The sequence below is a fragment of the Reichenbachiella agariperforans genome (genome assembly GCF_900142205.1).
GTDB classification, from domain to species: domain Bacteria; phylum Bacteroidota; class Bacteroidia; order Cytophagales; family Cyclobacteriaceae; genus Reichenbachiella; species Reichenbachiella agariperforans.
The window spans coordinates 57,672-169,553 of record NZ_FRAA01000009.1; the positions used below are offsets into that span (position 1 = coordinate 57,672).

The 111,882-nt window shown below is 43.7% G+C and carries 87 protein-coding genes (1 of these 87 cut by a window edge); 39 read left to right on the forward strand and 48 right to left on the reverse strand.

Features of this window, described 5'->3' with window-relative positions; translation table 11 throughout:
- Together scpA and BUB99_RS17915 are read right to left on the reverse strand one after the other, a co-directional pair.
- Window positions 1-1,875, reverse strand: partial view of a methylmalonyl-CoA mutase gene (scpA, locus tag BUB99_RS17910; RefSeq protein ID WP_073124851.1) — the 5' portion only. Its footprint begins 267 nt before the window's first position; only the first 1,875 of its 2,142 coding nucleotides appear in the window; the start codon lies at window positions 1,873-1,875; its stop codon lies off the left edge, out of view.
- The gene (locus BUB99_RS17915) at window positions 1,872-2,957 is read right to left on the reverse strand and encodes a methylmalonyl-CoA mutase family protein (RefSeq protein WP_170863840.1); all 1,086 of its coding nucleotides are present in this window, start codon (window positions 2,955-2,957) and stop codon (window positions 1,872-1,874) included. The genes scpA and BUB99_RS17915 overlap by 4 nt, the downstream gene beginning before the upstream one ends.
- 314 nt (window positions 2,958-3,271) lie before the next feature.
- Between BUB99_RS17915 and dnaA the strand changes: the two genes are divergently transcribed.
- Window positions 3,272-4,687 carry a chromosomal replication initiator protein DnaA gene (gene dnaA, locus BUB99_RS17920; protein ID WP_073124854.1) on the forward strand — a complete coding sequence of 472 codons (1,416 nt, stop codon included), beginning with the start codon at window positions 3,272-3,274 and terminating at the stop codon, window positions 4,685-4,687.
- 37 nt (window positions 4,688-4,724) lie between these two features.
- Here the strand turns inward: dnaA and BUB99_RS17925 are convergent, their stop codons facing one another.
- From BUB99_RS17925 to BUB99_RS17950, 6 genes are all read right to left on the reverse strand, one after another.
- Window positions 4,725-5,648: a glutaminase gene (locus tag BUB99_RS17925; RefSeq protein WP_119844229.1), complete on the reverse strand. Its 924-nt coding sequence runs from the start codon at window positions 5,646-5,648 to the stop codon at window positions 4,725-4,727.
- A gap of 73 nt (window positions 5,649-5,721) precedes the next feature.
- A complete protein-coding gene (locus BUB99_RS17930) occupies window positions 5,722-6,216 on the reverse strand; it encodes a hypothetical protein (RefSeq protein ID WP_073124856.1) in 495 nt (164 codons plus the stop codon).
- A gap of 51 nt (window positions 6,217-6,267) precedes the next feature.
- A complete protein-coding gene (locus BUB99_RS17935; RefSeq protein WP_073124858.1) occupies window positions 6,268-7,242 on the reverse strand; it encodes an NADPH:quinone oxidoreductase family protein in 975 nt (324 codons plus the stop codon).
- The gene (locus BUB99_RS17940; protein ID WP_221407530.1) at window positions 7,239-10,364 is read right to left on the reverse strand and encodes a UvrD-helicase domain-containing protein; all 3,126 of its coding nucleotides are present in this window, start codon (window positions 10,362-10,364) and stop codon (window positions 7,239-7,241) included. The genes BUB99_RS17935 and BUB99_RS17940 overlap by 4 nt, the downstream gene beginning before the upstream one ends.
- 673 nt (window positions 10,365-11,037) lie before the next feature.
- A complete protein-coding gene (sdaAB, locus tag BUB99_RS17945; protein ID WP_073124861.1) occupies window positions 11,038-11,703 on the reverse strand; it encodes an L-serine ammonia-lyase, iron-sulfur-dependent subunit beta in 666 nt (221 codons plus the stop codon).
- A gap of 178 nt (window positions 11,704-11,881) precedes the next feature.
- Window positions 11,882-12,676, reverse strand: a complete 795-nt coding sequence (locus tag BUB99_RS17950; RefSeq protein ID WP_073124863.1) for a thymidylate synthase — start codon at window positions 12,674-12,676, stop codon at window positions 11,882-11,884.
- 281 nt (window positions 12,677-12,957) lie between these two features.
- On the opposite strand from BUB99_RS17950, the gene BUB99_RS17955 reads away from it, so the two are divergent.
- The 7 genes from BUB99_RS17955 to BUB99_RS17985 all read left to right on the forward strand — a co-directional run bounded on the left by BUB99_RS17955 (window position 12,958) and on the right by BUB99_RS17985 (window position 24,656).
- A complete protein-coding gene (locus BUB99_RS17955) occupies window positions 12,958-15,219 on the forward strand; it encodes an efflux RND transporter permease subunit (protein WP_073124865.1) in 2,262 nt (753 codons plus the stop codon).
- Between the two features lie 346 nt (window positions 15,220-15,565).
- Window positions 15,566-17,101, forward strand: a complete 1,536-nt coding sequence (locus BUB99_RS17960; protein ID WP_073124867.1) for a bifunctional GNAT family N-acetyltransferase/carbon-nitrogen hydrolase family protein — start codon at window positions 15,566-15,568, stop codon at window positions 17,099-17,101.
- 244 nt (window positions 17,102-17,345) lie between these two features.
- A complete protein-coding gene (locus tag BUB99_RS17965) occupies window positions 17,346-19,967 on the forward strand; it encodes a PQQ-dependent sugar dehydrogenase (RefSeq protein WP_073124869.1) in 2,622 nt (873 codons plus the stop codon).
- Window positions 19,957-20,862 carry a sugar phosphate isomerase/epimerase family protein gene (locus tag BUB99_RS17970; protein ID WP_084190649.1) on the forward strand — a complete coding sequence of 302 codons (906 nt, stop codon included), beginning with the start codon at window positions 19,957-19,959 and terminating at the stop codon, window positions 20,860-20,862. The genes BUB99_RS17965 and BUB99_RS17970 overlap by 11 nt, the downstream gene beginning before the upstream one ends.
- 10 nt (window positions 20,863-20,872) lie before the next feature.
- Window positions 20,873-23,068, forward strand: coding sequence for a TonB-dependent receptor (locus BUB99_RS17975; RefSeq protein WP_073124871.1), 2,196 nt, complete (start codon window positions 20,873-20,875; stop codon window positions 23,066-23,068).
- Complete coding sequence (locus tag BUB99_RS17980; protein WP_073124873.1) at window positions 23,068-23,427, forward strand: transmembrane 220 family protein; 360 nt, start codon at window positions 23,068-23,070, stop codon at window positions 23,425-23,427. Before BUB99_RS17975 ends, BUB99_RS17980 begins: the two co-directional genes overlap by 1 nt.
- Window positions 23,428-23,492: 65 nt before the next feature.
- Complete coding sequence (locus BUB99_RS17985; RefSeq protein ID WP_073124875.1) at window positions 23,493-24,656, forward strand: hypothetical protein; 1,164 nt, start codon at window positions 23,493-23,495, stop codon at window positions 24,654-24,656.
- A gap of 2 nt (window positions 24,657-24,658) precedes the next feature.
- On the opposite strand, the gene BUB99_RS17990 is transcribed toward BUB99_RS17985, so the two are convergent.
- The 4 genes from BUB99_RS17990 to mce form a co-directional block, all read right to left on the reverse strand.
- On the reverse strand, window positions 24,659-26,461 hold the full coding sequence (locus tag BUB99_RS17990) for an ATP-binding protein (RefSeq protein ID WP_073124877.1): 1,803 nt from the start codon (window positions 26,459-26,461) through the stop codon (window positions 24,659-24,661).
- A 117-nt stretch (window positions 26,462-26,578) separates the two neighbouring features.
- A complete protein-coding gene (locus tag BUB99_RS17995) occupies window positions 26,579-27,007 on the reverse strand; it encodes a hypothetical protein (RefSeq protein ID WP_073124879.1) in 429 nt (142 codons plus the stop codon).
- A gap of 93 nt (window positions 27,008-27,100) precedes the next feature.
- Window positions 27,101-28,138 carry a thiamine-phosphate kinase gene (thiL, locus tag BUB99_RS18000; protein ID WP_073124881.1) on the reverse strand — a complete coding sequence of 346 codons (1,038 nt, stop codon included), beginning with the start codon at window positions 28,136-28,138 and terminating at the stop codon, window positions 27,101-27,103.
- Between the two features lies 1 nt (window position 28,139).
- Entirely contained in the window at window positions 28,140-28,541 is a 402-nt protein-coding gene (gene mce, locus BUB99_RS18005; RefSeq protein ID WP_073124883.1) for a methylmalonyl-CoA epimerase, read from the reverse strand.
- 119 nt (window positions 28,542-28,660) lie between these two features.
- Here mce and BUB99_RS18010 point away from each other — a divergent pair, with 119 nt between their 5' ends.
- The 5 genes from BUB99_RS18010 to BUB99_RS20480 all read left to right on the forward strand — a co-directional run bounded on the left by BUB99_RS18010 (window position 28,661) and on the right by BUB99_RS20480 (window position 38,203).
- Window positions 28,661-28,987, forward strand: a complete 327-nt coding sequence (locus BUB99_RS18010) for a HesB/IscA family protein (protein WP_073124885.1) — start codon at window positions 28,661-28,663, stop codon at window positions 28,985-28,987.
- 675 nt (window positions 28,988-29,662) lie between these two features.
- Entirely contained in the window at window positions 29,663-33,739 is a 4,077-nt protein-coding gene (locus BUB99_RS18015; protein WP_073124887.1) for a hybrid sensor histidine kinase/response regulator, read from the forward strand.
- Window positions 33,740-34,260: 521 nt separating this feature from the next.
- Window positions 34,261-35,469, forward strand: coding sequence for a hypothetical protein (locus BUB99_RS18020; protein ID WP_073124889.1), 1,209 nt, complete (start codon window positions 34,261-34,263; stop codon window positions 35,467-35,469).
- Window positions 35,470-35,546: 77 nt separating this feature from the next.
- Window positions 35,547-37,910: a TonB-dependent receptor gene (locus BUB99_RS18025; RefSeq protein WP_073124890.1), complete on the forward strand. Its 2,364-nt coding sequence runs from the start codon at window positions 35,547-35,549 to the stop codon at window positions 37,908-37,910.
- A gap of 140 nt (window positions 37,911-38,050) precedes the next feature.
- On the forward strand, window positions 38,051-38,203 hold the full coding sequence (locus tag BUB99_RS20480; protein WP_170863842.1) for a hypothetical protein: 153 nt from the start codon (window positions 38,051-38,053) through the stop codon (window positions 38,201-38,203).
- Window positions 38,204-38,434: 231 nt separating this feature from the next.
- Here the strand turns inward: BUB99_RS20480 and BUB99_RS18035 are convergent, their stop codons facing one another.
- Entirely contained in the window at window positions 38,435-39,361 is a 927-nt protein-coding gene (locus tag BUB99_RS18035) for a hypothetical protein (protein ID WP_073125024.1), read from the reverse strand.
- Window positions 39,362-39,501: 140 nt separating this feature from the next.
- Window positions 39,502-40,488, reverse strand: coding sequence for a helix-turn-helix transcriptional regulator (locus tag BUB99_RS18040; RefSeq protein ID WP_221407531.1), 987 nt, complete (start codon window positions 40,486-40,488; stop codon window positions 39,502-39,504).
- 120 nt (window positions 40,489-40,608) lie between these two features.
- Here BUB99_RS18040 and BUB99_RS18045 point away from each other — a divergent pair, with 120 nt between their 5' ends.
- The 6 genes from BUB99_RS18045 (at window position 40,609) to BUB99_RS20490 (ending at window position 46,950) form a co-directional block, all read left to right on the forward strand.
- Entirely contained in the window at window positions 40,609-43,005 is a 2,397-nt protein-coding gene (locus BUB99_RS18045) for a TonB-dependent receptor (protein WP_073124894.1), read from the forward strand.
- Window positions 43,006-43,044: 39 nt separating this feature from the next.
- The gene (locus tag BUB99_RS18050) at window positions 43,045-44,337 is read left to right on the forward strand and encodes a DUF4374 domain-containing protein (RefSeq protein WP_073124896.1); all 1,293 of its coding nucleotides are present in this window, start codon (window positions 43,045-43,047) and stop codon (window positions 44,335-44,337) included.
- Window positions 44,338-44,424: 87 nt separating this feature from the next.
- Window positions 44,425-45,021 (forward strand): hypothetical protein, encoded by a 597-nt coding sequence (locus BUB99_RS18055; protein ID WP_073124898.1) that lies wholly within the window; start codon window positions 44,425-44,427, stop codon window positions 45,019-45,021.
- 127 nt (window positions 45,022-45,148) lie between these two features.
- A complete protein-coding gene (locus BUB99_RS18060; RefSeq protein ID WP_073124899.1) occupies window positions 45,149-46,336 on the forward strand; it encodes a PepSY-associated TM helix domain-containing protein in 1,188 nt (395 codons plus the stop codon).
- 179 nt (window positions 46,337-46,515) lie between these two features.
- A complete protein-coding gene (locus tag BUB99_RS20485) occupies window positions 46,516-46,659 on the forward strand; it encodes a hypothetical protein (protein ID WP_170863843.1) in 144 nt (47 codons plus the stop codon).
- Between the two features lie 141 nt (window positions 46,660-46,800).
- Window positions 46,801-46,950 carry a hypothetical protein gene (locus BUB99_RS20490; protein ID WP_170863844.1) on the forward strand — a complete coding sequence of 50 codons (150 nt, stop codon included), beginning with the start codon at window positions 46,801-46,803 and terminating at the stop codon, window positions 46,948-46,950.
- Window positions 46,951-46,997: 47 nt separating this feature from the next.
- On the opposite strand, the gene BUB99_RS18070 is transcribed toward BUB99_RS20490, so the two are convergent.
- Complete coding sequence (locus tag BUB99_RS18070) at window positions 46,998-47,918, reverse strand: NAD(P)/FAD-dependent oxidoreductase (protein WP_317041720.1); 921 nt, start codon at window positions 47,916-47,918, stop codon at window positions 46,998-47,000.
- A gap of 103 nt (window positions 47,919-48,021) precedes the next feature.
- Here BUB99_RS18070 and BUB99_RS18075 point away from each other — a divergent pair, with 103 nt between their 5' ends.
- Window positions 48,022-48,399 (forward strand): Fur family transcriptional regulator, encoded by a 378-nt coding sequence (locus BUB99_RS18075; RefSeq protein ID WP_073124905.1) that lies wholly within the window; start codon window positions 48,022-48,024, stop codon window positions 48,397-48,399.
- 41 nt (window positions 48,400-48,440) lie between these two features.
- Here the strand turns inward: BUB99_RS18075 and BUB99_RS18080 are convergent, their stop codons facing one another.
- Window positions 48,441-49,328, reverse strand: coding sequence for a DUF808 domain-containing protein (locus BUB99_RS18080; RefSeq protein WP_073124907.1), 888 nt, complete (start codon window positions 49,326-49,328; stop codon window positions 48,441-48,443).
- Between the two features lie 83 nt (window positions 49,329-49,411).
- Window positions 49,412-50,830 (reverse strand): aminotransferase class V-fold PLP-dependent enzyme, encoded by a 1,419-nt coding sequence (locus BUB99_RS18085; RefSeq protein WP_073124908.1) that lies wholly within the window; start codon window positions 50,828-50,830, stop codon window positions 49,412-49,414.
- 198 nt (window positions 50,831-51,028) lie between these two features.
- On the opposite strand from BUB99_RS18085, the gene BUB99_RS18090 reads away from it, so the two are divergent.
- Both BUB99_RS18090 and BUB99_RS18095 read left to right on the forward strand, forming a co-directional pair.
- Window positions 51,029-52,948 (forward strand): ATP-binding protein, encoded by a 1,920-nt coding sequence (locus BUB99_RS18090; protein ID WP_084190654.1) that lies wholly within the window; start codon window positions 51,029-51,031, stop codon window positions 52,946-52,948.
- A 57-nt stretch (window positions 52,949-53,005) separates the two neighbouring features.
- Window positions 53,006-53,206 (forward strand): YwbE family protein, encoded by a 201-nt coding sequence (locus BUB99_RS18095; protein ID WP_073124913.1) that lies wholly within the window; start codon window positions 53,006-53,008, stop codon window positions 53,204-53,206.
- Window positions 53,207-53,224: 18 nt separating this feature from the next.
- Here the strand turns inward: BUB99_RS18095 and BUB99_RS18100 are convergent, their stop codons facing one another.
- The 8 genes from BUB99_RS18100 to BUB99_RS18135 all read right to left on the reverse strand — a co-directional run bounded on the left by BUB99_RS18100 (window position 53,225) and on the right by BUB99_RS18135 (window position 61,145).
- Window positions 53,225-54,115: an RluA family pseudouridine synthase gene (locus BUB99_RS18100; protein ID WP_073124916.1), complete on the reverse strand. Its 891-nt coding sequence runs from the start codon at window positions 54,113-54,115 to the stop codon at window positions 53,225-53,227.
- Window positions 54,116-54,191: 76 nt separating this feature from the next.
- Window positions 54,192-54,761, reverse strand: a complete 570-nt coding sequence (locus tag BUB99_RS18105; RefSeq protein ID WP_073124918.1) for a hypothetical protein — start codon at window positions 54,759-54,761, stop codon at window positions 54,192-54,194.
- A gap of 3 nt (window positions 54,762-54,764) precedes the next feature.
- Window positions 54,765-55,568: an N-acetylmuramic acid 6-phosphate etherase gene (locus tag BUB99_RS18110; RefSeq protein WP_073124919.1), complete on the reverse strand. Its 804-nt coding sequence runs from the start codon at window positions 55,566-55,568 to the stop codon at window positions 54,765-54,767.
- Window positions 55,569-55,682: 114 nt separating this feature from the next.
- Window positions 55,683-56,879 (reverse strand): toxin-antitoxin system YwqK family antitoxin, encoded by a 1,197-nt coding sequence (locus BUB99_RS18115; protein WP_139281091.1) that lies wholly within the window; start codon window positions 56,877-56,879, stop codon window positions 55,683-55,685.
- A gap of 57 nt (window positions 56,880-56,936) precedes the next feature.
- The gene (locus BUB99_RS18120) at window positions 56,937-57,779 is read right to left on the reverse strand and encodes a BadF/BadG/BcrA/BcrD ATPase family protein (protein ID WP_073124925.1); all 843 of its coding nucleotides are present in this window, start codon (window positions 57,777-57,779) and stop codon (window positions 56,937-56,939) included.
- A 14-nt stretch (window positions 57,780-57,793) separates the two neighbouring features.
- Window positions 57,794-58,027, reverse strand: coding sequence for a cytochrome b5 domain-containing protein (locus tag BUB99_RS18125; protein ID WP_073124928.1), 234 nt, complete (start codon window positions 58,025-58,027; stop codon window positions 57,794-57,796).
- A gap of 112 nt (window positions 58,028-58,139) precedes the next feature.
- A complete protein-coding gene (locus BUB99_RS18130) occupies window positions 58,140-60,533 on the reverse strand; it encodes an endonuclease MutS2 (RefSeq protein ID WP_073124931.1) in 2,394 nt (797 codons plus the stop codon).
- 21 nt (window positions 60,534-60,554) lie between these two features.
- On the reverse strand, window positions 60,555-61,145 hold the full coding sequence (locus BUB99_RS18135) for a DUF4296 domain-containing protein (RefSeq protein ID WP_073124933.1): 591 nt from the start codon (window positions 61,143-61,145) through the stop codon (window positions 60,555-60,557).
- A 47-nt stretch (window positions 61,146-61,192) separates the two neighbouring features.
- Between BUB99_RS18135 and BUB99_RS18140 the strand changes: the two genes are divergently transcribed.
- From BUB99_RS18140 to BUB99_RS18150, 3 genes are read left to right on the forward strand one after another with little or no spacing between them, the layout of a single operon-like run.
- Complete coding sequence (locus tag BUB99_RS18140; RefSeq protein ID WP_073124936.1) at window positions 61,193-62,071, forward strand: DUF58 domain-containing protein; 879 nt, start codon at window positions 61,193-61,195, stop codon at window positions 62,069-62,071.
- Between the two features lie 31 nt (window positions 62,072-62,102).
- A complete protein-coding gene (locus BUB99_RS18145) occupies window positions 62,103-62,975 on the forward strand; it encodes a hypothetical protein (protein ID WP_073124939.1) in 873 nt (290 codons plus the stop codon).
- Window positions 62,968-64,020, forward strand: coding sequence for a VWA domain-containing protein (locus tag BUB99_RS18150; protein ID WP_073124943.1), 1,053 nt, complete (start codon window positions 62,968-62,970; stop codon window positions 64,018-64,020). The genes BUB99_RS18145 and BUB99_RS18150 overlap by 8 nt, the downstream gene beginning before the upstream one ends.
- Before the next feature lie 862 nt (window positions 64,021-64,882).
- On the opposite strand, the gene BUB99_RS18155 is transcribed toward BUB99_RS18150, so the two are convergent.
- The 4 genes from BUB99_RS18155 to BUB99_RS18170 all read right to left on the reverse strand — a co-directional run bounded on the left by BUB99_RS18155 (window position 64,883) and on the right by BUB99_RS18170 (window position 69,338).
- The gene (locus BUB99_RS18155; protein WP_073124945.1) at window positions 64,883-65,335 is read right to left on the reverse strand and encodes a DUF1569 domain-containing protein; all 453 of its coding nucleotides are present in this window, start codon (window positions 65,333-65,335) and stop codon (window positions 64,883-64,885) included.
- A 67-nt stretch (window positions 65,336-65,402) separates the two neighbouring features.
- A complete protein-coding gene (locus BUB99_RS18160) occupies window positions 65,403-65,987 on the reverse strand; it encodes a Crp/Fnr family transcriptional regulator (RefSeq protein WP_073125026.1) in 585 nt (194 codons plus the stop codon).
- 1,116 nt (window positions 65,988-67,103) lie between these two features.
- A complete protein-coding gene (locus BUB99_RS18165; protein WP_073124947.1) occupies window positions 67,104-68,120 on the reverse strand; it encodes a pirin family protein in 1,017 nt (338 codons plus the stop codon).
- 60 nt (window positions 68,121-68,180) lie between these two features.
- A complete protein-coding gene (locus tag BUB99_RS18170) occupies window positions 68,181-69,338 on the reverse strand; it encodes a twitch domain-containing radical SAM protein (RefSeq protein WP_073124949.1) in 1,158 nt (385 codons plus the stop codon).
- A gap of 133 nt (window positions 69,339-69,471) precedes the next feature.
- Between BUB99_RS18170 and BUB99_RS18175 the strand changes: the two genes are divergently transcribed.
- Window positions 69,472-70,281 carry a DUF3108 domain-containing protein gene (locus tag BUB99_RS18175; protein WP_073124951.1) on the forward strand — a complete coding sequence of 270 codons (810 nt, stop codon included), beginning with the start codon at window positions 69,472-69,474 and terminating at the stop codon, window positions 70,279-70,281.
- 5 nt (window positions 70,282-70,286) lie between these two features.
- Here BUB99_RS18175 and BUB99_RS18180 read toward each other — a convergent pair whose 3' ends face one another.
- The 5 genes from BUB99_RS18180 to BUB99_RS18200 form a co-directional block, all read right to left on the reverse strand.
- Window positions 70,287-71,228, reverse strand: coding sequence for a transporter (locus BUB99_RS18180; protein WP_084190656.1), 942 nt, complete (start codon window positions 71,226-71,228; stop codon window positions 70,287-70,289).
- Complete coding sequence (locus BUB99_RS18185) at window positions 71,225-72,247, reverse strand: cytochrome-c peroxidase (RefSeq protein ID WP_073124953.1); 1,023 nt, start codon at window positions 72,245-72,247, stop codon at window positions 71,225-71,227. Before BUB99_RS18185 ends, BUB99_RS18180 begins: the two co-directional genes overlap by 4 nt.
- A complete protein-coding gene (locus BUB99_RS18190; protein ID WP_139281092.1) occupies window positions 72,247-73,059 on the reverse strand; it encodes an MbnP family protein in 813 nt (270 codons plus the stop codon). Before BUB99_RS18190 ends, BUB99_RS18185 begins: the two co-directional genes overlap by 1 nt.
- A 7-nt stretch (window positions 73,060-73,066) precedes the next feature.
- On the reverse strand, window positions 73,067-73,924 hold the full coding sequence (locus tag BUB99_RS18195) for an MbnP family protein (protein WP_073124957.1): 858 nt from the start codon (window positions 73,922-73,924) through the stop codon (window positions 73,067-73,069).
- A 246-nt stretch (window positions 73,925-74,170) separates the two neighbouring features.
- The gene (locus tag BUB99_RS18200; protein ID WP_084190657.1) at window positions 74,171-74,554 is read right to left on the reverse strand and encodes a hypothetical protein; all 384 of its coding nucleotides are present in this window, start codon (window positions 74,552-74,554) and stop codon (window positions 74,171-74,173) included.
- Window positions 74,555-74,806: 252 nt separating this feature from the next.
- Between BUB99_RS18200 and BUB99_RS18205 the strand changes: the two genes are divergently transcribed.
- The 3 genes from BUB99_RS18205 (at window position 74,807) to BUB99_RS20700 (ending at window position 76,154) form a co-directional block, all read left to right on the forward strand.
- Window positions 74,807-75,466 carry a hypothetical protein gene (locus tag BUB99_RS18205; RefSeq protein ID WP_073124959.1) on the forward strand — a complete coding sequence of 220 codons (660 nt, stop codon included), beginning with the start codon at window positions 74,807-74,809 and terminating at the stop codon, window positions 75,464-75,466.
- Window positions 75,467-75,514: 48 nt separating this feature from the next.
- Entirely contained in the window at window positions 75,515-75,709 is a 195-nt protein-coding gene (locus BUB99_RS18210; RefSeq protein WP_073124965.1) for a hypothetical protein, read from the forward strand.
- Window positions 75,710-75,968: 259 nt separating this feature from the next.
- Entirely contained in the window at window positions 75,969-76,154 is a 186-nt protein-coding gene (locus BUB99_RS20700) for a CRISPR-associated endonuclease Cas2 (RefSeq protein WP_289847941.1), read from the forward strand.
- A gap of 247 nt (window positions 76,155-76,401) precedes the next feature.
- On the opposite strand, the gene BUB99_RS18220 is transcribed toward BUB99_RS20700, so the two are convergent.
- The gene (locus BUB99_RS18220) at window positions 76,402-78,201 is read right to left on the reverse strand and encodes an acyl-CoA dehydrogenase (protein ID WP_073124966.1); all 1,800 of its coding nucleotides are present in this window, start codon (window positions 78,199-78,201) and stop codon (window positions 76,402-76,404) included.
- 348 nt (window positions 78,202-78,549) lie between these two features.
- Between BUB99_RS18220 and BUB99_RS18225 the strand changes: the two genes are divergently transcribed.
- The 4 genes from BUB99_RS18225 (at window position 78,550) to BUB99_RS18240 (ending at window position 81,747) form a co-directional block, all read left to right on the forward strand.
- On the forward strand, window positions 78,550-79,203 hold the full coding sequence (locus BUB99_RS18225; protein WP_139281093.1) for a hypothetical protein: 654 nt from the start codon (window positions 78,550-78,552) through the stop codon (window positions 79,201-79,203).
- Window positions 79,204-79,400: 197 nt separating this feature from the next.
- Entirely contained in the window at window positions 79,401-80,138 is a 738-nt protein-coding gene (locus BUB99_RS18230) for an electron transfer flavoprotein subunit beta/FixA family protein (protein ID WP_073124970.1), read from the forward strand.
- A gap of 43 nt (window positions 80,139-80,181) precedes the next feature.
- On the forward strand, window positions 80,182-81,138 hold the full coding sequence (locus tag BUB99_RS18235; RefSeq protein ID WP_073124972.1) for an electron transfer flavoprotein subunit alpha/FixB family protein: 957 nt from the start codon (window positions 80,182-80,184) through the stop codon (window positions 81,136-81,138).
- A gap of 6 nt (window positions 81,139-81,144) precedes the next feature.
- Window positions 81,145-81,747 carry a bifunctional nuclease family protein gene (locus tag BUB99_RS18240; RefSeq protein ID WP_073124974.1) on the forward strand — a complete coding sequence of 201 codons (603 nt, stop codon included), beginning with the start codon at window positions 81,145-81,147 and terminating at the stop codon, window positions 81,745-81,747.
- 248 nt (window positions 81,748-81,995) lie between these two features.
- On the opposite strand, the gene BUB99_RS18245 is transcribed toward BUB99_RS18240, so the two are convergent.
- Together BUB99_RS18245 and BUB99_RS18250 are read right to left on the reverse strand one after the other, a co-directional pair.
- Entirely contained in the window at window positions 81,996-82,859 is an 864-nt protein-coding gene (locus tag BUB99_RS18245) for a M90 family metallopeptidase (RefSeq protein ID WP_084190658.1), read from the reverse strand.
- Between the two features lie 215 nt (window positions 82,860-83,074).
- On the reverse strand, window positions 83,075-84,301 hold the full coding sequence (locus BUB99_RS18250; protein WP_073124976.1) for an ATP-binding cassette domain-containing protein: 1,227 nt from the start codon (window positions 84,299-84,301) through the stop codon (window positions 83,075-83,077).
- 140 nt (window positions 84,302-84,441) lie between these two features.
- Here BUB99_RS18250 and BUB99_RS18255 point away from each other — a divergent pair, with 140 nt between their 5' ends.
- Together BUB99_RS18255 and BUB99_RS18260 are read left to right on the forward strand one after the other, a co-directional pair.
- Complete coding sequence (locus tag BUB99_RS18255; protein WP_073124978.1) at window positions 84,442-86,865, forward strand: ABC transporter permease; 2,424 nt, start codon at window positions 84,442-84,444, stop codon at window positions 86,863-86,865.
- A 131-nt stretch (window positions 86,866-86,996) separates the two neighbouring features.
- Complete coding sequence (locus BUB99_RS18260; RefSeq protein WP_073124980.1) at window positions 86,997-87,566, forward strand: carbonic anhydrase; 570 nt, start codon at window positions 86,997-86,999, stop codon at window positions 87,564-87,566.
- 108 nt (window positions 87,567-87,674) lie between these two features.
- On the opposite strand, the gene BUB99_RS18265 is transcribed toward BUB99_RS18260, so the two are convergent.
- From BUB99_RS18265 to BUB99_RS18310, 10 genes are all read right to left on the reverse strand, one after another.
- Window positions 87,675-88,190, reverse strand: coding sequence for a hypothetical protein (locus BUB99_RS18265; protein ID WP_073124982.1), 516 nt, complete (start codon window positions 88,188-88,190; stop codon window positions 87,675-87,677).
- A gap of 80 nt (window positions 88,191-88,270) precedes the next feature.
- Entirely contained in the window at window positions 88,271-89,767 is a 1,497-nt protein-coding gene (locus BUB99_RS18270) for a peptide MFS transporter (RefSeq protein WP_073124984.1), read from the reverse strand.
- 76 nt (window positions 89,768-89,843) lie between these two features.
- Complete coding sequence (locus BUB99_RS18275; protein WP_084190659.1) at window positions 89,844-91,265, reverse strand: HTTM domain-containing protein; 1,422 nt, start codon at window positions 91,263-91,265, stop codon at window positions 89,844-89,846.
- 129 nt (window positions 91,266-91,394) lie between these two features.
- Entirely contained in the window at window positions 91,395-92,165 is a 771-nt protein-coding gene (gene trpA / locus BUB99_RS18280; protein WP_073124988.1) for a tryptophan synthase subunit alpha, read from the reverse strand.
- A 21-nt stretch (window positions 92,166-92,186) separates the two neighbouring features.
- The gene (gene trpB, locus BUB99_RS18285) at window positions 92,187-93,368 is read right to left on the reverse strand and encodes a tryptophan synthase subunit beta (RefSeq protein ID WP_073124990.1); all 1,182 of its coding nucleotides are present in this window, start codon (window positions 93,366-93,368) and stop codon (window positions 92,187-92,189) included.
- Window positions 93,369-93,376: 8 nt separating this feature from the next.
- Window positions 93,377-93,994 (reverse strand): phosphoribosylanthranilate isomerase, encoded by a 618-nt coding sequence (locus BUB99_RS18290; RefSeq protein WP_073124992.1) that lies wholly within the window; start codon window positions 93,992-93,994, stop codon window positions 93,377-93,379.
- Window positions 93,994-94,782, reverse strand: a complete 789-nt coding sequence (trpC, locus tag BUB99_RS18295; protein WP_073124994.1) for an indole-3-glycerol phosphate synthase TrpC — start codon at window positions 94,780-94,782, stop codon at window positions 93,994-93,996. Before trpC ends, BUB99_RS18290 begins: the two co-directional genes overlap by 1 nt.
- Window positions 94,779-95,774, reverse strand: a complete 996-nt coding sequence (gene trpD, locus BUB99_RS18300; protein WP_073124996.1) for an anthranilate phosphoribosyltransferase — start codon at window positions 95,772-95,774, stop codon at window positions 94,779-94,781. Before trpD ends, trpC begins: the two co-directional genes overlap by 4 nt.
- A gap of 12 nt (window positions 95,775-95,786) precedes the next feature.
- Window positions 95,787-96,353, reverse strand: a complete 567-nt coding sequence (locus BUB99_RS18305; protein WP_073124998.1) for an anthranilate synthase component II — start codon at window positions 96,351-96,353, stop codon at window positions 95,787-95,789.
- Window positions 96,350-97,783 carry an anthranilate synthase component I family protein gene (locus tag BUB99_RS18310; protein ID WP_073125000.1) on the reverse strand — a complete coding sequence of 478 codons (1,434 nt, stop codon included), beginning with the start codon at window positions 97,781-97,783 and terminating at the stop codon, window positions 96,350-96,352. Before BUB99_RS18310 ends, BUB99_RS18305 begins: the two co-directional genes overlap by 4 nt.
- 537 nt (window positions 97,784-98,320) lie before the next feature.
- On the opposite strand from BUB99_RS18310, the gene BUB99_RS18315 reads away from it, so the two are divergent.
- The gene (locus BUB99_RS18315) at window positions 98,321-98,734 is read left to right on the forward strand and encodes a hypothetical protein (RefSeq protein WP_073125002.1); all 414 of its coding nucleotides are present in this window, start codon (window positions 98,321-98,323) and stop codon (window positions 98,732-98,734) included.
- A gap of 233 nt (window positions 98,735-98,967) precedes the next feature.
- Here BUB99_RS18315 and BUB99_RS18320 read toward each other — a convergent pair whose 3' ends face one another.
- On the reverse strand, window positions 98,968-99,807 hold the full coding sequence (locus BUB99_RS18320) for an outer membrane beta-barrel protein (RefSeq protein ID WP_073125004.1): 840 nt from the start codon (window positions 99,805-99,807) through the stop codon (window positions 98,968-98,970).
- Window positions 99,808-100,036: 229 nt separating this feature from the next.
- Here BUB99_RS18320 and BUB99_RS18325 point away from each other — a divergent pair, with 229 nt between their 5' ends.
- From BUB99_RS18325 to BUB99_RS18335, 3 genes are all read left to right on the forward strand, one after another.
- Window positions 100,037-101,602, forward strand: coding sequence for a PorP/SprF family type IX secretion system membrane protein (locus tag BUB99_RS18325; protein WP_073125006.1), 1,566 nt, complete (start codon window positions 100,037-100,039; stop codon window positions 101,600-101,602).
- Window positions 101,603-101,608: 6 nt separating this feature from the next.
- Window positions 101,609-104,962, forward strand: a complete 3,354-nt coding sequence (locus BUB99_RS18330) for an FG-GAP-like repeat-containing protein (protein WP_084190660.1) — start codon at window positions 101,609-101,611, stop codon at window positions 104,960-104,962.
- Between the two features lie 228 nt (window positions 104,963-105,190).
- Window positions 105,191-111,882 (forward strand): hypothetical protein (locus BUB99_RS18335; RefSeq protein WP_139281094.1); only part of this gene is annotated, 6,692 nt, incomplete at its 3' end.

Below are 111,882 nucleotides of genomic sequence, written 5' to 3' on the forward strand. Positions count from 1 at the left end.
AGCTACTTCATACGGTACTTGAAACAATGGCCCTATGTCTACATCAAAGCCTAAATCTGCAAAACTGGTAGCGATAATTTTGGCTCCACGGTCGTGCCCATCTTGCCCCATCTTAGTGACTAAAATACGAGGGTTTCGACCATCCAATTGGCGTACCTCCTCTACAAGGTTCGTTACCTCCTTCATTTCATTCTTTTTCATATACGCTTTCGAATAAACCCCAGACACCGCAGTAGTCTTCGCAGTATATCTACCAAAAACCTCCTCTAACACAGAGGAAATTTCGCCTAAAGTGGCACGTACTCTTGCTGCCACTACACAGCACTCCAACAAGTTGCCAGACTTAATTTCAGCTACTTTTTTGAGCTCAACCAATGCTTGCCTTACCTCTTCACTGCTACGTTCTTCTCGTACTCTCTTCAGTCGCTCTATTTGCTGCGAGCGAACCTGATGGTTATCTACTTCTAATAGATCTATATCGATATCCTCATCAGACTGATAACGGTTCACACCGACAATCACATCTTCTCCGGCATCTATCCTTGCCTGCTTTTGAGTGGCAGAAGCTTCGATTTTCAATTTGGGCAGTCCCAGCTCGATCGCTTTGGCCATCCCTCCCATCTTCTCGATAGATTGAATTTCAGCCCAAGCTTTTCGTGCTAGCTGATCCGTGAGATACTCTACATAATAGGATCCACCATACGGATCAACAACAGACGTAATTTTACTCTCCGTCTGCAAAAACAACTGCGTATCTCGAGCTACTCCTGCTGCATAGGTACTCGGTAGAGCCAATGCCTCATCCATAGAATTCGTATGCAATGATTGAGTATGTCCCATCACTGCCGACATAGCCTCCATACAGGTTCTTACTATATTGTTTCGAGGGTTTTGAGCCGTCAGACTCCATCCTGACGTTTGGCAATGCGCACGCAATGCCATAGACTTAGCGTTCTTAGGGTCAAATGACTTCACTAGTTTAGCCCATAAGAGACGGGCAGCACGCATCTTAGCCACTTCCATGAAGTGATTCATCCCGATACCCCAGAAAAAAGAAATTCTAGGAGCAAAATCATCGATCGCTATCCCCGCCTGTACGCCCGTCCGTAAGTATTCCAAACCATCCGCTAATGTATAAGCCAACTCCAGATCAGCACTAGCCCCCGCTTCGTGCATGTGATAACCACTAATGCTAATCGCGTTGAACTTCGGCATTCGTCGTGAAGCATACTCCATGATATCTCCTACTATTCGCATAGACTCCTTTGGTGGGTAGATATAAGTATTTCGGACCATATACTCCTTTAAGATATCATTCTGAATCGTTCCAGTCAATAGTTCTGGAGCAAACCCTTGCTCCTCCGCAGCGACTATATAAAACGCCATAACTGGCAATACGGCACCATTCATCGTCATGGACACTGACATTTCACCCAAAGGAATTTGATCAAACAGTATCTTCATATCCTCTACAGAATCTATCGCTACACCCGCTTTTCCCACATCTCCAGACACTCTCGGGTGATCTGAGTCATACCCTCTGTGTGTTGCCAAATCAAACGCAACTGACAACCCTGTCTGCCCTGATTTTAAATTCTCCTTGTAAAAGTGGTTCGATTCCTCGGCCGTAGAGAATCCCGCATACTGACGTACCGTCCATGGTCGATTGACATACATGGTACTATAGGGCCCTCGTAGATAGGGAGGTTTCCCCGGACCAAAGCTCAAATGAGTAACTGACTGTATATCAATGGATCGAAACCTCGACTGCAAGGATATTCCTTCGGCAGAACTCCCTCTATCCTCTACCTCTAAAACTCGCTTGGTTTCAATCAGCCTTTCAAATGCTATTGTTGACAGATCAATTCTCTTCATGACTGAGTGATTTGAATGAACCGATCATAATCCCCCTGAAACCAGACTAAACCACCTTTATCCTTAATACGCTGAAAAAACAACCAAGATTTTCGCATCATCTCATGCGTTATCTTCTCTATAAAATAGCTCCCGCTGAGAGGGTCTACCACCATAGAAAGCATGGCTTCTTCACGCAATAAATTGGAAATGTCTCGATAACGAGATATTGACTTATTATTAGATTCCAAAACCACCTCAATATCACTCGCACCACCCAAAACGGCAGACAAAAACACAGAAGTCAAGCGAATCAACTGTTGATCCAAAGCCATCGCTTCTAAACCTGAACCAATAGCTACATAGATTGGAATATTTATACTTGGCTGTCTTTCTTCTCTAACGAGCGAAATCACAGATTGTAACAGCAACGAAACACTCCGCAACTTGACGACCTCTGACAAGAAATGTACAGATAACTGCATCCTAACAAATAACCGAGAACATAGCTCATCCAAAGCTTCCCCTTCAGAAACACTGGTCAGCATTTCGTCCAAATAAAGCAGCACCATCACGACTTCAAAAACAGGATCTTGTTTAGCGCCGTACCCACTAACATCTATCTCCAAATCATAACCAAATGAAGTACCCTCCTTTTGTATTTCAGAATATTTACCACCAAAAACAAAGCCTCCACATTTCTTACTATCAGGTAGGTCTTTCTCAAAACCTACCTTAAAACTGTCAAAAGACAGTTTTTTAAACACCTTCATGCTTTGCGCAGAATATTTCAACAATTGCTCTTCTGTCAAAATCAAGCCCTGGACTCCCAATTGAGCCAATGCTTCAAGTTCTAGCGGTGACATATTTTCATCGTCTCTGATTCGTTCGTGATAGCACCAATCAGCAGACATCCTATTCGTAAACCAACTAGGCTCGGAAGCTATATCTGATTGGTCATAGTAACTAAATACACCTAAATGTGGTATAAGCTGGGGGTGATACAATGCAGTAAAAGTCTCCTCTCCCAAGGTGGCTAAACTAGTATTGATCCAGTCCTCCTTAGTCATAGACGAAAACTCACTGAAGTGATAGTTTTCCATAATCATTCTTTTGGGTTGTTACTAGTAATATAAATTCTTCTTGACAAGAATAAAAACAGAATCAGCTACCCTATGCAAAGCCCAACAATCTTGTTTAGCTTTGCCAAAAGAACTTCAATCAAAAGGTGCAAAAGACCAATTGTACTATTCAAAGAATTTAAAATAAATGATTTCCATTATACAGGATGGAAGAACTATTTAAAAAGTCAACACGTTTTTGATTTTTTAATTCATTTTTTTTTGATCAAATTTGAAATTCTGAAAAGAGAAAAATTGCCTTTTTTAATTATAAACCTCCAATTGCCAAGATTCCAATGCATACACGAATATGGGATAACTGTCTGAAATACATTGGGAATAGAATTCCTGAACAAAGCTTCAAAACTTGGTTTACTCCTATTATTCCGTTAAAATTCTCAGCTCCAGTTTTAACAATACAGGTTCCTTCTCAGTTTTTCTACGAATGGCTAGAGGACAATTATGTACAGTTACTTAAGGAGGCTATTCAATCCGAAATCGGCTCTGAGGGCAAATTAGAATATTCAGTCATTGTAGATAAAGGCAATGCCAAAAACCAGCCCTATACGGTCAATCTAGCTCAAAAGAAGGAGTTTGCTAGATATGGACAAAACGGAGGCTATAACAACCAAGCATCCACCAGTCCCTTTGCTCTGCGTGAAGTTGAAAATGCACAGCAAAGGTCAAATCTAAATTCTGAAAATACATTTGATACATATATAGAAGGTGACTGTAACAGGCTTGCTAGATCAGCAGGACTCGCAGTGGCTTCCAAGCCTGGTATCACTTCGTTCAATCCGCTCATGATATATGGTGGTGTTGGGCTAGGTAAAACACATTTAGCACAAGCTATTGGTAATCGAATCAAAAGAGAACATCCAGAGCAGTTTGTGCTGTATGTGGCTTCTGAAAAATTCGCCAGCCAATTTATCGAGGCACTCAAGAACAATAGCTTACAAGAATTTCAAAATTTCTACTTGAACGTAGATACCTTGATTATCGATGATGTTCAGTTCTTCAAAGACAAGGTGAAAACGCAAGAGATTTTCTTCCATATTTTCAATCACCTACATCAAAACGGTAAGCAGATCATCATGTCTAGTGATCGTCCACCTACGGAATTGAAGGGGTTGCAAGAAAGATTGGTCTCTAGGTTCAAGTGGGGACTGACTGCAGATCTACAGCAGCCCGATTTCGAAACTAGACTCGCAATCATACAGCGCAAGCTACAAGATGATGGGCTAGAGATCGATGACAAAGTACTAGAATACCTTGCCTACAGTGTCGATACGAATATCAGAGAGCTGGAAGGCGTACTGATTTCACTCGTCGCACATGCTTCGCTCACACGATCAGAAATCGATCTAGAGCTCGCCAAGCAGACACTCAAATCGATAGTAAAAAATATCGAGTCTGAAGTAGGTATTGACTACATCCAGAAAACCGTTTCAGAATACTTCAATGTATCCTCAGACGATTTAAAAGCAAAGACTAGAAAAAAAGAAATCGTAATAGCGAGACAGCTAGCCATGTACTTTTCAAAAGACTACACCAACCATTCGCTAAAAAGCATTGGGAGCCATTTTGGAGGTAGAGATCACAGTACGGTGATACACGCGCTACAGTCGGTCAACGACATGCTCGATACAGATGCACGGTTTAGGTCATCCTTCACCGAGCTCAAAAAGAAATTTAAAATGAAGGCTATCTAACGATAGCCTTTTTCTTTGGTAGATTAGAAAAGGTATTCTAGAATATAGAACCTTCAATTTTGGTAGTGAGCCGCTCTAATGCCATCATACCCATGTAAGAGTTACCCTTCTTATTGAGCGGCGGACTCCATACACTAACACAGTACTTTTCTGGCAGCAATGCTACAATAGCACCTCCGACCCCACTTTTACCCGGCAATCCTACCTCAAAAGCAAACTCACCAGACTCATCATAGAATCCGCATGTCATCATCAAAGCATTGACTCGTCTGGCCTGACTCGATGTTAAAAAATAAGCTCCATGACCAAATGGAACACCCGTATCTCCGAAGTTTCTAAAAGCATCCACTAGCTCTACGCAGGTCATCTCTAGCGAGCACTGCAGATAATAAAAATCCAGCACCTCATCCACTTCATTAATTAGGTTCCCCTTATCTTTCATCATGTAGGCAAGAGAGGCATTCATATACCCTACGCTTTTTTCAGACTGTGCCACTTGACGGTTGTAATTGATATCAGGGTTATTACACAACCCTCTGACATAGGCGAGGAATTCTTGCTTAGGATGCTGTAGTTGACTCACCAGTATATCTGCGATCACAATAGCTCCTGCGTTGATAAAAGGATTGCGTGGAATCCCATTTTCATATTCCAACTGAACAATAGAGTTGAAAGGGTTACCAGAGGGTTCTACCCCTACTCTTTTCCAGAGACTTTCCTGCCCTTGTAAACTAATCGCCATCGTCAGTGAAAGCACTTTCGAGATACTTTGTATCGAAAATTTAACATTAGAATCCCCATACATATACCTATCTCCTTCTATCGTCGTGAGACATATCCCAAACCTATTCCTATCCACTTTGGCCAGTTCAGGAATGTAACTAGGCACCTTCCCATGATTGGTCTTTTCTGCTAACTCCTGCGCTATCTCAGCTATCGTCGCACCGTAATCTATCGTCATATAATTCCTTGTCTATAAAAAAACCTCTGACAGAAACTATCAGAGGTTTTCACGATCCAAAATTACGGATTTTCTACTCAATACCTGTGCAGCTCATCGCCCATTCTAAATATTGATCTTGATATTTTTCATAACTCGCAGGAGTTGCCAAAGCATAGAACATGTAGTACACTTCGTTGTAGGCATTTTTAGCCACTACGGCATACATCATTTTCTTTCCAACTTCAGCTTCGTACACTTCCCACCACGCAAAACCATTTTCAGTTTCGCCATTATCTATGGCTATCCAACTTTCCTTAGCGATACCTGATTCTTTAGCTCCAAACTGATAGATTTTAGCTTTCTCAATATTACCTACGTAAGCATAAGCATTGATTTTAGTATCCGACTCCAAATTGTAACCTTCGATCTTAGTAAAGCCATCTTTCTCAGACTGCTTAAACCCGTACCCCTCAGGGATCACCATATCAAACTTGTACTTCTTGGTATCAATATTACTTCCTTGAGCAAATGCTCGTCCTTGTGCGAAAAGCGCAAACAAAGTCACGATTAGGAGGATTCTTTTCATATCTGTTGATTGTTTATACTTTGTAAGATTCAATAAAAATATAGAATAAAATCAAGTCACCAAAACAATCTTCCCCTTCACTACCTTATCACGAAGTAGATTTAAAGCTTGTTCATAATCTTTCAGTTCGAAAACTCGATCAATTATAGGTTTCAACTGTCCCGAAGCGAACCACTTTATGAGTTGATCTACATTCTGCGCATTTCGTTCTGGATTATTTCTAAAAAACGAACCCCAAAACACGCCCACTATAGATGCACTTTTGAGAAGAGGTAAGTTAAGCGGTAGTTTGGGAATTTCACCTGCTGCAAAGCCTACGACTAGATACCTACCAAAACGAGCAATCGAACGAAAAGCGGGCTCGGCAAAGTCTCCTCCTACTGGATCAACTACTACATCCACACCCGTTCCTTTGGTGATTTCTTTGACAGTCGCTTTTATATCCGTGGATGTGTAGTTGATGACATGATCTGCCCCTACTGCTTTGCACAGTTCTAGTTTTTCGTCTGTAGATGCACAGGCGATCACTGTCGCGCCATGCAACTTAGCCAGTTGGATAGCAGAGACTCCTATCCCCCCCGCAGCACCTAACACCAAAACAGTCTCTCCAGGCTGCAACTGCGCTCGGTCAAATAACGCATGATAGGATGTGCCATAGGTCATCAGAGAAGCTGCTGCGGATTCAAAAGCCATCTCTTTAGGAATTTTAAAAGCATTGGTCGCCAAGGATCGCACTTCCTCAGCCAATCCACCCCAACTCGTCCCAGCCATGACACGATCACCTACCTGTAAACTGGTCACTTTCGCACCCACCGATTTGACTACCCCTGAGACTTCACCTCCTGGTGAGAAAGGGAAATCTGGCTGAAACTGATACTTGCCACGGATAATCAGATTGTCTGGAAAATTAAGTCCACAGGCTTTCACAGATATAATCACCTCATTGGCTTCTGGCACGGGAGATGGCACTTCCTCCAGCTTCAACAACTCTGCCCCACCATGGGTGCTACATAGTACTGCTTTCATACGGCTACTAGTTCTGGTTCTGAAAAATATATCAAATAGCCAGCGACCTCACCATAGCCCATCTTGGATAGAATAGATTTATATTCTTCTACCTGTCGGATGTGTCCTGCTGATTTAGCACCAGTTTTGTAATCAATAATGAGTGCCTTGTTGTCACGGATCACTACCCGATCTGGACGTTTCATTTTTCCATCAGAAAGCAAAATAGACGCTTCATTCTTCACCTCCCAGTCATCGGTAAACCACTGCGATACGCCTGGCAAATCCCAAATCTGCCTGAGTCTATCTTTGATTTCCTGCACCTCGTCTGGATTGAGCCCAAACTTCATAACGGCCATATCTATCGCCTCGCCAAACTCACTTCGCTTCGTTATCTTAGAGAAAATCCAGTGCACAATATCTCCATAGTTGATCGATTCGATCTGGGTCTCTTCGAGTATACGAGACTTGTACCGGAGTGCAACATGCTCTCCTAGATCAGTCGTAATCTTTCGCGGATGGATAGTAAATGCGGGCATGAGATCATGCTGGTACTCGCTCAACGCTGGCAACTCTCCTATCCGATGAAGAGATTCCTCCTCTGTAATCCACCTCTGCTCTAATGCAAAATGATATATCAGATGTCCTGCGGTCTTGAGTAAGGCAGGCTTGTAACCATCTACTGGAGCAGTGATCAACAAGGCCTCCTCTGCCCGTGTCATCGCCACATAGAGCATATTGAGATTATCCAGATGAATATCATGCATCTCCGCTTGATAGTCTTCTGAGAAAACTGTACCACCCAATGCCGCTGAATACTTCACCGGTACGAGAGGCATTCCCAGCATCTCAGTACTCTTGGCTTGCTCACTCCAGATCAACTGCTCCCTAAAACCACCAGAGTGATCCAGTGACCAACTACAATAGGGCAGCAACACCGCCTTGAACTGTAGCCCCTTGGACTGGTGTATGGTCATGATGGTGATAGCGTCTTGGTCTCCCGATACTTGGATCGACCGTTTGTCATGGTCACTCCACCAGTTCATAAAATCTAAAATCGTATCTGGTTCATACTCCAAAAAATCCTCTACCGCATCCTGTATCGCCAACACATAGGGCAAATCTTCTTCTACATCCATCAGATCAAACTGCCTCACCAGCGTATTGACCAGCTCGGATAGGCGAAGAGACTTCCAGTACAAACGTTGCGCTTCGATCTGTTGCATGTGCATCGCCACATCCTCCGCGGCATAACACGAAGACAGTGCATACTCTACCTGTTTTTCGGCCAGACGCTCGCTTGGATACTGCAAATAGTGTAAGACCTGCAAAATCAAATGCACAGACTTATTGTTCTTGATAAACAGCGATTCGTTGGACAACACATCGTAGCGATAGCCATCTTTAGGGTTGGCGCGCTGATGATTCATCAGTGCCTCCGCTACTTGACGCCCTTCATTGTTTTTTCGCACTAGGATCGCGATATCGCTCAAACCATATTTGGCATCCTGTAGTGACTGCACGTCTGCAATCAACTTCGTGAGAGGAAAATCCTCTTCCTCTTCGGACTTGTCATAGAACTGGAGCTGTATCAAACCAGTCGCCGACTCGTCGAACAATTCTTGACTACTCGCCTGATAGGCCTCTTGTATCCGTAGCTGTTTTGCCCCTATTTTTGACTCCAATGTAGACTCTAACAAAACCGGAGCATGCTCAAAAAACAGGTTATTGAACTCGACTATATTTTGTTTGCTTCTGCGGTTGGTTTTGAGGCTTTGCTCATCTAGCAGTGCTGGATCCACGCCTTGCTTCACCTTCGAAAGCAAGATATCCCAATCTCCACCACGCCATCGGTAGATAGACTGCTTGACATCCCCCACGATCATGTTGAAATTGCCACTCGCCAAACTATCCTGTACCAATGGTCTGAAGTTGTCCCAATGCAGACTACTCGTATCCTGAAACTCGTCTATCAAATAATGATTGTAGCGTGTACCTATTTTTTCGTAGACATACGGAGAGTCACTATCGCTGATAATATCATGCAAGAACAACTGAAAATCAGAGATCAGCAGCATGTCATTTTCTTCTTTGTAGCGAGCGATCTCCTGTGAAACCCTAGACAATAACCCAAAAGCATACAGCCGTTTAGACACTTGCTCGAATGAACGGTAGGTTCTGATGTTCTCTTCATAAAAAGTCACCATAGAAGCCACCAAGCCTCGCAGACCTCCTTCCACAGCCTGCATCACCACCTCTTTTTCCTTTGATGTCTTAGCGACCCAGGCATCATCAGATACCGCCTTCTTGACGCGGGTACCTGGTTCTTTGATCTCTCCTTCGGCTACTTTATAAAAATACCCGCCAACACCCGCCGCTCCATAGGTAAAACTCGTCATCTCCAGTCCATACTGCTTGCACAAAAACACTGCCTCTTCTCCCAATTGACGGTACTCTTTTTCAAAAGCGTGCAATTGCTCCCGCACACGACTCAGTACCTGGTCCATGAAAGTCGCATCCTCCAGTTTCTCAAACACCTCGGTTTTCTTGGCTACCAGCTCATCCTTGAACAATTCTCCTGATAGCGACAGTATGCTCTTGTTGGTATCCCATGACTTGCCTTCATTGATCTCGCTAATCGCAAAATCGGTAAGCCAACGCAGCAGCTGCGGATCCTCTGAGATACCCTGTATCATCTCATTGATCACTTCTGTGAGTACCTTGCCTTGGTTCAGTTCGATCTTGAAACCAGTATGCATTCCGATTTCCTTCGCAAAGGAACGCACCACACGCTGAAAAAATGCGTCGATCGTCGTGATCGCAAAAAAGGAATAATTGTGCAGGATGGTATTGAGTACCAAAGCGGCTCTGTTCTGCAACTGCACATCAGTCATCGCCAAATCCCGCATGAGATCTGAGGACATACTATGTGTACCCTTGCTCAGTTCCGTCAGGGTCTCGACGATACGTGACTTCATCTCCTGGGTCGCTTTGTTGGTGAAGGTCACCGCTAAGATAGACTTGAAATAATCTGGGTATTTGAGTGCTAATCGTAGGTAATTATAGGTCAGCGTATAAGTCTTGCCCGATCCCGCCGAGGCACGGTAGATACTAAAGATCTTGGGTATTTCCTCTTGATTCATTGTTTGCATGGTATGTGAGACTAGGGCTAGCATTCACTACTTGATCGTCAAGCAAGCTTAGGCTATTTCATTATCTTTTTTGGGATGTCTCAAAAAACTAAAATTAAGTAATATCGGTCAGATATCGCCCTCTAATCACGCCATCTATAAGATTACAACTACTAAAATGGTCTATTGTTTGGGTTTTGGCGAGAGTAAGAAGCTTATATGCGTTCGTTTAAATCTCGCAAATCCCTATCCATCGTCTTCAAGCCAGCCAGGCCATGCCTACGGCAGATAAACTCTTGGAGAATTTACTAAGATAGCCTTGACCTTCAAGGAAACTGTTATTTAGAATCTAACTCAGGTTAGCAATAGGGCACAAGAGGGTATAGATCTAAGGTGATGCTGTATGACTCCACAGCATCATACAACAAAAAGATATATATCTAAATGTAAAATGGTATATATCTAAACTTAAAAAGATTTATATCTAAAATTGATAAGATATATATCAAAATGCTACAACCTAACGAGGTTTGATACACTTTGTGCTTATGTCTCATGCTCATCTACCTTTTAACCTGAGTTCGATTAAAAATGAATCATGCTCTATCTGGCTTGAAGACAAAGTGTGATTGATGCATTTCCGACAAGGGTTTAATGAAAGTTGAAATCGAACTCAGGTTATTACCTAAATCACAGGTATATAAATCACGTCATGCACCCACTTGATGTGGCGGATGTACTGGAGGGTGATGTCGTTGATACCCGAATCCATCTCAATGATCTGACAGGCAACATCATTCTTTCCCTTTCGGGAAACGGTCATCGTGGCGATGTTGCAATCGTCGTGTGAGATGATGTCAGAAATGAATGCGATGCTGCCTTGAGCATCGTCAGTAGTCACTACCAGAGTATGTAGGTTGGCAGTAAATCCTGATGCAAAACCATTGAAATTGGAGATTCGGATCACTCCACCTCCTCGACTCTCTCCTTCGAGCTCGATTTTCTTATCTCCCTTTTTGAGTCGCAAAAAAACCGTGTTGGGATGTTTGGTGGAGGCATTGCCGACAGAACGAAACTTGTAGGTCAGTTTGTCTTTGGCATGATCAAATGCGTCTTTGATACGCGCATCGTCGGTATCAAAATCCATTAGCCCAGCTACAATCGCCCGGTCACTACCGTGTCCTTCATAGGTCTGGGCAAATGAATTGTAAAAGATAATCTCAGCCTCGTCCGGGACACCACCTAACAGCTTCACGCCGACACGTCCTATACGTACGACACCAGCAGTATGCGAACTCGAAGGACCTATCATCACAGGCCCTATCATATCAAAGACACTACTTCTTTCCATCTATTTATTGGGGGTTGTTGTTGCACACTAAGGAAGCGAATATTTAGGACAATTCCATCCATCTAACGGATAGCCATGGCAATCACTTTCAAAACCTATATACAGCCTCCCTATTCAAAGAGTCAGTCTTGGTTCTAAGCACCTTGATTCTTGGCTCTAGCGATCTTGGTTCTCTCCCTTATACCGCTACTGCCCCTTTGATGTGCGGATGTGGGTCATAGCCGACGAGTTCAAAATCCTCGAACTTGAAGTCGAAGATATCCTTTACCTCTGGATTGATCTTCAAGGTTGGCAAGGGTCTGCACTCACGAGACAGCTGCAACTCGGTCTGCTCCATGTGGTTAGAATACAGGTGCGCATCGCCCAGTGTATGCACAAAATCGCCCGCCTCTAATCCGCAGACCTGCGCCACCATCATGGTGAGTAGTGCATAAGACGCTATATTGAACGGCACACCTAAAAACACATCAGCACTACGCTGATAGAGCTGGCAGCTCAGTTTGCCCTCTGCGACATAAAACTGAAAAAATGCATGACAGGGAGGCAAAGCCATATTGGGCACATCGGCGACATTCCACGCACTCACGATCAGTCGTCGAGAGTTAGGATTGGTCTTGATATCATGGATCAGCTGTGCGATCTGATCGATCGTCTGTCCATCGGCAGTCGGCCAGCTTCGCCATTGTACCCCATAGACAGGCCCCAGCTTTCCATCCTCGTCCGCCCATTCGTCCCAGATAGAGACGCCATTTTCTTTGAGGTACTGGATATTGTCATCCCCTCTCAAGAACCACAGCAACTCATGGATGATCGACCTGAGATGCAGTTTCTTAGTCGTCACGACAGGAAAACCTTGAGACAAATCAAACCGCATCTGATGACCAAAGACACTTTTCGTCCCAGTGCCAGTACGGTCACCTTTTTGAACGCCTTCGTCTAAAATTCGCTGCATCAGTTCGTGGTATTGCTTCATCTTATTTGGTCTTTTGTCTTAAAAAAATGGTTTTCCAAAAGTAGTCGATTTATGCAAAATGGACGATAGATACAGGCATAAATGGCCTCAATTGACAGGCTGCCCTGAACAGGCTCAAAGAGACTACCTCCTTATATGATAGAGAAAGAAATCAGCTGAGGGTAGGTCGGGACAAATCAGCCTCGCTAGACTCTTCATGTTATGCTGAAGACTTATGGGTTTTCGGGTGCTGAGATTAACCAATCTACATTAATATTGCGGCATGACATATCGCTTGCTCTATGATCAATAAGAAGTCCTCTATTCTATCGCTCGTCATCACTTTTGCGGTGATACTCGGGATGGGTAGTCAGCTGGTTCACCTGCGGTTCAACAATGATCTGGATGCCTTTTTCCCTCTCGACGATCCAGACCTGATCTACTACAAATCCTTCACCGAAAAGTTCGGCCATGACAATGACTACATCCTCGTCGGACTGGAAAACAATGCTGGCGTATTCGAACAGGATTTTCTACTCCGCAGCGATTCTGTACTGTCAGACCTAGAAGCCATCGATGGTGTCAAAAGTGTGATCTCACTGATCAATCTCAAAAAACTGGTCAAGAGCCCGATGGGCTACATCGAACTCCCCTACCTCCACCTAACCGATCCCAGTCAGCTAACGAAGGATAGCCTCAAGATCACCAAAGAACCGCACGTGCAGGATCAGTTTCTATCCTCAGACCACCGATCTACCAAACTGATCATCACACACAGTAAGTTCAAAGACAAGAAGCTGGCAGATGCATTTGTCTCCCAAATCGATCAGACCTTAGCCAACTATCCGTTTGACAAAGTTCGACTCGCGGGACGCCCTATCGGCGAACGTGCCTATGTCTGGGCCGTACAGCAGGATTTTACCTTTTTTGTAATCTTCAGCGGTCTCACGATACTGATCATGCTGATCATTTTCATCCGAAGGCCTTCTATGGTGATCGCTTCGTTACTGGTCTCGGTGCTCTCTGTGGTGATGACACTCAGTTTCATGACCATCGTCGGCAAGGAGATCGACATACTCTCTACACTGATCCCCTCCATCCTATTGGTCGTCTCCATGTCGGACATTATCCACCTCTACGCACATGCACAGGACGAGTATTCGAAGGGAGCCAGCATGTCAGATGCCATCAATCAGGCCGTGAAGAAAGTGGGGTTCGCTACCCTACTCACCTCCATCACTACCGCAGTAGGCTTCATTACTTTGATCTCCATCCGTGTACAACCTATCATCGATCTGGGGCTATACAGTGCCGTGGGAATCATGTTTGCTTTCGGTCTGACCTACTTGCTGTTCCCTCAACTCATGTTCCTCGTTGAACCCAGACTCAAAAGAAAGAGAAGCAACCCCATACTCAAGCGGTTTCTTGATACCCTCTACCATGCCGTGATCCAAAGGCAAAAACTCATACTCGCCCTATTCGCCATCGCGTCAGTGCTCATTGGGATTGGGATCACCAAACTAGAAATCAATGCCTACCTGATCGATGACCTACCCAAGGACGATCCCGTCAAAGAAGATTTTACTTATTTTGATACGCAGTATGGTGGCTCAAAACCCTTTACGATGACGGTATGGACACCCGATAGTGCAGAGCTCTACTCGAAGGAAATCATCACGCTGATCGACTCCATCGCTACCCTCGCACATCAAACCCTCAATGCCAACAACCTCGTATCTCCTGCCTCCCTCGTCAAATCCGTGTATCAGATGCAGCACAGTGGTTTGGCCAAAAACTACAAACTACCAGAGACAGACCGAGAATGGCGTCAGGTCTTTTCGACCATCCAGAAAGGAAAAATAGAAGAACGATTCTTCAAAGTCACCAGTGGCAACTTAGCCCGCATCAGTGGATTTTCTAAAGATTTCGGATCCAAAGATGGAACCGATCGCGCCATGGCATTCAAGGCTGATCTAGATCAATGGCTAGACAAATCCGTCCTAGACTATCGCATCACAGGCTCTACCCAACTGATCGAAAAGAGCCACGAGACCCTATCCATGAACCTAATGAAAGGGCTCTTCGCCGCAGTGATCATCGTCAGCATCATCGCTGGCTATATGTTCAAATCATGGCGAATGATCTTAATCACACTGATTCCTAACCTATTCCCTATCCTAGCCATAGCTGCAGTGATGGGCTTCTTTGGTATCCCTATCAATCTAGGGACGTCTATCATTTTTGCGATCTCCTTTGGAATCGTGGTGGATGACACGATACACTTTCTCAGCAAAATGCGCGAAGAGCGACTCGCAGGGCGATCCATGCCCTATGCGATCAAACGCACCATCTTCGCGACAGGAGAACCTATTATCGTCACGACGATCATTTTGACCTCTGGTTTTATCATCTTCTGCTTTTCTCAGTTTGCCGCGACCTTCAATACAGGGTTATTCGTCAGCGTCTCGTTCATCGTAGCATTGATTGCCGACTTGACGCTGCTGCCCGTATTGATCCTGTATTTCCTTCCACGCCGAACATTGAAAAAATCAGACAATACCTAAATCACACTCCTCTAATTTTCTGGTTCTACATGGAATTGAGTGGAAACTAAGAAAATGATAAGTGTTCAGGATGTACATTTTCTTCACAGTTCTAGATTTTCGCTTACTTTTCATCAATGGAAAAGTATGAGTCTGTCTGGCTTGAAGACATAGACATGAAAAACAACAACCTTTTCAGCCTAAGGCAGGTTTCCACTATCAATCACATAGACTCAAATTTTCTCTATTTACCACACATTCATCCCTGTTTTTATTCATTGTTTCTTTACCCTTTTCACTAACTTCATCCCCACAAAACTGAGTTATGGTTCATGCCATGACTCTAACCATTAGCCATCATACATGTATGTTAGAGAGCATAGAAAATATTGAGTTACAGTACCTGACGCTGAGTGATTATCAGGAGTTAAAATCTGCCATGATTGAGGCTTATTCGAACCTCCCTAATTCCTATTGGGACGAGATTCATATCAAGACCTTGATAGAAAAATTTCAAGAAGGACAAGTAGTCATCAAAGTCAACGGTCAGTTGGCTGGGTGTGCCTTGTCTATCGTCGTAGATCATCACAAGTCTGACAACTCCCATACTTATAAGAGTATCACTGGGAATTTCTCGTTCGACACCCATACCGATGATGGAGACATCCTCTACGGGATCGATGTATTTGTCAAATCCGAATACCGCGGACTCAGACTAGGACGTAGACTCTATGACTACCGCAAGGAACTCTGCGAACGACTCAATCTTCGCGGTATCGCCTTCGGTGGGCGTATCCCTAACTACCACCTGCATGCTGATAAACTCAGCCCAAAAGAATATATCGAGAAAGTCAAACGAAAGGAAATACACGACCCTGTTTTCAACTTCCAGATATCCAATGATTTTCACCCATCGAAAATACTCAAAGGCTATCTAGAAGGAGACGCAGCGTCCAATGAATTTGCCGTACTGCTCAAGTGGGACAACATCTACTATGAGAAGGAAACCCAAACGGCAGTCAACAAAAAGAAGATCGTGCGTCTAGGACTGATCCAGTGGCAGATGCGTCTATACAAATCCCTGGACGAAGTGATGCAACAGGCCGAATACTTCATCGATGCGGTATCTGGCTATAGGTCTGACTTTGCGCTATTCCCAGAGTTCTTCAACGCACCGTTGATGGCCGAAAACAACCATCTCTCTGAGTCCGCTGCGATCAGAGAACTCGCCAAACACACCGAAGAAATCGTACAGCGTTTCTCAGAGCTCGCCATCAGTTACAACATCAACGTGATCACAGGCAGTATGCCAGAGATCAAAAACGATCTACTCTATAACGTGGGCTATCTATGCAAGCGTGACGGAACGGCAGAGCGTTATGAGAAGCTACACGTCACCCCTGATGAGGCCAAAGTATGGGGAATGCAGGGAGGGTCAGAGCTCAAGACCTTTGATACCGACTGTGGTAAGATCGGCATCTTGATTTGTTATGACACAGAGTTCCCCGAACTGGGTCGCGTATTGGCGGATCAGGGGATGGACATCCTGTTCGTTCCTTTCCTGACCGATACCCAAAATGGCTACTCTCGTGTGAGACACTGTGCACAGGCTCGCGCCATCGAGAATGAATGCTATGTAGCCATCGCAGGTAGTGTCGGCAACCTACCCAAGGTACACAACATGGACATTCAGTTTGCCCAGTCGATGGTTTTCACGCCATGTGACTTCTCTTTTCCCGCCAATGGTATCAAAGCAGAAGCCACAGCCAACTCCGAGATGATCCTCATCGCAGATGTAGACATTGATCTGCTCCGAGAGCTCAATCAGTTCGGCAGTGTCAACAACCTCCGAGACCGTCGCAAAGATCTCTTTGAGATCAAACAAAAGAAGCCGACTAAGTAGTCAAACGACTCATTTTAAAAGGTCATTGATTTTTGAAAACCAATGACCTTTTATTTCTTCCTGTTTCACCTACAAGAACTACCTACATCATTACCACGTCACCTTTATATCATACATAGAGACATGTAACATCACTAATGGTAATTCCCCCATTTTTCGTTCAGAGCCAGACAAAACCGCCAAGAAGCTCTGAATTACATAGGTATTGGTTTATGTTTGGGATAGGAAATCTGAAAGATAAATTATGTTAAAGTACCCATTCATACTCGTACTCTTAGGTGCGTGGATCGTAGCATGTGACGCTACCCAATACGATGAAAACTCCATCCCTGACGAACACCGATTCACCCAAGAAGTGTTTCTCAACTATCTCAATGAACCTGTAGAACTAGAAGTCCTGCCCAATGGACAAATACTCTACATAGAACGAAAAGGAGGGATCAAACTTTATGATCCCAAAAAGATGAGCATGGTACTTACCGATAGTCTCTCTGTATTTTACGGAATGGAAGATGGGCTCATGGGTATGGCACTAGACCCTAATTTTAGCCAGAACAAATGGATCTACCTATACTACTCCCCTATTGGAGACGAACCCAAACAACATCTATCACGCTTTACCTTTGATCAAAATGGTATCTCTGATGAGAAGATCATGCTCGTAGTACCTACACAGCGTGACGAATGCTGCCATACAGGTGGATCAATCGAATTTAGTGCTGACGGGCTACTATATCTATCAACTGGAGACGACACCAACCCTTTCAAATCGAATGGCTATGCTCCTATCGACGATGATCGAGAAGGTTTCAAACCTTTCGATGCACGCAGAACCTCATCCAACACCAATGACCTAAGAGGAAAAATCCTCAGAATCAAACCCGAAACAGATGGCAGCTATTCCATCCCAGAAGGCAACCTATTCGAAGACGATGACCCTAAAACCAGACCAGAGATATATGTCATGGGGTGTAGAAACCCCTACAGAATCACTGTCGACCAAAAAAGAGGATGGCTATTTTGGGGAGATGTAGGACCTGATGCAGGAAACAATCATGCCGTACGAGGACCTAGAGGACACGACGAAATGAATGTCGCCATGCGTGCTGGCTACTACGGCTGGCCGATGTTTATCGGAGACAACAAACCCTATGCCGATTGGAATTTTGTCACGAACGAGAGTGAAGGAACTTTCGATCCAAAAAACCCAATCAACACCTCTAGGTATAACACAGGTATAGAGAAACTACCTCTCCCTGTGCCTGCGATGATCTACTACCCCTACTCTCCTAGTGAAGAGTTTCCCCAACTCACCAACGGGGGACGGACTGCGATGACAGGTCCCGTTTTCTATCAAGAGAAAGGGATGGACAAAAAACATGGTTTCCCCAACTATTTCGATGGACGACTTTTCATCTATGACTGGATGCGAGACTGGATATTCACGATCAAAGTGGACTCTACAGGTACTCCGTCAGATTTCGAGCCTTTCACGCCATCCGCAGACTATCGCAATATTATAGACATGGACTTTGGCCCAGATGGCACATTATATATGTTAGAATATGGCACGGCATGGTTCAAACAAAATGAAGATGCAAAGCTAAGCCGCATCGTATTTGACCGAGGCAACCGTGTCCCTGAGATGAAAGTAGACATCTCTCAATCCTTCGGTAGCAGTCCACTAACCGTCACGCTAGATGCTAGCAAATCTCGTGACTATGACGAAGATGAACTGAGTTACACTTGGAAAATAGGAAACGAAACCTTCGAAGGTGCAGCGGTGACTTACACTTTCAATGAAACAGGTGTATTTTACCCTAGGCTAACGCTACGAGATGAAGCGGGGCATACACTCATGGAACAGTTCAAAATAGAAGTAGGTAATGATGCTCCTAAGATAGATATCAACATCCAAGGCAACACGAGCTTCTACTGGCCAGGACGCAACATCACATACGAATTAGCCATCAACGATGCGCAAGACGGGACGATAGGCAAGGGTATCAACCGGGATGAGGTCAATTTCGACATCCTATATATGGATGGTTTTGACCAGTCACAGATACTAGGACATCAAATGCCAGTCACCTCTGGAGAAGCCCTGATCAGTAAATCGGATTGCATGTCTTGCCATAAGGTCAATGACAAGTCCGTAGGCCCTTCGTTCACCGAAGTAGCCAAACGCTACAAAAATGACAAATCGGCTATGGAGTACCTCAGTACCAAAATCATCAAAGGAGGTAGTGGTGCATGGGGAGACCACTCCATGTCGGCCCATCCTGATTTCACACAGGGAGAAGTCAAAAGTATGGTAGATTATATTCTCTCCCTCAGCGAGGAAAAACCAGCTCTCAAAGCTTTAAAAGGAATTTACTCAGCTGATCCAGCTGAGGACTCCAAACAATTAGTATTCAGTGCGCAGTATACAGACAAAGGGTCTAATGGTCTCACACCTATCTCAGAGATCAAATCCTTAGCATTAAAACCCAACATGATAGATGCGGGATTGGCTGACAGCATATTCAATGCTGAAATCAATCGAAATGGCAGTATCAACCGAGTGTACGGGGGAGCATGGATTAAATATGAACAAATAGACTTAACTGATATCTCATCCATCTCATTGATGATGAAACACGTAGCAGATGTCCCAGTAGCACTTTCTATCCGAACAGAAAGTCCAAAAGGAACAGAAATAGGCTCATTCACTATAGAGGGAGACAACCATGATTTTACACCTACAGTAATAGATATAAACCCTACACAGGGTATTCAGAATCTCTATTTCGTATTCTCTAGCGAAACTAAAGACATCAACTTGGCACAAGTCAAAACAATTAAATTCAATCCAAATGAAAAATAAGACAGATCGAATCTCAACATTGATGATCTTAACATGGGTCTGTGTTGGACTTACTTTTTGCTCACCCAAATCAGAAAGTCAGGAAACAAAAAAACAAGATTCACCATTAGACGAGACACCAGTCGAAACTGTTCAGATAGGTCTTCAACTCTACACAGTTCGTGATTCTATGGCAGTCAGACCCAAAGAAACACTAGAGCGAATCGCTCAGCTAGGCTATACCCAAATCGAATTGGCTGGGTATGATCAAGGGCATTTTTATGGTTTTGAACCGAAAGAATTTGCAGATATCGCCAAAGGCTATGGACTCTCACCAGTCAGTGCACACATCAGCATCGATGCACTACGTGACAACCCACAGTTGGCCATCGCATCATCGAAAGCGGCAGGCTTGAGCTATATCGTACTACCTTGGCTCAGTGATGATCAAAGGAAAACCATCGGGCAATACCAAGACCATGTAGAATTGATGAATCAGGTAGGACGAATGTGTACTGACCAAGGTCTAAAATTCGCCTATCACAACCATGCTTTTGAATTCGAAGAGATCGACGGACAGATCCCCATGGACATCATCATGGAAGGTACAGACCCTGCACATGTCAAAATGGAGCTAGACCTCTATTGGATTTCCAAAGCAGGCTTTGATCCCGTGGCTTACCTTCAGAAATATCCTGAAAGGTTTACCATGTGGCATGTCAAAGACATGGACGACACGGCTGATCAAAATTTCGCAGAAATCGGTAATGGCACCATAGATTACAAAGCGATCTTCGCACTTCGTGAAACTTCGCCAATTGATTATTTCTTCGTCGAACAAGATCAATCTGACGATCCATTCAAGAGTATAGAAACATCCATTAGATACGTCAAAGAAGTATTACTAGCAGAATAGAATTTAGAAGATGAGGGCATTAGGAGCGGCAGTTTTGGTACTACTATGTACTACATTAATTTATGGGCAAAATATCGAAGGCAAGGTTACCGATCAGATCAGCGGAGAAGTTCTGATCGGTGCTGCCATCGAACTCAATCATCAGACAAAAGGTAGTATCACGACCGAAAAAGGGCTATTTCAATTTCAGAACCTCGTCCCTGGACTCTACGAAATCCAGGTTAGCTACCTCGGGTACGAGCGCTATATCGAAAAAAACATCTGGGTAAAAACCGGAAAAACTGTCTACCTTAATATTCAGCTCGCTCGTAGCAACAACGAAATGGATGAAGTAGTCGTCACGGCGAACACCGAGCCTTTGCGTGACGAAATAGGTGACATTTCCATCACAGAGGAGAAAATCAATCGCTACGCCGCGACCTATTACGACCCAGCACGACTAGTACTCAGTAGCCCAGACGTGATGGTCACCAACGATCAAAACAACCAGATCTCCGTACGTGGACTCTCTCCTGAACTCAACGTCTGGCGACTAGAAGGCGTAGAAATCGTCAATCCTAACCATCTATCCAATGCAGGGACCTTCAACGACCAACCCGCTGCGACTGGAGGTGGCGTCAACATCCTTAGTGCTCAGATGCTCGACAGGTCCCAGTTCCACATCGGAGCGATGGACAACAGCAACAACAACACCGTAGCAGGGCTATTCGACATGGATTTTAGAGATGGCTATGCAGGAGATCATCAGTTCACCGCACAAGCCTCGTTGATCGGACTAGACTTCAGCGCCGAAGGGCCACTCAAAAAAGGTAGTCAAGCCAGTTATCTCGCCAACTACCGCTATTCGTTCACTGGACTACTCGGACTCATGGGCGTAGATTTCGGTGGAGAGGTCATTGGGTTTCAAGATTTAAGTTTCAACGTACACCTACCTCTCAAAAACAAAGCATCTTTAAACGTCTTTGCGCTTGGAGGATTGAGTTCTAATGAATTTAAGGCAAAAAGCCCTGCAGATGTTGAAATCGAAAAAGATAAATCCGACATCTCCTATCGTGAAAAAATGGGAGGTATAGGAGGTAAATACAACTTACCCCTCTCCAATGGGTACAGCATACAACTCACCTCTCTATTCTCGTCCAATTCTCAAACCAGAAACCAAACAACTTTCAGAGACTTGGTCAATGTAGAAAGTCGCTACAATACCGAAAACCAAGTCGCTATCTGGTCCAACAGAGCAGAAGTCAAGCGTAATCTTGGTCACAACACCTTTCAATTAGGTAGCAATTTCAATCACTATGACCATCAATACCAATCGACAGGTACTCAGGTTATCGATTTTTCGAATCAGCAGTCGCTCCTCGCACCTTACCTACTATGGGAGTATCAGCCAACCACCATTTTGTCAATCACTGCTGGTGGCACTTACTATCTGCTTAACGCCAACTCCACAATGTACAATTATGACTACCGAGCAGCAGTGAGTTATAAATTAGGAATGATGAAAATGAGTGTTTCTGCAGGCAAATACTCACAAGTCAAACAAGCTTATAGCAATTTCACTCCACGGCAAGCAGAAGCTCAATACAACCTCTACACCAATGGTTTCATCGAAAGCTATCGCTACCTAGCCTCGACCGAGACTACCATCAAAAAGGTAAATATACAAGTAGAGGGGTTCTATTACTATTTCCCATCGGTGAGTGTCATCAAACGTATGACTCCTCCAGATTACATCATCTATACAAACAAACAATCTCAGGCACAAACCTCTGGCGTCAGCCTTAGACTTCAGGGAATGACACCTCTGTTTTACTATGACATAGGAGGATCCTTGTTCAACTCCACTTACGAAGGAGAAGACTTACCCTACAACCTTGGACACTCTTTCAGTGCATCAGTTGGAGAGAAATGGTTTTTCAATCGCGAGGGTGAAAACAGAGTACTTTCAGCAAACTTGAAAGGAATGTATCAAGGAGGCATGTATCAACCCGAAAACGACAGACTATCTCCTTATGGACGAATTGATATAAGAATCTCTTGGGCAAAGAACAAGAAAAACACTGTTCGAACATGGTCTTTGGATATCCAAAACCTAACCAACCGACAAAATGAAGCCTTCCAGTACTATGATTCGGTTACAGGTCAGATAGAAATGAACTACCAACTCGGTCTACTCCCCATACTCACTTATAGAATCGAATTCTGATGAAAACAAAACTAATCAGCATACTCTACTTCCTTATTTTCGGAGCATTCGCTTACCTACAGCTCAATGATCCCGATCCTTTATTTTGGGTCGCAATCTATGGTCTAGTAGCCGTAGTGTCTGCAATACGGCTGTTCGGGTTTTCTCACCCGAGGGTATTCCTAGGTATCACTATCTTTTTGGTCGGGATCGCTTGTTTTTACATTCCGGGGTTCGTAGAGTACCTAGTCCAACCCAACAAAAATGAGATCGTCGGCGAAATGGTCTACAAAAAACCATACATAGAAGAAACCAGAGAGTTTATCGGATTACTCATCGCTGCAGCCTCTACTTTTCATCAATATAAAATCAAAAGCTAAATCAATTTATATTTTGAGTCCTGTGATTATCTTAGTTGTCGATTCCAACTAACGCTATCACTAGAATGCTCAAAACATACGCATGGGTCTGTCTATTGCTGACCTTGACTACTGTCAGCTATGCCCAAGACAAGCCTGAACTCCATGTCGGTGGAGCGCTACGATTCAACTACAACCTCTCGACTTGGAAAGATGCCCAAAAGAAGCGTGGTGGAGATTTCGGGTATGACGTATTCCGTATCAACGCCAAGGCCAAATACAAAGGCGTAAAACTGAACGCCGAATACAGGCTCTATTCACCCGGTTTCGGTGGTGGCATGCTCAAACAAGGATGGTTTGGCTATGACTTCAACGACAAAAACAATCTACAATTGGGCTTGACGCAGGTTCCTTTTGGCATTACGCAATACAACTCTCACACTTGGTTTTTTAGCATCAACTACTATGTCGGACTAGAAGACGACCATGACATGGGCGTCAAATACACTCATATCGGCGAACAGTGGGAATACGCACTGGCCTTTTTCAAAAACGCAGAAGAGCTGCGCTTTGGCAACAATAGCGACATAGACGATGGCAGATACTCCTACGACATAGCTTCCAAAGACTGGGACGGAGATGGCGAGTTAGATCTTCGCAACAAAGAAATCAATCAAGTCAATGGGAAGCTGAGTTATAAGTTTGGTTCGGAGACCCGAAAAAACAAATTAGGTATCTCAGCAGAATACGGAGGAGTTTACAACCTCGATACCGAGTCGATTAGCCCTAGGTATGCCTTCGCTATTCACTATGAACTCACCGCAGGACCGCTCAACCTCAAAGCCCAAATATCCACCTACAAAATCACGACAGATGGTCTAATTGGCGAACCGACAGACATCATTGCGATGACTGCCTATGGCTATCCGTATTTCGTAGCAGCAGCAGCTACCTCCTACACCTTGGGGATCAGCTACGACATTCCCGTTTCTTGGGGGCCTGTCTCCAACTTACAGTTATACAATGATTTTGGTTTTTTAGACAAGACCGTCACAAGATTCGAAGACACCTTCATGAATGTTACTGGTGTACTCGTCACTGCGGGGAATATATATTCCTATTTTGATTTTGCAGCTGGTAAGAACCAACCATGGCTCAACCCTGATTTTGATCACTCATTAGCAGAAGGATCCAGCGTCACGAACCAATGGGAGGCTCGTTTCAACATCAATTTTGGTTACTATTTTTAGGGCTAAACAGGCAAACTAACATGAAATATGCTCCCCTGTCCTATTGTAGATTCCAACCACATCTTCCCGCCTAAATCAGTTACGTATTTCTTAACGATAGATAGTCCAAGCCCCGTGGAAGTCTCTCCTCCTGTAGGTTGCGCACTGAGTTTTTGGAATCTTCCAAACATTACTTCTTTGTCTTCTTCTGTAAAGCCAGGCCCTTCATCCTGGACCGAAAAGACAATGACTTTTTCGTCATAAGCAACATTTAAGCTCACAGCAGTTTCATGACTAGAAAACTTCAAAGCATTCGACAATAGATTTTCCAAAACAAGAAAGAGTAGTAGGTGATCTGTTTGAAGTGAACGAGGAATACCTGTTTCATTTACATTTAGACTTATCGATTTCATAGCAGCTGTCGGTTGGTAGCGACTACAGACCTCCTGCAATAGATTACTCACATCCACCTGCTCTTTGAGTACAACACTCTGGTTTTGTTCCAGCGCATTTACATCCAGTATTTTGGTGATCATATCACTCATACGCTGAGCTGAACTATCCATGAGCGTGACAAACTCTCGGTCTTCCTCGGTCATTTTAGAGTCACTCACTCTAAGGAGATTTGATATCCCGATGATATGATTCAGCGGTGATCTCAGATCATGCGCCAGTATGCTCACCAGATTATTCTTCTCCTCATTCAATGCCAGCAACTGAACATTTCTATTCAGTAGTTGTTCATTCTTTCGACTAATATCGGTCTGTTGTTTCTCTATCTGCACTTTTTGAACCATCAAGGTCTTGGTGCTCTTGTTGTTATTATAGTATAGTACAACAATCACTATCAAAAACAGTACGACAATTACGAAACCTAGCACCAAAATCTTGCGATAGTTTTTCTCCTCTTCCAATCTAAGATTTGCATTTTTAACCATAGCTAACTGCATCTCCTTCTCTTTGGTGAGAATGATAGTTCCCAATTGATCATATTCGTACAAGTTGTCTATGAATTGAAACACCTCCTGCCCCATGTACTTAGAGGTCAGTTCAGCAATCAATGAAGTAGCTAGAGAATCTGTCAAAAACTCATTTAGTGGCTCATCCCAATCACTCTGGAGTGGCATGATATATCCATATCCCGTTCCTTTAACTGTGAAAAAATTTTGGCGAGTCAACTCCCCTCCGTTTTTCAATAACATGAGATAAATCGGTAAATCGATAAAACCAAAACGATTGTCGTGACTACTAATCTCATCCAAAATATTTTGATCGCTTGGGATAAAGTGTGTTTTGAAATCAATATTAAGACGCCGTTTCAAGTCCGCTAGCATATTTTCATACACCGTACCTTTGATCGTTACAGCTTCCGTCTGACTCATCATCTCAAATATCTCGTCATAGCCATGTATGATAGGAGTTCCTTTACTAGACACCAATACAGTGATATCGGTCAGATAGGACTCTGAGAACTTCAAAAACTGCTTTCTCTCCTCTGTAATCGAAAAAGCCGAAACACCTAAGGTACTTGGGTTTTTCGCATCTCTAGTTTGGACGATAATACTGCTAAAATCCTTGGCCTCTATCCAGTTTAGTTTCAACTCAATACCATGTTTCTCCTTTACATAAGATTGAAATCCCTCTAAAATCTCACACTCTAAACCATGGAATTTCCCCTTTTCATCTTGATAGATAAAAGGTTTAGAAACATACCAGTGTAAATCCAGTGTAGCTACACCCGTACGTTGCGCCTCCTGCCAAGAGTCAGCAAGAGACTTAAAAGAAATAGAAACCAGTAATAAGCAGAAAAGAATAATTCTACGCATATATAATTATATCAGATGACATGCAGTTGTATGGACTGAGCACATCATGCCATTAGTATTACAATGCTGGTTGTATACTTGAAAGCAATATAATTGGGAAAATGCGTTGTTAAAAGTCTATTTGTGTTTTAACCAGTTAAAGGCATTAGATATAGACTGGAAATAGGTCACATTTGATATTCTTCGTTCTTGAATATCTCTTTGTATATCATCAATTGAAAATTTGGCAAAAATATCATCGGGAAAAACCGCTGCAGCGAATTTCACTCCCGAACTGATCATTTCCTGAGTAAAAGTACCAGAAATGTATCGTTGAGAATTGTCATCCAGTACTTCTATCTGTCTAGCATCATAGAGGACTTTTTGTGCACCTTCAAAGGTTACTGCATCTAAAATGCGATCTCCCACTGCTTTGATCTCTTCGAAAGTACAAAAACCCGACCATTTACTCATCAATATACTATCCTCTGGGCTCCAAAAAACCTTTACGTAGGGTTTGTCTAAATAGACTCTTGACTTGTTAGAAATGACTGGCTCTGACTCCATAGAATATCAAATAGTTTCAAAATGATACTCAAAAGTAATTTTTAATCCTTTAAAAAAACAGAGTAAAAACGCATAAATAAATAAGCATTTTTCCTAAAAATGTTTCCATCCTTGCGCCTGTAAAGGCACTGTATTCCCACCTTTGGTGACTAGTTTATGGCCATTTTCTTTCTTATCGATATAGCCTATAGCTGATACATCTGGCAAGTTTTTGATCTTTTCAAAATCTGTCTGACTGATCGTAAACAGAAGTTCATAATCTTCACCTCCATTGAGTACACAGGTCACAGGATCCATTTTAAATTCCACAGCTGTATTATACGTTACCTCATCTATTGGTAGCTTATCCTCATAAATGGTAATTCCCACTTCAGACTGTTTAGCGATATGAAACAACTCGGAAGCCAATCCGTCCGAAACATCAATCATCGACGTAGGTACGACTCCTGCCTCTTCTAATTCGAAAATCACATCCATTCTTGCACTCGGTTTGAGCTGCCTCTTGACGATATACTCATAAGCAGAGATATCAGGCTGCATCTCAGGATTCGTTTTGAAGACTTCCTTCTCTCGCTCCAGCACTGTCAGTCCCATCAGTGCACCTCCCAAATCACCCGTAACACAGATAATATCATTCTCCTCAGCATTTTTTCTATAAGAAACTTGCTCCTTACTGGCCTCTCCTATCGCCGTGACCGATATGATCAACCCTGTCGGAGACGATGTAGTATCACCTCCGATCAAATCCACAGCATAATCTTCACAGGCGAACTTTACCCCTTCATAAAACGACTCCACCGCTTCTACCGAAAAACGATTGCTAAGCCCCAGGCTCACCGTTATTTGTTTAGGCTTGCCGTTCATCGCGGCGATATCAGAGACATTGACAGCCACGGACTTGTATCCGAGATGTTGCAGCGGGATATATGATAAGTCAAAATGCACCCCTTCCACTAGCATATCGGTAGTCACCAGTTTCACCTTTGCCCCACTCTCTATCACAGCCGCATCATCACCTATCCCTACCAAAGTCTCAGGGTTCTTGTGTCCAAAAGACTTACTGATACGATCTATTAGACCAAACTCACCAATCTCTCCTATTTCTGTTCTTTTTTCTTTCTCCTGTGACATGTTATTCTTTGATTTCTTGACATAGCTCTATCAACACCCCGTTGGTAGATTTTGGATGTAAAAAGCAGATACGTTTGTTATCAGCGCCCTCCTTGGGTATCTCTTGAACAAACTCAAAACCCTCTGACTGAAGACGCTCAATCTCGTATTGTATATCCTCTACCTCAAACGCCAAGTGATGTATTCCTTCTCCCCGCTTATTTATAAACTTAGCAATCGCCCCTTGTGGGTCATGCCCTTCGAGTAGCTCTACCTTCGTCTCTCCCAATTGAAAAAATGAAGTTTCCACCCCCTCCGATGCAACGAACTCAGACTTGTATACTGCCTGTCCAAACAGCTTCTTAAAAAGAAGATTACTCTGTTCCAGATTCTTAACAGCAATACCTACATGTTCTAATTTCATCCGAGTTGAGAGGTTAATTATTTAAATTAATTCTAATTAAATCCTTACTTTTGCAAAGAGAATGAAACTTTTCATCAAGCTGAAGAGTTCTATCTAAATAATATTGAATAGTAAAATTTATGCTAAAGGTATCAGAAAAAGCGTTGACGAGAATTGTAGAATTGAAAAAGACAGAAGGTCACCCTGAGTCACACAATCTACGTGTGGCAGTAAAAGGAGGCGGTTGTTCCGGATTGATGTACGATCTTTCGTTTGATGATCAAATCACGGACAAAGATGACGTGTTTGAAGATAAAGGTGTAAAAGTGATCGTAGACAAAAAAAGTCTCTTCTATTTACTAGACACCACTTTGGACTTCTCAGATGGATTGAACGGCAAAGGATTTCAGTTCGTAAACCCAAATGCCACACGTACGTGCGGATGCGGTGAGAGTTTTGCTGTATAATTAGGTAATATCTACAGCAAACTACAACATAAAGCTATCACCTAAAATTAGGGGATTCCCTTAAATTTTGTTAAAAAGAGATAATATAGAAGTCATAAGTTTGCAATTTGGTATGCATGTCATACTTTTGTCAAACAATAACAGAGAAACAAAGAGATAAAAAATATTTGATCTTAATTTCAGTTTGGCACGGTGTTAGCAATAACATTAACAATTAAAAGTTAAGATTATAAAGGTAAGTTTAGGTTAGGTTGGTTTAGGGGTTGCACCGCAAGGGCAGCCCCTTCTTTTTTGGAATAAATCCGTAAAACACACACATATTTAAAATCAGTCTATAAAGTTTTTTTGGATCAGTCGGTATTTCTGGGGTTAAAAATCAATACTTCTATATTCATTATTCCCACCATTCAAATATTACATACAGGTTTCATCTTGTATCTGTACTATTCATAGATTTCTGAAGTTTATAAAAAAGTTCCTTTCCGTTTCATTTCATGCTCAATTAGAATTTATTAGTTGAATAGGGGCACTAGAACAATCTTTAGTCTTTCTACATACGTCAGAGGCAACTCACTTCGGGTTCACGTCACGCATCACTATGCTTAACTACCAAATTATATTACTCACTCATTAATTTAGCGTTAAATTTGCCCGTGCATGATTAGCCAGACGGTAATGAACAGGATTTTTTCTCATATCACCAGACTATTCGTTACTCTCTTTTTGTTTTTAGTAATCAGTCCTACCTACAGCCAACGTGCCCAGCTTTTTACTACAGATTCTGAGTTGCCTAGTAGTTTGATTTTTGACCTTCATCAAGACAATAAAGGTCAAATATGGATGGCAACCGAAGATGGGCTATGCAGGTATGATGGTGCAAAAATCACCACCTACAAGACCAACAATAGCAACATACTTAACAACTATTCAAAATTCATTTTTGAAGACAGCAAGGGTCACTTATTTTTTGGCTTTTTCAATGGTCTACAAGTTTATGATCACAATACGGATAGATTTACTACTATCCCCTTGTTGCTTGAAAACGGCACTCCTTTTTACGCCCACACTATGGCCATACTAGAGCGAAAAAATGGAGATATATTGATAGGCAGTTCAGGGCTTGGTATTTTCAAACTAAACGAGGACAGCACACAATTGGTGGGCAAGCAAATGCCTAACCTAATTTCGGGCAACCTGATCCGATACCTTTTCGAAGACCAAAACCAAAACTTATGGATTGCTACCAATGACGAAGGTCTTTATAAAGTCACTATGGATGGACGGTCTTTCAACTACTTTGCCAGTGACTCTAGAGATTTCAAAGAAGTTTCTGCTATTGTTCAAAACAACAAGGGGCAAATATTCATTGGTACGACTTACAATGGTTTTTATGAATACCTTTCTCAATCAGATAGTTTTAATCATATCAACAGCATGCCTTCAAACATGCCCATAGTCACGCTTAATATCCGAAAACAAGACGACAAAATACTGATAGGGACGGATGGTTACGGAATAAAGTACTTTGACCCAATAACCCGAAAAATATCCAATCTCAATTTCGAAATCTCTAACCTAGATTTATCCAAATCTAAAGTACATTCTATATTAGAAGATATGTCAGGAAATACTTGGCTTGGCTTATTTCAAAAAGGAGTCGCACTGATTCCTTCAAACGAAAATAATTTTGACTACATAGGTAATCAATCCATCAAAAGTAATTTAATCGGAACCAAGTATATCATGTCCTTGTGGAAAGACCATGCAGGAGATCTCTGGGTTGGAAGTGACGGTGATGGTGTTTATAAACTTAGTAAAGATAATAACGAACAATACACAGTCTCTATAACGTACGACAGTTCTCCCTCTACAGTATTGAGCGTTTTCGAAGACTCTAATCACAATTTATGGTTGGGATCATACGGAGAAGGCTTGTATCTATACAACAGAAAAAGCAAAGTATTTGAAAAGTTCAAACTACTTTTAGATCACTTGTCCAAGCCAATAGAAAATGTCACCTTCATAACAGAAGATAATCATGGAAAGCTATGGCTAGGAACACTTGGTGGAGGAATATTTTCTATCCAACTCAATTCAATGAAAGTGACACAACTGAGCTCCTTTACTCCAAACCCTACGAACAATGACAACAGTGTGCTGCACAATAATTGGGTTAGTTCGCTATATACCTCCCGAGATGACAAGCTCTACATTGGCACCTATGACGGTGTTAGCTGCCTGGATTTAAACTCTGGTCATTTCTCGCTATTGAACAATATTCGAGACGAATTCAAAGGAAAGATTATTTATTCCCTGCACGAAGACTCGTTTGGCCAAATGTGGTTTGGCACGTCTCAAGGTTTGATATCATTTAACCCAACGACTAATGAACTGGTTAGTTATACTATAGAAGATGGTCTGCCAAGCAACGTAATATGTGGTATTAGAGCTAATGGGGATAAACTTTGGATCAGTACTAATTACGGAATATCTCAATTTGACACCTCGACAGGCATCTTTTTCAATTACTACTATAACGATGGCCTACAGGGCAACGAATTTGCAAAAAGCTGCTCATTCAAGGATAAAAAAGGCAATATTTATTACGGAGGTATCAATGGGATCACCATATTTAAGCCAAATGAGATAAAAACTAAAGTCAGAGAACCAGAAATTAATATAACCGCCCTTTACCTTGGCAATCAACCTGTCAATACAAACACTAAATCAGGCAGCTATCAGGTAACTCAACAGTCTATACTAGAAACAAATCACATCGATCTATCCCATAACGACAATTCCTTCACCATCGAATTTACTGCCATGGAATTCAGTAACCCTCAAAGGATCAACTACTATTACTCCATGGACAACAGCAAATGGATCGGGCTTCAACCAGGCACCAACACAGTCACCTTTAGTAATCTGAGTCCCGGCTCCTACCAGTTTAGAGTTAGATCTAAAGACTACAATACCTTATCAGAGCCGAAGACACTAAGTATCCAAATCCACCCTGCCTGGTACCTGTCTGGATGGGCCAAAATCCTATATTCTATTACCACAGCTTTGATACTCTGGATTATCTATTTCTTGCTTCGCCAACGGCTGGAAATACGAAAAAAAATGAAAGCTCAACAACAGGATCAAAAAATAAACCAAGCCAAGCTAGAGTTTTTCATCAATATATCACACGAGATCAGAACCCCTATTACTCTAATTATCAATCCTCTCCGAAAACTCATTAAACAAGATACCGATGAGAAAAGACACCGTGATTATTTTATAATGCAGCGCAGTGCCGAACGAATCCTGAAGCTCGTTAACCAGTTGTTAGATATCAGAAAAATTGACAAAGGGCAACTGAAAATGAAATTTCAGGAAACAGATATCATCCAATTTTTACAAGAGACCAGTTTGATATTTGATGAGCAAATACATGGAAAGGACATTAAGTTTAGTATCAATGCTTCAAAAAACACCTTGGTATATCTCGACCCAAACCATTTTGATAAAGTAATCCAAAACATTCTTTCTAACGCCATCAAATATACGCCACATCAGGGTGAGATAGATATTTATGTCAAACAAGGAACAGATGAAACGCACAAACCCTCCTACATATCCATCGAAGTTTATGACACAGGATCTGGGATCAATGAAGAAGAAATAGAACGGATTTTTGATCGTTTTTACCAATCCTCCGACGACAAGTCGTCTAACCCAGAAGGAACTGGAATTGGTCTACACCTCACTCGATCAATTGTAGAACTCCATCATGGTACGATCAGAGCAGGACTCAACCCGTCTGGGCAAGGGACTAGCTTCCTGATCCACCTGCCGCTGGGGCGGCAACACTTAAATGAAGAAGAAATAACAGAATCCGACAGCAATAAATCAAACGGTAATACTCCGAGATACTATATACCTATAGTGCCCATAGTAGAACAAGCAAAATCCAAAAGCAAACTCAATGTCTTGATAGTAGATGACGATGATGAGATCAGAAACTATCTCGTTAGCGAATTTTCCGAAGACTACCATACAGCTGCAAGTATGAATGGTGAAAAGGCTTACGCTGAAATCCTTAAAAAATCACCTGACCTCATCATCAGTGATGTAGTCATGCCCAAAATGGATGGGGTTACGCTATGTAAAAAAATTAAACACAACGTCAATGTTAATCATATCCCAGTTATTCTTCTCACCGCAAAAACCACCGAAGAAGACAAACTTCGAGGGCTGGACACAGGTGCAGATGCTTACATAGCCAAACCCTTTAATATTGATATTCTGAAGAAAACCGTAGCAAACCTGATAAAAAACCGTCAGCTACTCAAAAACAACTACAACGGTAATCAGCTGCAGAATGATAAAATCAAGAAAATAGAAGTACAATCTACCGACGACATCCTGATGCAAAAAATCATGACGGTGATCAATGAAAACATTGCTAACTCCGAACTCAATGTAGAGATGATCGCTTCTGAAATCGGCTTTAGCCGCGTACACCTTCATCGAAAACTCAAAGAAATCACAAGCCAATCCGCGAGAGATTTGATCAAAAATACTCGATTAAAACAAGCCGGTGACCTTCTCAACCATAAGCAGATCAGCATCTCAGAAGTCGCATATGCTACTGGCTTTTCATCCCCTGCCAAATTCTCCACCAGCTTCAAGGAATTCTATGGTATTGCTCCTTCTAGATATGTGGAACAAAAACAGCAAGATAAAAAAACAAGAGTTCAAAAATAGAAAGTCATTGAAATATGGCAAGAGAAACAATTACTAACAAACCATACTAATAACCCCATGTGTCAGTACCCCATACTTCTCTATCTATAAATGAAGCCAATCAAGAGCAAGTGAAAGTGCTTCAATGACACTCCAGATATTTTCGAACATAACGCCATTAACTAACTTCCAAATTAAAAGTTGTCTCTGACGAAGGAGTATAAATTAAACTCTGTCTGATTACTATTAATTGCCTATTGACTCAGCCCCATTTGGGGATTGGGTTCGACGCTGACGTTTTTGTCTCAGTAATGTGAGAGTTCTCTATTTGGCGGGTTAACAAAGACGTAAGTTTTCACTGTGAGCTTTTACATCAGGAAACTTGAAAAGGACAATCTCTAAAAAGAATTGACCTCTTCGCTCGGAGCGAGAACGCCAACTCCCCTTTTTTTTAAAAAATCAAAAAAACTTTATAAAGTCTGTCAGGGTAAAACCCTCCTCGCCTTTCTCATAACCAAAGAACAACACCTTAGTTATTAGTTATGAAAAGGAATATCAAAATCATCAGCATCATAGTTTTCTTCCTCATCGGTAGCAACTACCTCCTGCGAGCACAAGACAACACACGTATCGGCCAGGTCTCATTTATTCCTGGATTCAGCACCAGCATCGGGTCATCTGAGAGAACCAACATTATCTCTCTCAATATCCTAGGAGGATATCAATACGCACTAAAAGGTGCAGAAATTGGTTCATTGTTTAATCTCAACCGCCAGAACGCATCTGGCGCACAACTAGCAGGGTTGTTAAACTACACCGGCGGTCAGACAATCGGTGCACAGGTCAGTGGACTAATCAACCTCAACCGAAACCATATACAAGGCTTACAGTTAGCAGGGATGATCAATACAGTGCAAGGATCGGTCACTGGTGTTCAGATCGGTGGACTACTCAACTACAGTACCGAAGTAGTACAAGGCGTTCAAGTTGCTGGGCTCAGCAATCTTAGTCAAGAGACTATCGGTATGCAACTCAGTGGTCTACACAACCACTCTCTCCGTACCAAAGGTCTGCAACTCGCAGGACTATCTAATCAATCTACGCTACTACAAGGAACGCAGATCAGTGCTATTGCCAACGTATCTGAACAAAACCAAGGGCTACAACTATCTGGCATATATAACCAGACAAGCGAGCTCAATGGTATTCAGATTGGTTTGGTCAACATCGCAGATTCGGTCTCTAGCGGCATGCAGGTTGGGTTAATCAATATCGTCAAAAAGAACGGTCTCTTCGAATTAGGAGTGGAATATGGGGATGTGACTCCTTGGAACCTCAACCTTCGTACGGGGCGAGATCACTTCTACTCCATTCTTACAGTAGGCACACAGTTCGAACAGTCCAACGAGGACAAAATCTGGTCATACGGTATCGGTTTCGGATCAAAAATGTATATCAAAGACAAACTATTCGCCAATGTAGAGCTCTCCACACACCAACTCAGAAAACACCAAGTCAATGTAGAATCACTCAACCTACTCAACAGGTTCCAGATCAATATGGGATACCAATTGTTCAAACATCTGTCGGTGACTGCTGGTCCAGTCCTCAATATCTACGTCGCGCAAACAGATCTAACACCTTCGGATCAGCCCACGATAGATATCGCCAAAAGCCCTTTCTATGAGGAGCAAGAAGGCAACTACAAAATCCAAGCTTGGGTAGGTTACTCAGTTGGTATCAGGTTTTAATTCTCAAAACACAATAGGTCATCGCCTATAAACCCAGCGATGACCAACTACTAATCCTTCAAAAAACAAACAAAATAATGACAACCAAACACCACTCTATATATCTAGTATTGATCGTACTATTCATGATCAACACTACAGTTCTAGGCCAACCAATTACTCAAACGATCAGAGGCACGATCATAGATCAGGACTCTAAATCTCCCGCTATAGGCGCTAATATCGTTATACTCGGCACAGACCCTATCAAGGGAGCCGTTACTGATGTAGAAGGACAGTTTCGTGTCGATGGCGTGGCAATCGGACGCATAAACCTCCGCATCACCATGATAGGATATGAAACCAAAACGATCCCTAACCTACTGGTGAGTTCTGCGAAAGAACTGATCCTTGACATCCCTATGGAAGAGTCCTTCGAAAAACTCGATGAAGTAGTTGTCATCGCCAAAAAGGATAAATCAGAAGTACTCAACGAGATGTCACTCGTCAGTGCGCGTACTTTTTCGGTGGAAGAGACCGGTCGCTTTGCAGGCTCATTTGGTGACCCTGCCCGGATGGTATCAGGATTCGCAGGAGTGACCAACTCGCCCGATGGCAACAACGACATCATCGTCCGTGGCAACTCCCCCAAAGGCATCCTTTGGCGACTCGAAGGGATTGAAATACCCAATCCTAACCACTTTGCCAATGATGGCGCTACTGGTGGCCCTATCAATGCCCTGAACAGCAATATGCTCAGTGATTCGGATTTCATGAGTGGTGCTTTTGCGCCTGAGTATGGCAATGCCCTCTCTGGTGTCTTTGATATGAAACTTAAAAAAGGAAACAATGAGCAGCGGGAATATACCGCTGGGATCAGTACGCTTGGACTGGACTTTACATTGGAGGGACCTTTCAAACCAAACTATAATGGATCCTACCTCATGAACTACCGCTACTCATCGCTGGCGCTGATTGACAAGACTGGGTTGATTGATTTTGGGGGAGTCCCAAAATACCAAGATATGTCTTTCAATATCAACCTACCCGTGAATCAAAAGCATAGTTTCTCTGTGTTTGGGCTCGGAGGCATCAGCTCGATTAGTACCGAAGAAACCATAGACGACAGTGACGAGATCGTAGGCAAAGCCATCATGCAGAGCAACATGGGGACTATAGGTGTGATCTACAACTACCTAATCGATCCACGCTCCTATCTGCGTGCCAGTGTATCCGTATCTGGGACACTACTCCAAAACACCTATGACATTCCTGAAAACAACGATCCGACGGATTTTTACCGCGTCTATGACACGGACTACAGCAAGACATTTATCCGTTCGGCAGTCACCTATGGTTTCAAATGGAATGCGCAGCACAAATTTGAGATAGGTGTGATCAACAACAGTCACTACTACAACATGACGCAAAATGCCTATAACTATGATCAGGATAGACTCGAAAATGTACTAGATGACGATGGCAACACCAACCGCACACAGGGGTTCCTCACATGGAAATACCGCATCACCGAAGACCTCACCATGACGAGCGGACTCCATGGGCAACATTTCGCACTCAACAACAGCTACAGCATAGAACCACGTGCTGCGCTAAAATGGGAAACCTCACCACGCAACTCCGTCAGTATCGGAGCAGGTATTCATAGCCGCATGGAGAGTGCAGCTGTCTACCTGTGGAAGTTTCAGCAAAGCGATGGCAGCTACACCCAGCCCAACAAATCCCTAGAAGTATCAAAAGCAGCACACTTGGTACTCGGATATGATCAACTCATCGGTCAGCGCACCCACTTCAAAACGGAACTCTATTACCAATACCTCTATGATACCCCTGTAGAAAACGACCCCAATAGCACGATCTCCATGATCAATATCAGTGACTTATACACCCAGTTCGACCTAGTCAACGAGGGAACTGGTCAAAACTATGGTCTAGAAATGACGCTCGAGCAGTATCTGCATCAGGGTTTTTACTACCTGAGCTCTGCGTCGATATTTCAGTCACTATACACTCCGATGGATGGTGTGGAGCGTGAGACTGCTTTTGCGAATCAATACATTTTTAATGTCCTAGCCGGGAAAGAGTTTAAAATCGGACAAGCCAACAAGAAGCGTGTGCTTTTCGTCAATGGCAAGGTTACACTCATGGGAGGTAAACGCTATACGCCCATCGATCTGGCGGCTTCTATAGCCACAGGTGAAGAAGTGCGTATGGATGACAAACCCTTTTCTGAGCGTTCTGATGATCTCTTCATCGCGAACATTGCCATAGGTACGAGACGCAACAAAGGCCGAACGACACGTGAGCTAAAATTTGACGTGCAAAACGTTACCAACAGTCAAGCAGTCGTCAATGAATACTTCGTCCAAGCCACCAATGAGATATACAAAGTGACCCAACTGGCACTATTCCCGACCATCTCCTACTCGATCAGCTTCTAAACTAGTCAGGCAATGATATGATGTATTAATGTTTAGCAGCGCAGGCGAAAGCTTGTGCTGCTTTCTTGTTTAGTAGATTCGAATAGTTTTGCTTTCGTCTATGGGCAAACTCTATCGGGTATCAGTCTACAGCTAAAACCATGACTACCAATCATCGATATGATTTCGTCGACATCAATAACGCTCGCCTCAAAGCGAAGTATTTTATCGCAATCATTCAGATCAAAATTGATCTCCGCATCAGGATAGAAATCAGCCAGATGCGCCAAGAACACTTTCGCCTCCCCATCTAGCAAACATCCAGAATGTAGAATCGGCACACTGCCCCCATCCACGTTTCCACAATAATCCAACGGTGGTATATCATCACTCAAATGAGCAGATAATTGATATCCAAAAAAATTAAAGTCAATCCACGTTTCGGTCCCCCTCCGCTCAGTCCAAAATATTCATATAGAACTGTCGAATTCTGGAAATATCTGTTACTTTGAAAGCGAAACAAAATGTACTGACGAATTTGTAATTTATTGATTTAACATCCACTCGATCAAGTCAGGCTTATCTACAATCGACCAACTATGTGGGTGTCGTTCGCCATTGGATCGATATCCCTTATTTTCAGACGTGATATACTGTACCGTGGCGCGAGGCAATTCGTTTTGGATCTGACTCGCAAGCTTTTCTAGTCCATAAGCATTCAAATCCATAGGGTCATTTTGTCTATTCTCCTTCCACCAAATGACATCAGGCTCTGCATAGAGTCTAATTTTCAGTCCATCCAGATGGATCAAATTATGCATATCATGAGTCTCAGCGGTATAGGGAGACTGGGACTCAAATCCAGCTATCCCCTCTTCGGGATCACCCAAAGAACGTTCTAATAAATCAGTCAACCAGATCGCCTCCTTTACAGATACCTCTGAAAAATTGCGCCCAATATTCTTTTGAGACACTTGATAAAGTGCCAACAAATCCACTGGCGAATCTACAACAAACAATCCCGCAGGCGCCACTACAGAATTCACAGACCGCAAATAATCTGCTAAGAGCAAAGTGACATTGCCACCACTAGAAAACCCACCAAAGAAGATTTGATCAGGCACCAAATCATAGTTATCGAGAACAGTTTCCAATAACAGGGTCAGCTGCACTTTATCCTCTGTCTCTAACCATAGTTTTCGGTTATAGTTCATATAGAGCACCGCGATCTCATTAGCCTTAGCGACTTCTAGGATAGAAAACTCTCTTTCAATACTTTCAGCATCTTCGGGAAACCCACCAAATAGAATCAACAAGGTGTCTACACCCTTTAGCGGATAATACAATACATATTGTTCGTTCATGACTTTCTCATACGACGTATTACTCGATTGATTCTTCGGTGCCTGACCAGAAAGGGTCATTGCACCGAGTAGATAAATAACGGTGGTGTATAGCGGTAAAAATTTCATCTGACTCATCAGTTAATAAATATTTACATAAAACAATAGAAGCTCTATTGACAACTATTACTATAAATAATAGATCACTACAATAAAAGACCTACACAAAAACAAAAGGTTAAATGTAGTACACTCGACTGCACATGAGATTATTTGATCAGTTCGCTGGGCAGTAGACCGTATATTTTTTTGAAGGCAACGGTGAAGTGCTGTGGGTTCTTGTAACCTACACGATAAGATGCCTCGGTGATGTTGCAGACACGCTCCTCGATGAGGGATTTGGCGGATTTCATCCGTTGTTCGGTGATGTACTTGAATAGTGTCGTGCCATGAGTCACCTTGAAACTCTCTTTGAGTTTGGAGGCATTCATTCCTACCAATGCTGCCAAGGACGCAATGGATAGCGGGTCGTTGAGATGAGTTGAGATGTGCTGAACGACTCGTTCCAGCTTTTCGTGAGTGCTAGGGGATAGCTGGGTAGTGGTGGAGCGAGACGAACGTTGATCCCAAGAGGCGAAAATCATCACCAAGAGTTCCAATACCTTGGCTTCCAAAAAAGGCTTTTTGAGTGAGTCGGCATATTGACAGTCGAGGATGTCCTGGATGTGGCGTTTGAGAACAGGGGTGATTTTCTGACTTCTATTCCAAAACAGGAAAGGTCGCTTGCTCTCAATAGCCGTCCCAAATTCTTTCAATACCTCCTTGAAGTTTTGACCAATAGCTTTCTTGATAAAAGCCTTGGTAAACTGTATCTCTAGGGTCTGACGATGGGGTGGGGTGAAATGCAAAACACCATTGACTCTGGGGAAATAAAACAAATTGAACTGACCAGATTGAATTTCGACAGGCATGCTGTGTTCGTCTTGGGGTTCGTAGTGATTGTAGCCTTCGATCTCAAAATGCAGTTTGAACAAAGGGAAATCATGAGATACCTCCACTTCATAGGGGGACTTGACGGTGACGTTTCGATTGACCAAAATGATCCCATCTACTTGTACCTCATGTACTTGTCCCGTCACGCCATTTTGATCAATACTCGTGTTCTCCTCCTTGATGGATTGTGTAGTGAAGTTTTTAGAGTACTGCTTGGTTTGCGTACCACCTTCGAATATCTGGCTTTTGAGAATTGTTTTCATTTCATCTTTTTGCGGCATTTAAAAAACCTTTTGCGTTGGTGCAAATGATGGCTTCTATACCACATTTGCACAAAAATACACTATTTAGAACTGGTCTTAATAAATGCAGCTTTTTTTCTCTTGAGAATAATCTACTTCCATATTCTATCCTTGTCTCTAGCACTATGCCTGTGCCTCAGCGCAACACTCGCTATGTCACAGCGACAGGAGACTGGGGGGATTTCTGGTGCAGTATCGTCCTCGGATGGAGAAGCCCTCCCTATGGTGCCTATTCGGATTCTAGAGACAGGCGTAGGAGTAGTAGCCGATGATCAAGGACATTTTGTGTTTTCAGACTTGCCTTTTGGGGAGTATCGGCTCAGTGTTACCTTCCTCGGGTTTGAGGATCGCCAAATTACCGTCACACTGGATGACCAACACCCTCACGTATCGCTAAATCTTACCTTGACTCACGATAGCGAAATGCTAGAGGAGGTGACTATCTCTCACGATGCAGAAAAGGAACAGCAAACCCAAGGGTTTGCGGTAGAGGCTGTGGGAACAAAGCAGTTTCAAGCCCAATCGATCGAAATCAATCAAGTATTGGATCAAACTGCGGGGGTCAAAGTACGTCAATCCGGAGGGCTGGGCTCTAGAGTCAACTATAGCATGAACGGCCTGAGTGGTCAATCCATTCGTTTCTTTATGGATGGGGTACCCATGGATTATTTTGGGTCGTCCTACTCGATCAATACCATCCCTATTTCGCTCGTAGACCGTGTGGAAGTCTACAAGGGCGTAGTGCCTGTCGAACTAGGCAATGATGCATTAGGTGGCGCAATCAACCTCGTGACCAAATCCAGTTTCAACGAGTTCGTAGAGGCTTCTTACTCCTACGGATCATTCAATACTCATCGAGCAGCGATACAAGGCAGCTGGCGAGCGAAACAATCCGGCTTGACGATGAAGCTGTCTGCATTCTACAATTACTCGGACAACAACTACTACGTATGGGGCGAAGATGTACCCGTCACCGATGTGAATACAGCCAATGTCACCCGTGGGGAGAAAGTCAGGCGTTTTCATGACGGGTATGAATCCAAGTCTGTCAAAGCTGACTTTGGCTTTACGCAAAAAAAATGGGCAGATAAGTTACTCCTTGGTGTTCTGTACTCTGAGATGGACAAAGATATCCAGCACGGTCCTACGATGGAGGTGGTGTTTGGGGAAGCTCGATATCACCAACGTGTGGTGATGCCCAACATGACTTATCAGAAGTTTGATTTCTTAGCCAAAGGGCTGGATGTGAATTGGTTTGCGTCGTACTCGTACCTAGTGCGTGACCGCATCGACACGACAACCAACATGTACAATTGGGATGGAAGTATTCTGGATGCAAATTCAGATCGAGGGGAGCAGCTTTGGACGTTGAATACGCTGGATCAGAAAGTCTGGCTCAACCGTCTCAACCTCGTCTATCAGCTCAATCCTCACCACAAACTGGGCTACAACTATGTCTTCAGTGACCTGACACGAACAGATAGTGATCCAGTCGTGACACAAAAGACCGACGGCTATTGGGCACCACAGACGTTTCGAAGGCACAGCATGGGATGGGTGTTGCAGAGTCAGTTCTTGGAGCAAAGACTCCATACTTCGCTGTTTGTCAAGTGGTTTGGCTACCATGCTGCGATCAAAACAGCTACCACCGAAAACAGCATCACCAGTTACCAAACCGAACAAGCCAGTGCATCGGATTGGGGCTATGGGGTGGCGGGTTCGTATCAGCTCAGACCTAGCGTGATGTTGAGTCTGTCTGTAGAGCAAGCCTATCGACTACCAGCCGCCAACGAAGTGCTAGGGGATGGTCTCAATGTTGTCAGCACTACTGCACTTCGTTCTGAGTCGAGTCTCAATGCCAATTTGGGTTTTAGGGTCACTACTGCGACGGAGCGCAAAAACCGATTCACCTTTTCAGGCAATGTCTTCTATCGGGATGTCACGAATTTGATCCAGCAGTACTCGTACGATCCTGGAGCCTTTGTCAACATCAATTTTGACCAGGTAAGAATGCAGGGAGTGGATGGCAAAATCAAATTCGCGCATAGTCATTGGTTGACCGTCAATCAGACGGTGTCCTATTTGAGTCCTATCGTCAAGTCGGATACCGATGAGTTGGGCAACAACAATGTGACGAAAAATTCGCGACTAGCCAATACGCCCTTTTTCCAAACCAATACCGAGCTACGAACTCAATTCAAGAATCTGATCCAGGAAGGTGCTGCTACCTTCTTCTATTGGAGTGTATCGTATGTGGGTGAGTTTCATCGTCACTCAGAGATCATAGGTCGGTACAACAAGGACGTGATTCCTGCTCAGTTGGTCAATAGCTGCGGGATAGGTTATACGTTTCCCAAAGAAAAACTCAGCCTCAGCGTGGACGTGAGCAACCTGTTCGATGAGCAGGTATTCGACAATTATGCGATTCAAAAACCCGGTAGAGCGGCCTATATCAAAGCTACCTATCGATTATTATAAAACCATTTAACATTCAAAATCATACAAATTAAGAAGTATATGAAACAGATTTTTAAAATAGCAATGGCCATGTACATGGCGATGTTCTTGATCGCTTGTAGCGAAGACGATGACTCTAATGAAGATGTCATCGCTGCAGATGGTATCTACAACTTCCTAGGAACTATCGACGGTGCTTACTACCTAGCAGCCTCCGAAACGCTCACCGAAGGTAGCCTGACTTTTGTCAACAATGGTACGCAGATCGATGCAGACCAAGCCGCGCGTATCATCGCTTCTGGTGATTACTTGTATTCGTTGGATTACGGGACGGGGTTGTTGTCTCAGTTGCAGCCTACAGCTACAGGGGAGTATGTCAAGATCAAAGAAATCAACGCAGGGCTGTCAGTCGGGACCAATACGCCACGCTATGCACTAGCAGACGAAAGCACCATCATCGTGATGAACGTGGAGACGACTCCCGTGACTGATGATGCAGGTGACGTGACAGACTACATTTGTACACTGAGGTTGTCTTCTGTGGCTATTCCAGAGATGACCATTGGCAATTTGACGGAGTTTGTGATCCCACAAACAGAGAATGCCAAAAAAGGAGCAACCATTGGGTACCATCCTATGAGAGCGAGTTCTCCGGTGATTTCAGGAGACAAGATCTATTTTGGTTTGATGCACACAGATATTTTTGATCCGACTGTACCTCCTCCATTCAGAGCACCTAAGCAGTCTGGTTTAGAGACTTTGGTGTTTGACTACCCATCGATGACCAATGGGACAATCACCGAATCGAGTGCTGCGACGGGACACACGGGTGGATACCGCGCACCTGCGATGCATGTGGACGAAAACGGTGACGTATACCAAAACAACTGGTTCATGAGTGCCACTGGATTTGATCTATCGAATGGGGACAAAACAGTCATCATGAGGTTGAGAGATGGAGCGTATGATTCGAGCTACGAGTTTGACGTGTCGGCAGCTTTAGGGCTGGAAAGCAATGTCGCTGCAGTAGGTTGGTTCTATGTAGGCAATGGGATCGGATACATGCCTATCCAGCTCGAAGACGAGGGCAACTACTATACAGACAACTCATGGAGTGTAGCCAGAATCGACATCTACAACCAAACGGCTGTCAAGCTTGATGTACCGCTATCTCAGCTATTTACCTACGAAAACGGCATCACAGTAGACGACAATTTCTACATGGCTATCAGTCCAACAGGTGGTGATGCAGCTGTTTACGAGTTTGACGCGAGCTCTGCTGCTGCTGACGCAGTGACTGAGGGGCTTGGCTTGGATGGCAACAACATCCACGTAGAAGGTATCTATCACTAATCCAGATCAATCAAAATACGGAAACAGACCTTGTTATTTTCGACCAGAAGAAAACAAGGTCTGTTTACATACAAAACCCAAACAACTATGAAAGTAAATATCCTATCGGTATTCGTGTTGGCACTCGTGCTGTCGCTGCTTGCGAGCTGTGGTCATCAAGAGGAGCGGTTCAATTATACTTTGGTCAAGTCAAAACTAAGCTTGACAGAGGAGCAAACCCGTCAGTTTGACCTCATCAAAGATGAGTACAGCACCAAAGCCAGAGCGGCCTATGAAGCCAGCAAGCCAGACCGTCAAAAAGTAAAAGAGGCTGTAGGGGAAGTATTTGCGCAGCAAGACGCAGCGATGCAGGACATCCTATCTCCTGAGCAATTCGATATCTACGTGGCGGAGATGAAAATCGAGCGCGATGGACGCGAAAAACACAACATGCAATTGATCAAGTCTGAGCTGGCCCTAGACAGTGCCCAAAGCGTACAATATGATCTCGCCAATGAGGCTTTCTACAAGACACTGATTGACAACCATGACAACTACCATGGCAAGCCCGATGTATACCTACAATACTATCAGGAGCTAGACCTGAGCAGAAGACAAGCCTTTGAGGGCTTCATGTCTCCTGCCCAATACACGCAGTATGTGGAATTGGCGACCGAATACAACATCGGCAAGTCCGAACATTAAAAGAACCAGGTCCACCTGTTGCAATACAAGCCCTGAGGTTTGGGACGAAAAAGGTGTTCTTTTTCATCCCAAACCTCAGGGCTATTAACCCAATACCGATAAAACGTTTTGCCCATCTGGGAAACAAATGATTCAAAAAAGAAATCCACTACTGAGGAAACGAAGAAAAAAGGAGAGCGTTTTCAAGTACAGCATGGCACTACTGCACCTGTGGTTGGGGCTTTTGTCTTCTGTCGTGGTTTTTATCGTTTGTCTATCGGGCAGTATCTACGCATTCAAACAACAGATCGAAGATTGGATCAATAGCGAGTCTCTCCATGTTGCCCATCCGTATGAGGACCGGGTCATCAGCAGCGATACACTACTGCTCAGGTTCGAGAAGCGCTTTGGTCGTCCGACGACTATGTGGGTCTATCCTGAGTCAGACCGAACCGTCCTCATCTCCTCTTTGAGTCGAGAGGGCACAGGAGTATCAGCCTATTTCGACCCCTATACGGGCAATGTCGTGGGAGTGAAAAACCAAAACGCATCGGCTTTCTTTGCTTGGGTATTGGATCTGCACCGCTTCTTATTGGCAGGGGATGTTGGCAAGTTCGTCAACGGTACAGCGGTACTGATGATGGTGCTCATGTTGGTATCTGGTTTGGTGCTTTGGATACCCAAAAACCTCAAACAACTCAAGAAAAGCCTGCTGATCAAGTGGCGTGCAAAGCTACTGCGTGTCAACTATGATCTTCACAAGGTATTAGGATTCTATGCCGCGCTATTGCTGTTGTTCATGGCGATTACAGGGCTGTATGTGTCTTTCACATGGGTGAAAAATGCAGTGATAGTGGGGTTGGGAGGTGATTCTATCATTATCTCTGAGAGCAACCTGGCTATCAAAGCACAACTGGCGCAATCTTTTGAATCCGTGATGGGGTCACTCGTCACCGAACAGCAATCCGCCGGGGACTCAGTAGCCTCGCTGTCTTATGTACTCACCCAAGCCCAGAGCCACTTCTCCAGTACCGGTCTACTCACTATCAACCTCCCCAACGAAAACATCAACAACTATACCCTCACACACCTGAGTGCGGAGGGGGTATTGGGCTTTTACACACCTGATGTGTTAGAGTTTTCCCTAAATGGGAACTTGAGGAAGCTTGTCCATTTTAGCGATCTGCCTCTGCATGAGCAGTTCAAGGCCATCGCCAAACCCCTCCACACGGGAGAGATCATGGGACTGCCCAGTATCATATTCTACTTCATAGCCAGTTTGATTGGGTGCTCACTACCTGTCACAGGCTTCATCATTTGGTGGAGGCGGGTATAACGAATTACTACGAAACCGTATACAAAGCTCTAGAACGATATCAGAGAGTATTGGAAATAAATGATGAAAGAAATCAGTATTGTGAACGACCCCAATAGCACGATCTCCATGATCAATATCAGTGACTTATACACCTAGTTCGACCTGGTCAACGAGGGAACTGGTCAAAAGGTCTAGAAATGACGCTAGAACAATTTGACGTGCAAAACGTCACCAACAGTCAAGCAGTCGTCAACGAGTACTTCATTCAAGCCACCAACGAGATATACAAAGTACCCCAACTGGTACTATTCCCGACCATCTCCTACTCGATCAGCTTCTAAGCGAGTCAGACAATGACATGATGTAGTTAATGTTTAGCAACGCAGGCGAAAGCTTGTGTTGCTTTCTTGTTTAGTAGATTCGAATAGTTTTGCTTTCGCCTATGGGCAAACTCTATCGGGTATCAGTCTACAGCTAAAACCATGACTACCAATCATCGATATGATTTCGTCGACATCAATAACGCTCGCCTCAAAGCGAAGTATTTTATCGCAATCATTCAGATCAAAATTGATCTCCGCATCAGGATAGAAATCAGCCAGATGCGCCAAGAGAACTTTTGCATCACTTAGCTCTTGAACATTTGTTTTAAAAATCTCTGTTCTCATAGTTACCAGTGCTAAAACTGTTCTTCCACGAATTCTTTATTGACCATCGCTCCAGCCACATTTCCACTGTAAACAGCGGTCGCCACCGAACGCATCATCGAGGAGTTATCACCGCTTGCAAACACGCCATCAACCGTAGTTTTTTGAAAACCATCTACCTCTATAAATCCTGACTCAGTAATCGTACATCCCAGCGAAGCAGGAATATCCGAATGCTGCGTAAACGGAAGTGCAGCATATACACCATCAAAAGGCATCTTGTCCCCATTCTCGAAGACTACATGCTTGACATAGCCTTCATTGTGTATTATTTCAGATATTTCAGTTTCGATGACTTCAATATTTCTACTCTTGAACTTCTCGATTTGATCAGGTTCAAAATCGGCTTTCCCTGATGTGAGAATGGTAAGTTGGTCCGTCAAGTTACTGACCAATGATGCAAGATGAAAAGCTCTTTCTCCATTGGCAATGATGCCCGTTTTCTGATTTCTGAATTCATAGCCATGACAATATGGACAGTGTACCATCGAAATCCCCCAGCATGCTGCAAAGCCTTTGATTTCAGGCATAGTATCCGATACCCCTGTCGCAAAAATGAGCTTCTTCGCTTGATATTTCCTGTCCGATTGTGTCGCAATTACGAATCCATTTTCAACTTTCTCACCACTGACAGCTAGATCATTTACGAACTGTACCGTCTCGTATTTCAACACCTGCGCTTTAGCCTCTGTAGCTATTGCACTCGGCGCTACCCCATCTTGCGTGATAAAGTTATGCGAATGAGGCGTCTGACGATTACAGGGCAGCCCACTATCAATAATGAGAACCTCACGAAGCGAACGCCCCAAGGCCATTGCAGCAGAGAGCCCTGCGTAACTTCCTCCAATGATGATCACATCAAAATTCATATTGTCAGTCATACTATTCTTCAATCTTTATGGTTTTCTACAATTCACTATCGCAACAAAGTCGCATTAGTAAGTGTTTGCAAATGTATAATCTTTTTACAATATTGCAACATTGTCGCATTAATAAATGAAAAGAAGAAACACACAATCCAAAGAAGCTGTACTCTCTGCATTGGCTAATTCTAGTAAAGCCATGAGCCAAGATGCTATCGAAAAGAAAATGACGGTAAACGTAGACAGAGCTACGATCTACAGAATATTAAATCGATTTTGTGATGATGGGGTAATCCATAAGATAATCGCAGATGATGGCAAACAGTATTTTGCCCTCTGTGTCAAATGTGATGATAGTGAAAAAATGCCTGACAACCACTTTCACTTCCGCTGCATTAACTGTCAAACCATAGAATGTCTCCCATCAATAGTAAATTTTTCTTTACCAGCAGGCTATCAAGTAGACCGTCTCAATTGTGTCTTGGTAGGGACTTGCAAAGACTGTGCTTAGGGTGATAGGTATTTGATAGTACTTTATCAAAAACACTTTCATCAAGCATCTGCCTCTCCTTTCATACCTACCCATAGTTTCTTCACGAGCGAAACGATCAGAAACACTACAAAACCCAACACCAAACCAACTAATATCTCTCGAACGATACCGGGGAGTATTGGAAATAAATGATGGAAGAAATCAATATTGTGAACGAAAATACCGCCTGATACAGTGATCAACGCAATCGTACCAATGACACCCATGCTTTTGACAATCACGGGGAGTGACTTCACAAGTACGCGACCTACTTTATCAGAGAAACTATCGTCCTGCGTATTGAGCGCAATCAGCTTGTAACCAAATTCGTCCATTCGCACAATCAATGCCACAATACCATACACTCCTACTGTAGCTAAGAGTGCAATGAAAGATACGATCACTATCTGAGTCAAAAGTGATGACCCTACGACAGCCCCCAGTGCAATAATGACAATCTCCACTGAGAGAATGAAATCGGTCACGATAGCGGACTTTATCTTTTGCTTCTCCAGCGACAAGACCTCCACTTCGTTCAGATGCTCTAACACTTCCAGCGTATCGTCATGAGCATGTGGAACAAAAAATTCATAAATCTTTTCCGCCGCTTCGTATGCCAAGTACAGCCCTCCAAAAACCAGTATGATGGTAATCGCCTTGGGAACAAATGCACTCAGCAAAAAAGCAAAGGGGAGAATGATCACCTTATTGAGCAAGGAACCTTTTGCAATCGCCCAAAGGACAGGAATTTCCCTATCAGAGACAAAGCCTGATGCTTTCTCAGCATTGACAGCAAGGTCATCACCCAATATACCTGCAGTTTTTTTGGCTGCTACTTTGCTCATCACAGCCATGTCATCCATGAGTGTAGCGATATCGTCTAATAGTGCAAATAATCCAGAGGCCATTCTTTAGCTATTTATTATACTTTTATTAATCTTCAATTTTACCCATAATACTTGTAACGCCAAGGTAGTATTGCATTTCATCACTACAATTCAAACCATGAATCTACCTGCTGCTGATCTACTGCCTCACTCCCCTTCTGCGCAAAATCATTCGTCTTTTGATCGTAAACATAGTCCTGAATGAGCGTTTCTTTGTGTGTCGCGATATAGGCGACTCCTTCGAGCACCTTTGCCAGCTCCTGATCAGTCATCGTAGGGTGCAGTGACAATCGTACGAAACCCGGCTTATCCGTGAGGTTGCGCTGATCTATCTGTCCAGTCATCACATCAGATTGCTTTTGGTCTATCCCAAACAAGTAATGCACATAAGTACTGGCACATGCCCAGCCGCCTCTGACTTGCACCCCAAATCGATCATTGAGCATACGTACGACTGCATTGTAGTGAATCCCTAATAGATTAAACGAAACCACCCCTATCCGCTCTGCAGTCAGCCCACCTATGATCTGTACTCCTGATATGGCTTGGAGTCCTGAGATAGCATCTTTCAACAGCTCTTTCTCTCTCGCTTCTATTCGTTTCACATCCATTTTTTCCTTGAGACGAATGGCTAGTGCAGCTCGGATGGTTTGGAGAAATGCTGGCGTACCTCCATCTTCTTTGGTTTCAGGATCGGTACTAATACCATACCCTCCTGCAGGTTTAGTCCAAGTGACATTCCCTCCTCCTGGCACACTAGATACACCGTGATATAGTTTTTCATCCATTACCAAGACTCCACATGCACCGGGACCACCAAGGAACTTGTGAGGAGAAAAATAGATTGCATCCAATTTCTCTTCCTCATGGCTCGGATGCATATTCATCTCAACATAAGGCGCAGTAGCTGCATAGTCTACAAAACACTGTCCTCCATACCGATGTATCAGTCTAGCCAACGCATGTACTGGAGTCAGTATCCCCGTGACATTCGATCCAGCAGTAAATGCACCGATGAGTGTCTTGCAGCCTTCATAATTTTTGAGGGCAGACTCCCATTGTATCAGATCTATCTCTGCTTGATCATTAGGTGCTACGATCACCACCTCAGCACCTGCAGCGATCCACGCCACCTGATGCGAATGATGCTCCATGTGCGACATCAGTATGACTGGCTGCTCATCGAGCTGATCCAACTTCATAATCTGTATCAAGCGGTGAACAGCCCCAGTCATACCACTACCCGTCGTGACGAGCATGTCTGTATCCTTAGCACCTACATGACTCTTGATGTGTTTTCGCGCGTCTTGATAGGCGGCAGTCATCTGACTACCAGTCCTGTTAGAATAGGAATGTGTATTGGCAACCCACGGCCCTACCTGCTCCACCATGATGTCCTCGATCGGACGATAGAGCCTACCTCCTGCCACCCAGTCGGCATAGATCATCTGCTGGCGACCATAGGTCGTATCGAAGCATTGATCCCAACCGACGATGTTTTTCCTTATTTCATCGAATATCATTTGTGTTAAAGTTGTTGTCAAGCAAATTTGGTCAAGTGCGTGTTAAGAACCATACATCAGTACTGTTTTTACACTCGCGGTTTCACCTGTATATATTTGAGTTATTTTCAAAAACTATTTATTCCTTCAAAAGGGAGTTTTTTGGTATTTTGCAGCTAAATAAGATCATGATCAACATGATTAAGGAGATATATACACATGACAAAACTTGCATTAGTTCTATGGATGGTCATCGCTAGCCAGTCACTTTTTGGACAAGGGAGTTCTCCTTTAGAAAAAATTGACAGTCTGCATGTTCTCCTTCAGTCTTCGTCTCATAAGGATCTCGTCGATATATACAACGAGATTAGCTGGAACTATCGCAATATCCACATAGACTCCACGATCTACTATGCAGACAAAGCTTATGAGCTATCTACCTCCCTAAACTATCCGCTGGGTCTCAGCAAAAGCTTAAATTTCAAAGGAGTGGCTTACCGAAATCAAAGCAATTTCCTCAAGGCACTCTCCTGCTTCTTCGACGCACTCAAACATGCAGAGCAAAGCAGAAATCTTGTTCAGATAAGTTATACGCTGATTAACATCGGTAACATCTATGTCTTCCAGACCAACTACGAAGGAGCTATCGACTACTTCGAAAAAGCGCTCATCAATGCCAACAAACTAGAGGATATAGACCTAATTGCCTATTGCCACGTCAACTTAGGAAGATCCTACGTAGGACTAAAGAATTACATAGATGGCGAAAAACACCTAAAACATGCGCTCGAACTTCGTATAGAACAAAAAAACGATGAAGGCATAACAATCACTCGGGTAGACCTGGCCAATTTATATATTTTGGATGGGAAATATGACCGAGCGGAATCCCTGCTACTACAAAATCTAAAAGATGTCAAATCGCTATCTCATCAAACTACGCTGGCTTATTCGTATCTAAACTTAGCCAAGATCGCTTTGCACAAAAACGATTTGAACAAAGCCAAAAAGTACGCAAAACAAAGTCTCAGTGTTTGTGAAGCCAACCGCATAAAAAAAATAGAAAGTGATATTCTAAATCTACTCTCTTCGATCTATGAGGCAGATGGCAATGCAACACAATCCCTGTACTATCTACAGCAGTTTATTATCCAAAAAGACTCCATATTCAACGAAGAGAGCACTCGAAAAATAGAGTCGCTGCATGCCAGCTACGCAGCAGAAAAGAAAGAAGCGGAGACCAAATTTCTCAAGCAGCAAACAGAGCTCAATCTACTCGTCATCCACAGACAAAAGATCATTATATGGCTAGCCGTCATCATATCGATATTGTTTCTCGGCCTAGCTATCACAGCTCTCAAAGCAGCAAAGGACAGGAAGAAAATGACTTTTCAGATCGAAAAACAAAAAGAAGATGCCTTCAAGCACAACAACAGCCTCATCGATCTCAATCATGAAAAAAACAACCTCATTCGGATTCTGTCACATGACCTGAGAGCACCTATCAACAATGTCAAAGGACTAACAATGGTACACATGTCCAATCACAATTTTGACAAAGAAGACCGTGACATGCTAGATCATATCGTCACCGAATCAGATCGATTATTGAATATGATCACAAAAATTCTGAATGTAGAAGCCCTCGAAGAAGAAACCAAAAACTATCGTTCGGACAAAATCAATGTCGCTTTTGTAGCGGAGCAGGTGATAGACAACTATCGTTCAGCCGGCAAACAAAAAAATATTCAGTTCACATATGACCTAGGCAAAAAAGCTCGCCATATACTAGGTGATCAGCTACAGCTGCACCAAACCATGGAAAACTTGATGTCCAATGCGATCAAATTTTCTCCAAAAAACACGACAATTCACGTTCAAATCACGTCATTTGAGAATGATAAAAAGTTGCGTATCTCTTTTAAAGACCAAGGACCAGGCCTCACGGATGAAGACAAGAGTAAAATATTCAAGAAGTTTCAAACCCTAAGTGCTAAACCAACAGGGGATGAACAATCCACAGGACTAGGGCTCTCTATTGCCAAGCAATATGTCGAACAAATGGAAGGAGCAATCTGGGTAGAAAGTACGTATGGAGAAGGTACCACTTTCCATATCGAGTTTGCCCAAGTTCAATAACGATAGCTTATCCAACGAATATAGTCTAATTTTGATCTCTCAACATACAATCAAGATATGCCTGACGGTAGAAACAGAAAAGATGTACAAGTAGGACTAGCTGTAGATATAGTTCTCAAACAGGACCAACGCAACGGCACACTCACCCGAGGTATCGTACAAAAACTACTCACCAAATCTTCCAATCACCCGCATGGCATCAAAGTCATGCTCGATGATGGTCAGGTGGGTCGTGTCAAACATATTCTGGAAGAATAGGATTAAATCACGCCTGTCTTAACTGGTAGCACGTCTTGCCTCACGATCCATAATCCCTGTAAATTTGTTAGGAATAGGTATTTCTACCTTAACCTCTTTGTTAGTTATTGGATGCACAAACACTAAGCGGTCTGAACACAATAACAACCCCTTGCCATACAGTACATCTATCTGCCCAGAATACAACTTGTCCCCCACTATGGGATGCCCCAAATTAGCCATGTGGATACGCAGCTGATGCGTCCTGCCTGTCACAGGGTACAAATGAACCAATGACAAATAATCATATTTTTGGGAAGGTGAAACACGTATCACCTCATAATCACTCCTCGAGGGCTTATCATCCACTATATCCGTCAGTGTCCCTGATGACTCGACCACCTGTCCAACCACTACTGCTTGATAGCGCTTCCGAATTTCTTTGTACTCAAACTGATGTCCCATCGCTACTTGTGCTCTTTCGGTTTTGGCAACCATGACCAATCCACAGGTGGGGCTATCCAATCTATGAAGCGGACGCATGATCTCCAATGCATCAGGCTCATGTGACGGCTTGAGATTGATCGTCAGGGTGTTTTCTAGCGTTTTGAACATATTACCATTGACAGGTAGTCCCCCTGGCTTATTGAGTACGGCTAAATGATCATCTTCATAGACAACAGGAATAGTTTGCTTGAATACCTTTCTACGTGGTGCACGAACTTCCACCTGACTAGCCACATAGCTAATCACATCTCCGACTACTACCCGCACATCGGTAGACACCGTTTTTCCATTAACCCTAAGTGCCCCAGACTGTATGGACTTGCGAGCCTTTGCCTTAGAGGCTATCCATTGAAACACCTCAGGTGCCAGCACATTCAGATAAGGTGACGATTCATTTCCTAATACGGTATAGGTTTCTTGCATACCACAAAACTATTTAATTCTAACTTTTTCTCCTTGTTTGTCCAGTAGACACTCTGATGTGGGAGCAAAGAAAAAGCTATACGCCTAGACGCTTTTGGATCAAACCATCGATGAGCTGACAAAGGAGTTGGGGCTTCATCGTGCGCCAGTTGATTACCTCGAGATTTCCTCCAGAGTTGATATAAGTATCGATATTAAATTGGTTCATTTCAGCTAGAACAAAATCTCTAAAACCTATGGCTGTCACCCACCCTTCTTCCACATCCTCGAACCACTCTTCGTAGTAGCTATCATCAGACCCATGGAAATTGAGAATATTTTCCCCCACTAGAATAAACTTGGTAATCTCAGCGGCCAGCAACTCATCGACAATGTTTCGCTTGAGATGCATGATATCATTATTTAGGGCATCATTCCACTCGCCTATAAACTCAATCACTGCATAGCCCTGATCATAATCTAAGTACAGAATCTTCACATAGAGAGTTTCTGACCCCATAAAATCCCACCCGGGATCTATATAGTATCCATAAATTGTATCTGAATAAGTATCGTAATTATACTCCTTGCCATGAAATGGCGAATACTCATCTTTGCTAGAATCGTAATATTTCAACCAACCATAAAATGGCTCAATTACATGCATATATCACCCTTTGTATTGATCTATTGCTTCTCGTACAGACCCGTGATCTCCGATGAGACGTTCTGCAATTTTTCTATCTACCTCTATCTCACCCATGAGCATATTGATTGCTCGATCGATCAACTTGGCATTACTGAGTTGCATATCTACCATTTTGTTTCCTTTGACATGACCTAATTTGATCATCACCGATGTAGAAATCATGTTGAGAACGAGTTTGGTCGCTGTACCGGCTTTCATCCGCGTACTACCTGTGACGAACTCAGGGCCTACCACTACCTCTATTGGGTACTTGACAGCATGAGCAATTGGAGACGCTTGGTTACATACGACACATGCGGTGGTTAAACCTTGGGTCATGGCTTTTTGCACGCCACCTAATACATAAGGAGTTCTACCTGAAGCTGCCACTCCTATTAATACATCTCCCTCAGTAGCGCCGTGTTTTTCTAAATCCTTCCACGCCTGAAACTTGTCATCCTCAGCATTCTCTACTGATTTTCGAATAGCATCATCTCCACCAGCCATGATACCGATCACTCGATCATGTGGCAACCCATAGGTCGGAGGAATCTCCGAAGCATCTACCACCCCCAATCGACCGCTCGTTCCTGCTCCAATATAGAACAGTCGTCCACCAAGATTCATTTTTTGAGCGATCTCTTCTACCAGTGGCACTATGGCGGGTATCGCCTTTGCCACTGCTTGTGGTACACTTTGGTCTTCTTTGTTCATCGAACAAAGAAGTGCCTCCACTGTCATTTCTTGGAGGTCATCGTAGTTTGAGGTTGCTTCGGTTGTAGTCATGGTTCAAAGGTTTGTTATATCCATCATTTTAAGAAATTTTTGAATTAAATTCTTGTTAAGAATTTAGCACGAAACGGTTTTAAATGAATTTCCCCCTCAAATTCAAAATATCCGCTACTGACTGTAACGCTCAGAGGACTGCATGAGTCCCTTGTCATAAGTCTTCCACTCCCCAATGCGTTTCCCCTTTTTATAACCTCCTACCGATAGAAGCAGCCGCTTTTGATCCGTATAATATTCAAACTCCAGCCACGCTCCATCTTTATTCCCTCGCTTGTAACTTCCTTGTTCAAAAGCCAACTCTCCGTTGTAGATCCCCTTAAGTTCTTGGTATTCTCCATGCAGGATTCCTTTCTTGTAGTGCTCGATCTTGACTGTATCGGTGCGCTGAACTTTATCAGATAAATTAGCCTCACAGCACTGTGCGTAATAGACCCACTGCCCATGTCTCTCGTTTCGCTTCAGCGTCCCTAGCCCAATCACATCATGAAACTGACTCCACAAATCTTCGGGATCATAAAACACCCTGCCCTGAAAAGTAGTCTTCCAAACTGGCGGTTCAGTCTCGCTATCACTTTGGATCAGCATCTCTGCTCCATCCATCCGAAAAACCACTATCCCGGACTCGTCCAAATACGGGTTAAATATCCTGCCTGCAGTTAACTTTCCTTTATCAAACTTCAATTCGTAAGGAATCGCAAATACTCGAACCTTACCCTCCTCGCGTACGAAATAATCCCGCTGGATGCTACGATCCACACTACCGTCAACGGAGACATAGCCCCTATCGTACACCTGCGTGGTATCTTCGCCAGTACCTCTGTGTCTCCATTTCCCCTGACGAAAACCATTCGAAATCCGCCCTTCATTGGTCCAAATTAAAGTAAGCTTACTCTTTGGCATATCCGGCATTGGGATCATAAAAGCAGACTCCTTAATGACCCAATCTCTACCCGCACTATTGATCACCTCATATTTTAACTCCACATGACCAAAACCATCATCTACCGGTAAGTATTCTCGCTCATCGGACGACCGAAAAGCATAAAAATCACCTTGTAGGTTTTGATTCTCTCTAGCTCCAGCCACCATCAATGTATCATATCTAGGCACAAACGAAGACTCTCCATCATAGCCCATCTGCTCTAGCGAATCCTCTAGCACCACTAGAAGCACTTCATCATTCAGTGCTTCTGCATAAGTCATATCCTTTTGGTACAAGGCGACAATCATGTCTGTATCTACCTGAGTGGATTGCGCTTGTACATTCAGCGCAGCGAGCAACGACAAAACAACTAATCTGTATTTCATAACTTTCAATGTTTTAGGGTTCAATCAAGAACATAGTACAACCCCACAAAAACCATACTAACCCTCTGCCCTGTGATACAAAGCCAATCCTGCCACAGGGTCTTCGCTAATCACACCTACAGCTACTCCCATATCTGTCCCTACCTTTCGAAGGATATTGCTAAAATAGAAAGCCACTGAACCCGTAAAATGCACTGGCACCTCTTGATACCCCGTGTACTTGCATACATTCTGCTCAAAAAAATCTTGAAAACAATCGTACGCCATCTGATACAAGTACGGATGCTGGATATGCTGAAAAATAAATTTAGCAAAGCTTGCTAAAAAGCGAATCGGCATCTCAGATTGATAAATCTGCTCTAAGACTTGATCTCTCGTCAACTGAAACCTAGCATCGAACTTCGCTTTTAAATCCTCTGGAAGTTCGTGCTTAAAATAGCGTTTGATCAACATACGTCCAAGCATATTACCACTCCCTTCATCACCTAGCAAATACCCCAATGAAGTGACATTCTCTACGATAGATTCCCCATCATATAGACAAGAATTAGAGCCTGTACCAAGGATGCAAGCAATCCCCTGTTCTCTACCACACAAAGCACGAGCAGCTGCCATCAGATCATGGTCCACTGACACTACCGCCTCTGGATACAGCCCATAGAGCGCATCAGCAATAAGCGCCTTGTTCTTATCCGAAGAACAACCCGAACCATAAAAATGTATAGCGGTCATCTTTGTGTCCTGATGCTCGATGAGTCCCTCACTAATGGCAGATTGAATTTCCTCCTTTTTCATATAATAAGGATTGATCCCTCCCGATTTGGCTTGAGAGATATTCCCTTGTTCGTCAATCAATCTCCAAGCTGTCTTGGTCGATCCACTATCTGCTATTAGTATCATGCTTTGAATTTTATTTAGGATAATATACCGACTACTTCGAACTTGTCAAACACCTTGTCGGTATGTGGTGCATCGCGCAGTTCCTCTGTCAAATCCTGTCCTGCCCAATGTTCGTAGTGTTTGCCATCACGCCACAACCGCGAACTGCCCACATCGTAGATTTTACCATCATAGGCCACCCAGATTTCTTCACGATCCTGTCCATTGCGAAGCGCTAGTTGTTGTCTGGTGTATGGTTTTAGATTCAATGTTAAAGAGTTTAATTAGAAAGTGAAAAGTTATAAAGTTGACAGAAGTACTGAACCATGTCGTATTGATCTAACATCCTTTTTCATCTTGGCTCTAGTCTCCTAATTATAATCAATCTTCCAAAGTCACGACAGTGATCCCCATCCCTCCTCTTTCGACATGTTCATCTGCAGTTTTAATCACTTTGCGATTCTCTCGTAGGACATTCCTGACCAAATCTCTCAATATCCCATGACCTTTGCCATGTAGAATCTTGACCTCTGGATGCCCCAGTAGCAAAGCTTCATCTATATAGTCCTCTACTTTGCCAATAGCCTCTTCTGCTCTGACACCACGGATATCCAGCGTCATATTAAAATTGGCCATTTTGAAGTTCAGATCTATACCTGTCATTTGCTTGACACGATCATCAGTGGTCTGTTTAAATTGCTTGCTGGATATCTTTTCCAAATCCTTTAGTTTGACACGAGAGGTCAAGCCTCCCAATGTCAGTTCCACCTGATTGCCTTTGATCGCGACGACCTCACCTGCAGCCCCTGAGCTCACCATTTTCACTTTATCTCCTACCTCTATCTTTTGCTCTTTAGCACTCAATGGCTTGGCGACTTTAGTCACAGCCTCCTTGGCAAGCTGGTCTCGGTGCGTGTGGAGTTGCTCCCTAGCGAGCTGTACCCGTTTCTTATCTGCTTTAGCTTCTTGGATTTGCTTGATGGTTGACTCTACACGCTTGTTCGAAGACTCGATCACGCGAGCCGCCTCACGCTTGGCATCTTTGAGTACTTCATCCTTTTTCTTATCCAAAAACTTCTTGAGGTCTTGATAATCCTTGATCGAGTCGCTGAGACGCTTGTTTTTTGCCTCTATCTCCTTTTTTTGTTTATCAAGATTATTCTTCTCTGCTTCCAGTTCGCTGAGCATGCGGTCGAACTGCACATGAGACACACCAGCCTTCTTCTTGGCTCTTTCGAGCATTTTGGGATCCAAACCTATCTTACCCGCGATCTCTAACGCAAACGAACTACCCGGTTTGCCGATTTCCAACTCATAGAGCGGTTCCAGTTTCTTGACATCATACTTCATCGCTGCATTGACGATCCCGTTGACCTGATCTGCCATTTTCTTGAGATTACCATAGTGCGTGGTGATTGCACCATAGGCTTTGGACTTAGCCAATTCGTACAGTACCACCTCTGCGATTGCTCCGCCAAACTGCGGCTCTGTCCCTGTCCCGAACTCATCGATCAGAAACAAAGTCTTGCTATCGGTATGCTCCAAAAAGAACTTCATATTCGTCAAATGCGAACTGTAAGTACTGAGGTCATTTTCGATAGACTGTTCATCACCTATATCCATGAATATGGACGAGAACATCCCAAACTTAGACTCCTCATCTACCGCCACTGGTACACCACACTGCACCATATACTGAATCAACCCAATGGTTTTGAGACACACAGATTTACCTCCAGCATTTGGACCAGACACGAGCAATATACGTTCAGAAGGCGAGAGCACAATATCCAACGCCTTAATCTCTCGTCCCTGTTCATGGAGCGCATGTTCGAGGATGGGATGGCGTGCTTGCTTCCACGCTATCTTTTGTGTCTTTTCTACCACGGGACAGATACACTCGAAAGTAATCGCAAAACGTGCCTTGGCTTGGATAAAGTCCAACACGCCTAGCATCCGTAATCCACGCTCGATATCTCCCTGATGCATCCTGACCATATCGGTGAGTTCTGTCAGGATACGGATGATTTCACGACGCTCTGCATATTTCAGTTCACGCAGTTCATTGTTGATTTCTAACGCCTCAGCTGGCTCCAGATACACGGTCTGGCCAGTCGCTGACTCATCATGGACAAATCCACGCACGTGCCTTTTGTGCTCCGCCAGTACGGGGATCACCAGTCGACCATCTCGTACCGTGAGCGATGCTCCATCAGGCGTATAGCCATGCTGATCAGCTTGCTTTAGTATCTTATTAACAGCTGTACGCGCACGCACTTGACTCTTAGATATCGCCGAACGTATGCGCATCAATTCCTTACTGGCATCATCACGGAGCTGCCCTTTCTCATCAATTTTGGACTCCAAAGCATGAAGCAACAATGCATCCACTGCGATAGCACCTAACCTGTCGAACAAGACCGGGTATTCGGTTTCGTGCGTAGTAAAGAACAAATGAACCTTCCCTAGTGTATCGACCACCGCTTTGATCTCATGCAGCTGCTCCTCGTCTAGAAAACTACCTGGTACTTGCGCTTGTTTGAGATAGGGAAATATGTCTGTATAAGCAGCAGCAGGAAAACCACCACCACTTGTCAAGATAGACATGAATTCACGGGTCTGTCCCAGCCATTCGTTTATTTTGTCTACACGGGTAGAAAACACCAATCGATCCACAAAATCTTGACCCAGTGGACCGAGACAATTGTCAGAGATGATTTCTTTTACTTTGTCAAAGCTCAGTTTGACTTCTATTTCTTTCGGGTATAAATTCAATGAATATATGAATTAGGCAACTTATAACTTATTCTGTTTGGGCGCAGCAATCTTGCGAAGCTTTGGGTCTCTGAGTGAATCGGTACGGGTCAGCGGCTTTTCCTGCTCTTCTGCTACCGAACCTTCTTTCACCTCTAGAGCCAAAGAGTCGCTCAAACTAACCGTCAGCGAATCTTTCCCTATGTTGGCTATGGAATCCTTGATGGCTTGCTTCCTTTTCTTCTTTTCCTCCGCCAGTCTCTTTTTCTCTTTCTCCTCTTCCTCTTCTAACACCGCTGCATGTTGATCATTGACATTGAGGCTATCTACTACGACCTCATAGATCTCGTCCAGCAACTCAGGTTTCGATATATAATACTGGTAGCTCTTTTCGTACATCGCTTTGTCTACCCCGTACTTCTCGAAAATCTCTTGCTCCAGCGAATTGTAGACCTTATTGGTAGAGTCTGTTCTGACTTTCAACAACAATACTTTCGCTTCTAAGAGATGTTGTTCTATCAATATCTCGGTCATCTTGCTTTTTGAGATCACATCTTCTGGTCTATCCCGCTTACAAGCGTTAAGAAATGTTAATGTTAGCACTGCGAGCAAAAAAATAAATTTGTGTCTCATATAAATTTTAAGATTCTCTTAATTTTAAGCTCCCAAAAGTACAATGAATGAAGGACATCCTCAAGAAGCTTAGGAAATACGAGATTAGAATTAGGAAGGCCTTAAACTCCCACATGCAAGGGGACTATCACTCCATCTTCAAAGGATCAGGATTAGAGTATGATGACATACGATCCTATCAGTATGGCGATGATATACGCACCATCGACTGGAATGTATCTGCTAAAGGGCAAGGAACCTTTGTAAAGACTTTTAGAGAGGAAAAAGAGCAAAATGTCTTTTTGATTCTAGACGTCAGTGCCTCCCAAGAGATCGGCACCAAGGGACGTCAAAAAATGGATATCAGCAAAGAGATCTCTGCCCTACTCGCCATGTCTGCTATCAAAGAAAACAGCCAAGTCGGACTTATCTGTTTTTCAGATCAAAAAGAAAAGTATGTAAAACCAGGCAAAGGCATGAAGCACTCCTTTAGCCTAGTCAACGAGATATTCAAACTCGTCCCTCAATCCAAAAAAACAGCTCTCAGCAAGGCGTTTCGTTTCACGAACCAGTTGTTAAAGAAAAAAAGTATCGTCATCTTGATCTCAGATTTCATAGATGAAGACTATCAGCATGATCTCAAGGGACTGGCACACAAACACGACCTAATAGCCATACATATCTCAGACATCCGTGAGACGAGATTCCCTAATCTGGGCATCATCCCGATAGAAGACAAAGAATCAGGCCGTACACTATGGAGAAACACCTCTTCGCGAGAATTCAGAAAGATACTAGACCAAACCCATGGACAAAAACAAGCCGATTTGGAGCAATTCTGCAAACGAAACCAAACCGACTACATCAAGATACAAACGGATGAAGACTATGTACCCAAGCTCATCAAAATGTTCAAGGTCAGAAATAAAGCTGGAAAAAGTGGTTAAAAAATTCGTATTCATCTTAGTATCAATCGCTATGTATCAGCCCCTTTGGGCGCAAGACATCGCACCCAAAGGCGTATTCCTAACCGACAGCATCATGATCGGGGAAGAGATCTCCTATACGCTATCGGTGAAGTACCCCAAAGGCTGGCAAATCGTATTCCCAGACTCGACCTACGACTATGCACCGTTCGAATTCAATAGAAAAACCTACATCTCTACGGTATCAGATAGTACATGGGCCTTTGATAGTGTGACCTATGTACTGAGCAGTTTTGAGATCGACCCCATACAGCAGCTACAGCTGCCTATATACGTTCTTCAAAAAAATGACAGTATAGAAATCTTGTCTGATCCAGACTCTGTCTACTTCCATGACATGATCACGCAGCTACCCGATAGTATCGTGCTCAAAAACAACGTGGCATTTCGCGAACTCATCTATTCATACAATTATCTATACATAGGAATCGGGACAGCTGTCATATTACTGATACTCGTAGGCGGCTATTTCCTATTCAGGAAAACCATCCACGCCAAGTACCAACTCTACTTCCTACAGCGAGACTACCGACGTTTCGTGCAGCAATACGAAGCAGACATGCAGCGCATCCAAAACGGTAAAGACAACACAGCAGCCATCGAAGGACTCGTACTGAGCTGGAAGACCTTCATGGAGCGAATGGAAAACCGTCCCTTCACCAAATACACCACACGTGAAATCATCGCTGCGGGCTATGGCGGTGAAGAACTGAATGGAACTTTGCGAAAAATTGATCAATCCATCTACGGCAAGGTCGCCATAGAGGATATGCACCAAAACCTAAGTGCACTGAGCCAATTCACAAGCAATCAGTTCGAGATAAAAAAGCAGGAAATCAAAAAACAGGAGACAAACAATGGGTGATCAGGTAGCTAATTCTTCACAATGGCTTTCGTCGCATTGGTTTCAGTGGGAGACCTTGCAAAGCTTCAACTGGGAGCTATCCGTGGTGCTGTACGCATTCTATGTACTCCCGCTCGTGATATTGATATGGTTCGCCATCGATATCATGAAAAAGCAGAGCCTCTCCATCGCCCTGACGGATCGTGACATCAAATGGAGCCCCACTAGCCTACTGCGTCTGATCCCGCACCTGATCATGCTCTTGATCCTAAGTCTACTGCTACTCGCTCTCGCCAGACCACAAAAGACCAACGAAAAAGTAGAACAATGGACCGAAGGAATAGATATCATGATGCTCATTGATATCTCCGAATCCATGCAAATCGAAGACTTCAAACCCAACAGGCTAGAGGCAGCCAAAGATGTCGCACGTAAGTTCGTCTTAGGTAGATTTCAAGACCGAATCGGATTAGTGGTTTTCTCTGGTGAAGCCTATTCTCGCTCTCCGCTCACGACGGATTACGACCTACTCAATACCTACATCGATGACATAGATTTCAATCTGATAGAGAAAAGTGGGACAGCCATCGGGAGTGCACTTGCAGTGGGAACCAACCGCATGAGAGAGTCCGAGAGCAAGTCAAAGGTCATGATCCTGATCAGTGACGGAGACAACACCGCCGGAAACATCGACCCCATCATCGCAGCAGAGCTGGCAGATGCCTACGACATCAAAATCTATACAATCGCCATCGGCAAGGAAGGCAAAGTACCCTTCGGAAAGGACTTCTTTGGTCGTACGCGCTACGTCGAAAACACGCTCAACGAAACAACCCTCCGTGAGATCGCCAAAATCGGAAATGGCAAGTTCTACCGCGTCTCCGACAACCAAGCACTGGAGGATGTGTTCATGCTGATAGACAAATATGAAAAAGCGGAGATCAAAGAAAACCGATTCAAGGACACGACAGACTTCTACCCCATCTACCTCAAATGGGCCATCGTCCTTTTCCTCCTTTGGATGCTCCTCAAGTCAACCTTCATCAGCAACATCCTACAGGATTGATAGATAGTGAGTCTTAGTCCCTCCCTACCTGTCTTAGCATCACGTGTGCTTATCTAATGCGACCGGGCAGAATAGAGTGGTTGAAATAAGTGCGTTGCATATAGACCCAAGCCTACCAAACCAAAAGCACCGTCATTGCCCGGCTAGGACGAGGTACGAGGACGCAGATCGGTGCAATCCCCCACTACAAGCTGTTCAGCTATTACACCTCCTGCAAAACACCAACAACGGGCGGACGCCCTTCTATCTGAGCAAGTGCCAAATGGTATCTGTCTCTGCTCAATGATTGATTAGCCTACTTCTCCGCTCGCCGATGGGGATAACCTGGTCTATCGCGGCTATGACGGGTAAAATAGAGTGATTGAACGCTTTGCATATAGACCCAAGCCTAGCAAACCAAAAGTACCGTCATTGCCCGACTAGGACGAGCTACGAGGACGCAGATCGGCGCAATCCCCCACTACGAGCTGTACAGCTGTTACACCTCCTGCAAAACACCAACAACGAGCGGACATCCTTCTATCTGATCAAGTGCCAAATGGTATCTGTCTCTGCTCAATGATTGATTAGCCTACTTCTCCGCTCTCCGATGGGGATAGCCTGGTCTATCGCCAGGCTATGACGGGTAAACATAGAGTGGTTGAACGCTTTGCATAGACCCAAGCCTATCAAACCAAAAGTACCGTCATTGCCCGACTAGGACGAGGTACGAGGACGCAGATCGGTGCAATCCCCCACTACAAGCTATTCAGCTACACCTCCTGCAAAACACCAACACTTCTACATTTTTGGTCTTAGGATCGCTCGCGCTTAACCTAAGACCAGAGAAATTACCTAGACCAGTAAGAGGGAATTTGTATCACTAGGCCTTAAACTGTCGGAGATGATGATCTGTATGCTTATAGACATACTGCCCGATTTGGTCGCGGGTCATCGCTCCAAAAAACGGATGCAAAAACCCAGCGAGTTCGTCGGGACTGATCGTCGAGTATCTCTCCAGTAGTGTCTTCCAGTTGTTCTTCAAAGGCACTATGTCTCCTTCGCCCGTTATTTTGAACGCTGGATGAGTAGGTTGATTTTCTTTCAGAGGATTGTCATTTTTAAGAATCCCTTTCAAGGCTACTTTCCCAAAAAGCCTACCTATAAAAAGTCTCTTGTATTGATTGTCCCCTAGAAACATTCGCTCACTCAAAATACAATGCCTTAGCATCTGATAAGTATTCATTTTGCCCCACGCCGCTGTTGCTTGTGGTGAGAGATTGTCGATTCTAAGCTGTAGTTCGCTCAAGACGTTTTGATCAAAGATTGTTTTCATGATTCAATGGTTAATTAAATGATAAAACAAAATTGGGCATTCGTTCGCTTCCAAATCTTGTCATATGTCAAGAAACCGAACCGCTGGCCATTTCTTTTCTAATCCTACTCAAAGAAGTATCTGTAATGCCCAACAAAGTTGCGATATGTTTGAGCGATGCATTTTTGATAACCTCAGGATGCTGTCTAAAAAGTGTTTCATACCTTTCTTTAGCAGATTTAGTAATCATTTCAATGTTGCGATTTTTCATCACAAAGTAGCTCCCTACCAACCGCGTACGCCCCGCTTCTCTAAAGTCAGCGATCGAATGAAAGAGCTCTTGAAACCTGTCAAAACCTAGTCGCCAAGCAGAGCATTTTGTCATCGCTTGGTAGTACTCTGAGGTCTTTTGATGCATGAAGAAAGCAGGCCAGTCTATGACTATTTCTCCCTTCGAAAAAAAGTGAGTGGTAATATCATTGCCCTTTGTATCGATGGCAAAGGACCTCACAAACCCTTCTTCTAAAATGTAATAGTGGTCAATGGTCGAACCGGCATTGAAGAGGTAATCGTTCTTGTCAATGACAACATGCTCAAAAGCATTGACTACCTCCTCCACATCTTTAGACAAGGATAGGTCCTGTTCAAAATATTCTCTAAGTTTTTCTCTCACTGCTATAGGTTGTTTGTGATAGGTATAGTTATAATGGATGGAAATTAGCAAGCAATAGTCGATCTATCTACGGAGAGTCACACTTTATTTACTAACTTATCTACAAGGTGATCGAATAGGCATTACCTATCACACTGGGCAGACGCCCTTCTTTGGTATTACATAATACCAAGAAGATTTCAGTCGCATTGGGAAATGCGACCAGTCAGAATAGGGTGGTTGAAATAAGCGCGTTGCATATAGACCCAAGCCTAGCAAACCAATAGTACCGTCATTGCCCGACTAGGACGAGGTACGAGGACGCAGATCAGCGCAGTCCTCCACTACGAGCTGTACAACTGTTACACCTCCTGCAAAACACCAACACTTCTACATTTTGGTTCTTAGGATCGCGAACGCTTAACCTAAGACCAGATTTTTTTGCTTGACCAGTCTCGTCACTTAGACAAAGCATAATTATCCTATTGGTAAGCCCCGGACGAGAATCCCAGCTCAGCAAAAACCCCCTTTACAAAGCCTGAAGGCGGTTTTCACTCCCCCTTTTTCAAACACGTGTGTTTGGAGCCTGAAACACGTGTGTTTGGGGCTTGAAACACACGTGTTTGAAAGGTCGAACACACGTGTTTGGAAGACCGAACACACGTGTTTGTTTTGAGGGGCATTTGACTTGCTTTTATGGGGCTCTTTGAGAGAGTAAATACTAGAGAGGGAAACCATTTCCCGCTAAACTTTCGGGTGGTCTTAATAAACTAAAACAAGGAATAACCCACAGATATATCTGGGGGCTAATTGCTTTAGCTCTTACCTTTGGTGTACTTTGTTCAGTTACACTCAATGAATCTATGCATTGGTTCTGAGCAATACTTTTAGAAAATTTTGCTTTTTCCTTCTCCGGCTTGATCATCCCAGTTGTTATCTCTTTTTTCGTTCTATCGTTTTATTGCTTTTCCTATGTTCTGAATCTTTTGATAATAAGTCCATTGGCTTGGGTTTTAGATAGAAAGAGAGTGAATACAATTGTGAATCCTCATTATCAACGCAGATAAGCCTCTCAAAAGCAACCCGACCAACCTAGAATCTTTGGAAAGTCATAACACGCTGTTCTGGTAGAGATTTCTACGAAGGACTCTCCTCTCTCCCATCAGCATGTAGTGCGAATCTACCACGCTTTGGATCGTGTACTTGTTCGGACTTAGGCCATGGCCATCCACCAAACTGCGTACGACCATACTCCTGCATCGTTTGATGGATTTGCTCATGGGTATTCATCACGAAGGGGCCATGTTGTACGACGGGTTCATTGAGTGGTTTGCCTTGCAGCACCAACACATAACAGTCCGTACCTCCTCCCACTAGTGAGAGTTCGGCAGTACTATCCACATCCATGAGGTGATAGTCGCTGATCTCTTGACCTTCCACTTTCAGCCCCGTTCCTTGGTAAAAATACAAGGTGCGGTTCGCTTCGGTACTTTTGGCAGCAGGAATGGACACCTTCGCACCCGGCTCTAGTTTGATCGTCCAGATCGCTACCTCATGAGCATCGTCCGCAGCCCAAGAATCTGGCGCAGGGCGCAATGCTTGCTGCTCCCCAAATGCACCCGCGATCACACTCACTTTGCTCTTTGCTCCATCTGTGCTTTGTTCGACGACAGGGATTTTTTCATGCCATAGCATGGAGAAGTAGGGCTCCACCATTTTGCTCTTCGCAGGTAGGTTGAGCCAGATCTGAAAAATCTCCAGTGTATTTTCTTTGTCCTGATTGAGCAACGGAAACATCTCCGAATGCTGTACGCCTTTGCCAGCAGTCATCCACTGCACATCTCCCTCTCCAAATCGTCCAGCTGCACCCAAAGAATCTGAATGGTCTACCATGCCCTCTTTGGCGATGGTAACGGTCTCAAAACCACGATGTGGGTGGGACGGAAAACCTGGCACGGTCATGCCATGATACATTCTAAACCCATCCTTGATCGTAAAATCTGACCCCATATTGCGCCCTGATAGACTCGTCGCTGGGCCGAACTGCTCATTCCCTTTTGGGTAGAGGTCTCTATGATGTGCACAAAACAAAAATGGATCTTGGGTTCGCCATGGAAAAACCATCGGCTCGATGTTTAGAATCTTATCAGACATGATCTTGACTATTCAAATTATATGTTACAACATATATACAGAATCATTGGGTGTTGGTTGCTATTTCTGGAAGCTTTTTTCAAAAATGGCAGTATAATCCTCCTTTCGCATCCCGTCCAACTGCTGCGTCATCTGGGCAAAGTGCTGCTGAAACTTTGGGTTAGCGACGCGGGCGTACATGTATTCGATCAGAGATTTAAACTCGTCTATCAGTGTCACATCTGCACCCACAGACGCTAACCAAGCGATATGTGCCGTCAGGTGTTCTTTGGCTTCTCTTTTAGCCCCTTCATCCAAATGTACAATGTTGTAGGCACTGGGTCGATCTAGGACATTGAGGTAGATATTGGATACAGCTATGATCTGGCGATCCACAAAATATCGATGCACCTCTCCCAGTCTCGCTACATTGAAGACACTCACAGTTGGGGCTATTTCTATCGCTACGTGTGGACACTTAACCTGAACCTGTTCGATATTCTTCAGCAACAGCTCCCACTTCAGTCCTTTGCGGACATACTCTCCTCGCTGCGCTAGTTCATCGATACTCACCGACACTTTCACGTGATCAAACTGCCGCCAATAATCACAGGCATCATAGGTTTTGCGCTGGAGCAGGCTTAGGTTGGTATTGTATCGAATCAGCGGTTGTTGCTTTGTAGCCAGCAAGCTATCCAACAGTTGATAATGCTCCTCCATCATGAGTGGCTCACCTCCAGCAAAATACACCTCGTCGATTGCCTCACAGTAGTTCATCACGTCGGTGACCAATTGGCGATTGTTGGTCGTAGCGCGAATAATAGCCTGATTACCCGCCGTATTATTCAGCTGTTTGCCCTCTTCGAACCAACTCGAACTGGCACCATGCCAGCACGTCCGGCACCTGAGGTTGCACACGTTAGAAAACCGAATATCCAGATACACAGGCTTTAACTGACTGGTTACAGTCTGCTCATTCACGATTTGTCTAGACAACTCGGGATACTTGGCGATCGTTTCGGTACGCATACTCTCCTTGCCCGCTTGCTCCCTATGTAGACAACTCGAACACCTCCTATCCACTCCCTGGACTAATACCTGCTGACGAAAAGCCTTAATTGATTCGCCCTCCCATATATCAGACACAGACTGATGCGCCAAATCCCCATAGGTGACAGACGTGCTACAGCATGCCTTTACCTTACCCGTCGTATCGGCATGTAGATGCACCCAAGGCATAGGACAAAATTTATGGTCTGGTATTTGATCTTTCTCTGTCAATTTGGATTAAAGATTTGGAACATTTAGATTCAAAACAAGTTTAAGGTATCCGAAGCAATTTGATTATTTTGAATGGTAATTTAATAGCAATATGAAGTCGAATATACTCAAGTCATTTATCATACTTCTCTTTATTTTCGGTGGCTCCATCATGGCGCAATCTCATGTGCACCCAGACGGTGAACTGACCAAAATGAAAGTCAACAAGCTCAGTTATAAATTCAAAATAGGCTGGTTCACGCTCGGGGGTGGTGATCTCGTATTTGAAGAAAACAACATGATAATCCAGGATCAATACCACCATGTCGTAAAGGCTTACGCCTATACCGATGGCATGGCTGCCTTTTTCACTGAGATGGATGACAACTATATGTCAGTCATCAATAGCCGTACACTACACCCCTACCTCTCAGAGAAACACGTTACGATCAAAAACGGATTTTGGGATCAATGGAACTCGTTTGACTATGACAAGAATGAGATCACTGTCAAGGCTAAAAAAACCAAGAAAGGAGAGAAATCAGACCGCAACTGGGTGGTCAACATGACCCCAGACAGCTATGATATCGTCAGTACCTTCGTGTATTTCATGGATGTAGACTGGTCCAAGCATAAAAAAAATGATACCGTCACCGTGATGACTCACTACAAAAAGAAGGTCTACCCTGTATCACTGATTTATAAAGGCAAAGACAAAATCAAATACAACGATGAGAAAGTCGACACTTACCTCACACAGATATACTTACCCGCAGATACAGAGTACACCTACGGAAGGCCTGTACACGCTTGGGTATCTAGTGATGGTCGCAACATCCCCTTGGCCATCCAGTGCAAACTAGCCTTTGGGAATGCCCGATGCGAACTCACTGAGGTCAATGGTGGCACACCAGATTTTTAGGACTCTTAAAGCATGATCTCACGGCTACTTTTGGATGGGATGTTAAAAACCACACCTAACTGAAAACGCTGCTGCGACTCGATCGTACTACGCTGATCTGTATTGTAATCCTGTTTGATCGGTATGGAGTAGCTGGCCATCAACATGATGCGTGATACGAAAGCTTGCATGCCCAAAGTCCCCAATAGTGCATTTCCACCAGTATTAACTTGTTTGAACCCCTCGTCCGTATGTATCTCGGACTGCTCATAGGTCATACCAACGTAGGGCAACAGACTGTAGCTGGGTTGGATCAGTGCATAGTATGCCTTAGCGGATACACCGAGCTGATTTCCAAAACGATAGTGAAGGTCGTTTTCCGTATTCATCTTATATGACCCTTCGAGATTCAGTCCAAAACTTTTATACTTCACCGTATAAATCCCTGAGAGGATATAGTCCAGACTACCCGACCCCAACTGAAAGTTTCTGTTGATCAACACATCATTCTCCGCAGCGTCATAAGTCCCTACTGGAAACTTGAGCCCCGCCCCCACTAGCAACGAATGGTTCAAATCACGAAAATTCTCCGACGAAGTGTTGAGTACATTGAAATATCCCATCAAGATCGGATCGCCTATGCCATTCACTTCGGTCTTTTGACTATTTCCATCCATACTGTTGATGCTATAGGGGACAATCGCCGAAAGCTGCCACCGTTTACTAATCACATAGCGTCCCATCAACTCCATCGTCCGATAGGTATCATCCGAGTACTCATCGGGTATAGATTGATTATCTATGTGCGCTTCGAAATGCGATTGGTTGTAGCGTATCCCTATAAAATGTGTCGGGTTCTGGGACAATATCCCAAACGAATACCCGCCCAATTGGCATCCGCAGATATCACAGGCCCATACACTGGATGCGAATAGAGACAGGAAAAGTATGATGCTTAGTTTTCTCATGGAGCAAAAAATAATGGATTGGACACGAACTCCTCATCGGTCAATGTCTCTAGAAATGTAATAATGTCTGACTGCTGTGCGTCACTCAGTGGGATTCCCAAAATCCCCCCTGCTTGCAGTAATGGATCGAGTGTAGCAGACTGTTGTACCCCACTGCTGTAGTGGGTCAGCACCTCATCCAGCGTCTCGAATCGTCCGTCATGCATGTAGGGAGCCGTCAAAGCGATGTTTCGAAGGCTCGGCACTTTGAACTTCGCCAAGTCCCCGTTCTCCTCTGTGATCAAGTAGCGACCTATGTCAGTCACCTCAGTATCCAAACCGTTATTTCTAAAACTACCATCTGTGAAGAGGTTACCCTCATGACAGGTGGCACAGTTCTCCTCGAACAACGCCAAACCCCGCAACGCAGACTCGCTCAGTGCCGCCCCTTCGAGCAAGTACTGATCGTAACTAGAATTAGCAGATACCATCATCACCATGAACTGAGAGAGTGCATGCAGCATACGCGCACTGTTGATCTCTGTTCCCTCACCGAATGCAGTGGCAAACTTCTGCTGATACAAAGCACTAGCCCGCATCTTCTCGATGACAACTGCTATGTCCTGATCCATCTCGACGGGATTGGCGATGGGATTGAGCGGAATAAAATCCACGTGTGTCACGCCCCCGTCCCAAAAGAACGCATTGACAAAGGCCAAATTGAATATTGGAGGTGCATTTCGCGCACCGATCTGTGCGTCTATCCCGATACTCAGTCTATGCTGAGGGTCTGCAAAGGCGACCCGTTGGTCATGGCACGAAGCGCAGGACACGGTACTGTCTCTTGACAAAAGAGGATCGTTGAAGATGAACTTACCCAGTTCGAATCCCTCTTTTGATATAGGGTTGTTGTCAAATGTATAAGTCGCTGCTGGAAAATGCTCCGGCTGTACAAAGCCAAAGGGAATCTCGCCTTTGTCTCCCTCACAGGCCATCAATAGCCATCCCATGACCAGTAGAAACCCTAATTTCTTTCTCATCACAAGGGGTTGTTGTGCACATGATCAAAGCGAAACATACCGGGAATATTGTCCGCATACTCTGCGCCTGTTGCTGCGTCATGGATGCTGTTGCGCTTCGAAAAATCAAAGGTCAACCCTCCATCCAAAAACTTCGCTATATCTATCACCAGATGAATCTCTGGTTTGTAATCTGGCGTGATGCGTATCTCATCCATCGCGATCGTCACCTCTCTGACATTATTAGGAGACTTCCATCCTCCGATGTGATAGCCAAATCCATGTGGATTAGTCTCCTCGATCGTATCACCAAAAGACTCTCCTGCAGAGGACGAAGACTGCCCCTCTACTTTCATCCCGATGTAGCCAGAGCTCCACGCCCAAAACATCCCATCCAAGATGATACTGGCACCTTGATCTACCCCTTCTTCTTCTATCCCTATCTTAAATGATATCTGATCATACACCCCCGGAGCGATCTGATCCACCGTCAAAGTCTGACTACTCAGGTTAGACTCATCTATCAAGTAGTAGCCATTGACATCATCGCCTGCTATAGACAGCTCATCCGCATAGTAGGCTCCATCAGGGCCTTCCAGTACGATTTCACTGACGATGTATTTGACCAAAGTCAAATTGTACTGCTGCCCCAAGACAGTCGTGTAAGGATAGTCCTCGTTACCAGGGTTGGCCAGTAGCCCCGCTTGTATGTCTCCGACGACATTGTCAAATTTGATCTCTACTGTCCCAGTGCTCACACCATTGTCCTCTTCAGTACATTGGCTGAAGAGGATGATAGTGGATAATAAAAGCGTATAAACTGCTTTTTTCATTCGGTTGCTATTCATGTTCGTGTGTGCTTTCTGCGTCGTTTTCAACTGATTCGACAGCAAAAGCACTCATCAGATTGTTTCCTATTGGCTGGCTCTGAGCGGGAGCGTGAGCAGTCGCCAAAGTCGTAAAATCAATGTCCGTCTCTCCTGTCAGAGCTTTCAACACATCCGACGTGATCGTCACCATGGATGTAGATGCACTGCTGATCATCACATGTGTACCTAGATCCAACGTGATCGTCTTGATGTTACTAAAATCCTCCCCTTCTCCACCGAGGTGATAGGCAAGTGACGCTGCTTCGTTTTGTCTTCCGTGGTGTTCGCTGGCTTCACCGTGTTCTGCGGCTCCTTCGAGTTTGTATCCAATGTAGCCAGAGTTCCAGCTCCATACATACCCGTTGGACTCACTCAATGCACCACCTTGTGCGCCCTCAGAAAGGTAATCCATACTGACTCCCAGCGTGAAAGTCACCGATGTGTAGTGTCCCATAGGCACGTCTTTGAGTGTGATCATGTGCCCAGAAATACCATCTACGGTCTCCTCCACGAGATAAAACCCTAAGGGCTCTTCCGCACTATACACAACTTCGTCGGCATAGTCTGCTGTTCCTTCCATGCCTGTCAGTTTGATCTCAGAGATATAATATCCCAGCAGATCCACGTTGAACGCCTGATCCAATGCGTTGGTCAAGTTATAGTTGGTCGATGCGTCTGCTTCCAATACCAAATCAGCATCTCCTGCGACATTGTCAAACATCAGTGTGACAGTACCAGGCATGTCCATTTCGCCACCTTCGTCCTCATCGTCACACGCACTAAAAAACACGATCGCAGCAAGTGCAATCACCATATTGTAATATTTCATTATTTCGAATTGATTAAAATCTATTAATAAACTAATTGAGCCAAATGACTCGGGTGGGACGATGCTAGAGCCTAGACTTTAAGAAACAAGACATTAGATCTAGATGTTAGACTTTAGACAATAACTGTAGTTCAAGCTCTTCGCCTGTGACACACAGATCATACAATGTGACTAAAGAACCAAACTAAAACCGTCAGCCGTTATCACTAAGCCAACAATCCTTCCCACAAAAAATAAATAATCAATTCAACCCCGAGGTGGAGTAAAGATTTGCTGTAGATAAGCCGTATAGTTCAAGATGCCGGGCAGCACTTGATAAGTGTTCTGGAGTAGGCCGATGTGCTTGTCAAAAGCAATTGCCTCCTGTATCTGAGCAAAGAAGACAGGTGCAGACTTGATGTTGATCGTTTCGTTCTCTTGCTCCTGTTGCTCCTGCGCAGCTTGTAGTTTTTTGGCGAGGTAGCATTTTCCATCACAGTTGAGCATAGGCTTGTCTCGATTGATACAGAGCACCTCTGCGATGTAGTCCTGACGCATCCCAAAATCCATATAGATCAACGGCACAGCCAGTGTACTCGCCAGCGTATTGAGCACCAGTAGATAGATCAATATGTGTTTGATGATATGCATCGCCGCAAAAATGCTGCTGAAAAAAACCAAAGACAAGACAAGACTAAGAAATAGTTTCTCAGTTAGTCGTCCTAAATCCCCCCCTCTTTTACAAAGTAGTCCATAGCAGCCAACCCAAAAGACTCAAGATCTCGAGAGACAGATGATCGGACTTTGGAAAATTCACAACATCAAAACACACGCCTATCCTGCCTAAAATGGCTTTACAATTTTTGATTCACCACTTTTAGCATTAGTTTAACTGTCCGATCCATGCAACCCGAAACCTACTACCATGTCTACAACCACGCCAACGGCTCGGAAAACCTCTTCCGCTCAGACGAAAACTATCGTTACTTTCTGCGCCAGTGGGTCAAGTATATAGAACCCATCGCTGGCACCTACAGCTATTGCCTGATGCCCAATCATTTTCATGCTTTGGTTCGGGTTTATGATGAGAATAAGGTGCTACAATTTATCCATACCAAGCAGCCAACCCTCCAAGGGTTTGAAACCCTTGAAGGGTTCTCTAACACCATCAGCAGACAGTTCTCTCATCTATTCAACAGCTATACGCAAGCCTATAATAAAATGTACAACCGCCGAGGCAGCTTGTTCATACCCAATTTCAAAAGAATAGAAATCACCAGCAACGACTACCTCACCAAGGTCATTCACTACCTGTCCGTCCGGAAGGCGGGCATCCATCACAATCCTATTCACCATCGATTTGGCAAGCAGTACGACGACTGGCCTCACTCCTCCTATAACCCTCTAATTAGTAACCAGCCCACACGCCTACAGCGACAGGAGGTTATCGAATGGTTTGGTAGCACAGAAGCTTTCAAATCTTTTCATCAACAAAACATCATCTATCCCGACCAGATCAAATTAGAATCGTCAACGAAAACCCCTAACCCTCCAAGGGTTTAGAACCCTTGGAGGGTTACTATATAAAACAATAACCAAGACCCTAAACCCATGATCAAACGAACCCTATACTTTGGCAATCCCGCCTACCTCAGCACCAAAGACCAGCAGCTGGTCATACGGTTTCCCGAAGGGGAAAAAGAGAACGTCACCATCCCTATAGAAGACGTAGGCGTAGCGATACTCGACCACTATGGCATCACGATCTCAAAAAACACCTGCTCCAGCTCCCCACCATCGATGTGATGCTGGGCAAAGAAAGGCGCCCACTCATGATCGCCATTCAGTACACTACTGCCAGCCTGGCAGACTGCCTGATGGGCAAACGAGACAAGCTCAAACTCCCCGAGAGATGCAAACCCATCGCCTAAACCAATACAGAATCATGTGGGTAATGGTGTTTTTTGATCTCCCGACCGATACCAAAAAGGACAGACGCAATGCGGCCAGCTTCCGAAAAAAGTTGTTGAAAGATGGATTTAGGATGTTTTAGTTTTCGATCTACCTGCGCCACTGCCCCAGTAGAGAAAACGCAGCAGTACACATCAAACGTGTCAAGATGAACCTGCCTCCCGATGGCTATGTGGGCATCATGGTGATCACCGACAAACAGTTCGGCAACATGGAACTCTACTTTGGCAAAAAGGAAAAGGAATTGCCTGCCGTACCGCAGCAACTGTCCCTATTTTGATCATTGTCCTAGGTCAATCGACCAGATTGGGAGAGATTCAATACCTCTCTAAATTCGGCAGACAGCTTTGACACAGATTGAACCCTTGTCCTCGCTGCGAGCGAGAACAAGGGACACAAATCAATAAAAAACCCGACAGGGTTTTAGCAGCCTTTTTTACCGCCCAACTACCCCTTAAAACACAACAGAACAGATAGTTACACCTACCTGTGCTGTTAAAAACACCAATCTGTTAGCCAACCAACGGCTAAATCAAATGTTCATCTTGTACCTCTACCAAGAGGTTATCAGAACTGTTGAGTCTGGTAATAATCGATTCTGTTTTGGGTAATTCGTATTCGAAGTAGTAGCGCATGGTGTAGAGCTTGCTCTCGTAGAATTCGTCTCCACGGTTTTCGTTGACGGCTATTTGACTAGGGATCGCTTGTAACAGCCACTGCCAACCCACTGCTACCAAACCAAATAGTTCCAAGTAGAGTGTAGCGTCGGCCATAAAGACTTCCTTTTTCTCCTTCATCGCCATGGTCGAGAGACGCATCGTTACGTTCTGCAACCTAAACAAAGCATCTCCTAGTCTTTCTCCATACTTATTCAACTCCAGAATCTCCAGTTTCACCTTCTTGATCGTCTTCGTCACCTCTTCGGTAAATGCCCTAAAGGCGATCCCTCCTCCCATGATAATTTTACGACCTAACAAGTCCAATCCATGGATCCCTGTAGTTCCCTCATGCAGTGTGTGAATTTTGATATCTCTGTAATATTGCTCTACTGGAAAATCCTTGCAGTACCCTGCCCCTCCAAAAATCTGAATTGCATTGGCGGTACATTGTACCCCATACTCACTCGGAAAGGTTTTAGCTACAGGCGTCAAAAGATCCAGCGTCAATTGATAAATTTCTTTGCTTTCTACCCCCCCTCCTTTGATGATATCAGCATATCTCGCACAATTCATCAATAGTGACAAAGAGCCTTCCGAGATCGCTTTTTGCTGTAGCAGCATACGCTTCACATCGGCATGTTTGATAATGGGCACTTGGGGTTTGGATACATCTTTCTCATCAGGGAGACGGCCTTGCAGTCTTTCCTTCGCATAGTTGAGAGAAGTATAATAGGCAGCTGAAGCTATCGCAGTGGCACTCAGCCCTACACCTATCCTAGCTTCATTCATCATCTGAAACATCTGCGCTAGTCCTTGATTCGCTTCACCTAACAGATAGCCATAGCATCTATCTTCGTCACCAAACGACAAATGAACTATCGGAGTACCCTTATAGCCCATCTTGTGATAGATACCAGATGTCTTGATGTCGTTAAGTACAATTTTATCCTCTTCGTTGGTCATCTTCTGCGGCACCAAAAACAAAGACAAGCCTTTGGTACCCTCTGGAGCATCCTGTATTCGTGCTAACACGAGATGGATGACGTTCCCTACGCCATCGTGATCTCCAGCAGAGATAAATATCTTTTGACCTTTGATCCTAAAAATCTCATTCTCTTCATTGATCGGCACAGCCTTCGTTTTCAGATCAGACAGCGAACTGCCAGCATCTGGCTCGGTCATCGCCATGGTCCCTTGCCATGCACCGTTGTAGAGGTTGGGCACATAAGTATGCTTTAGGAAGTCAGAGCCATAATGCTCTATCAACCTAGCTACACCAGTCGACAACTGTGGAAAGACACTCGCAGAAAAATTAGCCGCCCCAAAAATATAATTCGCCGCTGAGCTAATCATTATGGGTAAATCCATCCCTCCAAATGCAGGTCCTGAACTGGCAGAAATCCACCCACCTTCTCCGAATTTTTTCATCATGCTGCGCACTTGAGGATGCACCTTCACCTTCCCTCCTTCGAGCCTAGGTTCCTGTTGGTCCATTTCCTTAAAGTAAGGGTGTAATTCATTTTGAGCCAACTGATCAGCAGCATCCAGCATCATTCGGATACTATCCAAATCATGTTTTTTGTAAACCCCCAACTTGAGTACACCCTCAATGTCAAAGACTTCTGTCAATAAAAACTCAAGATTTCTACGAGAATAGTATTCTGCCATTGTACTGCGTTTAATAAAAAAATATATGAAGAATGAAGTTAACAAATCAGCACATAAAACTGCCATTCTCCTTTGCATATTCTAGCTAAAAACTAAACCACTATGGGTTGAAAGTACCATAGGTTTAGGAGAGAGTGAAATTCTCTACATCCGGAATCAAGACCTTAGATCGCTAGACACTAGCTTCTAGAAGCAAAAGCGAGATACTCTAAAGCACATAGTTTTAACGCCAACTCTGACCAATAAACAAGGCTCCTTCTCAAAAAAACAACTTTATAATAAATAAGGTTTCTTTTAAATTAAAGCTCCTCGTCATATATTGAATCTGAATAATCAAACCCTAAGACTTTGTCAAAAAACTCAACCATCATTCAACTCTCGTTGCTCATTTGTCTCTCCATGTACGGGTGTACGAGTTCGAAAGAACTCGTGCTAGATGCAGTATGGGAGCAAGATCAATTTGAATCCAGAAAATTTCGGAAAATAGCCGTATTTGGCCTCACAGACTCTACACGCGCTAACATCCGATTTGAAGAAAATGCCGTTCGTAACTTCAAAAGCAAAGGCATAAGAGCAATAGCCGGACATGAGGTATACAACATAGCGCTAGAAGGTCCTATAGACCCAGATCACCTCAAGAGATACTTATTTTCATTGGGGTTTGATGGTATCCTTACTACCGCACTGATAGACAATATCTCCACAGATAATGAAGACATCAGTGATGACGAGCTCCAGCAATACACAGAGGGCATTTACAAATTCGGGCAGTACTTTCAAATCAGATACGAAGAATCCCAAAAGCCCTCCCATGACATATATGGTGTACTGGAAGCCAACTTCTACTACATCATGGACTATAACGAGTTCGATGGTAGTGGTCTAGTTTGGATATCTCACTATCAGATCGACCCTGAGTATAGAGCGACCTTTGAGGTAAGTGAATACTCAAAACGAATCGTCAACAGTCTATTCGAAGACCAAGTGATCCTTCGAAAGTGATCACACGCTATTGCTTTCCGTATACTTCTAGTATCCTAGCCATTCTAAGCATTTGTCCCTGATCAATTGGACTAGATTTTTCTTAGAATTACTATATTAGAGGTATAGAGAGATGGAATCAATACGCAGACTGTAAAGGAACTTTTGATTCTTGAAAACTAAATTATTCAACAACAATAACATCAAAACAAAATAGCATGAAAATACTGGTTTGCATCACACACGTACCTGATACGACTTCCAAAATCGCATTCACGGACAACAACACCCAGTTTGACAAAACAGGTGTACAATACATCATCGGACCTTATGACGACTATGCACTGGCTCGCGCCGTGGAGCTCAAAGAGCAGAGCAGTGGCACCATCACTGTCATCAACGTAGGAGAAGCCGAAACAGAACCAACGCTCCGCAAAGCACTAGCGATAGGAGCAGATGACGCCATTCGTGTCAATGCAGCCCCGAAGGATTCATTCTTTGTAGCGAACCAAATCGCTGCGATTGCCAAAGAAGGGAATTACGACCTAATCATGATGGGGAGAGAATCCATAGATTTCAACAGTGGCGTAGTACACGGCATGGTCGCGGAGCTTTTGGGTATCCCGTGTCTATCGCCTGTGATGACACTGGATATAGACGGAACTACTGCTAAAATGACCCGTGAAATCGAAGGAGGTAAGGAATCCCTAGAGGCAGAACTACCGCTTGTACTGGGGTGTCAAGAGCCTATAGCTGAGTGGAAAATCCCAAACATGCGTGGAATCATGACGGCCAGATCCAAACCACTCCATGTAGTCGAGCCTTCTGACGATAGCGCACGAACGAAACTGAATAACTATGAACTACCCGCTGCTAAAGGTGCGGTAAAAATGATCGATGCGAACAATGTGTCCGAACTCGTTGATCTACTAAAAAACGAGGCGAAGGTCATTTGATCCATCCTTTAGAATCATTGTTAAACATAGAACAAAAAAAGAAATGTCAGTATTAGTATTTATAGAAATATCAGAAGGAACCGTTAAGAAAACTTCACTCGAAGCAGTCAGTTATGCCTCAGGCATAGACTCAGCAGTGACGGCCATTGCGTTTGGACAAGCAGACGAAGCAGCACTACAGTCTGCAGGTGCAGCAGGCGCAACGAAGATTTTGCATGTCAGTGATGCCAAATACAACGAAGGCAATATCCAAGCCTATGCCTCTGCAATCGCCAAAGCAGCAGCCAACGAATCAGCAGACACAGTCGTGCTGGCCAACTCCTCACTGGGTGATCCAGTAGCAGCTAGACTCGCCATCAAAATGAACGCCTCCCTAGCGAGTCAAGTGGTAGAGTTGCCTGATACCTCCAATGGATTCACGGTAAAGAGAAGCATCTATACAGGTAAGGCTTTTGCTCATGTCGACCTCACAGAAGGTAAACGTGTGATAGGTATCAAAAAAAATGCAGCAAGCATCAAAGAAGATGGTGGTACAGCTACGATAGAAGCCTTCACGCCAGATGATCAAGCGGGTGATTTCAAAGTCAAAATCCTCTCGCAGGAAAAGGCAACAGGAGATGTACTACTGCCAGAAGCAGAGATCGTAGTATCAGGAGGTAGAGGCCTCAAAGGCCCCGAAAACTGGGGCATGATCGAAGACCTAGCCAAGACTCTCGGTGCGGCTACTGCATGCAGCAAGCCTGTCTCGGACATGGATTGGAGACCTCATCACGAACATGTTGGTCAAACGGGTATTAAAGTGGCTCCTTCTTTGTACATTGCGGTCGGAATTTCAGGGGCGATCCAACATCTCGCTGGAGTCAATGCTTCGAAGGTCATCGTTGTGATCAACAAAGACGAAGAAGCACCGTTTTTTAAAGCGGCAGACTACGGTATAGTAGGAGATGCTTTTGAAGTAGTACCAAAATTGACGGAAGCATTAAAAGCGATAAATAGTTAATACAGTTTGGAGAAAATTAAGTTAGATATCATCGGCCTCTCATCTAGTCACGCACAATCGGGTTCGTTTGCGCTCGTGCTAGGCGAGAGCCATGGAAAAAGAAGGTTGCCGATAATTATAGGGATGTTCGAGGCACAGGCCATTGCCATCGAAATAGAAAAGATCACGCCCAACAGACCCATGACCCATGACTTGTTTAAGTCATTTGCGGGGAATTTTAATATCAGCATCAAACAAATTTTAATTTCTGACTTACGCGAAGGAGTCTTTTTTGCACGGATCATCTGCGAAGATGCCCAAGGGAAAACCGTAGAAATCGACTCTCGTCCCTCTGACGCCATAGCGATAGGCATACGATTCAATGCTGAAATCTATACCCACGTATCGGTCATAGAAGAAGCCGGAATCGTCGTGACAGATGAGTTCGAAGAAGAACTCGACACGATGGTCACTACCGACGAGGAGGAAGAGGATGCGCCGATAGGATCTCCAGAGTATCTCAAAAACCAAAGCATAGATGGTCTCCAAAAGTTGCTAGATCAATCCCTGAGTGAAGAGGATTATGAAAAAGCCGCTAAAATAAGAGACGAACTCAACCGCAGGAATTAACGTTCCTGTTGATACAAAAAATCAAAAGCCATTTATCACTGATAAATGGCTTTTTTGTTTCTCGCTGTTATTCATAAACCCGGACTTCAAGGATCAATCCGTATTTCTGGTGAGAGATCGAGGATTACTTCGTGATTCAAGATTCATTGTTCGACATTCATGATTGTTTTTCGTGAATAACCATCTCTTATAAGTCCTTGAGGTTAATTTGAATGATTGGAATAAAGCATCGAACCTGTCTACCGAGTTTACCCCTCAACAATCTGCGGGTGATAGATCATCTGAAGCATCTTGAATAGATCAGGGTGTTTTTTCTCTAACAGATGAGGACGCTTATGATAGTACTCTGAGATCACTGCAAAAAATTCAGCATCCGAGGTGGCTCCATAGGGATTAATATCTGATTCATCGGCCTTGATCCGGCCAATCTCACGATGCACCAGTTTAGTCCACGGATTCACCATTTCCTTTGGCAGAAAGAGCTCTGGGATTCCATCTACATCACCATCCGACTTGTCAAGCAAGTGTGCAAACTCATGAAAGCCGACATGATTTTTGTTGGTTTTATTGTCAAAGCCTGAATACAGAGCAGGTTTGGACAGCAGCATCACATGATCCATATTGCCCCCACTACCAACCATACCTAATATATGATGATCTTCACTGATCTGATAGTTCTCATCAAAGTGCCCCGAGTACACGATCACTTCCTGTAACGATCCATACTGCCACCGCGGCAAATCCCAAAAAGGCACAATAGAACTAGCCGCCACCAAAAGGCGACACTCATCATCCAACTCAAAATCTACAGCCGTGATTTTAATAGTAGAGAAAAAAACAGCAACTCGCTCTTCGAAGACTGCCTGATCTGAACGATCCAAATCTTGATAAAAACTAACTTTAGAAGCTAATACCTCACGCCACTGGGGATTGAAAGCAACGGCTGCACTACGTGCTATACGGTAAGACCGAAAGAGTAAGCCAGCCATCATACCTAATACGACCAAGAACCAAACGATACCCAAAGCATCTTGGTACACACCAATCCCCATGATGATCCCCACAAAAAAGAGTATCCCTAAAAACAGTCGTGTAGTAAATGAAGTCTGCATAAATCAAATTTTACCCGAAATTGTACAATTCAAAATTAAACTCTACCATACTATGGACTGAAAATTCGATAGGCTTAGTGGGACATAAATATCTCTACATCACCGAATCAAGACCTTAGATGACTAGACACTAGGTTTTAGACATAAGAGCATCACGTTTTGTCTAAATACTCGTATGTGATTCGGCTCTTTAAGTAAAACCTGAACAACACCCATCAAGCCTCTTCGCTACCAACAGAACCGGTCTCACTCGGGAGCAAATGATAGACTTTGTCAGGAGTTAGCCCCGGTTCATCCTGATGTGAAACGTAGAGGATGGCCGTATTACTTTCCTTAGCGATCTTATTGATCAGAGCAGTCATTAGCCCTGTATTGGCATCATCCAGATCAGAGGTAGGTTCATCTAATATCAACAGTGGCGGGTGCTTGACCATCGCCCGAACGATGAGTACGAGTCGCCTCCATCCTATCGGTAAATCTACGAATGGCTTATCTTTCTTTTCTTTGAGACCTATCAAATCCAGCCAAGCCTCTGTGCGTTTGCGCTGCAGCTCTGTAGGTCTATCATAGAGTCCCACAGAATCATAGTACCCTGATATGATCATATACTCGATACTCTGGTTTCGCCAAAACTCATAGGTCATCGTAGAAGTATAGTATCCAATATTTCGTTTGATATCCCAAACAGACTCCCCGCTTCCCTTCTGATAGCCAAACAAACGAATATCCTGACCAAATGCTTTTGGGTTATCGCCTGTGATCATCGTAAGTAACGTCGTCTTACCTGCGCCATTGGGACCTTTGAGTTGCCAAAACTCTCCTCTCTTGATCTCCCAACTGATATGTTGCAAAATACAACGGTCACCATAGGAGACTTTCACATCTTTCATGTAGATAAGCACCTCTTCGTTCAATATCACTGGACTGATCGGCGCAGGGATTTCTTGGTCAAAATTAACTTCTACACTACCCTCCGTATTAGCGACGAGAGGAATCAGTTGCCCATTCTCATAACACAAACTCTCATCAGCAAAGGTTAGAAAATCACGCCTACGACTGACAACATTGATCATAGATACAGTATCAGACTGCACCTCTATCTGCACCATCAACGCTTCTCTTCCTGCTATGTCAAGACTATCTAGCGGGTTGTCCAGCACGATAGCCTTAGGCTTACTTTTGAGGATATGTGCCAACAAAGCACGCTTTCGCTCACCGCTAGACATAGACTTGAGCGTCTGCCCTCTATCATTGGTTACTTCATATATATCATGCACTTCTTCCTCCCTGATATATTTGGCAAGTGCTATGGCAGAATAGAGTACGGTCTCTTTGCCATTGACATCAGGTAAGATCACTGACTGACTGCTCAGTTTCTTGATCAACTCTTCTTTCCCTGCTCCATTCGGAACTAAGATATTCCAGTGTTTTGTTTTGCTCATCTAATCGCTAAGATAGAATCCCTTCCATTAATTTTTAACTCCTCTTGTAATAAAAGCTAGGTCAACTTCGTCCAATGAACAAAATAGGATTTTAAACGACAGCAACGAAGAACTGGCTATCCTGCTAAAACGCAAACAACATGCTCAAAAACTACTACATCACCGCGATAAGAAACCTCCAGAAGCACCAGAGCTACTTCATTCTCAATATCAGTGGTCTTGCCATCGGTATCGCCAGCTTCATTTTTATATCCTTGTACATATACAATGAACTAAGCTATGACACCTTCCATAGCAACGCCCAAAACACCTACCGTGTGCATGTCGCTGGGCAAGCCATGGGACAAAGCATGGACATGGCTGTCTCTGCCTCTCCTATGTCAAAGGCGCTCGTCAACGACTACCCAGAAGTCGACAAAGTAACTCGGGTCAAAGAAAGTGGTGCCTGGTATATCGGCTATGGAGACAAAAAATTCAACGAAGACGGCGTACTATTTGCGGATTCCAGCTTTTTCGATGTATTTGATTTCAACTTACTAGCGGGAGACCCAAAAACGGCTTTGGTTCACCCCAGGTCCATGATATTAACCGAATCCTATGCGAAAAAATACTTTGGAAATGAAAACCCCATGGGCAAAAAAATCACCGTAGAACAAGACACTATCTTCTATACCGTCACAGGTGTCCTAGCAGACATTCCTGATCACTCTCACATACATTTTGACATGCTAGGCTCGATTAGCACCTATAAATTTTGGGACAACAATCAATGGGTATCACATAACTTCTACACATACCTCACACTGAACCCGAATGCAGATCGAACGCACTTTGAATCCAAAATGCAAACTATGGTCACCAAATACATGGGGCCTCAAATAGAACAGTTCTTAGGAATCACGATGGATGAGTTCGGCGCGTCAGGCAATTCGTTTCGTTATTACCTCATGCCCCTAGAAGACATTCACCTTTACTCTGACTCAGACAGTGAATTGGAGGCCAACAGTGACATCTCATATATCTACATCTATAGCCTGATCGCTATCATTCTACTATTCATTGCGGTGATTAACTTCGTCAACCTAGCCACAGCACAGTCCTCCTCGCGTGCCAAGGAAGTCGGGGTTCGCAAAGTATCGGGTTCGTCTAGACAAGGGTTAATTTTTCAATTTATTTTCGAGTCCATCATCCTATCCTTACTCTCAACTGCTGTAGCTTATATATTGATCGTGTTCCTCATGCCCTACTTTACGGCCCTCATTGGCAAAGAGCTGTCGATAGACATGACGACTAACTATATCGCATGGCTCATTATGCTCGGATTGGCAGTTGTCATCGGTATACTGGCAGGATTCTATCCAGCATTTGTATTGGCAGCATTCAAACCAGCACAGGTACTCAAAGGCAGCTACCGTTCTGGAGTCAAATCAGGCTGGCTGAGAAACCTGTTGGTGATCGTGCAGTTCACAGCATCCATCGTGATTATCATCGGTACGGTGGTCGTCTACAGCCAAACCAACTATATGATGACTAAGAACCTTGGTTTTGATAAAGAACAAGTAGTCGTCATCAGGCGTCCAGATGTGCTACGAGCCAATCTCGAACTCTTCAAAACGCGTATACTCCAAAACCCAAACGTCAGTGCAGTAGCCAACTCCGTCTCTATACCAGGCAAGGATCGCTACAACAACAATGCATTCATCAAAGAAGAAGAGCCTGAGCTACCCTATATTTTGTATCAAAACAATGTGAGTTATGGCTATGGGGAATTGATGGGACTGAAATTAACGCAAGGAAGATTCTTCTCTAGAGACTATCCCAGCGACTCGAGTGCTGTAGTGATCAACGAAGCGACTGTCAAATCACTAGGATATGATGAGCCACTTGGCAAACGTTTTATCAACAAAAACCGGGATGGTAGCATAGACTACTTGACGATAATTGGAGTCGTAGAAGACTACCACATTGAATCACTACATCGACAGATTCCTCCTACTATACTGACACTGATGCCTGGCAACCTCGAAGGTTATGCTATTGTCAAAATCAACACGACAAACAACGTAAATGAGACAATTAGTTACATAGAATCGACTTGGTATGACCACAGTTATGGCAAGCCCTTTCAGTATTTTTTCTTTGAAGAGGACTATCAAAAACTATATAAATCTGAATCTACCACAGGCCAAGTCTTTTTGGTATTTGCTGTGCTATCAATATTCATTGCATGTTTGGGGTTAATAGGTCTCATCACCTACACCTTGGCGATTCGCAAAAAAGAGATAGGTATCCGCAAAGTCCTAGGAGCAAGCACCCAATCTCTCGTTCAACTACTATCTACGGAAATCATTAAACTGATTGCGGTTTCCACACTGATCGCTTGGCCTTTGGCCTACTTTGCTACAGACTACTGGCTACAGAATTTTGCGAGTCGTCTCAGCGTCAGTCCTTGGACCTATATACTCGCCACTCTAGTCGTCTTCTTGATCGGTTCGATTGCCATTAGTTTTCAAACCATCCGTGCTTCATTGAAAAATCCAGTCGAAGCGTTAAGACAAGATTAGAACTACACTGTCATAAGCCTCACAGTATTAGAATGTGATTAGACTTCAATTAATTAGTCCAAACAGACATGTTTTTTGCGCCCTTTGAATTAATTTTCTACATAGTTAACAGCAAATAAAATATTAGACCAATGAATTCACAAGAAGCACTTAGTAGACTAAAAGACGGTAACGCCAGATTCGTATCAGGTAAACCAACAGCCGCCACACAAAACCAAGACGCAAGACAGCACTTGACTGAAGGTCAAAGCCCTTATGCAATCATCCTATCATGTGCAGATAGCCGTGTTGCACCAGAGCTCGCATTCGATACAGGTCTCGGAGAACTCTTTATACTCAGAGTAGCTGGAAATGTGGCCAATACCTCTACTATTGCTAGTATAGAATATGCAGTCGCTAATCTAGGGACTAAACTAATCGTATCTATGGGACATGAAAGTTGTGGTGCAGTTGGTGCAGCAGTTGCTGGCGGAGACAATGGCCCCAACTTAAACAAACTCGTGAGTTACATCCAGCCTTCGGTTGACAAACTCGGTAAAGATGCTCCTGTAACGGATATAATCAAAGAAAATGCAAATCACTCGATCGCGACTTTGCTTGAAAAATCAGACATTATCAAAAATGCGGTAAAAAATGATGGCTTGGAATTAGTCTCTGGCTACTACAGCCTATCGACTGGCGAAGTAGAGTTTGGATTCTAAAACTCCTATTTCACAGTAAAACAAAAAGAGGCTTCCCTGAAGGGAAGCCTCTTTTTGTTTTATCAATATTTGCATCTACTGAATAAGCTCAGTAGGTACTTGTCATTCTTAGTTCTGTCCGAATACATATCTCGCCATTACTCCAGCACCAAACGGCTCAATGAATGTATCTTCTACTATCCAAAAAGTGGGTCTAACATCTACACCTACTGCCAATGGAAAATCAAAATGATACTCTAATCCAAACTCAGCACTAACACCAAATAAGAATACACTATCATCATAATCATCATAGTGATAGAAACCACCATTACCACCAACAAACATAGATGGTCCAGCACCAATGTACCAATTAAATCCATCCTCTCCACCAATAGTCAATGGCTTATAAAAGAAGTCCCAAAGTAAATCTGCACCAAAACCAAAACTATCATTGTAGCCAGGGTGTCTGTCTACTCCAAAAGAAACATTACCATGTAGTCTGCTAAATTCGCCTAAAGAGAATACCGCATCAACTGCAACATTATTCCCTCCAACATCACCTACTCTACCACCTATCTCTTGTGCTCGTAAGCCTGCTCCTGTCGTTATTATTAAAGCTATTGCTACTAATATTTTTTTCATGATTGAATTTTATTAAGTGAATTAATTAGTAGCAAAACTAGTCATCTCACAGGATTAAACTATAAACAATCCAATAGAAATTAGGATTCTAAGGCAATATCTTCAGCCCCATGAGTGAGTTTTTTGAGTTTCCTCAAGAAGACGACCAATAGCAGACCAAACACTACCGAGAAGATTCCAATCCCAGCAAAAACCTCATACTCCCCAAAATGTGAAGCTGATTCTCCCAGTAGACCTGCAACCTTGTTACCTAGACCTGTCATCGCAAAATAAAGGCCCATCATGATCGACCCATATTTGACAGGAGCCAACTTTGTCACAAAAGAAAGCGATACTGGAGACAAACATAATTCGCCTACTGTATGAAGTAAGTAAGCCCCTACGATCCACCACATACTCGCCAGATTCCCTCCCGACGCTTGGATCGTAGCGCCGACCATGAGTACAAAACCTAACCCCATGATCATGTTGCCAGTAGCCATTTTGAATAGTGCAGAGTCTTCCTTGCCTTTGTTACTCATCCATGCCCAAAAACCAGCCACAGGAATACCAAACAAAAGAATAAAGCCTGGATTGAAAAACTGGAACTGCGCAGCTGTCATCTCAAACCACCCAAACACACTTTTGTCCGTCTTTTGATCTGTGTAGAGATTCATCAAACCACCTGCTTGTTCAAATGCACCAAAAAATGCAATCACCATGAGAAAGGATATCAATAACACCACTACTCTATCTCTCTCTATCTTATTGAGTTCATATTTATAAATATTGATCCCAACACCCAAAAACACCGATGCGATAATAATCATCACCCCAAAGAGATAACTCACATCCACAAAAACATAAGCTCCGAGCATTGCGACCAATGCGATCACGATTATAGACAAAGGGTTTTGTTTAAGCCGTGCAAGGTGAACCGATTGATCGGGCAAAGCCTCCTCTATTGATTCTGATTTTTTCAACTCTCCTATACCTTCGAGATATTTTCCGCCCAACATAAATTGAATTTGACCAAAAAGCATCCCTATACCAGCCAATCCAAATCCCCAGTGCCAACCATATACCTGACCTACATATCCGACGATCAGCGAAGATAACGCCGAACCTAGATTGATCCCCATATAAAATATCGTAAAGCCTTTGTCACGGCGTGGATCCCCTTGCTTATACAATTGTCCCACCATAGTCGAGATATTGGCCTTGAGTGCGCCGACTCCCAGAACTATCAATGTAATCGCGGCATAGAACACCATCTCACCAGGCAGCGCCATGACACCATGACCGAGCACCAATAGTCCACCACCTATCATGACGGCTTTCTTTTGACCTACAAATTTATCGGCGAGTATTCCTCCTGGAATCCCCATGATGTAGACCATCATTGTATATGTACCATAAAGGGACAGCGCCTCTACTTGGCTCCACCCAAACCCTCCGTTGGCTATATCATCTACCAAGTAGAGCACGAGCAATCCGCGCATTCCGTAGTAACTGAAACGCTCCCACATTTCCGTAAAGAACAATACAGTCAATCCCCTCGGGTGACCAAACAATTTCTTTTCTCTCAAATCTTCCATCTTATCTTTTTGGGTTGTAATCGATCGCCAAAATAGTAAGAATTTACCTGAAATAATAAAAGCTTTTTATAATCGGTCAATCAACGCTTTTGACCTTTCGATATGCTAGGCGTTTCTTCTGCACTGGTGTAAAATTACCGCCAGGCAGTATCTCCTCACTCATGTAATATATCGCAGCATCTTTAACAGGATTTTCTCTATGATTTTCGTTCCATGACTGCATCGCCCAGTCCAAATATTTCGTGCGAGAAACGCCTCTTCCAGTTCGTAGATTCTTATAGAACTTTCTCTGTCTGTGATTAGGATACATAGCCGAACAGACTGCTGGTTTTTTCCAAGTGACCGAATCTCCACCCTGCAAGAAATCAACCCAAGTCCCATCCGAAAGTTGTGCTTCGATCACTAGCCATCCGTCAGATTTCTTAGGACCACCAAACAAATTCCAGCTTTGGTTAAGACGAGATTGGCGAACAAATCGAGACAAATGTGTCTGATACGGAATGACCTTTTTAGACCTCATCCCACTATAGATCATCACAAACAAAAACAGGCTTGCTGCGATAAAACTCCAGCGTCCCCTCCAGTGAGACTGAAATTCAATATTGTACTTATCCCATATTTTACTCGATCTATCTCTTCGAGTAAACCACTCCCAAAATCCAGAAGGAATAACCGCCACCCATAAGATCATCCCTAGCCAAGGAAACATTCCAAGCTCCATAAACCAGAACAAACCAAAATGAAAAAGCACATAAGAGATCACCAATACAGCCCTCATGATACCACGATACTTGGGAATCAAAAGTCCCCACCAGAGGAAGCGTTCAAGAAAAAGGGTGGCATAATTCAACAACCACATCAACCATGAATAACCCAATAAAAATAAAGCACTCTTCTTGGCATAGGTATGAAGATTCATACTATAAAAAATTCCAAGCCCATCGAAATTCCAAGTTCCATTATTCTTGGACATTCCCGCCATCGAGTACATCAAAATCAACTGAAGGAGAAACAAAAAAGTCCATGGAGAACTAAAGCCGAATTGAGATTCTAAGTCAGTCGGTTTTCTGCGAGCATCCATAGACCAAACCTTGGCGATAGGAAGAAAGATAGACAAGCAAAGCACGCAAGCCAAGAGCAAATCTCCAGCATTGTTAACCGCCGGGTTTCGCAGCTGCAATGACACTATCAAAACATAAGTAGCAACAGTCGCCCACTTGGTAAAAAAACCCAGTGCTATCATCAAAGAAAAAAGTGCAGTAAGCCCAAACAAAAAGTACTGCCAATCAGCAGTACCATACCATGCATGAATAGACCCATACATTTTCAAAACATCAGCCGACTGCAACACTCCATCGTCTGTATAAAACATCTCTAAATCCTCGAATCTCACCCAAAGATCTAGTAACACAAAAACGCCTAGCAACATCCTAAATACGGCCAAAGACCGTAGATCCATGATCGAAATCCTCTCTAGATATTTACAAAAACGCTTCATTTTTAGCTTATTTCACAACACTTTCCGAAGAGACACAGCACCTAAAACCTATTATACCAATAGATACTTATAACTATCTGAATAATAGATTTTAAAATCATAATTTTTAGATTAGGCTAAATTGAATAATCACGCGAATTCACGCATAAATTTAGCCGTCGAAGCGACAGCATCATCTCCCTCTGCTACAGCCTTTACAAAAGCACTCCCTATGATCCCTCCTTTCGAAAATTTCGTCACTTGATCAAAGGATTCCTTATCCTTGATCCCGAAACCAGTCACCAGAGGATTCTTCAAATTCATCGCTTGGAGTCGTTTAGCAAAGGCTTCAAAATCTTGGCTGAAATTCTTATTCACACCTGTCGTAGCAGCGGACGAAACCATGTAAATAAAGCTATCCGTATGTTCGTCAATCAACCTGATCCTGGCATCTGTAGATGAAGGAGTGATCAGGATAATATTACGCAAACCATAGCGCTCCACGACATCCTTATACTCGCTGATATACTCCTCCACTGGGAGATCAGGAATGATCAACCCATCCGCTCCTACTTCTTGGCATTTCTGACAAAACTGTTCAAAGCCATATTGTATAATCGGGTTCAAGGAACTCATCATAATCAACGGCAAAGACACCTTATCTCTCACGCCTGACAACTGATCAAAAAGCAACTGAACCGACATGCCATTATCTAAAGCTACCGTATTACTATGTTGTATCGTTGGGCCATCTGCGATCGGGTCTGAAAACGGCACCCCTACTTCGATCATATCCGCTCCACTACGCTCCAACTCTACCAGTACTTTCATGGTATCATCCAATTTTGGATATCCTGCGGTAAAGTAGATAGATAAGATATTATCCTTTGATTCCAGTACTGTATTTATTCTATTACTCATCTTCTCTAAGCTTATGATCGATTACAAATATTTCAAATAGGTCTCTAAATCTTTGTCCCCTCGACCTGACAAATTCACAACGACATGTTCATCTTTACCAAACTTCGTCTTGTCCAAAACTGCCAAAGCATGTGAGGATTCTACTGCAGGAATAATCCCTTCCAATTTGCACAATTCCAAGCCAGACTGCATAGCATCTTCATCTGTGATTGCTTGATACTCCACACGTCCCGTCTCAAACCAGTGTGCCAGCGCTGGACCAATACCTGGGTAATCCAAGCCCGCAGATATCGAATGTGGCTCTACCACTTGACCATCATCGGTCTGCATAAACAAGGTCTTGCTACCATGCAATATCCCACTCACTCCCTTGAAGGTTGCTGCTGCAGTGAAGCCAGATTCGAGCCCTTTACCAGCTGCCTCTGCGGCGATCAATCGTACCTTTTCTTCCTCCAGAAAATGGTAGAATGCACCCGTTGCATTGCTCCCTCCGCCGACACATGCAATCACCACATCAGGCAGTTCTGAGCCTGTCTTTTCTTTGAGCTGTTTTCTGATTTCTTCGCTGATCACAGACTGGAACTTAGCAACCATATCTGGGTACGGATGAGGCCCCACGACAGAGCCTATGATGTAGTGTGTATCGAAAGGATTTGCAATCCAATACCGCATCGCTTCATTGGTCGCATCCTTGAGTGTTTTCGATCCCGAAGACACCGGTACTACCTGCGCACCGAGCATCTTCATTCTACCGACATTCGGAGCTTGGCGTTTCACATCTAACTCCCCCATAAAGACCGTACATTCCAAGCCCATCAAAGCACAAGCCGTAGCAGTCGCTACCCCATGTTGTCCTGCACCCGTCTCGGCGATAATACGCTTCTTCCCTAGCTTTTTCGCTAAAATAATCTGACCCAGTGAGTTGTTAATTTTGTGCGCTCCAGTATGGTTCAAATCCTCCCTTTTGAGATAAACATTGGTTTCATATTTCTCTGACAGGCGAGTCGCCAAATACAAAGGACTCGGTCTACCGACGTAGTCTCTGAGTAAAACATCGAACTCATCCTTAAACTCCTGAGTCCCGATAATATCCAAATATTTCTCTTGCAGCTCAGCTACATTGGCTTGCATCATCTCGGGGATAAACGCCCCGCCAAAACTCCCATAATACCCACGTTCGTCGGGGTTCAGACTAGTTTTCATATCTTCTACTACTTCTTCGTTTCGCTTATAAATTTCTTGAGCACATCCACGTCTTTTAGCCCTGGTTCGATCTCGAAACGGCTATTGACATCAATGGCTATCAACTGTTCTATACCCAAGGCACGGACTCTTTCTACATCCTCTGGGCCAATCCCTCCACTAAGAATCAGTGGCACAGTCATTTGGTATTGTTCTAGCACAGACCAGTCAAACTTGACTCCATTCCCGCCATGGTCTACCCCTTTGGTATCGAACAAAAACGCATCCACATACTCGGTATATTCGTCCAATTTCTTTGGCAAATGATCATAGACTGGAAAAGCCTTCCAGACCTGATATCCAGCCGCTCTGAGCACTGCACAGTCACGGGAGGATTCGTCTCCATGCAACTGTAATACGTCTAAGTGATATTCCTTGGCGATGGTCAGAACCTCTTCTACCTGCTCGTTAACAAACACGCCTACCTTTTCCTTGTCCAAAGCTCGCAGGTCATTCGACGACAAGCTACCATCCAAAAAGAAACGTTTGGACTTAGGGTAGAAAATAAAACCAATGTAATCCACCGATGAATCGATCAATTGATCCAAATTCTCCTTGTGTCGTATACCACATACTTTAATCTGCATCACACAAGCTCTTCTGTCATGAATTTCTTAAGCTCTGCGGCTGGATCATCGTGCTTCATGAACTGCTCACCGATCAAAAAGCCCTTATACCCTACTGCTATGAGTTCGGCCATATCCTTCGTCGTGGAGATGCCACTTTCGGATATTTTGAGTTGCTCCTTGGGTAGAACCTCCGACAGATCGATAGAGTTCTGAATCGTCGTTTTGAATCGTTTCAAGTCCCTATTATTCACCCCCAAAATGTCTACTTCTGAAATATACCCCTGACGAAACTCCTCTTCGTTGTGAATCTCTAACAACACCTCTAACCCCAGATCATGCGCCACTTTGGTAAAGTGCGTTATCTCCTCTTTGGTCAGAATAGCAGCAATCAGCAGCATCAAGTCCGCTCCAATCGCCTTGGTTTTGTATATCTGATACTCATCGATGATAAAATCCTTTCGGAGGATCGGGCAAGTAACATGCGGTCTCGCTCGTTGCAAATCCTCTATCGTCCCACCAAAGAAAGGCTCATCGGTAAGGATAGAGATCGCAGAAGCACCTGCTTCACAGTAGCCCTTAGCCACTTTCATCACATCCACACGGTCGTTAATCACCCCTTTGGATGGAGACTGGCGTTTAAACTCCGAGATAATCCCCGGCAATACTGAGCTTTTCAACCGCTGAGCCGTAGAGATACCTGACCTATCAAAATCTGGCATCTTAGTCAATTGATCTATGGAGAACAAAGCCTTTTGCGCTGCAACTTCCTTTCGCTTTTCAGCTACTATTTTATCTAAAACATTCATTTCCCTACTTGGATAAACTTCTTAAAACACTGATACGCTGCACCCGAGTCGATAGACTCTTTGGCTTTCGTGATCCCTTCTTCAAAACTCCCTAATCCTTGCCCCATATAGAGCGCTAGGCCTGCATTGGCAAGCACCACGTCTGTTTGAGCTGCTGTAGCCTCACCTTTGAGCACTTGTTCAAATATCTTGGCTGAATCCGCTACGGTCTCTCCCCCATGAATCGCGGCTGGAGAGATTCGCTTCAATCCAACATCTTCTGGAGAAAAAGTCAGTATTTCGTCTTTGGTGTACACCTTAAAATCACCAGTCAAGGAAATCTCATCATACCCATCCACGGCATGTACGATAGCACAATCACGACCTTCTTCGCGGTGCAGATCCTGGTACAGCTGTGCAACCTCTAGGCTGTACACTCCCATCAACTGCTTGGCTGGCTTGCTCGGGTTAACCAAAGGGCCTAGCATATTAAAAAATGTCTTGATTCCTAGATCTCTACGCACTGGAGCTACATTTTTCATCGCAGGATGGAAAAGTGGCGCATGCAAGAAGCATATCCCTGCTGTCTCCATACTCCTCTGCAAAACGGACTCCTCCGCAGTAAACTCGTACCCAAAATGGCTCAACAAGTTAGATGAACCACAGTTAGAAGACACACTATTATTACCATGCTTGGACACCATCTGCCCTGCCCCAGCCACGACAAAAGACGAAGTGGTCGATATATTGAAAGTATCCTTACCGTCACCTCCTGTACCGCACATATCCATGGCGTCATAGGCACTCAAATCGATCGCATGACATAGCGCCAACATCGCATCTTTGAAGCCTGACAGCTCATGTGCTTGAATCCCTCGCATGCGATAGATCGTCAGAAAGGCTGCCAACTGGCTAGGATTATACTCTCCCTGTGCCAGCTTCATCAGTGTCTCTTGTGCTTCTGCCTTGGGCAAGACATAGCCTCCTGTTAGTTTCTCTAATAATTCTTTCATCTCTAAGACCTCTTATAGTTTCATCCAATTATCCATCATCTGGATACCATGCTCTGTAAGTATCGACTCTGGGTGAAATTGTACGCCACGAAGACTATATTCTTTGTGCGCCAGTGCCATCACCTCATTATTATCATCGACAGCCGTGACCATAATATCCCCTGTCTGATTAGGGTCTACTGCCCAACTGTGGTAACGGCAAATCTTGAACTGCTCAGGTAACCCCTTAAAGAGCGCATCCTCAGCTTTGACATGGACATTGGTCGCAATACCATGCAGTACGTCAGGCAGATTATAGAGCGCACCACCAAAGCACTCCGCAATCGCTTGGTGTCCTAGGCATACGCCCAAAATATTCTTATCTGGTGCATAGGTACGGATCGTATCCATGAGTATACCACTGTCTTTGGGCAACCCTGGCCCAGGAGATAGTAGTATCCGGTCATATTTGGCCACATCGGCCAAGGCTATCTGGTCGTTTCTAAATACATCGAGGTTTTCATCTCCTTCGAGTTCACGGATGATATGAACCAGATTATAGGTGAACGAATCGTAATTATCTAATACTAAGGTCTTCATTTCGCTTTTCTTTGGGCTTGATTCAAACTATTGGCTTTCTCTATAGCGGTCTTCAATGCCCCTATTTTGTTGTAAACTTCCTGCACCTCGCTATCTGGGTCAGATTTGGCTACCACTCCCGCACCAGCTCTGAAGTGCAACTGATTATCTTGACTCAAAAACGAACGGATCAGAATGGCATGGTTAAAATTACCATAGAAATCCATCAACCCGATCATCCCACCATAATAGCCACGCACGGTTGCATCATATTGATCGATCAACCCCATGGCTTTGTATTTCGGTGCTCCAGACAAGGTCCCTGCTGGAAACGTATCCGCTGCTAAATCAATGGCTGATTTACCTCCTCTCAGGATAGTAGTCACCTTAGATACAAGGTGAATCACGTGAGAGAAAAACTGAATCTCTTTGAACTTCTCTACCGTGACTTGATCCCCAGAGATACTCAAGTCATTGCGGGCTAGATCGACGAGCATCACATGCTCAGCAGTTTCTTTCTCATCTTCGGAGAGTGCCTTAGCTGCTTTGGTATCTTCTTCGTCACTACCTGTACGTCGGTAGGTTCCCGCTATCGGAAAAATGGCTGCTTTACCATCATTGACCTCCAACTGTGCCTCTGGAGAAGAGCCAAAGATGCGAAACTTACCATAATCGAAATAGAACAAATAAGGCGAAGGATTGACACTACGGAGTGCCCGATAGAGGAAGAAATCATCTCCCTCATAGCTTGTCTTAAAACTGCGCGACAACACCATCTGAAAGGTATCCCCCAACTGACTATGCTTGATGGCTTTGAGCACGTTTTCCCTAAATTCACCATCTGTCATATCCGACTCGATCTCTCCATCAGACGAAAAGTCAAACTGAGGAGTTTTAGACGAAAAGATGAGATCTTCCACGTTTTCGATTCCCTGATAACTCTCCACTGGATCACCACTATTTTCAGTGATAAATATCTTGTTACGGAAGTGATCAAAGGCGATGACGTACTTGAAGCAAAAGTACTGCATCAGCGGTATCTCAAAATTCTTTGGCTTGGAAGGATTAAAAGTGATATCCTCAAAATACTGTACTGCTTCATAACTCGTAAAGCCAAATAAGCCAGATTTGGTATAGTACTGTTTATCATCCTGTGGCTTGAAACACTCCGAAAAAGACACAAACTGCTCTCGAAGATCTACCCCCGCCAAGGCTTCACTCGTCTCTTCTTCCTCTGGAAACCTCTTAAACAACCTATCCTCCTCGACTCTAAATTCCGCAACGGGCTGAAAACCTATATAGGATATACTTCCTTCTTTGGCATGATAGTCAGAACTCTCTAGCAGAAAAGAATTCGGATACTTTTCTCTTACTCTTAGGTAGATACTGACTGGAGTGATTAAATCCCCTAGTATCTCCTTGGTCTTAGAATATATTTTAACTTCTTTCATTGATTTTTAGCAAAAAAAAAGCCCTGACTGTGAACGTCAAGGCTAATGTTATATTTTTATAAAATACACACAGGTCGTGTTCACTTCTGATTAGAAATGCACCACCACCAAGTCATATTTTTGTTTATCATTTTCATTGTTGCAATTATATCCTAGTCCGACGAAAGTGCAAAACTTTCCTCTAAATTTTTATAGATCAAGTTCAATCATCTAGCTCAACATTCATTAAACCTCATCTTAATAGGTCTAGCTTTTCCAAAGTACTCCCTCTCAAAACCTGAGAGACCCAACCCTTTATAAACCACTAGAAATAGCAGCTATGGAAAGTTAAAACATTATTTAAATACGATTATCCCACACTGCCATTCATGGATCATCTAATTTATTTCATCTACAATACACTAGATTTTTAAGAAGTTGTATAAATTCGTAAAGGCATAGGATGTTGATTTCATACACTATCCATACTCTATCCATGCCTTATCTATACTTTTGCAGCAGCATAGTTCGAGATAACCAAACGCTAAACCGAAACTCATGTCCAAAGTCACTGAACATCTCAGCCTGCTCGTTCGTCTATCAAAAGTAGACAATTTCATAGCAGAGCCCGAAGCGAAGATGATACACTACATCGGTTCTCTACACGGAATGGAGAGCAACGAAATCGAGCTAATCATAGACAACCCACTCCCTATTACCGATCTACATGACCTACAACCAGAGACTAAGTTTGAATACCTCTTTAATGTCGTGCAATTGATGAAGGTAGATGGCAAAGTCTTCCAATCCGAAATAGACTTCTGCGAGAAAATCGCTATGAAACTGGGTTACAAACCAAGTGTAATCGCTGATCTATCAGCCTATATCTACAGTGATCCCAACATCAGTACCAACAGAGATTTCTTAAGAAGCATCGCCGACGAACACCTAGTCCCTATGCGGGGCAACTAAAACATTATGGGCTGAAAGCACCATCGGTTTATAGGAGAATGAAATTCTCTACATTCCGAATCAAGACCTTAGATCGCTAGAAACTAGATTGTAGACAAAAAAGTATCAAATCTCTATCTAAATACTAGTTTTCCTATTGAGGTTGGTAGAAACTAAAGCGAGATGCACTAAAGTCCATAGTTTTCAACTCCAACTCTGACCAATAAAACTAGTTTGTATAGAAAACCAAAAGGCTATCTCCTTTTGGTTTTCACTTTAGAAGTACTTCTTCCTTTTCTTCTTAGCATCACATCATAACCATACATATATGACACGGACAGTACCAGCATATTGGTATGGTACTCTGTATCCTCTTCGTAGATAAAAGCATCCGACAGTACGTTTCCCTCATTGAAAGCCAAGAATGAGTGACCAAAGCTATATTTGAGATCTACGATAGCTCTACTGGTAGGAGAAAATTCAAAAATAGCTCCAAAACCAAAATCCAGTGCATACTGTAGTCTATTGGGTTTAGACACGATAAACTTCCCTGGAATATCTGTATTGGCTAATTCTTCTTCAGTGAGGTCCATAAACTTCACATTATAATTAGCTTCCTCATCCCCAAACCCATATATCTCATCGGTACGCAACGTACCTGTACCTCCTAACCAATAACTCAGTCGTGGCCCGAGCTGTGCCAGCAACTTAATTTTACTATCCTTAAAAAACACGAGTCGTGCCATCAGTGGAGCCGATATGTAATGATTAATTGTTCTGCTATCTACAAACTGTCCACCATATCCCCCTTCGCTTAAAGGTGTTTCATAGGCTTCTGTACTACGGCTTCTGTTATTGACCCGCATGTACACTAGCTCCGTATGCACTTCAAAATTACTTTTGGTAGAGTAATCAAACGCTATCCCAGCATGCCAATTTACTTTGGACGAAGTATTAAAACTATCTAACCTCGCCTCATTATGATACCTAGGCGTCATCAACTGCCCTCCCACTTTAGGTCCTACCCAAAACTGCGCTTTGGCAGACACAGCACACAACATCACCCAAACCACTAACACCAGTTTCTCTTTCATTCTTATCAGATCAATCTAATTCAAAGTAAAGTACAAAAAAATATATAATATCTCATATTTCATCTATGAGTCATTACTTTTGTAAAATTAATAATAATTTCAAGACTTTCGATTTATTGTATCAAGGAACAACTTCTGTTCTTTCGCAATTTTAATATAGTTTTGGCATAAGTATATAAGAGCCTAACATATCCCGTTATGTTATGAAATTATTGATAGGTGGATTTGTATGAAAAAAATAACATTATCATTTTTACTACTCTCCTTTTTAGTAGTTGGTAAAATCAGTGCCCAAGATCAACGCGTTTACAGCCAGTTTTTCATGAACCCATATGTACTAAACTCAGGCTATGTCGGATCGACAGGCTACAGTACATTATTTGGTTCTTACCGCCAGCAATGGATAGGACTCGATGGAGCCCCCGCTTATGCTCATGTAAGTTTTCACACGCCTCTACAAAACAACCTATCTATCGGAGGGATGGCCTACAACGATCAAGTTGGCGCCATTACTACCTCTGGTGCAAAAGTAACGGGAGGTTATTTATTACAACTAGAGAGAAAACAATTTATTCGATTTGGACTCTCTCTGGGGGGAGGCTACACGGGCTATGACGTAGAAGCTGGCAATGACCCTACCCTAGCCAAGTATGCAGGTACAGGTACTTCATATGTCACGGCAGATTTAGGAGTTGTTTACTATTACAACGACTTGAATATCGGACTGTCCGTTCCTAACTTAATCGGAAGAGACATGGTCAGCCCTGATGGCTTCAGCGAAATACAACTCAAGCCTTATGAAAATCTATTGATACAAGCGAGCTATCGTTATTTGCTCAACAAGAATCTAGCGATCGAACCACATGTCCTCTATAGGTTCTCTACAGTGAACATGCCACAATTTGAAGTAGCAGCCATTGCTCATATCGGTCACGTAGTCTGGGCAGGGTTAAATTACCGACAAGAATATGGAATCGCAGCACTGGCTGGTTTCAAAATCCAAGAACAATGGGCTATAGGTTTCTCCTATGAATACGGCAACACAGAACTGGCAGGCTACTCTTCAGGAACTGCCGAGGTAAGTATTGGGTACAACCTAGGAGACAAAAAGAAGTCACAAAAGCAAGCACAATCTTTCATACAGAATTTCAGAAGAACCAAAGCACAAGAAGACCGTGCTGCACAGCGACGACAGCAACTCGCTCAGCAACGAGCACAACAACAGCGTGAAGAAGAGGCTGTAGCCGTTACAACCCCTGCTCCTACGCCAGCCACAGAAGAACCTGTAGAAACGCCTGTACAGACCGAAGCAGAAGAGGCAACTCCTGCGGCAGAAATCGCTATAGTTAGTGAGACCATTGATCATTCTATCCCTTTAAAACATCGCACCAACACTGCGGGAGAATGGGAAATCGGAGCGACTTACACACAGGTTCGTGTAGACAGCTCAAAAATCTCAACCGTAAAATGGACAGACGCATTGACCGCTACACCAGCTACATCTGCCGAACTCCCTCCTAGTACAGTGAGAAAAGGTGGCCACTTCTTAGAATTACCAGCAGGTCACCACGTCGTAGCAGGTGAGTTCGATGACTTCCAGGCCGCAGAAGACTACAGTGATGAAATATTCGAAATGGGCTATCATGGCGCAATCGTAGGGTATGTCTCTAAGATGAAGCAATATGTAGTCGTGGTACACAAAGGAGCCACTATGAGACAAGCCGAAGAAGAGCAGAAAGTATGGAGTTCTAGACACAACCTAGATCACGTATATATCTTAAATGTATTGAACTAATCAGCTATGTTGAAGCAAACGATAATGAAACTCAAGCACCTTGTTATAATCGCCATCAGCCTGATCAGTTCTTCCGCTGTGGCTCAAGTTCCCTATATCAACAAAATCAGTCCTAACTCAGCAGCAGTAGGAGAAACTATCAATATCATTGGTAGTGATTTCCCTACTAGTAATGTGACCGTATTCTTTGGAGGCGTAGCAGCGACTACCGTAGACGCCAGTGCATCCCTACTCATCGCAACAGTGCCTTATGGTGCTACTTTTGAGCAAATCTCAGTAGTCAATACGCTCACTGGAGATATCGCCTACTCTAATCAAAAGTTCTTCAATACTTTTGAAGCTGCGGACTTAGGGGCCGATGAAATCAATGACCATCTCAGTAGTCAAGTCACTAACAACACCAATGAATTCCAAACCCAAGACTTATGCACCTGTGACTTGGACAAAGATGGTGATTTGGACATTATCCTTTCGAATGTCGGCAGCAATAACATTACGGTATTCACCAATACGAGTACAGCACCAGGTAGTAGTAATGCATCCTTCGTAAAATCGTCCATCAGTAATACGCAAAAAGTCACCAATGTAATCTGTGGTGATCTCGATGGAGATGGCTATGCGGATCTAGTTGCTAACGAGTTAGGAGGATCAGGACTATTATATATCTATAGAAATACAACTGCAGCAGATGGCAGTGTGGACGCACCTGTTTTTGCCGCAAAGCAGACCGTACAAATCCCAAACCTCTCTAATGGAGACATTAGAAAACCAGGTAAAATAGCCATTGCAGATTTAGATTTAGATGGTCATCCAGAGTTGGTCGCGTTGGCAGAAGATGACAACAGCCTGTTCATCTATCAAAACAGCAGTACGCCAGAAACGATCACTCTTAATGCTACCCCAGTCATCTTGACAGCTTCGGAAAATTCAGGGACTGCTGGATTAGGAGGACTAGAAATAGCAGACATGAACAACGATGGTTTCCCCGAAATTATCACTTCCAATTTTACAGACAGGGGATTATATGTATTCGAAAACCATAGCAACCCAGGCAACTTTAGTTTTAACAGTCCTCAGTTCGTTGATTCAGGTGCTAGTATACGAACGATCAAAGTAGGTGATCTGGATCAAAATGGCTTTGCAGATATCGTCTTGAGTAACTCGGATGTCAGTATTCACCTCGTCGAAATTATCGCTAACACTTCTACGACTGTGGGATCCACGCCTACTTTTGCCAACTCTTTTGAAATCCAAGACATCCAACGAAGCTGGGGCTTAGATCTAGGAGACATAGACGGAGATGGTGATCTGGATATCGTCTTTGCATCCGTAGGTACTAACAACTTTTACGTCCTAACCAATGACAACCCTACCAGTATCGCTGCAGCCAGCTATAGCGTGAGCAATGTACCGCTCACCAACAATAGTAGAAATATAAAAATTGCAGACCTAGACAATGATGGTAGACCCGATTTCGTCTTTACTAACAATTCTACAGCAGCTGCTCAAGGTGCCATGGGTATCAAGTATAACGAAGTTTGTTTTGATCCTGAAATCACCGTAGATGGGAGCACTAAACTCTGTACAGGTGAAACCGTAGACCTGATCGCTCCAGAAACAGGTTTATCCTATATCTGGAAGAAAAACGGTACAATCATCGCTGCGACTAGCAGAACCCTTACTGTAACGGAGTCAGATGCGGGCAACTACACGGTTGCCATAGCAGATGCCTGCTCTAATGATTCACCAGCTATCACAGTCCAGTCACTAAGTGCCAGCTATACGACCCCATCTTTCACCTTTAACACCAACACACCATGTGTAGGAGAAGACTTGAGTGTCAACATCATCTCAGATCCTAGCACATCTAACTTTAAACTCACTGGACCAAATAATTTTGAAGTAGAAGGTACTGACGTCACTGCGATCACTGTATCTTCAGTTGACATCAACAGTTCGGGTTCATACGTACTCACTACCACTTCTAGCAGTAGTGGTTGCGAGATTAATTCTGCACCTGTCACTTTAGAAGTTGTCGTACTCCCTACTGTCACCGTTAACAACGAAGAAGCGGACCAAATCTGCGATGGATCTAGTCTCACCCTTACCACAAGTACTTTTTCGGGGTACACCTACGACTGGAAATTAAATGGATCGAGCTTTACCCCCGCGCAAACGGATCCAGCTGGACTCACTATTACTGACGAAGGAGACTACAGCGTCACGATCTTGAAATCTGGATGTGCTGAAACGAGCGAAGAGCGAACCATCACCAAAAACACTCCACCTGTGGCTTCTTTCACTCCTTCAGCTACAACACTTTGCGAAGGAGCTGACATCAGCTATATAGCGACCTCTACTGGTGATACAGGATTGACTCTGGTCAATACTTGGGATTTCGGAGACGGCAGTACTGCTACTGGTAATACCGTTAGTCATGCACATGCATCGGCAGGTACTTACACCGTCAGCCTCACAACCAGCTATGCTGGTGTAACCAACTGTACCTATACACCAACTACCCAAGAGATTACAATCACAGCGACCCCTAGCGGTTCAGCATTAAATTTGATTCGGTCAGACAACTCAGACCCCGTCAACTATGAAAAATGTGAAGAGTCTAGCCTGCTTCTCAGAGTACAAGACCCTTATACGAGTTACAATTGGAAAACAATAAGCGGGACAGACACTACCACTGTATCACAAACCTCCACTGCACAGATCAGTGGTGAGTCACGAACCACAGTTCTGCTCAGAGATGACCTTCAATGCTCTTTCTATGCTAGTGAAGTACAAGTGAGTAACTACATCAACGGTGGGATTTCAATTTTACCAACAGGCAGCAACCAAATCGTGAGCGACCCGACTTTAGGACAGATTATTAATCTAGAAGAAGATCAATATACAATCAACCTGAGTACTGACGCGACCTCTCCCGTGTGGACGCCTGAAGACATAATAGACAACCCTACCGCCATCGATGTATTGGTGACACCAAGCAGTGCCCGTGAGCAAGTTTTTTTATCAGGTATCGATCTACAAGACTGCCAAGCTACAGACAGTGTATTACTCATCACCCCAGGAGTGAGAGCAGACAAGAGCTTCACACCCAATGGTGACGGCATCAATGACTGCTGGCAAATATCTAACGTCAGCGGAACAGACTGTGAAATCACTATATTCGATGCTAAAGGCCGAAAAGTAAAGGACATTAGCTTCTCTCCCGACAACAGTTTCGATGATTGTGTATGGGATGGCAGAGCCAATGGACAGGAAATGCCTAACGGTACTTACTATTTTAGAATGTCCTGTTCAGACAGTGAAAATGAGAGTGGAGGAGCGATTTTTATGGCTCGATAAGTTAATTACGCAAATCACCTAGTTGGTACGCAAAAACCGTAAATTCATCGAAAACACACCTTCTATTTGTCATATTCTATATAAAAAAAGTACACAATGCTTACTTTAGCCTAGTGATAGTCTTACATTATACATATAATGGTGATTCTCTAGTAGAATTAGAACAAAACCGAGCTGGTTACTTTATGCCTTGCTCACGCATAAAAAGTATAACTTTTTTCAACTCCTATGAATAGCTATAGAAAGATAATTTTTATCCTTCCTTTTTTGTTAACTGCATTGTTGACCTCTTTCATGGTCTCTGCACAAGAGATCTGTGATGATGGAATCGACAATGACAATGACGGATTCATTGACTGTTACGATGGTCAGTGTTCTGGGGATGCACAGTGTCTCGAGTTTTATTTTGGAAACTCAGTCAAATGTAGTGATGCCGCTACGCAGAACCCTGCGTTCACGGTCAAGCTACAGTGGGCATCAGCAGACGAAACGGCATTTAACTCTGTCACCCCAGCCATAGGAGATATAGATGGTGATGGCACACCAGAGGTAGTCTCTACCAATCGTGAGCTCAATACGGTCACTATCCTAGATGGTGCTACAGGTGCCACTCAAGAAGGACCTCTCAATGTAGGTTTTGATATAGCCAAAACCGTAGCGATTGCCAATCTAAACGATGACGACTGTGGTGAAATATTTGTTCGAGGATTCAAGAACAAAAACATCAAAATGTACGACTGTGAGTTGAATCAAATATGGAGTAAGCAGACAAACACAGGAGACAAAGTCGGGATCATATCCCTTGCAGATTTCAACGGAGATGGAGTGGTTGAACTATTGCATGGTAATGAAATTAGAAATGCACATACAGGAGATGTAATCATAGCAGGTACGGGTAATTTCCGAACAGAAGTACCTCACGGTACGCTAGCTGTAGATATTTTACCTGATGCGGCCTGTGCCGCTTGTTCTGGTTTAGAGATTGTAACGGGAGGTAAAATCTATAGCGTAGACATCCCTGCACAAAGTGACCCTAACGTAACCGTAACGGGAACAAGAAATTTAGAGATGGACATCAATGACATCCTACCTTCGGATGGTCAATATGACATCAAATATGATAGCTGGAACTTCAATGCCGCTGCAGTAGCCGATTACAACCTAGATGGAAACATCGATGTACTCTTCAGTGGTGGACAATATGTAAGTGGTTCATTGGTCACGACGGCCTTTTTCTGGGATCCTACAAACAACAACACACTGACTTTCAATGTCCCGCAAAACCATAAAAATGCAACTGGACGTATCAACATCGCGGATATCGATGGAGACGGAAAACTCAACTGTACGTTCGTATCCAAACAAAGACTCTATGCGCTAGACGAAAACATGGATGAGCTATGGTACAAGGACATCAATGAAGGGTCATCTGGCTTTACCGGGTGTACCGTATTTGACTTTAACGATGACAAAGCCGCTGAAATCATCTACCGTGGGGAGAAGTACGTCCATATCATAGATGGTAAAACTGCGGTCTCATTGAAACAAATCAAATGTACCTCAAGAACCTTTGAAGAATATCCCGTCGTGGCGGATGTAGATGGTGATGGCGCGAGTGAAATATGTGTAGCCTGTTCTACCGATGACAACACGCCTTTCTCTCCATACTCAAATGGTAAATGGAGTCAAATCAGAGTCTTCGAAGCAGATGGCGGTGAAAACTGGCAACCCTCTAGAGCTGTATGGAATCAGCATGGTTACTTTAACGTCAACGTCAATGATGATTTGACTATCCCTGCAATACAACAAGACCCAACCAAAGTGTTTTCTAGTAATGTATGTACCTCTGGCCCCAACCGTCCTCTCAATGGATTCTTGAACCAAGCGCCTTACCTCAACGAAGATGGCTGCCCATCCTATGTAACGCCAGACATCGATATCGTGAGTATTACCAATATCGGTATGGCGGCATGTCCCGACGTATCGTTCAGTGTCACCGTCAACATCCAAAATTCTGGGGATGTAGTCCTTTCTGGTATTCTACCAATCACCTTCTACAATGGTTCTCCGCTAGAAGATGGATCTACCAAACTAAACACCGTTACTACCTCTATGTCAGGCTTCAATGTCGGTAGTAGCATGGCTATCACTGCTGAAGTTATCGGTGGTGGTGGAGATTTTGATCTCTATGTATCCGTCAACGACGATGGAACCCAAAACCCAGCCGTCACGAACTTCATTAGACCCATCCCTGAGTGTAATGATGACAACAATATAGAATTCTCCGCAGTTACTTCTGAGGCTTTTGATCTGGAACATGAAATCGTTAGTCATAACGAACTATGTAACCCTGCCCTACCAGACAATGGTGATGCCAGAGTATACTACTTTGGTACGATTAGTGAAACCGTCGAAGAGATATGGGATGAAGATTTTGATGATCTAACAGCAGGTGTAGAAGTAGACAATGGTACGACTGCATGGGAATTCACTACTACCCCATCAGACGCAGATGATCTAAACGTTTCCTTTACGGGAGCTACCAACGAACTATTCTTTGCAGACACAGATGGTGAAGCTGTCTGGAAATCAGAAGTAATAGATATCAGAGGGCACCAGTCAGTACGTGTATCAGTAGACCTACGCTCAAGTCCACATACAGATAACGGGAATGACTATCTCAGACTTTATTATTCATTGGATGGGGGATCAGAAATAGGTTTTACTGACGGCATCCATTCGGGTAACTTTGGTTCTATCACTGCTACCGCAGCAGATGCTGGTGACGAAATACAAATCATCGCTAGAGTAAAAACAACCGAAGACAATGAATTCTACTATCTAGATAATATTTTGGTAGAAGGTGTAACTGACGCGCAAACTGGTGAAATCACTGCTGGGTTTGATTTTCACTGGTTTCAAAACAACAACTATTCAGATACAATCTACACAGGTAACAGAATCGCAACACTCGAAGACGGTACCTATCAAGTCATCGCGAGTTCACAAAGCAACTCCTGTCAGTCTGATCCAGAAGAAATCATCATCGACAGAATCGAAGACAGACCTGTCGTAGGTATAGACAAGACTCAAGACCTCACCAACTGTTCTTCACCTGATGGGGTATTGACAGCCTACGTCATTGACGGAACAGACCACATCACTGCAGGATATGATTTCAAATGGTACATAGGTAATGACTTGACTACAGTACAGAGTACAGGAGCAGTTGCTTCCAACCTACAAGCACGCACCTACACTGTCGTGGTGACCGACAACCTATCAGGCTGTGAAGAAACCTTGTCAGAAGACGTGAGTACTGCTGTCATACTACCCGTGATCGTAGAAGAAGATATTGTACATGTTACTGATTGTGAAACGCCAAACTCTGGAGAAATCACACTCAACACGGCAAACAATACGGACTCCAACCCGAGTAATGATGATAATCTCTCCCAGTTTCTATTCAATTGGTACAATGGTACGGAGATAAAAGCCACTCCAGATTACAGTGGCAATGGCAACAATGGAGGAGGAGTCTCTGGAAGAAGAAGAAACGACTTAGCTCCAGGTTTTTATACCATAGAGTTAATTAACAAAAACACGGGTTGTCTCTCAGCTCCTATAACTTTGGAGGTCTTAGATAATTCTGATTCGCCAGTAGTAAGAGTAGACACCCGAGACAATAATTCCTGTAGTGACAATGGTAGTGGTAGCGCAACTGCTACTGTCTTTGGAGATGTAAGTTCTAACTACACCTTCACTTACTACTCTGGCTCAAGTATCATTGACGCTAATAAAATCAGTACTGTATCGGGAGGAAACGGCCAAAGTGCCCTCCTACTCAGTGCAGGTCAATATCTTGTCATTGCAGAAGAAAACAGTACTGGGTGTACAGGTAGAAGTCAGTTCACGATTGACGATAACATCACTAACCCTACCAGTCCAGTCGACCCATTAGATCATATTGTCATTGAGCATGCTACCTCATGTAATGGTACTTCTGTGGCTTCTGGTTCTATTGATGCCTCTGGTCTGGCACTAGACGTTGTAGACACCGATGAGTATGAAGTAGTAGAGAATGGTAGCTTTGAAGTTCCTGACACGAGATTAGCCAGCAATGCACCTTATGTAGTCGCTGGAGGACCTATTGGTTCTAACAGATGGTTCTATATCGATCAAAGTAACACCGATGGATGGAGCACCTACAATGACCATGCGGGAGAAACCTATAGCAACGTAATCGAAATCCACCCAGCGGGATTCGAAGGCAAGCAACCGTATGAAGGACATCAGTGGGCAGAACTCAATGCTCACTACCCTAGTACGCTGTACTTTGACGTGGTAACCAAGCCTGGTATTCGTATGAAATGGGGCTTTGCTCACAGATCACGTGTAAATGGTACCGACTGTATTGCACTCAAAATAGACGATATTTCTGAAGGGGAAAATGGACTAGTCATTAGTAACCAATGTTCTGAACTCAACAACTCTGGACTAAACGGTTGGGCATATTATGAAGGAGATTATGTAATCCCTGCGGGACAAACTGCTACTCGTTTTGCATTTGAAGCTGTTTCTTCAGAAAACGGAAGTAACGTAGTAGGTAATCTACTTGATGGAATCGTGTTCGAAGTAGCTCAGTACTACTATCAACTCTATGAAGGTAGCAACACCAGCGACCCAAGCAAATTAGTAGCAGAAAACACTACCGCTGTATTTGATGATCTACCAGCTGGCACATATACCATTTCAATAGTCAACAACATCACGGGTTGTCCTACCGATGACATCACTGTAGTAGTCCAAGAAGCCGATCAGCAGCCAGTGGTTATCAGACAACTTAAGACCTCTGATGATTTCTGTGTGAACGGAAATGGCTCACAAAGAGTCGCTTCATCTACTAACACCACTTTGGGAGAACCCGCAGCTGGTTATGAGTACAATATCTACACTGGTACTAATACAGGGGCTACACCATACGATGGCCCTTATATCGACGCTGATGGAGATTATACTTTCACAGGATTAGAAAATGGCACTTACACCGTAGAAGTTATCAACCTTGATAACCTATGTTCGAGTACTACGCCTGTCACAATTACTGACAATTCAGACTCACCTACTTATGCAGGCCCGATCATTTCACCCAATACTACATGTAGTGGCACGCCTAATGGTTTTGTGTCTATCAATGTATTTGGCGATTCGAAAACCGAATATACTTGGTCATGGTTTGATTCTAGTGGAAACCCTATTGCTGGCAAAACAGACCTAGACGGGAATGTAGACGCTACTGCTAACAACCTTATCGATTTTGCAGCCGGCGACTACTCCGTAACTGCCGTACATACACTGACAGGCTGTAGCCCTGGTTCTCTTAGTGTAACCATTCCTAACCAACCTGCATCACCGCAAATCAAGCTCGAAGAAGTTGCCTCAAATACTGGCTGTACGATAGCCAATGGTTCATTGACTGCTAGTAGATATGTAGCAGCAACAGACACCTACACTACAGATGACACGACTTTTGAATGGTTCATCGGTACCGATGACTCAGGTACTGCTCTCTCAGCAGGTGACGATGCAGGCAACGGGTCTATTGTAGCTTTATCAGGTACAAATAATCAAACTATCACAGGCCTAAATGCTCCTGTATCAAAGGCAACCTATACCGTTCGTGTAACAGATGATGGCGGTTGTGTCAACACAGCTACCATTACCTTAACAAATAACCCTACGGATCCTACGATAGACGAAACCACTGCTAACGTGACAAACTTATCAGTTTGTGAAGGCAGTGCCAATTTCGCAGATGGAGAGATTGAGTTAGTGACGGTGAGCGATGCAGTTAGTTCTGCCCCTGCTGATTTCGTTTATACTTGGTATTTCGGTTCTTCGGTAGATGCAACTAAACTCATCTCTAACGGTGATGACATAGCGACCTTGAAAGGCAACAGCCCTGCAGCTACTCAAGTGATTTCAGGTGCTACTACCCACCACATCACAGGACTAGATGACGGCTTTTACACCGTGATAGCTAGTAGAACTGCTACAGGTTGTGCGTCTGATCCAGTCACGATAGAGGTAGAAGCTACCCCTATCACATTGAATGCAACACTGGATGCAGCTAATACTTTAACCAACAGTGTCTGTGACATCACCGTCAACACCACGTCAGCACATGACGGTAAAATCACGATTGACCCTACTTCACTCCCTACGGGCACAGCAATAAGTGACTACACATGGGAATGGTTCTCAGGGACTGATGCTACTGCGGGACAAGAAATTGCCACAGTACTCACATCAGCTACCGAATCAGACAATGTACTAGAAAACATCCCAGGTGGTGACTATGCAGTACGTGTAACAAATACTACCACAGGTTGTGTAGCAGTGGAGACTTATAGCATAGCAGATGATGTAAAGTCTGTCAACATCGACAACTCCGTTGGGGGAGATGTTACCTCTACTCCTCTTACAGTCTGTGAGGGTGCTGCGACGTATCCAAATGGGGCAATAGAATTGAACAACATCGAAGTAGACGGTTCACCAGCCGCATCTGGAGATGTATCCTTTACTTGGTACTATGGTTCTAATGTGGATGACACCAAAGAAATCGAAGATGGTGATGACATCTTTGTCACCAAAGGTTTGACTAATACGGCTTCTGTAACAGTCACAGGCGCTACAACGGAGCATATCCAAAATCTCAATAACGGTATTTACACGGTCGTAATGACTGATTTAGCCTCTGGCTGTGTGTCTGATCCTATTTCCGTCACCATCAACAACAACCCTCCGGCGGCTTATACAGCTACAGAGGATGCAACACCAGGTGCTACGGTCAACAACTCCGTCTGTAATCTCGCAGAAACTATTTCTGGTGAATACAATGGTCAGATTACCATCACGCT

What these genes read in the sequence shown, in the direction of transcription:
- BUB99_RS17915 (WP_170863840.1), bottom strand. Translation starts at nt 2,957, where the DNA reads ATGGAAAACTATCACTTCAGTGAGTTTTCGTCTATGACTAAGGAGGAC.
- dnaA (WP_073124854.1), top strand. Translation starts at nt 3,272, where the DNA reads ATGCATACACGAATATGGGATAACTGTCTGAAATACATTGGGAATAGA.
- BUB99_RS17925 (WP_119844229.1), bottom strand. Translation starts at nt 5,648, where the DNA reads ATGACGATAGATTACGGTGCGACGATAGCTGAGATAGCGCAGGAGTTA.
- BUB99_RS17930 (WP_073124856.1), bottom strand. Translation starts at nt 6,216, where the DNA reads ATGAAAAGAATCCTCCTAATCGTGACTTTGTTTGCGCTTTTCGCACAA.
- BUB99_RS17935 (WP_073124858.1), bottom strand. Translation starts at nt 7,242, where the DNA reads ATGAAAGCAGTACTATGTAGCACCCATGGTGGGGCAGAGTTGTTGAAG.
- BUB99_RS17940 (WP_221407530.1), bottom strand. Translation starts at nt 10,364, where the DNA reads ATGAATCAAGAGGAAATACCCAAGATCTTTAGTATCTACCGTGCCTCG.
- sdaAB (WP_073124861.1), bottom strand. Translation starts at nt 11,703, where the DNA reads ATGGAAAGAAGTAGTGTCTTTGATATGATAGGGCCTGTGATGATAGGT.
- BUB99_RS17950 (WP_073124863.1), bottom strand. Translation starts at nt 12,676, where the DNA reads ATGAAGCAATACCACGAACTGATGCAGCGAATTTTAGACGAAGGCGTT.
- BUB99_RS17955 (WP_073124865.1), top strand. Translation starts at nt 12,958, where the DNA reads ATGATCAATAAGAAGTCCTCTATTCTATCGCTCGTCATCACTTTTGCG.
- BUB99_RS17960 (WP_073124867.1), top strand. Translation starts at nt 15,566, where the DNA reads ATGTTAGAGAGCATAGAAAATATTGAGTTACAGTACCTGACGCTGAGT.
- BUB99_RS17965 (WP_073124869.1), top strand. Translation starts at nt 17,346, where the DNA reads ATGTTAAAGTACCCATTCATACTCGTACTCTTAGGTGCGTGGATCGTA.
- BUB99_RS17970 (WP_084190649.1), top strand. Translation starts at nt 19,957, where the DNA reads ATGAAAAATAAGACAGATCGAATCTCAACATTGATGATCTTAACATGG.
- BUB99_RS17975 (WP_073124871.1), top strand. Translation starts at nt 20,873, where the DNA reads ATGAGGGCATTAGGAGCGGCAGTTTTGGTACTACTATGTACTACATTA.
- BUB99_RS17980 (WP_073124873.1), top strand. Translation starts at nt 23,068, where the DNA reads ATGAAAACAAAACTAATCAGCATACTCTACTTCCTTATTTTCGGAGCA.
- BUB99_RS17985 (WP_073124875.1), top strand. Translation starts at nt 23,493, where the DNA reads ATGCTCAAAACATACGCATGGGTCTGTCTATTGCTGACCTTGACTACT.
- BUB99_RS17990 (WP_073124877.1), bottom strand. Translation starts at nt 26,461, where the DNA reads ATGCGTAGAATTATTCTTTTCTGCTTATTACTGGTTTCTATTTCTTTT.
- BUB99_RS17995 (WP_073124879.1), bottom strand. Translation starts at nt 27,007, where the DNA reads ATGGAGTCAGAGCCAGTCATTTCTAACAAGTCAAGAGTCTATTTAGAC.
- thiL (WP_073124881.1), bottom strand. Translation starts at nt 28,138, where the DNA reads ATGTCACAGGAGAAAGAAAAAAGAACAGAAATAGGAGAGATTGGTGAG.
- mce (WP_073124883.1), bottom strand. Translation starts at nt 28,541, where the DNA reads ATGAAATTAGAACATGTAGGTATTGCTGTTAAGAATCTGGAACAGAGT.
- BUB99_RS18010 (WP_073124885.1), top strand. Translation starts at nt 28,661, where the DNA reads ATGCTAAAGGTATCAGAAAAAGCGTTGACGAGAATTGTAGAATTGAAA.
- BUB99_RS18015 (WP_073124887.1), top strand. Translation starts at nt 29,663, where the DNA reads ATGAACAGGATTTTTTCTCATATCACCAGACTATTCGTTACTCTCTTT.
- BUB99_RS18020 (WP_073124889.1), top strand. Translation starts at nt 34,261, where the DNA reads ATGAAAAGGAATATCAAAATCATCAGCATCATAGTTTTCTTCCTCATC.
- BUB99_RS18025 (WP_073124890.1), top strand. Translation starts at nt 35,547, where the DNA reads ATGACAACCAAACACCACTCTATATATCTAGTATTGATCGTACTATTC.
- BUB99_RS20480 (WP_170863842.1), top strand. Translation starts at nt 38,051, where the DNA reads ATGACTACCAATCATCGATATGATTTCGTCGACATCAATAACGCTCGC.
- BUB99_RS18035 (WP_073125024.1), bottom strand. Translation starts at nt 39,361, where the DNA reads ATGAAATTTTTACCGCTATACACCACCGTTATTTATCTACTCGGTGCA.
- BUB99_RS18040 (WP_221407531.1), bottom strand. Translation starts at nt 40,488, where the DNA reads ATGAAAACAATTCTCAAAAGCCAGATATTCGAAGGTGGTACGCAAACC.
- BUB99_RS18050 (WP_073124896.1), top strand. Translation starts at nt 43,045, where the DNA reads ATGAAACAGATTTTTAAAATAGCAATGGCCATGTACATGGCGATGTTC.
- BUB99_RS18055 (WP_073124898.1), top strand. Translation starts at nt 44,425, where the DNA reads ATGAAAGTAAATATCCTATCGGTATTCGTGTTGGCACTCGTGCTGTCG.
- BUB99_RS18060 (WP_073124899.1), top strand. Translation starts at nt 45,149, where the DNA reads ATGATTCAAAAAAGAAATCCACTACTGAGGAAACGAAGAAAAAAGGAG.
- BUB99_RS20485 (WP_170863843.1), top strand. Translation starts at nt 46,516, where the DNA reads ATGACGCTAGAACAATTTGACGTGCAAAACGTCACCAACAGTCAAGCA.
- BUB99_RS20490 (WP_170863844.1), top strand. Translation starts at nt 46,801, where the DNA reads ATGACTACCAATCATCGATATGATTTCGTCGACATCAATAACGCTCGC.
- BUB99_RS18075 (WP_073124905.1), top strand. Translation starts at nt 48,022, where the DNA reads ATGAAAAGAAGAAACACACAATCCAAAGAAGCTGTACTCTCTGCATTG.
- BUB99_RS18080 (WP_073124907.1), bottom strand. Translation starts at nt 49,328, where the DNA reads ATGGCCTCTGGATTATTTGCACTATTAGACGATATCGCTACACTCATG.
- BUB99_RS18085 (WP_073124908.1), bottom strand. Translation starts at nt 50,830, where the DNA reads ATGATATTCGATGAAATAAGGAAAAACATCGTCGGTTGGGATCAATGC.
- BUB99_RS18090 (WP_084190654.1), top strand. Translation starts at nt 51,029, where the DNA reads ATGACAAAACTTGCATTAGTTCTATGGATGGTCATCGCTAGCCAGTCA.
- BUB99_RS18095 (WP_073124913.1), top strand. Translation starts at nt 53,006, where the DNA reads ATGCCTGACGGTAGAAACAGAAAAGATGTACAAGTAGGACTAGCTGTA.
- BUB99_RS18100 (WP_073124916.1), bottom strand. Translation starts at nt 54,115, where the DNA reads ATGCAAGAAACCTATACCGTATTAGGAAATGAATCGTCACCTTATCTG.
- BUB99_RS18105 (WP_073124918.1), bottom strand. Translation starts at nt 54,761, where the DNA reads ATGCATGTAATTGAGCCATTTTATGGTTGGTTGAAATATTACGATTCT.
- BUB99_RS18110 (WP_073124919.1), bottom strand. Translation starts at nt 55,568, where the DNA reads ATGACTACAACCGAAGCAACCTCAAACTACGATGACCTCCAAGAAATG.
- BUB99_RS18115 (WP_139281091.1), bottom strand. Translation starts at nt 56,879, where the DNA reads ATGAAATACAGATTAGTTGTTTTGTCGTTGCTCGCTGCGCTGAATGTA.
- BUB99_RS18120 (WP_073124925.1), bottom strand. Translation starts at nt 57,779, where the DNA reads ATGATACTAATAGCAGATAGTGGATCGACCAAGACAGCTTGGAGATTG.
- BUB99_RS18135 (WP_073124933.1), bottom strand. Translation starts at nt 61,145, where the DNA reads ATGAGACACAAATTTATTTTTTTGCTCGCAGTGCTAACATTAACATTT.
- BUB99_RS18140 (WP_073124936.1), top strand. Translation starts at nt 61,193, where the DNA reads ATGAAGGACATCCTCAAGAAGCTTAGGAAATACGAGATTAGAATTAGG.
- BUB99_RS18145 (WP_073124939.1), top strand. Translation starts at nt 62,103, where the DNA reads ATGTATCAGCCCCTTTGGGCGCAAGACATCGCACCCAAAGGCGTATTC.
- BUB99_RS18150 (WP_073124943.1), top strand. Translation starts at nt 62,968, where the DNA reads ATGGGTGATCAGGTAGCTAATTCTTCACAATGGCTTTCGTCGCATTGG.
- BUB99_RS18155 (WP_073124945.1), bottom strand. Translation starts at nt 65,335, where the DNA reads ATGAAAACAATCTTTGATCAAAACGTCTTGAGCGAACTACAGCTTAGA.
- BUB99_RS18165 (WP_073124947.1), bottom strand. Translation starts at nt 68,120, where the DNA reads ATGTCTGATAAGATTCTAAACATCGAGCCGATGGTTTTTCCATGGCGA.
- BUB99_RS18170 (WP_073124949.1), bottom strand. Translation starts at nt 69,338, where the DNA reads ATGCCTTGGGTGCATCTACATGCCGATACGACGGGTAAGGTAAAGGCA.
- BUB99_RS18175 (WP_073124951.1), top strand. Translation starts at nt 69,472, where the DNA reads ATGAAGTCGAATATACTCAAGTCATTTATCATACTTCTCTTTATTTTC.
- BUB99_RS18180 (WP_084190656.1), bottom strand. Translation starts at nt 71,228, where the DNA reads ATGAGAAAACTAAGCATCATACTTTTCCTGTCTCTATTCGCATCCAGT.
- BUB99_RS18185 (WP_073124953.1), bottom strand. Translation starts at nt 72,247, where the DNA reads ATGAGAAAGAAATTAGGGTTTCTACTGGTCATGGGATGGCTATTGATG.
- BUB99_RS18190 (WP_139281092.1), bottom strand. Translation starts at nt 73,059, where the DNA reads ATGAAAAAAGCAGTTTATACGCTTTTATTATCCACTATCATCCTCTTC.
- BUB99_RS18195 (WP_073124957.1), bottom strand. Translation starts at nt 73,924, where the DNA reads ATGAAATATTACAATATGGTGATTGCACTTGCTGCGATCGTGTTTTTT.
- BUB99_RS18200 (WP_084190657.1), bottom strand. Translation starts at nt 74,554, where the DNA reads ATGCATATCATCAAACACATATTGATCTATCTACTGGTGCTCAATACG.
- BUB99_RS18205 (WP_073124959.1), top strand. Translation starts at nt 74,807, where the DNA reads ATGCAACCCGAAACCTACTACCATGTCTACAACCACGCCAACGGCTCG.
- BUB99_RS18210 (WP_073124965.1), top strand. Translation starts at nt 75,515, where the DNA reads ATGATCAAACGAACCCTATACTTTGGCAATCCCGCCTACCTCAGCACC.
- BUB99_RS18220 (WP_073124966.1), bottom strand. Translation starts at nt 78,201, where the DNA reads ATGGCAGAATACTATTCTCGTAGAAATCTTGAGTTTTTATTGACAGAA.
- BUB99_RS18230 (WP_073124970.1), top strand. Translation starts at nt 79,401, where the DNA reads ATGAAAATACTGGTTTGCATCACACACGTACCTGATACGACTTCCAAA.
- BUB99_RS18235 (WP_073124972.1), top strand. Translation starts at nt 80,182, where the DNA reads ATGTCAGTATTAGTATTTATAGAAATATCAGAAGGAACCGTTAAGAAA.
- BUB99_RS18245 (WP_084190658.1), bottom strand. Translation starts at nt 82,859, where the DNA reads ATGCAGACTTCATTTACTACACGACTGTTTTTAGGGATACTCTTTTTT.
- BUB99_RS18250 (WP_073124976.1), bottom strand. Translation starts at nt 84,301, where the DNA reads ATGAGCAAAACAAAACACTGGAATATCTTAGTTCCGAATGGAGCAGGG.
- BUB99_RS18255 (WP_073124978.1), top strand. Translation starts at nt 84,442, where the DNA reads ATGCTCAAAAACTACTACATCACCGCGATAAGAAACCTCCAGAAGCAC.
- BUB99_RS18260 (WP_073124980.1), top strand. Translation starts at nt 86,997, where the DNA reads ATGAATTCACAAGAAGCACTTAGTAGACTAAAAGACGGTAACGCCAGA.
- BUB99_RS18265 (WP_073124982.1), bottom strand. Translation starts at nt 88,190, where the DNA reads ATGAAAAAAATATTAGTAGCAATAGCTTTAATAATAACGACAGGAGCA.
- BUB99_RS18270 (WP_073124984.1), bottom strand. Translation starts at nt 89,767, where the DNA reads ATGGAAGATTTGAGAGAAAAGAAATTGTTTGGTCACCCGAGGGGATTG.
- BUB99_RS18275 (WP_084190659.1), bottom strand. Translation starts at nt 91,265, where the DNA reads ATGAAGCGTTTTTGTAAATATCTAGAGAGGATTTCGATCATGGATCTA.
- trpA (WP_073124988.1), bottom strand. Translation starts at nt 92,165, where the DNA reads ATGAGTAATAGAATAAATACAGTACTGGAATCAAAGGATAATATCTTA.
- trpB (WP_073124990.1), bottom strand. Translation starts at nt 93,368, where the DNA reads ATGAAAACTAGTCTGAACCCCGACGAACGTGGGTATTATGGGAGTTTT.
- BUB99_RS18290 (WP_073124992.1), bottom strand. Translation starts at nt 93,994, where the DNA reads ATGCAGATTAAAGTATGTGGTATACGACACAAGGAGAATTTGGATCAA.
- trpC (WP_073124994.1), bottom strand. Translation starts at nt 94,782, where the DNA reads ATGAATGTTTTAGATAAAATAGTAGCTGAAAAGCGAAAGGAAGTTGCA.
- trpD (WP_073124996.1), bottom strand. Translation starts at nt 95,774, where the DNA reads ATGAAAGAATTATTAGAGAAACTAACAGGAGGCTATGTCTTGCCCAAG.
- BUB99_RS18305 (WP_073124998.1), bottom strand. Translation starts at nt 96,353, where the DNA reads ATGAAGACCTTAGTATTAGATAATTACGATTCGTTCACCTATAATCTG.
- BUB99_RS18310 (WP_073125000.1), bottom strand. Translation starts at nt 97,783, where the DNA reads ATGAAAGAAGTTAAAATATATTCTAAGACCAAGGAGATACTAGGGGAT.
- BUB99_RS18315 (WP_073125002.1), top strand. Translation starts at nt 98,321, where the DNA reads ATGTCCAAAGTCACTGAACATCTCAGCCTGCTCGTTCGTCTATCAAAA.
- BUB99_RS18320 (WP_073125004.1), bottom strand. Translation starts at nt 99,807, where the DNA reads ATGAAAGAGAAACTGGTGTTAGTGGTTTGGGTGATGTTGTGTGCTGTG.
- BUB99_RS18325 (WP_073125006.1), top strand. Translation starts at nt 100,037, where the DNA reads ATGAAAAAAATAACATTATCATTTTTACTACTCTCCTTTTTAGTAGTT.
- BUB99_RS18330 (WP_084190660.1), top strand. Translation starts at nt 101,609, where the DNA reads ATGTTGAAGCAAACGATAATGAAACTCAAGCACCTTGTTATAATCGCC.